This is a genomic window from Paenibacillus eucommiae (assembly GCF_017874215.1).
GTDB lineage: Bacteria > Bacillota > Bacilli > Paenibacillales > NBRC-103111 > Paenibacillus_AI > Paenibacillus_AI eucommiae.
Genome location: NZ_JAGGLB010000031.1, coordinates 1 through 115343 on the forward strand (window position 1 = coordinate 1; position 115343 = coordinate 115343).

At 47.4% G+C, this 115343-nt stretch carries 85 protein-coding genes (1 of these 85 running past the window's edge); 23 read left to right on the forward strand and 62 right to left on the reverse strand.

Features of this window, described 5'->3' with window-relative positions; genetic code table 11:
* Positions 1-196: 196 nt before the first annotated feature.
* From J2Z66_RS32375 to J2Z66_RS32400, 6 genes are read right to left on the reverse strand one after another with little or no spacing between them, the layout of a single operon-like run.
* Positions 197-850, reverse strand: coding sequence for an ATP-binding cassette domain-containing protein (locus tag J2Z66_RS32375; protein ID WP_209976914.1), 654 nt, complete (start codon positions 848-850; stop codon positions 197-199).
* A 9-nt stretch (positions 851-859) separates the two neighbouring features.
* Positions 860-1837: a hypothetical protein gene (locus tag J2Z66_RS32380; protein WP_209976915.1), complete on the reverse strand. Its 978-nt coding sequence runs from the start codon at positions 1835-1837 to the stop codon at positions 860-862.
* Positions 1803-2405, reverse strand: coding sequence for an RNA polymerase sigma factor (locus J2Z66_RS32385; protein ID WP_209976916.1), 603 nt, complete (start codon positions 2403-2405; stop codon positions 1803-1805). The genes J2Z66_RS32380 and J2Z66_RS32385 overlap by 35 nt, the downstream gene beginning before the upstream one ends.
* A 26-nt stretch (positions 2406-2431) precedes the next feature.
* On the reverse strand, positions 2432-3103 hold the full coding sequence (locus tag J2Z66_RS32390; protein WP_209976917.1) for a hypothetical protein: 672 nt from the start codon (positions 3101-3103) through the stop codon (positions 2432-2434).
* 17 nt (positions 3104-3120) lie between these two features.
* Complete coding sequence (locus tag J2Z66_RS32395) at positions 3121-5598, reverse strand: M1 aminopeptidase family protein (protein WP_209976918.1); 2478 nt, start codon at positions 5596-5598, stop codon at positions 3121-3123.
* A complete protein-coding gene (locus tag J2Z66_RS32400; RefSeq protein WP_209976919.1) occupies positions 5595-6470 on the reverse strand; it encodes an ABC transporter ATP-binding protein in 876 nt (291 codons plus the stop codon). Before J2Z66_RS32400 ends, J2Z66_RS32395 begins: the two co-directional genes overlap by 4 nt.
* Positions 6471-6943: 473 nt before the next feature.
* Here J2Z66_RS32400 and J2Z66_RS32405 point away from each other — a divergent pair, with 473 nt between their 5' ends.
* Positions 6944-7729 carry an SDR family oxidoreductase gene (locus tag J2Z66_RS32405; protein WP_245376004.1) on the forward strand — a complete coding sequence of 262 codons (786 nt, stop codon included), beginning with the start codon at positions 6944-6946 and terminating at the stop codon, positions 7727-7729.
* A 216-nt stretch (positions 7730-7945) separates the two neighbouring features.
* Here the strand turns inward: J2Z66_RS32405 and J2Z66_RS32410 are convergent, their stop codons facing one another.
* From J2Z66_RS32410 to J2Z66_RS32420, 3 genes are read right to left on the reverse strand one after another with little or no spacing between them, the layout of a single operon-like run.
* On the reverse strand, positions 7946-9889 hold the full coding sequence (locus J2Z66_RS32410) for an ADP-ribosylglycohydrolase family protein (protein ID WP_209976920.1): 1944 nt from the start codon (positions 9887-9889) through the stop codon (positions 7946-7948).
* 53 nt (positions 9890-9942) lie between these two features.
* On the reverse strand, positions 9943-16074 hold the full coding sequence (locus J2Z66_RS32415) for a DUF4838 domain-containing protein (RefSeq protein ID WP_209976921.1): 6132 nt from the start codon (positions 16072-16074) through the stop codon (positions 9943-9945).
* A 16-nt stretch (positions 16075-16090) separates the two neighbouring features.
* The gene (locus J2Z66_RS32420) at positions 16091-18937 is read right to left on the reverse strand and encodes a glycosylhydrolase-like jelly roll fold domain-containing protein (RefSeq protein ID WP_209976922.1); all 2847 of its coding nucleotides are present in this window, start codon (positions 18935-18937) and stop codon (positions 16091-16093) included.
* Between the two features lie 70 nt (positions 18938-19007).
* Here J2Z66_RS32420 and J2Z66_RS32425 point away from each other — a divergent pair, with 70 nt between their 5' ends.
* The gene (locus J2Z66_RS32425; protein WP_209976923.1) at positions 19008-19901 is read left to right on the forward strand and encodes an AraC family transcriptional regulator; all 894 of its coding nucleotides are present in this window, start codon (positions 19008-19010) and stop codon (positions 19899-19901) included.
* Between the two features lie 166 nt (positions 19902-20067).
* Positions 20068-20817: a helix-turn-helix transcriptional regulator gene (locus tag J2Z66_RS32430; protein ID WP_209976924.1), complete on the forward strand. Its 750-nt coding sequence runs from the start codon at positions 20068-20070 to the stop codon at positions 20815-20817.
* A gap of 160 nt (positions 20818-20977) precedes the next feature.
* On the opposite strand, the gene J2Z66_RS32435 is transcribed toward J2Z66_RS32430, so the two are convergent.
* The gene (locus J2Z66_RS32435) at positions 20978-24022 is read right to left on the reverse strand and encodes a glycosyl hydrolase (RefSeq protein WP_209976925.1); all 3045 of its coding nucleotides are present in this window, start codon (positions 24020-24022) and stop codon (positions 20978-20980) included.
* A 302-nt stretch (positions 24023-24324) separates the two neighbouring features.
* On the opposite strand from J2Z66_RS32435, the gene J2Z66_RS32440 reads away from it, so the two are divergent.
* Complete coding sequence (locus J2Z66_RS32440) at positions 24325-25215, forward strand: AraC family transcriptional regulator (protein ID WP_245376015.1); 891 nt, start codon at positions 24325-24327, stop codon at positions 25213-25215.
* Between the two features lie 737 nt (positions 25216-25952).
* On the opposite strand, the gene J2Z66_RS32445 is transcribed toward J2Z66_RS32440, so the two are convergent.
* The 3 genes from J2Z66_RS32445 to J2Z66_RS32455 all read right to left on the reverse strand — a co-directional run bounded on the left by J2Z66_RS32445 (position 25953) and on the right by J2Z66_RS32455 (position 30899).
* Positions 25953-27041 (reverse strand): threonine aldolase family protein, encoded by a 1089-nt coding sequence (locus tag J2Z66_RS32445; RefSeq protein WP_209976927.1) that lies wholly within the window; start codon positions 27039-27041, stop codon positions 25953-25955.
* 98 nt (positions 27042-27139) lie between these two features.
* Complete coding sequence (locus J2Z66_RS32450) at positions 27140-29266, reverse strand: hydantoinase/oxoprolinase family protein (RefSeq protein ID WP_209976928.1); 2127 nt, start codon at positions 29264-29266, stop codon at positions 27140-27142.
* Positions 29244-30899, reverse strand: coding sequence for a hydantoinase B/oxoprolinase family protein (locus J2Z66_RS32455; RefSeq protein ID WP_209976929.1), 1656 nt, complete (start codon positions 30897-30899; stop codon positions 29244-29246). Before J2Z66_RS32455 ends, J2Z66_RS32450 begins: the two co-directional genes overlap by 23 nt.
* A gap of 229 nt (positions 30900-31128) precedes the next feature.
* Between J2Z66_RS32455 and J2Z66_RS32460 the strand changes: the two genes are divergently transcribed.
* Positions 31129-32040, forward strand: a complete 912-nt coding sequence (locus tag J2Z66_RS32460; protein WP_209976930.1) for a LysR family transcriptional regulator — start codon at positions 31129-31131, stop codon at positions 32038-32040.
* Positions 32041-33050: 1010 nt separating this feature from the next.
* On the opposite strand, the gene J2Z66_RS32465 is transcribed toward J2Z66_RS32460, so the two are convergent.
* From J2Z66_RS32465 to J2Z66_RS32485, 5 genes are all read right to left on the reverse strand, one after another.
* Positions 33051-34247 (reverse strand): trans-sulfuration enzyme family protein, encoded by a 1197-nt coding sequence (locus J2Z66_RS32465; protein WP_209976931.1) that lies wholly within the window; start codon positions 34245-34247, stop codon positions 33051-33053.
* A 26-nt stretch (positions 34248-34273) separates the two neighbouring features.
* Positions 34274-35110: a carbohydrate ABC transporter permease gene (locus J2Z66_RS32470; RefSeq protein WP_245376005.1), complete on the reverse strand. Its 837-nt coding sequence runs from the start codon at positions 35108-35110 to the stop codon at positions 34274-34276.
* Complete coding sequence (locus tag J2Z66_RS32475) at positions 35110-35994, reverse strand: carbohydrate ABC transporter permease (RefSeq protein WP_209976932.1); 885 nt, start codon at positions 35992-35994, stop codon at positions 35110-35112. Before J2Z66_RS32475 ends, J2Z66_RS32470 begins: the two co-directional genes overlap by 1 nt.
* A 94-nt stretch (positions 35995-36088) precedes the next feature.
* Positions 36089-37450: an ABC transporter substrate-binding protein gene (locus J2Z66_RS32480; RefSeq protein WP_209976933.1), complete on the reverse strand. Its 1362-nt coding sequence runs from the start codon at positions 37448-37450 to the stop codon at positions 36089-36091.
* 260 nt (positions 37451-37710) lie between these two features.
* Positions 37711-38427 carry a FadR/GntR family transcriptional regulator gene (locus J2Z66_RS32485; RefSeq protein ID WP_209976934.1) on the reverse strand — a complete coding sequence of 239 codons (717 nt, stop codon included), beginning with the start codon at positions 38425-38427 and terminating at the stop codon, positions 37711-37713.
* 201 nt (positions 38428-38628) lie between these two features.
* Here J2Z66_RS32485 and J2Z66_RS32490 point away from each other — a divergent pair, with 201 nt between their 5' ends.
* On the forward strand, positions 38629-39627 hold the full coding sequence (locus J2Z66_RS32490) for a glycoside hydrolase family protein (RefSeq protein ID WP_209976935.1): 999 nt from the start codon (positions 38629-38631) through the stop codon (positions 39625-39627).
* A 363-nt stretch (positions 39628-39990) separates the two neighbouring features.
* Here J2Z66_RS32490 and J2Z66_RS32495 read toward each other — a convergent pair whose 3' ends face one another.
* The 8 genes from J2Z66_RS32495 to J2Z66_RS32530 form a co-directional block, all read right to left on the reverse strand.
* Positions 39991-41658 (reverse strand): PhoX family protein, encoded by a 1668-nt coding sequence (locus J2Z66_RS32495; RefSeq protein ID WP_209976936.1) that lies wholly within the window; start codon positions 41656-41658, stop codon positions 39991-39993.
* 707 nt (positions 41659-42365) lie between these two features.
* Positions 42366-44063: an extracellular solute-binding protein gene (locus J2Z66_RS32500; RefSeq protein ID WP_209976937.1), complete on the reverse strand. Its 1698-nt coding sequence runs from the start codon at positions 44061-44063 to the stop codon at positions 42366-42368.
* 146 nt (positions 44064-44209) lie between these two features.
* Positions 44210-45466 (reverse strand): iron uptake transporter deferrochelatase/peroxidase subunit, encoded by a 1257-nt coding sequence (gene efeB, locus J2Z66_RS32505; protein ID WP_209976938.1) that lies wholly within the window; start codon positions 45464-45466, stop codon positions 44210-44212.
* Between the two features lie 23 nt (positions 45467-45489).
* The gene (gene efeO, locus J2Z66_RS32510) at positions 45490-46674 is read right to left on the reverse strand and encodes an iron uptake system protein EfeO (protein WP_209976939.1); all 1185 of its coding nucleotides are present in this window, start codon (positions 46672-46674) and stop codon (positions 45490-45492) included.
* A 26-nt stretch (positions 46675-46700) separates the two neighbouring features.
* A complete protein-coding gene (locus tag J2Z66_RS32515; RefSeq protein ID WP_209976940.1) occupies positions 46701-48200 on the reverse strand; it encodes an FTR1 family iron permease in 1500 nt (499 codons plus the stop codon).
* Positions 48201-48504: 304 nt separating this feature from the next.
* On the reverse strand, positions 48505-48813 hold the full coding sequence (locus J2Z66_RS32520; RefSeq protein WP_209976941.1) for a hypothetical protein: 309 nt from the start codon (positions 48811-48813) through the stop codon (positions 48505-48507).
* A gap of 105 nt (positions 48814-48918) precedes the next feature.
* On the reverse strand, positions 48919-49473 hold the full coding sequence (locus J2Z66_RS32525) for a pyridoxamine 5'-phosphate oxidase family protein (RefSeq protein WP_209976942.1): 555 nt from the start codon (positions 49471-49473) through the stop codon (positions 48919-48921).
* 71 nt (positions 49474-49544) lie between these two features.
* A complete protein-coding gene (locus tag J2Z66_RS32530; RefSeq protein WP_209976943.1) occupies positions 49545-50309 on the reverse strand; it encodes a YggS family pyridoxal phosphate-dependent enzyme in 765 nt (254 codons plus the stop codon).
* 247 nt (positions 50310-50556) lie between these two features.
* Between J2Z66_RS32530 and pdxR the strand changes: the two genes are divergently transcribed.
* Positions 50557-51981: a MocR-like pyridoxine biosynthesis transcription factor PdxR gene (pdxR, locus tag J2Z66_RS32535; protein ID WP_209976944.1), complete on the forward strand. Its 1425-nt coding sequence runs from the start codon at positions 50557-50559 to the stop codon at positions 51979-51981.
* A gap of 85 nt (positions 51982-52066) precedes the next feature.
* Here pdxR and J2Z66_RS32540 read toward each other — a convergent pair whose 3' ends face one another.
* Positions 52067-53308, reverse strand: coding sequence for a benzoate/H(+) symporter BenE family transporter (locus tag J2Z66_RS32540; protein WP_209976945.1), 1242 nt, complete (start codon positions 53306-53308; stop codon positions 52067-52069).
* 274 nt (positions 53309-53582) lie between these two features.
* Between J2Z66_RS32540 and thrC the strand changes: the two genes are divergently transcribed.
* Positions 53583-54980, forward strand: coding sequence for a threonine synthase (gene thrC, locus J2Z66_RS32545; protein ID WP_209976946.1), 1398 nt, complete (start codon positions 53583-53585; stop codon positions 54978-54980).
* Between the two features lie 113 nt (positions 54981-55093).
* Here the strand turns inward: thrC and J2Z66_RS32550 are convergent, their stop codons facing one another.
* The gene (locus J2Z66_RS32550; RefSeq protein ID WP_209976947.1) at positions 55094-56059 is read right to left on the reverse strand and encodes an EamA family transporter; all 966 of its coding nucleotides are present in this window, start codon (positions 56057-56059) and stop codon (positions 55094-55096) included.
* Between the two features lie 799 nt (positions 56060-56858).
* On the opposite strand from J2Z66_RS32550, the gene J2Z66_RS32555 reads away from it, so the two are divergent.
* The 3 genes from J2Z66_RS32555 to J2Z66_RS32565 are packed head-to-tail and all read left to right on the forward strand — an operon-like array spanning position 56859 to position 58651.
* Positions 56859-57425, forward strand: a complete 567-nt coding sequence (locus J2Z66_RS32555; RefSeq protein ID WP_245376020.1) for a bifunctional transcriptional activator/DNA repair enzyme AdaA — start codon at positions 56859-56861, stop codon at positions 57423-57425.
* A complete protein-coding gene (locus J2Z66_RS32560; protein ID WP_209976949.1) occupies positions 57409-57957 on the forward strand; it encodes a methylated-DNA--[protein]-cysteine S-methyltransferase in 549 nt (182 codons plus the stop codon). The genes J2Z66_RS32555 and J2Z66_RS32560 overlap by 17 nt, the downstream gene beginning before the upstream one ends.
* Positions 57950-58651 carry a 2OG-Fe(II) oxygenase gene (locus tag J2Z66_RS32565; protein WP_209976950.1) on the forward strand — a complete coding sequence of 234 codons (702 nt, stop codon included), beginning with the start codon at positions 57950-57952 and terminating at the stop codon, positions 58649-58651. Before J2Z66_RS32560 ends, J2Z66_RS32565 begins: the two co-directional genes overlap by 8 nt.
* Before the next feature lie 19 nt (positions 58652-58670).
* Here J2Z66_RS32565 and J2Z66_RS32570 read toward each other — a convergent pair whose 3' ends face one another.
* Complete coding sequence (locus tag J2Z66_RS32570) at positions 58671-59354, reverse strand: DNA alkylation repair protein (protein ID WP_209976951.1); 684 nt, start codon at positions 59352-59354, stop codon at positions 58671-58673.
* 51 nt (positions 59355-59405) lie between these two features.
* Positions 59406-60023, reverse strand: coding sequence for a DNA-3-methyladenine glycosylase family protein (locus J2Z66_RS32575; protein WP_209976952.1), 618 nt, complete (start codon positions 60021-60023; stop codon positions 59406-59408).
* Positions 60024-60202: 179 nt separating this feature from the next.
* Between J2Z66_RS32575 and J2Z66_RS32580 the strand changes: the two genes are divergently transcribed.
* The 3 genes from J2Z66_RS32580 to J2Z66_RS32590 all read left to right on the forward strand — a co-directional run bounded on the left by J2Z66_RS32580 (position 60203) and on the right by J2Z66_RS32590 (position 62481).
* Complete coding sequence (locus J2Z66_RS32580; RefSeq protein WP_209976953.1) at positions 60203-60679, forward strand: ferritin-like domain-containing protein; 477 nt, start codon at positions 60203-60205, stop codon at positions 60677-60679.
* A gap of 423 nt (positions 60680-61102) precedes the next feature.
* Entirely contained in the window at positions 61103-61681 is a 579-nt protein-coding gene (locus J2Z66_RS32585; RefSeq protein WP_209976954.1) for a TetR/AcrR family transcriptional regulator, read from the forward strand.
* A gap of 59 nt (positions 61682-61740) precedes the next feature.
* Positions 61741-62481: an SDR family oxidoreductase gene (locus J2Z66_RS32590; RefSeq protein WP_209976955.1), complete on the forward strand. Its 741-nt coding sequence runs from the start codon at positions 61741-61743 to the stop codon at positions 62479-62481.
* Between the two features lie 65 nt (positions 62482-62546).
* Here J2Z66_RS32590 and J2Z66_RS32595 read toward each other — a convergent pair whose 3' ends face one another.
* The 8 genes from J2Z66_RS32595 to J2Z66_RS32630 all read right to left on the reverse strand — a co-directional run bounded on the left by J2Z66_RS32595 (position 62547) and on the right by J2Z66_RS32630 (position 73494).
* Positions 62547-63677, reverse strand: coding sequence for a Ger(x)C family spore germination protein (locus tag J2Z66_RS32595; protein WP_209976956.1), 1131 nt, complete (start codon positions 63675-63677; stop codon positions 62547-62549).
* Positions 63674-64774, reverse strand: a complete 1101-nt coding sequence (locus J2Z66_RS32600; protein WP_209976957.1) for a GerAB/ArcD/ProY family transporter — start codon at positions 64772-64774, stop codon at positions 63674-63676. Before J2Z66_RS32600 ends, J2Z66_RS32595 begins: the two co-directional genes overlap by 4 nt.
* A 53-nt stretch (positions 64775-64827) precedes the next feature.
* Positions 64828-65952 (reverse strand): Ger(x)C family spore germination protein, encoded by a 1125-nt coding sequence (locus J2Z66_RS32605; RefSeq protein WP_209976958.1) that lies wholly within the window; start codon positions 65950-65952, stop codon positions 64828-64830.
* A complete protein-coding gene (locus J2Z66_RS32610) occupies positions 65949-67049 on the reverse strand; it encodes a GerAB/ArcD/ProY family transporter (protein WP_209976959.1) in 1101 nt (366 codons plus the stop codon). Before J2Z66_RS32610 ends, J2Z66_RS32605 begins: the two co-directional genes overlap by 4 nt.
* The gene (locus tag J2Z66_RS32615; RefSeq protein WP_376774530.1) at positions 67049-68623 is read right to left on the reverse strand and encodes a spore germination protein; all 1575 of its coding nucleotides are present in this window, start codon (positions 68621-68623) and stop codon (positions 67049-67051) included. The genes J2Z66_RS32610 and J2Z66_RS32615 overlap by 1 nt, the downstream gene beginning before the upstream one ends.
* Positions 68624-69340: 717 nt before the next feature.
* Positions 69341-70378 carry an NAD(P)/FAD-dependent oxidoreductase gene (locus tag J2Z66_RS32620; RefSeq protein WP_209976961.1) on the reverse strand — a complete coding sequence of 346 codons (1038 nt, stop codon included), beginning with the start codon at positions 70376-70378 and terminating at the stop codon, positions 69341-69343.
* Positions 70379-70699: 321 nt separating this feature from the next.
* Positions 70700-72340, reverse strand: a complete 1641-nt coding sequence (locus J2Z66_RS32625) for a helix-turn-helix domain-containing protein (RefSeq protein ID WP_245376006.1) — start codon at positions 72338-72340, stop codon at positions 70700-70702.
* Between the two features lie 155 nt (positions 72341-72495).
* The gene (locus tag J2Z66_RS32630; RefSeq protein WP_312894885.1) at positions 72496-73494 is read right to left on the reverse strand and encodes an ABC transporter substrate-binding protein; all 999 of its coding nucleotides are present in this window, start codon (positions 73492-73494) and stop codon (positions 72496-72498) included.
* 401 nt (positions 73495-73895) lie between these two features.
* Between J2Z66_RS32630 and J2Z66_RS32635 the strand changes: the two genes are divergently transcribed.
* Positions 73896-74762: a VOC family protein gene (locus J2Z66_RS32635; RefSeq protein WP_209976962.1), complete on the forward strand. Its 867-nt coding sequence runs from the start codon at positions 73896-73898 to the stop codon at positions 74760-74762.
* A gap of 520 nt (positions 74763-75282) precedes the next feature.
* Here J2Z66_RS32635 and J2Z66_RS32640 read toward each other — a convergent pair.
* The 17 genes from J2Z66_RS32640 to J2Z66_RS32720 form a co-directional block, all read right to left on the reverse strand.
* Positions 75283-76311 (reverse strand): ABC transporter substrate-binding protein, encoded by a 1029-nt coding sequence (locus J2Z66_RS32640; protein ID WP_209976963.1) that lies wholly within the window; start codon positions 76309-76311, stop codon positions 75283-75285.
* 72 nt (positions 76312-76383) lie between these two features.
* Positions 76384-77997 carry a helix-turn-helix domain-containing protein gene (locus J2Z66_RS32645; RefSeq protein ID WP_209976964.1) on the reverse strand — a complete coding sequence of 538 codons (1614 nt, stop codon included), beginning with the start codon at positions 77995-77997 and terminating at the stop codon, positions 76384-76386.
* Between the two features lie 168 nt (positions 77998-78165).
* Positions 78166-78477 carry a hypothetical protein gene (locus tag J2Z66_RS32650; RefSeq protein WP_209976965.1) on the reverse strand — a complete coding sequence of 104 codons (312 nt, stop codon included), beginning with the start codon at positions 78475-78477 and terminating at the stop codon, positions 78166-78168.
* Between the two features lie 472 nt (positions 78478-78949).
* Complete coding sequence (locus J2Z66_RS32655; RefSeq protein WP_209976966.1) at positions 78950-80698, reverse strand: sialidase family protein; 1749 nt, start codon at positions 80696-80698, stop codon at positions 78950-78952.
* Positions 80679-81359: an SGNH/GDSL hydrolase family protein gene (locus J2Z66_RS32660; protein ID WP_209976967.1), complete on the reverse strand. Its 681-nt coding sequence runs from the start codon at positions 81357-81359 to the stop codon at positions 80679-80681. Before J2Z66_RS32660 ends, J2Z66_RS32655 begins: the two co-directional genes overlap by 20 nt.
* A gap of 37 nt (positions 81360-81396) precedes the next feature.
* A complete protein-coding gene (locus tag J2Z66_RS32665) occupies positions 81397-82287 on the reverse strand; it encodes a carbohydrate ABC transporter permease (protein WP_245376007.1) in 891 nt (296 codons plus the stop codon).
* Between the two features lie 13 nt (positions 82288-82300).
* The gene (locus tag J2Z66_RS32670) at positions 82301-83221 is read right to left on the reverse strand and encodes an ABC transporter permease (RefSeq protein ID WP_312894887.1); all 921 of its coding nucleotides are present in this window, start codon (positions 83219-83221) and stop codon (positions 82301-82303) included.
* Positions 83222-83353: 132 nt separating this feature from the next.
* Positions 83354-84925, reverse strand: coding sequence for an extracellular solute-binding protein (locus J2Z66_RS32675; protein ID WP_209976969.1), 1572 nt, complete (start codon positions 84923-84925; stop codon positions 83354-83356).
* A 215-nt stretch (positions 84926-85140) separates the two neighbouring features.
* Positions 85141-87438, reverse strand: coding sequence for a helix-turn-helix domain-containing protein (locus J2Z66_RS32680; protein ID WP_209976970.1), 2298 nt, complete (start codon positions 87436-87438; stop codon positions 85141-85143).
* Positions 87439-88297: 859 nt separating this feature from the next.
* The gene (locus J2Z66_RS32685) at positions 88298-89431 is read right to left on the reverse strand and encodes an S-layer homology domain-containing protein (RefSeq protein WP_209976971.1); all 1134 of its coding nucleotides are present in this window, start codon (positions 89429-89431) and stop codon (positions 88298-88300) included.
* A gap of 64 nt (positions 89432-89495) precedes the next feature.
* Positions 89496-92234 (reverse strand): cohesin domain-containing protein, encoded by a 2739-nt coding sequence (locus J2Z66_RS32690; RefSeq protein WP_245376008.1) that lies wholly within the window; start codon positions 92232-92234, stop codon positions 89496-89498.
* A 38-nt stretch (positions 92235-92272) separates the two neighbouring features.
* Positions 92273-93973, reverse strand: a complete 1701-nt coding sequence (locus J2Z66_RS32695; RefSeq protein ID WP_209976972.1) for a sialidase family protein — start codon at positions 93971-93973, stop codon at positions 92273-92275.
* 51 nt (positions 93974-94024) lie between these two features.
* Entirely contained in the window at positions 94025-94930 is a 906-nt protein-coding gene (locus J2Z66_RS32700; protein ID WP_209976973.1) for a dihydrodipicolinate synthase family protein, read from the reverse strand.
* 23 nt (positions 94931-94953) lie between these two features.
* Positions 94954-95856 (reverse strand): carbohydrate ABC transporter permease, encoded by a 903-nt coding sequence (locus J2Z66_RS32705; RefSeq protein WP_245376009.1) that lies wholly within the window; start codon positions 95854-95856, stop codon positions 94954-94956.
* Between the two features lie 4 nt (positions 95857-95860).
* Positions 95861-96778 (reverse strand): ABC transporter permease, encoded by a 918-nt coding sequence (locus J2Z66_RS32710; RefSeq protein WP_209976974.1) that lies wholly within the window; start codon positions 96776-96778, stop codon positions 95861-95863.
* A gap of 60 nt (positions 96779-96838) precedes the next feature.
* Positions 96839-97801, reverse strand: coding sequence for an aldo/keto reductase (locus tag J2Z66_RS32715; protein WP_209976975.1), 963 nt, complete (start codon positions 97799-97801; stop codon positions 96839-96841).
* A 72-nt stretch (positions 97802-97873) separates the two neighbouring features.
* Positions 97874-99424 (reverse strand): extracellular solute-binding protein, encoded by a 1551-nt coding sequence (locus tag J2Z66_RS32720; RefSeq protein ID WP_209976976.1) that lies wholly within the window; start codon positions 99422-99424, stop codon positions 97874-97876.
* Between the two features lie 453 nt (positions 99425-99877).
* Here J2Z66_RS32720 and J2Z66_RS32725 point away from each other — a divergent pair, with 453 nt between their 5' ends.
* Genes J2Z66_RS32725 through J2Z66_RS32735 form a run of 3 tightly spaced genes read left to right on the forward strand, consistent with a single transcriptional unit; the run spans position 99878 to position 101036 of the window.
* The gene (locus J2Z66_RS32725; protein WP_209976977.1) at positions 99878-100243 is read left to right on the forward strand and encodes a DUF2089 domain-containing protein; all 366 of its coding nucleotides are present in this window, start codon (positions 99878-99880) and stop codon (positions 100241-100243) included.
* A 13-nt stretch (positions 100244-100256) separates the two neighbouring features.
* Positions 100257-100685 (forward strand): SHOCT-like domain-containing protein, encoded by a 429-nt coding sequence (locus J2Z66_RS32730; RefSeq protein ID WP_209976978.1) that lies wholly within the window; start codon positions 100257-100259, stop codon positions 100683-100685.
* Positions 100686-100691: 6 nt separating this feature from the next.
* Positions 100692-101036, forward strand: a complete 345-nt coding sequence (locus J2Z66_RS32735; protein ID WP_209976979.1) for a hypothetical protein — start codon at positions 100692-100694, stop codon at positions 101034-101036.
* Here J2Z66_RS32735 and J2Z66_RS32740 read toward each other — a convergent pair.
* Both J2Z66_RS32740 and J2Z66_RS32745 read right to left on the reverse strand, forming a co-directional pair.
* On the reverse strand, positions 101026-102066 hold the full coding sequence (locus J2Z66_RS32740; protein ID WP_209976980.1) for a Gfo/Idh/MocA family protein: 1041 nt from the start codon (positions 102064-102066) through the stop codon (positions 101026-101028). The two genes, J2Z66_RS32735 and J2Z66_RS32740, sit on opposite strands and share 11 nt — an antisense overlap.
* A 196-nt stretch (positions 102067-102262) precedes the next feature.
* Positions 102263-104704: an AraC family transcriptional regulator gene (locus J2Z66_RS32745; RefSeq protein ID WP_209976981.1), complete on the reverse strand. Its 2442-nt coding sequence runs from the start codon at positions 104702-104704 to the stop codon at positions 102263-102265.
* 163 nt (positions 104705-104867) lie between these two features.
* Here J2Z66_RS32745 and J2Z66_RS32750 point away from each other — a divergent pair, with 163 nt between their 5' ends.
* The 5 genes from J2Z66_RS32750 (at position 104868) to J2Z66_RS32770 (ending at position 109273) form a co-directional block, all read left to right on the forward strand.
* On the forward strand, positions 104868-105437 hold the full coding sequence (locus J2Z66_RS32750) for an RNA polymerase sigma factor (protein WP_209976982.1): 570 nt from the start codon (positions 104868-104870) through the stop codon (positions 105435-105437).
* The gene (locus tag J2Z66_RS32755; RefSeq protein WP_209976983.1) at positions 105412-106242 is read left to right on the forward strand and encodes a hypothetical protein; all 831 of its coding nucleotides are present in this window, start codon (positions 105412-105414) and stop codon (positions 106240-106242) included. The genes J2Z66_RS32750 and J2Z66_RS32755 overlap by 26 nt, the downstream gene beginning before the upstream one ends.
* On the forward strand, positions 106226-107104 hold the full coding sequence (locus J2Z66_RS32760) for an ABC transporter ATP-binding protein (protein ID WP_209976984.1): 879 nt from the start codon (positions 106226-106228) through the stop codon (positions 107102-107104). The genes J2Z66_RS32755 and J2Z66_RS32760 overlap by 17 nt, the downstream gene beginning before the upstream one ends.
* 2 nt (positions 107105-107106) lie before the next feature.
* Positions 107107-108306: an ABC transporter permease gene (locus J2Z66_RS32765; protein WP_209976985.1), complete on the forward strand. Its 1200-nt coding sequence runs from the start codon at positions 107107-107109 to the stop codon at positions 108304-108306.
* 127 nt (positions 108307-108433) lie between these two features.
* On the forward strand, positions 108434-109273 hold the full coding sequence (locus J2Z66_RS32770) for a hypothetical protein (protein WP_209976986.1): 840 nt from the start codon (positions 108434-108436) through the stop codon (positions 109271-109273).
* Between the two features lie 498 nt (positions 109274-109771).
* Here the strand turns inward: J2Z66_RS32770 and J2Z66_RS32775 are convergent, their stop codons facing one another.
* From J2Z66_RS32775 to hutU, 5 genes are all read right to left on the reverse strand, one after another.
* Complete coding sequence (locus J2Z66_RS32775) at positions 109772-110407, reverse strand: transcriptional regulator (RefSeq protein WP_245376010.1); 636 nt, start codon at positions 110405-110407, stop codon at positions 109772-109774.
* A gap of 314 nt (positions 110408-110721) precedes the next feature.
* A complete protein-coding gene (locus J2Z66_RS32780; RefSeq protein ID WP_209976987.1) occupies positions 110722-112185 on the reverse strand; it encodes an NAD-dependent malic enzyme in 1464 nt (487 codons plus the stop codon).
* A 251-nt stretch (positions 112186-112436) separates the two neighbouring features.
* Positions 112437-113426: an agmatinase family protein gene (locus J2Z66_RS32785; protein WP_245376011.1), complete on the reverse strand. Its 990-nt coding sequence runs from the start codon at positions 113424-113426 to the stop codon at positions 112437-112439.
* Positions 113419-114711 (reverse strand): imidazolonepropionase, encoded by a 1293-nt coding sequence (gene hutI, locus J2Z66_RS32790; protein ID WP_209976988.1) that lies wholly within the window; start codon positions 114709-114711, stop codon positions 113419-113421. Before hutI ends, J2Z66_RS32785 begins: the two co-directional genes overlap by 8 nt.
* A gap of 18 nt (positions 114712-114729) precedes the next feature.
* On the reverse strand, positions 114730-115343 hold the 3' portion of the coding sequence (gene hutU, locus J2Z66_RS32795; RefSeq protein ID WP_209976989.1) for a urocanate hydratase. 1048 nt of this gene lie beyond the right edge of the window; only the last 614 of its 1662 coding nucleotides appear in the window; its start codon lies off the right edge, out of view; its stop codon occupies positions 114730-114732.

Genomic DNA, 115343 nt, shown 5'->3' on the forward strand with positions numbered 1-115343 from the left:
GAGGTGCGTGTTCTTTGAGGTGCGTGTTCTTTGAGGTGCGTGTTCTTTGAGGTGCGTGTTCTTTGAGGTGCGTGTTCTTTGAGGTGCGTGTTCTTGACTTGGGTGGATGGAGGAAGGGAATAATGGATGAGGGCTCCATCCGCCAGGCAAGTTTCGCTGCCGCAGCAGGATGATTTAATATATAAACGGCGCTGCATCAATGCAGCGCCGCCGTACCATTGTCAAGTTTGATCACAGCATCCAGCCAACCGCCCTGCAGGCCCTCCAATGCGCCTGAAAAGATAGCGACTGTGCCAGGTGTCATTTCGTACAACGCATCTAACAGCAGAAAACGGCTCTCGATATCCATACCGTAGAGAGGCTCATCCAGCAGCAGAAACCATGGATCAGCAAGCATCGCCTGAACAATCATAAGCCGCTGCTTGTTGCCGCCTGACAACCGCTGAATGGGCGTCTTCCACTCGGCAGAAAGACCGAGCCGTTCACATAGCTCGCGAGATCGTTCCTCAATGGTCGCCCGCGGCATCAGCTTCATCTCACCCACATAACGCAAGTATGCCTCGACGGTCATATTGTCATAGTACGCTGCCTGCTGTGGCTTGTAGCCCAGATAAGGCTTGAAAGCATTCCCTGACAACGCCACGCCATGAAGCTGATAGGTAATCAGGCCGCGTACAGGCTCGTATAGGCCAGCTATCGCTTTGAGCAATGCTGTTTTTCCGCTGCCATTGGCGCCTTCCAAACCATACCAGCCTGGCGGCAGAGCCAGATTCACATCCCCTAGCAGCAGGTGACCATTATCTGTATGAAGTTCGACCGCAGTCAGCTTCAGCTCAGCTCCTCGCACCACTCTTCCCTCCTATTCATATTGCTTGTAATAATGCCGATGGCGTAGCAACATGCTTGTACAAACACCAAGCGCTACTGCCAGGCCAACAGCAACGAGCTTGCTTGTAAGCCAGTGAGCGGACCCGTATTCGCTGAACAGTTGAAACACGCCAAGCCTATCGCCAGCGGCAAACTGGATGACGCCCACTGCGAGCACAGCCGCGGTACCAGGCCATGTCCCGAAGCGAAGCATCGCAGCCAGCGCTGCAAATGTGCTCAGGCAGATCGGCAGTAATAGCTCTGTGATCAGTACAGCAGTGCTAGATCCGAATTCACCGCTGGTACCCGTCGTGACGAGTATTCCATAAAACAACAGTCCTAGAAGGAGGTCATACAGCAGTATGGTTCCTATTCTAGCCACCATAAGCTGTACGGGCGTAACAGGAAAGGTCGCCTCTAGCTCACCCATTGACGTATGCATGGATCGGAGTGAATAGGCCACACTGGCAACTGGGAGCAATAGAATCGTAAATAGAAATACATCTGGCTTGGCCGGGCTACTGAACCATTCACTTGCTGCCAGCCCCTCGATGGCTGCTCCTGCGCCAAGCATGAGCGCTGATATAAGCCAAAACAGCCAATGCATCGTCCTTGCCTGGGCTGCCATGCGCTGCATTAGCCTTACGGGCAGAGACGTTGCGACAGCTGTCTGCCGCTCAAGCTTGTCATGTCTCGCCACTCGCCTTGATGGGAGTGCGACGCCCGTCCTCTCAGGCTGTGTAGCATATGCAGCGGCAAGCGCCAGCAGGGATTGAGTCTGCTGGCTGCTGGGACCTTCCACGGTATAGCGATCCAGTTGGCTGAATACCGCCCCGATCCGCTCATGCTCCCATTGGTCCGCTGATGCTTCGCTCTTTTCCTCCAGTCGCCTCTGCTCTTGCAATTCCCTCTGCAGTTGACTGTCGCGACTGCCGTTATCGGCGCTCCCGCTTCCGGAACTGTAGCTCATCCTGATCCTCCCCTTTCTGCAATGTATGGGCTAGCCGCCTGAATGCCCCATACAGCTTGGACTTGACCGTTCCAAGCGGCATTTCCAGCAGCTCGGCTATTTCATCCAACTTGAGCTCCTCGTAAAAACGCAAAATAATAATTTGCCGCTCCTCCTCAGGCAAAGCGCCAAGAGCAGCAATGACGGCTTCGCGCTCATACTGCTTGTCCAAAAAAGACGCTACCGTATCTTTACCGCCATCTGCCGCATCATACACGCCGGTATCCTTAGCCGCCACTTCATAGCGATAAGCTCCGGACTTCCATACATCACGGCAAAGATTCGTCGCGATTCGATAAATCCATGGTCGAAACCGTTCAGGCAACCGGCCCGCTTGCAAAGCCGTGAACACTCTGACAAAGCACTCTTGCACCAAATCTTCTGCGAGCTGACGCTTGCTGGTCAGACGGTATAAATACGCATAGATGGTCTGATGATACCGATAGACGAACAACTCCAGTACGGCTGTATTCCCTTGCTTGTATTGCGCGAGCAGTTGCTCATCCGTAACAACAGCCCTGCTGTCCACTTGACTCCCTCCTTTCTCACCCGGCACTATTGCCTGCGCACGAGCCAACCTCTGCCTTTTCCCAATAGCAACAAACACAAGAAGAGCAGTATCCCAGCTGCCACAAATAATGCGATGGCGTTGTGCGATTTATCTGCGAACCGGCTCACCGGCCAGATGGCTTGAAATAAATAATAACGATTGAGCGGCATACTGGACATAAAATACTCCAGCAGCCACACCGTTGCCCCCACTCCTAGCCCGACAGCCATATTGCGCCCGAGCAGACTGCTGAGTGCCGCCAGACCGCCGAGAAACATATTCACACTGAGGCTATGTTTGATTATGTATGCTAGTTGTTCCGTACTTAAAGCGATCGCCCAGCGGTCAATTGCCCAGAGCAACGCTGCTTCATAGATAATAAGCAATAGCGCAGCGACCGTTACCCGCTCGGCGAACACGAGTAGTTGTGAATACGGATAGCTGAAATGGTGGGCAAAAGTACCCTCACTGAAATCATCGGCGAACAAGGCCGCACTTAAGGCAATCGTAAGTAAAGGCAGAATAAAAATATAAGCCATTTTGACTTGATAATAACCTGAAGATGGCAACAACTCTGGCAGCAAGAGGCAACCAGCTGCTATCAACGCTGCAATAACAGCTATAGCAATCAAGTAGCCGCCCCATAGTATGCGCCATGCATATTTTGCACGGGACAAAAGGATGAGAGCGACCTTCATTTTCCTCCCTCCGTTTTCCTGTGCAAATAGCCTCGCAGAAGCTCTTCCATTTGTTCATCGCTATCCAGGATTAGCTGCTCTGTGCCAATACTGTCATAGACGAGCTTGATGACTTCGTATACACTTTTGATGCCGAACTGACTGTATATTGTGTTCATAAGGTCATAAACCTGATTCGGTCTGCCGTTTAAAAAATAGCTGCCATGTTCGAACAGTGGATCTGTCGGTTCCTCTCCCGCCACCTTGCGCTCGATATAGGCCTGAAAAAAGTTGTTCAGTATATATTGACTGTTAAAATAGGCCAATCTCGCATTGCTAATCTCTCTACGTTTGGCACTGTAATCCAGCCAGTATTGCCCAGTTCTCAGTTGTATATTCCCGTTCTTCCCTTGTTCAATTTCCGCCCTAAAATAACCGAACTTAGACAAAAAGTGGGTATCGCGAGCTTCCGGACCTGCCGCTGCTGCATCTACCATGCCACTGGTGTTCAAACCATAATTACTCAAACTATAATACGGATAATCGGCAAGCGCCATAGTAATCCTTTGGGGAAAGCTCGTTGCAGCTTCTCCATCCAACATTTCCAAAGTACGCGCCGCTTCGGCGTAATGCCTGGCTGCTAACTGTGCTGCTTCCTCGACTGAACTGGCAGGCAATTGAAAGGATGCCAGCAGACGCAACGTCTTGCCGCCTGCTGTCGCTTCTGCAAGTTGCAGATCGCCCCCAAACAATGTCAGTCCACTTGCTTCATCCAACTCCAGACGCGTTACTGCAGCTCCCTTTTCTCCAGCCTGCTCACTAGTAATGACAGAGGCGTTGGAGAACAGTTTCAAGCCGCTTGGCCCTGTGACGGCAACCTCAAAGCCCGCCATAGGGCGCGGCAAGTCTGTGTCCAGAATATTTGTAGCGTGGCGCCCCCATTCGTAGTGATGTGTAAGCAATTCCGATAGCCGGCTATTGCCGATAACGGGGTACCAGCCGTAGAAGGCTGGCAGGAACAGCCTGTTATCATCGACGACAGCGACCTGCTCCCATCGATCCCTGCTAGGAGCGGAGGAATAATAGTGCCGCCAATCATTTATGGTACCGCTATATGTCATCTCGATCTCCAGATGCTCGCCTGGCATAACGTCCGCAGCAGGAGTGATCCACATTACATCTGTAGCCTCTTCCCATTCATAGGCAGCAGCAGCACCGTTCACCTTCAGTTCCTGTACGTCAAATATATGCCGCAGCATGATGGGGAATCGCCCTAACGTCTCCGCTTGTCCATTGCTTGCTTGCATCGTCGCCTGTATTTCTAGTCCATGCCGCGGCAGTAATTCCAACTCCAGCTTGTAGCTGTTAATGTGCAGATCCTGAAACCTCATTCCGGCAAGCAGATCTTTCATATGGGATACCGAGAGCGGATTGCTGGGAATCCCCAGTTCATTTAGCGTCTGTCCTTCCAAGTTTTCTTTGTTAATGGTGATACTAGACATTTCCTCAATATCCGCCTCCGTATATTTGCCCGCTGCAACTCCAGCAACGAACAGTTGCTCCAGTTCACGCTGTTGCGTGGTATCATTGGCTGAAGTAAGACGTTCGCGATAGAAAAGTTCATTGGCATCCGCAATATCGACCCGTTCCTGCAAGTGTCCGTACATCGCACTACCTGCCCATAACAATGTTGCACCCAGAAGCAGCATCGTAGGGTAGACCAGCCATGCCCTGGCCCGTTCCCGCCTGTGCCCACATACTACTAGTAGTACAGCCATGGCCATTCCTGCCGCTATAACAGCAACCATGCCGCGATGCAGCCAAAATGCCGGATCATAGATAAATCCCCATATACGAGAGTAGGAATTACCAATATATTTGACTAGTGAATAATCAAACCAAACCTGCGTATGAGGCGGTAATGAAAAAGAAGGGCGTTCGGTCCTAAAAAATTCCGGTAGAATAATTGCCAAGCCCAGCAACAGGACGAAGCTGATCAAATAACTGTATCGCTTGCGGATAAGGATGCCTACCAAATAGGCAATTACAGTTGCACATGCCATCGGGATGGCAAAGGAAGCCAATACAGCACATGTATACCATTCACGCATTCCCCATGAGATGCCATCATTTAAGACCAACCATGCATAAGCCCCCATCGGCACGAGCGCAGCTGCTAACGGAAGGGTTACTGCGCAGAGCAAGCGCGCAGCCTCCATTTCCCATGTCCGATACGGGAAGGTGGCCATCATGGTTGCTGTCTTCCATTCTTCATCCCGCCGTGCGATCGCCGTTGCCAGCAAAGGCAGCATAATGATGGCTACACTGCAATACACCTCAGAAATATCCATCACGTATACTGCACGATCCAATGTTGCATCGATGGTCTGAATCATCAAATACAGGATGCCGGCCATGGTTGCTAACATGAGATACAAGCCTGGGCCGCGCAGCAGCAGCTTGCACTCGGTTTTGTAATAGCGAATCAGGCTCATAGGCTGTTCCCCGCTCTCATGACCGCGATATATCCGTCCTCAAGTCCTGCCGTTTCCTGTACTGCGCCAGGCAGTGGGACAGAACTGGCAAGAACACGCGCCTCATAGCCGGCTCCTGAACGCCTCGCAGTCACGATGGCCGCGGCTTCCTTGAGCTCAGCGAGTTTCTCATCACCCACCTGGACCGTCCATACTTGTCCCTGCACACGCTGGAGCAATTGGTCTTGCGTACCGTGAAATACGATGCGCCCCCCACTCATAATCGCCATACTCTGACAGTTATTATCGATATCGGCGACGACATGTGTAGACAGCATCACAGTACGATCTTTGCCCAGTTCTACCAGCATATCACGAAATCGCATGCGTTCTTCCGGATCTAGCCCTGCCGTAGGCTCATCCACAATAATGAACTGCGGATCACCAAGCAGCGCCTGGGCAATACCGATGCGCTGCCGCATCCCGCCAGAATATTTGCCTATACGCACATGGCGCTTCTCTTCCAGATTGACTTTGCACAGCATATCAGCTACTGCTTCCTTCCGGACTTTGCTATTTGTGATCCCCTTCATGGACGCGACATAATCGAGATATTCAGCCCCTGTCAACTTGCGATAAACCCCAAACTCTTGTGGCAGATAGCCAAGCAAGCCACGAATTTCACGTTCATCGCGCCCAAGCTTGCAGTGCCCGATTTGCACATCCCCTGATGTTTTGGGTATTACTGTTGCCAATATTTGCATCAACGTTGATTTCCCCGCCCCATTGGGCCCGAGCAAGCCGAACATTCCCGTGCCCAATGTCAGGTTAATTCCGTTCAGCACTTGTTTGCTGCCATATTTTTTGCATAATTGCTGGATTACTACTTGCATGATTGGCTGCCTCCATTCTTACTTGGCCAACTCCCGCGCGCACGAGTAGATTGTCGGACAGTATAACGACGCTCCCTGCAAAAAGTTTAAAAAACCGTGATTTTTTTTCTAAGACATTTTTTTTGGGTTGCAAATAAGTGAACAACACGCTCAAAAGTACTTGACGGTTATAATCTAAGCCGTTAAACTATAATTAACAAAAAAACGAGAAGGTGTCTCACAATAAGAGAATTTAAGATGACTTTGTTTGGAAGCTGTGTGAGAAATCTCTTAATTGTGTTTTTTTAACATCTATACGGTTTTGCTGGCTTTCTGTATAGTAAGCCTTTCTTGATGTGAAAATATCGAGACGTTTTCTCATTATACGAGAAACGCAAAACTAACCTCCGAGCGTTCGCTGCAACTATGCCGGCCTCGGTTGCTATACGGCAAGACGATTGTAACAAGACACGGTTAGAAAGGGGCAGTTTAAATTGACGAATTCCACAATATTTTCATTGGAAGGTAAGGTAGTAATCATTACGGGGGGGAGCGGATATTTGGGATCAGCCGTTACAAAAGGCATGATTTCCTGTGGTGCCCAGGTTGTGATTGCTGACAAAATGGAGACTGACTTGTCCGAGCTTCACGGCAAAAGAACGTGGATTCCATGCGATGTTTCCGATACGGCGTCCATTCAAGAGATGTTCAGGCAAGCGAAGGAGCATTTTGGCCATATCGATGCGTTAGTCAATTGTGCGGCGTTTGGAGCGGGATTCGGCCCGAGTGGTACCGTGGATCGAATGTCAGACGAAGACTGGTGGAAAGGGCTGGATGGCGCGCTCGGCACTGTGTTCCGCTGCACGAGAGAAGCGGTTCCCTATTTGAAGGAAAATGGCGGGGGAAGTATTGTCAATTTTGCTTCGATGTACGGTGTTGTCTCACCAGATCCTCGCATATATGGCGATAGCGGGGCAAACAATCCGGCCAACTACGGTGCTGGCAAGGCGGGAGTTCTCCAATATACGAGATATTGCGCGGCGCATCTATCTGAATTTAACATCCGGGTCAATAGTGTTACACCAGGACCATTTCCGAATTTACATAAACAAGTCAACCGCAATGATGCGTTTCAACAAAAATTAAAGGAGAAGACCATGCTGGGCCGGGTAGGTGTGCCTGCTGATATAGTCGGTCCTGTCATTTTGCTTGTATCGGATGCATCCGCTTTTATGACTGGTTCCGATATTACCGTTGACGGCGGCTGGACGGCCTGGTAAAAGCAATACAACTGTCAACTGGAAGTGACCCATCAGGAGAAGGAACCCATCCATCTATTCTTCATACACTAGGAAATTGGGTAAAGCGCTGTCGGAGCAAAAGACAGCGCTTATTTTCAGCCAAGCTCTCAAGAAAAAAAGTGCCACGAAGGGCACCTTTTTTATCACATAAGTAGTACATAATGTTTTTTACTTTTTTTACTTTGTAAAGTGGCATTAATTAACTGCAGCAGGAACCACGACAGGTGCCGGAATATGGCTTTCCAGATCGGTAAACAAATGCAATTTGGACCCCTCATTTCTGCATACGTAGCTGAAGTCAGAGGTTTTTCCGATTAGCAGGAGCTTGATCACCAAGGTATTGATGCCAGCCTTTAGATCGATAAAGGTCTCATCATTGTAAGGCATCCACATTGCTGCGCTTCTGCTTTCCATGGCTAATTTGCCATTGACCCAGACTTTATAGGGCCCTTCGTTGCCAATCAGCAGTTCGGCATTTAAGCGGTCCTCCGGGCAAATGATTTCATGGACAAGGTAAATGCAGCTCGGGCCTGCATAATGAATGAACCTGTCAGGACTGATTTTGTCTTCATGCATGTTAACAAGCTCACACTCAAGCTCATGCAAATCTGCAAAGGATTCATCGATATAAGGCTTATCCAAATTGACATATCCGTTAAACATAGCATGCAGCGTGTCTGGTCTTAAACCGTTGTACGGATCGCTCTCATAGCGGGTAGTATCGTAGTTGTCCCAGAAAGGCCCTATGACTTTCATTCTGGCCGCTCCCGACAATCCAAATGATTTTTCGGTGATTGCAGTTGTGACTCCGGCACCATCCTTGACCAGCTTTACAAAGTTGATGTTTCTCTGCGGAAGGCTTTCGATATCTGCTTTGACCTCAAAATCCACTGAAAGGATAAATTCGCTTTTTGGCAAAATCCTTACTTCAATTTCCTTCACACTGGATAGAAGTGCCGCCGCTGGAGCTATGCTCAATTGACCCGCAAACTCCTCATCTGCGTGGTTAGTAACGGTAATCGATACGCTGCTGGTCTCCCCATAACCGATACTGGGAAGCCCCTGATAGCTGACAGCAAGCTCCACTTGCTCAACCGGGATTGGAAGCGGCAGGGATGGCTTGGCATCTGCAGGAAGGTCAGTGAATTGAACCTCAATAACACCGTCCCGAGCAAGAGAAAGACCTGCTGTACAAGTATCCTTCGCCAAATCGATAATTTTGTCTGAATATCTTTTGATATCAACCGTGCCTATAACCATCTCTTCCCCGATCTTCTGCAGCCAAAACTCCGGAATGCTGTTCGCTCCATAAATGACGCCCAGAATAGCACCTGCAGTAGCCGCTGTGCAGTCCGTATCATAACCGCAGTTTACGGCGATCAGCATCGTATTTGTGAAATCCGACTCCCCATATAGCAGCGCAAGAATAGTAATCCCTAAATTAATAACGCTGTAGGAAGCATCTGCCGACCCGAATCTTTTGGTCATATTTTGACGTGTTACACGCCAGTCTATTTGTCTGCTGTAATGATCGAGCACAAAATAAATGCACCGGGAAAGCTCCGTATCCTCAGGCACATACTTCAAACCAAAATGGATCAACTGATGAATATCATGTTCCAGAAAGCTCTGGGCTTCCAGCGCCGCAAAAAACTGCTCACCATATACGCTCTCCTGCTCGTGGTCAATAATTCCATCCTTGTACGCATACTGAACAGCAACATCAGGATGTCCGGGGCAAATGAACCCCCAGATTTCAGAGCGGATAGGGCAGCCCATGGAATGCCGGAAAAAATGATTGTTAAAGCTGCCGGAGTAGGGAGGCTGAATGCCTAATTCTATATTTTTGATCGCGACAGAGTATTCATTGGCCATGCACAGGTTGAAGGTTGCAAATGCCGCACCAATGTCTTCTGTTGTAATACGAGAACCTTTCTTCTCCAACACCTCTTGCAAATACAATACCTGCAGATCGAGATCATCATTGGGAGGAATAACTTTCGGGAAAATATTGTCCATCGTATAATCCATCAGACTTTTGTTGTTCTCCTGCAAGCCGCCTACGGCCCCGCCGATACATTTGCCAATCCATCCTCCGTGAACCTTGTTTAAGTATGTTTCATAATTTAGTTGCAGCATCCATTCCATCTCCTTGGTTTCATGTGCAGCTTAAGCTGCCCTATTATTTGTGTTTAATTGCCCAATCTGTATAAAGCTGCATCATCAAAATAGATCTTTTCATCCGGCAGAAAATCCCATGACGGAAAGTTGATCAGGACCGTTGTGTAAGAACTGACCCTGAAAACAACCTCAAGCTCCTGCCAGGTGCCTTTATTCGTGGAAACGGACACCTTGTCGTTGACGAGATAGAGATCAGCCCCATTGACTTTCAAAATATTCATCCATTGAATCGATCCATTCGTAGCCGAGTCAGCCGGGATGAAATAATGGATGACAGACTGATACAATCCCGGTTTTACGCTGACATTCGCTTGGTACGGAGAGCCTCCTTTAGTCAGGCCAACTCCTTCTAGACTGTAGGTACCGGTTCTTTTTACGGCGCTGCTGCGCTTCAAGGTCCCATTTCCTCCTGTCCAGCTCAAGTCCCAATGGGGCACTGTGCCTGTACCATCACCTAATTCAAATGAAGCATTATCCAGTATATTTACCAGTCCCCTTACAGGCTCGATCTGAAGAGCTGCCGCTTCCACATGGGCCTGATTATTATAGGCTGCCTTGTAGACAACACTCTGCTTGGTAGAAGCAGCCGGAATGGAAGGTACAGTAAATACCGCTGTTTGGCTAGCTGCGTTCCAATAAAACGCTGTTGGCGTTACCGGTATCCCGCTGCCACCATTAAAACTTTGTTCGATGATGAAATCGCTAGCCACAGGCTCGTTCTTTGGTATTTGGCTCAGGTGAACGTTAACCTTCCCCTCCTGAACAGACACTGCTGTGACTTTGGTATCGTCGATAACCTGACCGTCCAGGCGGTACAAGGCTGCATCGTCAAAGTAAATTTTTTCCCCGGGCAGAAAATCCCAAGATGGAAAGTTAACTAGTACAGTGGAAGAAGCGCTAACCTCGAATATCAATTCAAGCTCCTGCCAAGTGCCTTTATGGGTGGACACAGGTACTTTATCGGTAACGATATAGTCATCCACTCCATTTGTTTTCACGATATTCATCCATTGGATCATTCCATTCGCAGCCGAATCCTCCGGAACAAAATAGTGAACCACCGACTGATAGAGCCCGGGCTCTACAGCAATATTTCCTTGATAAGGTGAGCCCCCCTTAGTCAAGCCGCTCCCTTCCAGACTGTACGTACCTGTTTTTTGTATCGCATCAGTCCGTGTAATCGTACCGCCTTCTCCTCCTGCCCAGTCCAAATCCCACGGAGGGGCTGTGGCTGAGCCATTACCGGCTTCAAAGGATGGGTTCTGCAAAAGATTCACCAAGCCCGCCACTGGAGCTACTTGAAGTGGTGCAGCTTCGACTGCGGTCTGGCCTTTGTAAGACACCTTGTACACGACACTCTGCTGTGTAGCAGCGGCTGGAATGGGTACTACCAAAACAACTGTCTGTGCAGCTTCATTCCATTGTAAATCCTTAGGCGTTACAGCTATCCCGCTGTTGCCATTAAAGCTTTGCTCAATGGTGAAGTCGTTAGCTTCAGGCTCATTCAAAGGTATTTGACTGAGCTGAACGCTAATCGCACCTTCTTGGGCAGACACTGCCGTGATTGCTGTTTCATCGACAACAGGACGGTCCAAGCGGTACAACGCGGCATCATCAAAATAGATTTTTTCCCCAGGCAGAAAGTCCCACGATGGGAAATTGAACAATACAGTCGATGCAGCGCTGACCTCGAATATGAGCTCCAGCTCCTGCCAGATGCCTTTATTCGTGGAAACAGGCACTTTGTCCGTGACGATGTAATTATCTACTCCGTTTGTTTTCACGATGTTCATCCATTGGATCGTCCCATTCGTCTCTGAATCCTCCGGAATGTAGTAGTGGATTATAGACTGGTAGAGCCCTGGTTCCACAGGAATATTCCCTTGATAAGGCGATCCGCCCTTAGTCAGACCTGTTCCTTCGAGACTGTAAGTATCCGTTCTCTGTATCGCATCGGTTCGTGTTATCGTCCCGCCTTCTCCCCCAGCCCAGCCCAAATCCCAAGGAGGCGCTGTGTCAGAGCCATCACCAGCTTCAAAGGATGGGTTCTGCAGCAAATTGTGCAGGTCCACCACTGGTGCTAGCTGAAGAGGTGCAGTTTGAACTGCGGTCTGGCCTTTGTAAGATACGCTATATACAACGCTCTGCTCTGTAGCAGCCGCCGAAACCGGCACTTTAATGGCTGCTGTCCGGGTTGCTGCATTCCATTTCAAATCGACGGGCGTAACCGGTATCCCGCTGCCGCCATTAAAGCTTTGTTCAATAGTAAAATCATTAGCTCCAGGCTTGCTTAATGGAGGTTGATTCAGTTGGACGCTAATCGTTCCTTCCTGTGCCGAAACCGACTGTATTTCTGCTTGCTCAGCATCGATCAGGTAGATAGGATGAATATTCGCCTCCGTCCACGGAGCCCCGCCTCCCCAGCCCAGATAGACCGAGTTGCCACGATAATTCCGGAAGAAAAAGCCCTGCAATTGTTTGGTTGCATCCGTATCAACACCAATGCTGGAGAATGGAATCACTTGCACCAGATTCCACTTGTCATTCGCGGTTGCGGCATTAGCGGACCAGTCAACAAATTGCGTATTGAATTCATACGACTTGCCCGCATCTTTGTTATAAATAAATTTGACGCTGTTGGGATTCGTAAAGAAGCCTCTATAGCCCTTTTTCAAATCTCCACTCAGGAAAGTTTCTACGGAATCATCACCGCCACTGCTCCACCAGCCACCTGCTGTTATATCATTACTGACGACCATCTTGGCCGGATCGCTGTGGAAGTTCTCATAACCGACATAGAGGTTCTCCTTATCCCACAACAGGTATACCTTCGTTTCTACAGGTCCTTCCGTAGTTGTGTTCATGATATAAAAGTTATTAAACGGCGCCGCATCGGTCCATGGCCCCTTGCTGAAATCAAGGGACTGCAGGATGTCCTCCTTGCTTGCTGTTGTTTTGACAGCCCTTGCCGAAAGAATCGAATGTTCTTCCAGAAATTGATTCAAGCGCTCACCAACAACCCCGTTATCCGGCTCGGTTAGGGTATATCTTTCAAGCGCGCTAATGAACGTTTTCTGCATACCATCCCAAATGCCCCCGTTATTCGGGTAGTCCAAAATTTCCAAAACTGGGTTTCCTTTAAATTGCTTCCTAAGTTCAAGCCTTTTCTTCGCCAGCTCCACGCTTAGCTTGACATCATCGAGCAGGGCCAGCGCTTCCTGTTCATTGGAAGGAGTCGTGACAGCGCTTGTTCGCGGAAAACTGAGCGCCGAAGCTTCATAGTATTCGAAGGTGCGCATAAGCAGAGCTGCACGGGTTTGCTGCTTACCAGTTTGCGCCTTGTCCATAACCTGCTCCATCAAGCGCCGACTCTCAGCCATATCCTCCTTGGTGACCGCGTTTAAATAGCTGTGATCATCCATATTCATGAAATTATTCCTATTCGGAGAGGTAGCCCAAGCCTTGTACCAGGCTGTTTCAAAAATACGTGTCGTCCAGAAATCTTCCCATAATGCGTAGTACTGCTGCAAATATGGTGCGGCTTCTGCGCCTACTGCACGTTCATACCATTCCTGCAACAAAGTGTCGGTATCCTGATTCGGGTTCCATTGCAGCTTGGCTGAAAGCCAAGGCTTCGGGCCTTCGCCATAGTTCGGATACAGCTCTGCCACGTGGGCAATAACGCTATTTTCCTGTCCATATTTATAGTTGTCCGCCATCTTATGCAAATACACACGAGGCACATTATAAGGAGCGCCATATAAATATTCATAGAATCCCAGGTTAGTCGCAGCCTGCTGCCACTTTTCCGTATGCTCCACGCCAATAGCTTCCATATCTGGATCGATCCAAGACATGCGGTCATCCGTAATGTAAGGAATTACACGTTCATGAAGCTTCAGATTGGCTGGAGGATCATAGACATTCCAATAAGCCAGCAATCCAAAGTATTTATCCTTATACTTCTCATTCTTCAAGACACCTTCAACAACTTTATTGACCCAAGGATAATAGAAATCCGACATATCCACTGCGCCGATAGAATTCTTTTTGTCCGTCAGGTTGGCTTCACAGTAATTCGAGCTGTCATTCGTACCTAAAGAGTAGGAAATTTGATCAGGATTCGCATCAAAATAGGCCTTGATACGCTCGATGGCCACCTCTGCTGTCGTATCGTTGAAGCACGGTTGCCAATTGAAAGCATGCGTCGGTACAACGCCTCCGGGATAATACTCAGGGTGCTTGTCAAAAACCTCCGGATCAAACAATTTAGACATGTTATGATGGAACTGGATATTATCCAGCAGTCGATTATGTTTCGCCCACTCCGCATTGGCTGCATTATTCACGCCTTCAATCGCAATCGGAAATTCAGTTCCAAAAAACTGTCGGGATATGTTGACAGGTTCATTACGAACCGTTTGCCCAGACACTGTAATCGTCTGGTGCTCAGGCACATCATCGCCATCAGGTCCGGGGAGCAGCCAACTGACACCGACATATCTCTCGAGGAAATCGTACACTCCAAATTCCGTCCCTGAGATTGTGGGGCCGATGATGGTAATCCTGTTCGCACTTGGCACAATGACAAAACCATCATTGGGGAGCCCCTCCAACACGCCATTGACTTGCTGCTCATCTTCAGGAGCTTTCATTCCCACGTATATTCGGACTACATCCTCCGCCAAGCTTTCCTCATCGATAGGCTCAAAGGATTGGTGGAACAACAGACGTGCTCCGGTCGATTCTTGCACATAATCGGAAAGGGTTTGCGCCGCTGCAAGCATCCGGGAGTTCGCATCTGCGGCTACGATGATCACACCCTTGGCCTGACCGGCTTCCACAATATTCAGGCTTTTGCCCGGATCCGGTGTGGGACTTGGTCCTGGTGTTGCGGTTGGTCCTGGCGTAGTGCCCGGTCCCGGTGTGGGACTTGGTCCTGGTGTTGCGGTTGGTCCTGGCGTAGTGCCCGGTCCCGGTGTTGCACTTGGGGCTAGAGTTGATCCAGGACTTGGTGATGCTGTCATACCCGGCGCTGGTGTAACAGATGAAACAGGTTTCGTTTCGAATGTTGAACCTGCCACCTTTTCATCCACTACGGCAATTGTGCCTTTACCCGTTACTTTTACCGCTGCATGAATCGTCAACTTGCCTACTTTCGTTCCTTCACCAAGCTCCAAAATTGCCCCTGGCGTTCTTACGATTAGGCTTTCTATTGTCGTTGAACCCTTCACGACGATGCGTACAGCTCCGTCCTTATCAATAATGACTTCGGCGAGAGCAGAATCCTCGATATAAATACTGTTCACTCCACCACCGCTAACGGTCGTTGTTCCTTTTACAGTAACACCGGCTAAGGAGGCATCGCCCTCTGCTATCCCTTTGCCAAACAATAGCTTTCCGGTGATCGCCATATTTCTTAGTGTTACTCCAGTAACATGAATCGCAGCATTCCCTGTTAAGGTTTCTGTACCGGCTTCAGGACCGAAGGTGCCTGCAGTGTTATAAATGCCGGGTTTGGTTTGTATCGCACGCTCCAAAGTCACAACGGCTTCAGCACGTGTGATAGCATGCAGCGGCTTAAATAAATTCCCTTCATATCCATTCAAAATCCCGTTGGATACCAATGCTTTGACTGCGTCTATGCTCCAGCTTGCGATCTGTCCCGCATCGCTGAAGGCTGCAGCTTCTTTTTGATCCATTTCGGTAAGACCAAGAAGTCTGTCCACAATGACCGCAGCTTCTTGTCTGCTTATAGATTTGTTAGGTCCCATGGTTCCATCGGGATATCCTGATATATAACCCGCTTGGACAGCCATGGCAACCTGGTCATAGAACCAGTCCGTCGCTTTTACATCCGTGGAAGACACTTCCGCCTTTTCTGTAAATCCGAAAGAGCTATTGACCAGCGTCATAAATTCCGCCCTGGTGATCGAGTTATCCGGCTTCACACTTCCGTCCGGGTAACCTTGGATGAATCCTTGCTGCATCCAGCTGTTCATCTGGGCTTCCGCCCAATGCCCTTTCAAATCGGACTTGGAATCGGACTTGGCTTCCGCCCCAAAAGCAGTGCCGAAAGACGAGAATATCATACAAATGATCAAGCAAATAGCGGTATACTTTAAACCCCATTTTTTTACCATGTCCTCGGTCATCTCCTCATGTTAACAATTTTACCGGTCCCAATAATCCCGATGGTTCCTGCGCCATAGCTCTATCCAGCAGATTGTGTCCCCGCTTCTTCGCAAGCGTATTGGTTACATCGACCCTGAGCTGGTTTCTTCCCTCTGCAAGCAGCTCTGTCACATCAAAGGAATAAGGCGGACATATCCTCACACCCACTGGCTGGTTATTCAGCCAAACTTCTGCTACCTCATACACATCCCCCAGGTCCAAAAGAACAGACTCAGCCGGCACCAACATTTCCTGCAGTAGTTCAAATTCAGCTTCATAGCGAATGGTCCCCGAAAATTCAGGAAGAATCGCCGGTATCGATATATTGCCTAATCCTTGAATTAAGGGCTGCGGCGAAAAGTCAGAAACATGCGGCGCTTCAGAGATGGACACCTTCCAAGGCTCCGTGAGAACGATTTCATGAGATGTAAAAGCTTTGCGAGCTTTCGAAACAGACGGCTGCGTATCATTCGTGCTGTTGTTAGAACTGTTGTTAAAAAGAATAAAAAGCGACTCGTAGGGCTGCAATTCTATGCTAATCCTCGTAGATCCTTTTGCACCGGTATATTGAGCTTCAATAAACTGGTTGTGCATGGCGTCAAAAATGACCGGCGTGCCTTCGATTTGAATCGTCAAATCAGTATGAACGGCCTTGTATTTGCTCTCATTCGTGAGGAAAAATACGTGCTCCTCTTCATGTTTATAATGATACGTTCTGAGATTCTCTTCATAGGAGCTCGTCTCCAATTCATGAAGCTGCATGGCGATCATCTTATCCGGGAGCTCAGCGCATGAGCTGCAGTGCACATAAGAACTCTTTCTGATTTCGTTCATGATTGACTCGAATTCAGCAGACGCTATGCTGGCTTCGGCAGGGAAATCATTCATGAAAATCACCGGAATTTCCAAAGCTGCAAGCTCGGCAAGTACAGCGACAAATGCCTCTGGCAGTCTTTTGGCATAGGGAACGATTACCGCCTTAAAGGGTTCGTCATTAATAACAACCCGTCCTTTTTCCAAGGTCATAGCTTCCCGATGGACAAAGGTATCGATGGGAACCACATCACAATCGATTTGTCTCTGGGCGAGTGCTTTTACGACTTGTTCGAAAGGCATATAATCCCCTGACCATTCGGCCTCCGCATGATAAATGACCGCAGCCGATGCAGCATGCTGGCCCCCGCTAAGCAAATGACATACCCGGTTCGCATAAGCAGACCAGAGATGAAAATATCGCCATTGCGGATTATCTCCACGTGCATAGAAATGAGGCGGACAGTCCAGATCGTTGGCTTTGGGCGTAAAAGCATGCGGAATTAGATGATTCACACCACGAACGCAGACATGATCGGTCAGCCATTTCATTAATTTCAACCCGGCCTGCCAGCCATACGCTCCAAAAATTTCACAGACGGTTGTCCCGTCCTTTTTGGGATCCATATGCCCTGCTGAGCTCGCCATTTTTGTAATACCCCAGTAAAAAAAATCGGCATCCAGATAACCTAAAGGCGTGAGATGTCTACCTGATGTAAATTCCGGCCAGACTTGATAAACCAGATCCATGCCCGAATAGTCCTGCCCCTTGATACCACGGAAGAAATGCCCCGGTCCATATCCCAGCCTTGCATGAGCGCCATTATCCTCTATCAGATGCCCGATGTATTTGACGCCATGCGCTCTGCACCAATCGCCAATTTGCTGGGTATAATTTTCACCGAACAATGTGCTTACAACATCCATATACACATATCTTGCGCTATGAGTGATGGGACCCGCTTCATACCATAAACAAGGAAGATAACGCAGGAAGTCTCCTTCCCAGGCCTTATCCAGGTGACCCAGCAGCTGGTCGGAATACGGGAGCACCATTTTATGCCGGGGATTACTTTGAGATTGACCCAAGGTTCCTTCATACGTGTGAGCGTTACCAAATCTGGGCTCGTCTGAGAAAAAGCCTGCAATGGTTTTCCCGAATTCTTTCCCATACCGCTTGTAATGCTCCTCGTATACGATTTCAATGAAAGCTTTTACCGGCTCGGGATCTATGGGATTTAAGTAGTCGTTGGTTGTATCTTCTCCGCCGTTTCTTGTCTTAACCAGCATGAACAAGCGCCAGCTTCCCTCAGGAACATCCCAGTATACAATGCCGTCCGACACGCGCCCCGTCAGATCAATAAAGGTTTCGCCATCCAAAGCATCGACACCGTCCGTCCTTCGAGCGGCTACTACGGCTACCAATGTCTCGCCCGGCTCCAGCCAAGCCTTGATAATAAAAGAACTTCCTTGCAGCGGTCCGTTGGCATCAATATGTCTCTCATCCAAAAACACCTTGAGGTATTCCGGGTAATGATCACGAATTCTGCCAGCTGCGTAACCGCTCGGATAAGCGGAATCATCGAACAGCCACACCTTCATTTCCCGTTTCTTCGCTTCATCGATAATTACATCTAGATCACGCCACCATGGCTCCCCCAGAAAATCCGGATGTGGACGAGATTCAACAACAAAACCGCCAATTCCGTTCTCGCCCATCTGCTTAATTTCATTTCTCAGTATGTCTTCATCTTCACCATGCTGCCAGAAAAGTGGCGTAATATAGCTCGGGATGTCTTTCTTCATTAGAATACTTTCCAGCTTGCTCATGCGGATTACCTCATTTCTGTATCTAAATCTTTTAACGCCCTTAACTTCATTAACTTTATTGGTTCCTCGTAACTCTTCGTAGCTCATCATAACCTTCAAACTTGTTAAGCTCCGGCTGATCGCCTCCCTTGGATAAATGGCGAAAACATCATATAATGAGTACATCATCATCTTTCTATTAGTAATCATAGCAACATCCAATCGCTAAAAGTATAGACATATCCCGATAATTACGACTGAACCACACTAAGGAGGGTCCATGGATTTTCTGTCTGTTCCAAGGTTATCTCGTTTAGATGTCAAGTGGGCAAGCCATATTAAAGGCAATTATGGCGTTTATTTAATTGAACATTACAATCCCTATTTTGAGTTAATTACCGTAACCCAAGGCCCTATTTATCTGCGAGTCAATGAGGAAAAGCTAACACTGGCCGCAGGAGAAACTTTGATACTGACGCCTTGGGAAAAGCATGGGTTTTGGAAAGAAATCTCAGAAGATGCTGGCTTTTTCTGGATTCAATTCTCTTCATCTCCGCCACTTCAACACGTCAAAAACTGGACTAAAACCGATATTGAGCTATTTTTTGTCCATATGAATCATAAGGATTTAAGAATTGATGCTGATGATACAGAGGACATGGTTTTATTGCCACGTCAATTTAAGCCAAGCCGCGTTTATGAGCTGCTGGGCATGTACGAGAAGCTTGCCCATGCCATCGAGAATCCCAAAGGATATTTCAAACTCAAGTCTGCCGTCTATATGATTCAAATTGTAGATTTGTTAGCCAACGATTATTTGGAGCAGTATCACCTGGATACCACTCTGCCAACCACCTATATCACCTATAGAAATTTAATTGCTTATCTGAACCAGAAATATATCCAAAAAACAGATAAAGACGATATGGAAAAAATGTTGAGCCTTAGCTACGAATATATGGGGCAAATTTTCAAAAAACATTCGGGCATATCGATGAGCTCCTATATCCAGCAGCTTAGAATTCAACGTTCCAAATTCCTGCTAAAGAGCAGCTTTAGTGCGGTACATGATATTGCCAGGGAGGTTGGCTATGAAGATGCTCTTTATTTCAGCAGGGTGTTCAAAAAATTAGTCGGCAAAAGTCCTTTGCAGTATAGAAATTCGGTGAATTGAGAAATGACTTGCTGCGTCCTTTTCAGGAAGACTGGACAATTCTACTAGCAGTTGAATAAAGCAGGATGTGACAATTCAACCAACGCTTGATAGGATGACGTTTACGGAAATGCTATGCTGGTTTCGACAGTGCGCACTGTACATTTTGTTTTATCGGAGGTATACGATGCTCGATTTACGTAAAATTGGAGCTTATATTTCAAAGCTTCGCAAAGACCAGGATATGACCCAATTGGAACTTGCTGATCAACTGAATGTAAGTCATCAAGCGGTATCGAAATGGGAACGGGGCGAGTCGCTACCAGATATCGGAACGCTTCCGCAGTTTGCGAAGTTATTCGGCAAAACGGTAGATGACATTTTAAATGCAGGAGAAACCGCGGAAAAAAGGGAGCACCAGCACTTAGGAACGATCGTTGAGGAGATCGCAGAGAACAGGTCAGAACAAGTTGCAGAGATGGTCAATACCGGAGAGGCTGAGGTGGAAGAGCTTGTAGAAGTAGCTCCGTTTGTAAAGGCAAGCGTTCTGGATAAGGTTACTGAACGATTAGACAGCAGTGTCCTTAAGTTAGACGTGATCATGAGGCTGGCACCGTTCCTCGGAACAGATGCATTGGACGAACTCGTTCGTCAGGCAGAAGCCGGCGAAATTGTTTGGGATGCCGTTCAAGGACTGGCACCCTTTATTAGCAGAGTGACATTAAGTCGTTTGGTAGAACGGGTTGTAGACGGGGACATCGATGCGAACCGGATTGTTAGCCTTGCACCTTTCCTGGGCAGGGAAAATCTCGAGAAGTTGATTGAACGAGTCGAATTGGAACATCTTAGCCCGGATCTTCTGGCAAGTCTTGCTCCTTTCGTCGATCAAGGGACATTGAGCAGAATGTTGACAAAATTATTGAATAAAATAAAATAAACACCTGCATCGGAGATTAGTCTTTTTATTCAGCAATGTAGAACCTATAGTTCAACATCATGAGGGCTGCCAGTCAGGCAGCCCTTCGTTACTAACGAAGAACGTTAGTTTAATTGAACAGGCTGCAATTTCCTGCTATAACTGATGGTGACGTTTACGATCACCGACTTTCAGATTCCTCCCTAATCAACTTCACCGCACCGAAAATCCCTGATTTTACATAAGCTCCTTGAAATAGAGACAAAGGACTGTTCGCTACCTTTAACACATACTGATTGCTCCCGGAGTTCACAAGAGATGTAACCTCCCATACAAATGGTTTGCACATCCTTGTACCGGCTTCAATTCCGTTGACAAAAAGAGTAGCGACATCACAAATATCTTCCGCGCTGAAATAAATGCATTGGCTTTCCTCATTTCCCCACTTTTCAGGTAAATCCATACATTTCTCATAGGATACTGTTCCTGAATAATGGGGATACCCAAGCTCTTCCCAAGAGGTTAAACAAAATAAGGCTGCCGGATTTCCTTCATAATTAATATGTCCTATGGAGAAGCCCGAGTATGGCATTGAAAGATGAAAATCACCATAAATTCTTAAAGGCTCCATTAATCTCCCGTGCTTAAAGCGCAGCTCCACCAAATTCAATTGAAGCGCCTCTCCCCCAAGTATAAAGGCAGTGATATCCGCCTCATAATTACACACATCAAACCGCCGAACCTGAACAGGAGCAGGAATTGAATGTCCATTAACCAATATTTCACATTCGCCTTCCCAAGCAGACTTTTCAAAAACCAACTTTGTGGTTTGGGGTTCCCCTTTTACAAAAAAGCGGGCGAAGCCCCATCCATCTCCTGAAAAAAGCAGGCCTGGCTGCTCATATATATCTATGGGAGGAACAGTAGTAACCCAATCAGCTTCTGGACCCAGATTTTTTTCCCAAAAATGCCATTGTGTTAAAACCAAAACATTATCTGCTTCCGGAGCAACCTTCCAGTCAGATGCCAAATCGACGATTTGCTCTTGACCGCCCCTTGCAGCTTCAATTTCTTGTCTTGCTGCAATCCCTGAAAGTTTTTGATGGTGCAAAGCTTCAGGTTCTACATCCATAATTATGGATCCATAAGGAGGTATATAAATAGAAGCCTTCCTATTCTGTTGATTGATGATTTCCCCTCTAAATTCGCAATCCAAAGCATTAACAAGAAACACCCGCTTAACCTCGCCAATTTCCCGCAGCTGCATGTAAATGCCTTTGACATCGTGATTCTTTGTCCCATCATCCCTGATCTGCAGCAGTTCTATTTCCCGTTTGACCGTCTTGCTTAAATCTCCAGGCAAGCTTTCAAGAGTAACATGCCGGTTCCAAAATTCAGCTAAATCTATTTCTTGATCTTCCTGATCTCCTTGCTTTCCTTGCACTTCCTGCAGCCGCTCCTTCCCTACATGGCAAGACCGAATAAGCTGTGGCTCTGATCCAAGCAGCCAGACTTGTCCGCCGTCAGCAACCAGCTCTCTGCACCAATGAGAAACTCCATCTTCCAAATATTCGCACCAGGGAAGTAGTAGCACATCGTAGGTTTCTTGAATACCTCTGATTTTCCCATCCGATGTCTTCATATGAAGCAGTGATTCCTCATCCACCAAGTCGAAGTCCCACTGATGGCTCAATAACTGATGCATTAAATCGCCTAATCGGGTTCTGAGCTGATTCATTTCCAACACCCGGTCCGGATAATAAGCACTAAACGAAGCTTGAGGATAATAAAGCAGCACATGGCATTTATGTGTTCCCTGCTTCACAAGCTCTGAAATTTCAGATATATAGCTGATAAAAGAACTAAAAAATGGCCAATGACTGGATTGATAAAATAAGGATGGAGGCGCTTCTTTCTTCCTCGGGCCATCCACGGAATAAAATTGTCCATGTATCGTTATATCTGTAACGCCCATAACCATCAGCCAATCCGCCATTTTTTTCATTTCCTTAAAGCCCAATTCCCAGCTATTGGCTCCGAACGCTTCCACAATAGCCTCGTTCTTCCCCATATGATGAGCAGCCGAGCTGGCAAGCTTGGGTCCCATATGAAGCAAGGGGTACTCTGCGCTCCCAATCTGACCAGCAATAAGATCCGTACCCGGCAGATGAAACTGCTTTAATACCGAAAGCAGATAGGGACTATAGATGGTTTGCCCTATCGGATCCTCCTCTGGACTTATATGCCCTGTGCTGATGATCCCTTTCTCCTCGCACCAATTGAAAATGGGCGTTATATATGACTTTTTGAACAGGTCCCCCAGTGCATAACGGTAGTCATGTCTAATCTGTGCGGTTTCGCGGCCCAAAGTATACCAAAGATGCGGCAAATGCTCCTCAATGTCATAACCAAAGCTTTGTTGAAAGTGATTGGGGAATTCACGTGTCCAGGAAACACTTCCGAAAACCTTGGCTTCATCTGTAAAAATCCCCTTTATCTCCCGCCCGAAATAACTGCCGAATCTTGAAAAATAGGATTCATGCGTTAGCTTCATGAAATATCCTACAGCCTCCGGATTCAAAACATCTGTATAGCCGTCCCAAGGTTGTGCATCAATTACGCGTTCAATAAACGCACATATTTTCCAGCTGCCCTCCGGCAGCGTGCATTCAAGCCGAAAAGAAGTGCCAGTCGCATCAGTGCGCCAATGCGGATTACCTGCTGCATGATAGGGTGGATAATAATTATGGTGTGAAATTCGCGCTGGTTTCCATTCCTTTCTTATGGTGCCAACATATTTGGTTATATCTACCTGACTAACGGAATCAGCCGGTTGAACAGGAATAGCGACAGCGCGAAGCAATCTTCCCATCGGGAAATCAATACAAACCTTGCCTCCGTTAACTTCAAAGGAATCATTATGTAAAGCCCGTGCCCGGTATTCGGGATAATCTGCTATAACCCTGCCGCTCGCCGTGCCGCTGGGGAAAGGATCTTCATCATACAGCCATACATCCAAATCTAATTCACGGCATTTATCTATGATGACTTCTACCTTTTCAAACCAATGTTCGGAGAGATAAGGAGTAAGTAAGCCATCTCTCGGATGGATGAATACTCCGCAAAATCCTTTATCTTTTAACTCATTCAACTGCCATTTCAGCTCGTGATCTTCAAGATCATGATTAAGACACCAGAAGGAGATCACTCCGTTTTTTCTTTTCATGATTCATTGCTCTCCTTTTAGTTTTTTTACAAGTGATAATGCTTTCATTAGCTTTCATTATTGCTTTTTCCCAAACCATTTTCATGGGTTATTTCGCCAACAATAGGGTCGATTCCGACAGGTAGAGCAAGTCATCGCAGAGGAATGTGCATTCGGATAACATATGGAATAGCACTTGAAAATAGCTGCGCACGCGGACGGCCTGCAATGGCGGAAGTGCTCAAAAAATGGAGGAGTTTCTTACCAATTTGTCGAAAATAACAGGGTTAACTGTGCGCGGAGGAGGAGGGGCAAAGGTGAGAATGTTCGATTACGCATTTATGGTAGATGGTTTTCCCTTTGGGGTAAAGAGCAACATTCACGACATTCACGACATTCACGACATTCACGACTTACCGAATCTGCATAAGCACAATTTTGTTGAACTTGTGTTTGTCAAGTCGGGACAGGCCAGACATCTTTTCAACGATGGCTCCTATGAGATCACAACGAACGATGTCTATATCATTAATCAAGGGGAAGCACACGGCTATGCTTTGGACAAGGGAGAAAAACTGGAAATCATCAATTGTATGTTTCTGCCTGCGTTATTCCCTGCATCGTTACTGCAAGAGCTGCAAATCACGCAATCGCTCGACTTCTTCTATGTGCAGCCTTTTCTGAACAATGAACGCCGATTCCATCACCGGTTGAACCTCCCGGTACAAGATGCCATGCGGGCCCTTAACATTCTAGATGGCATGATGACAGAGATGCATAATAGACATCAAGGCTATCAAACCTTCATTCGATTGCAAATGATAGAATTGTTCATTTTGCTTTCCAGAAATTACTCGTTTCAAGAGAAAAAAACGGGCAAGAAGCTCAACAACAACTTAATGATGGTTCAGCGAATCAGTGGATACATCGAGCGACATTACGATCAGAAAATAACGATTCCTATGCTAGCCGGACTGTTTGCGATCAGTGAACGACAATTAAACCGCATCTTCAAACAGGAGATCGGTCTCAGTGTCATCGAGCATTTGCACAATGTCCGTATCGAAAAGGCAAAGTATTTACTGCGGGAAACCGGGGAAAAAATTATCAACGTCGCTTTATCTGTTGGCTATGATGAGCCCTCCTTCTTCAACCGATTGTTTGTACGAATCGTGGGCTGCTCCCCTGGGAAATATCGGAATAATATAGACTGAAAAACGCCTTGTGGCGTCCTTTGATGGGCGTGTTCGAAACTTGGGAGCGTTACGGGAGGGAATGGGTGTGGGCTCCAGCCGCTGTTAAAGATTTGTTCCCTGAATTGAATATAAAGGGTTGGAACAAATCTTTAAAGGCGGACGCTATCGCTCTTCCTCCCACAGCCATTCCCTCTTCTCAGCTACAATCGCACGAATTTCGCACGAATCACACGAACACCAAGCTCAAACGGACAGCCAGCGAGGTTTTTTCTCTGGGTGGAAGGAGATTTCCCCGCGAGCGAAGCCGCTGGGACTGAAGAACGGCCCCGCTAGCTCGCACAACTGCAAGGACCTGCTACTTTAACGATGTTTTTCATCGTTAAAAGCATCAGGTCCGGTCCACATCCTTACTTTAACGATGAAAAACATCGTTAAAATCCTTTTTAACCACCCTAAAAGGGCATCCGGCCTCTTTTAACGATGAAAATCATCATTAACTTGAGTGATTGACCTGAAACACATGCTTTAACGATGAAAAACATCGTTAAGTGGAGCAGATGCTCATTTCCTCATTCAGCCTGCTGACTAGGAACACGACTACCTCAAATGCACAGCAAGCAAGCCCCAACCTTCATGGTCGGGGCTTGTTCAAATGCAAACATAATTTGTTCTCACCCAGCACTCTGCATTCAGTACTCTGCATTCAGCACTTAGCACTCTGCAATCTATACTCTGCACTCAGCGTTCCACAGTTATTAGCATCCAGTTCCTTTTCCTTTGAAGCCAATCACCTCTGCCAAAGCTGCAGCAGCTCGGGCAACATCCTCATCATTAATATGCCGATGAAAAACAAATCGGATAAGCTGAGCTCTGTTCAGGTAGCCAGCCACATTTCGCTTCTCCAGCTGCTGTAGAACCGCCCTGCCGTCCAGACCCGATGCCGAAATATCCGCCATCACGATATTCGTCTGCACCGAGCTCATATCTACTTCAACTCCAGGAATGCCTTGGATCGCTTCGGCGAATGAGCGGGCTCTGCGATGATCCTCAGACAACTGCTCCATCATGTTGTTTAGTGCAATAACTCCCGCTGCCGCAATTATTCCAGCCTTGTGCATGCTATCTCCGCCTAAAGCTTTTGCGATTACTCTGGCCCTCTGAACAAAAGCTTGCGATCCGCACAAAAGCGCTCCCTCCGGAGCACTCAAGCCTTTATTAAGATTAATAGCCACGGAATCAACGGGCTCTACTAAACTTTTCACCGGCTGCTTCAATGCGGCTGCAGCGTTAAATATTCTAGCTCCATCCAGATGAATCGCAAGCCCCCGCTCTCTCGCCACCCCGCAAATATCCGATGTGTAAGCAGGCGTTAGCACTGTTCCTCCGTAGGCATTATTCGTATTTTCCAAACACAGAAGGGCTGACTTGGGCCTATGAGAAAATTTTTCCTCTTCAAGGGCCAGGATCAGATCATCAGCTTCGATGCGCCCGCCTTTTTCTTTAGCTCCCTGGACTCCCTTCGGCAAAAGCCCGGCAATAGAGCATATTCCCCAGCCTTCCGACCAGGCAATATGGGAGGATTCCTCCAATATCACCTGATCGCCGCGGGACGCATGGGTCATAAGTGCAATCAGGTTAGCCATTGTACATGAGGGCAGCAGAATCGCTGCCTCTTTGCCTGTCAGCTCCTGGATTCGAGCCAGCAATGCGTTAACAGACGCATCTTCCCCTCTGGAAACCCAACCTAGCTCGGCCCTTCTCATAGCTTCCCACATCTCATCAGTAGGAAGCGTTCTTGCATCCGTACTGAGGTCAATAAGACGCAGATCGTTCTCTTTTGCCACAGGCGTATCCTCCCCTGTTAATTCCACTTTTTAGGCAGGGCAATGTAGTTCAATGTAGTTCAATGAAATTCATTAAGGGTCATTAAAGTCACTGAGTGTCAATGCAGATCAATCAAAAGGTTCAAATGATCATCCACCCGAATTTGTGTAGATGGTCCAGCTATCACGGTCGATTCCCGCTCTTCAATAACTGCGGGTCCTTCCAGTACGGTGCCAGGTGAAAGGCGATATCGATCGTAAACATGCACCTCTGTAAAATCCTTCAGCTCAGGAAAATAAACCTTACGTTTTCCTTTCAGAGCTTTTTCCGGATCTGGCTCATAGCGGTTGAAATGCAAGTTCGTCACCTGAACAGGCGCTTCAGCGCGCAGTCGAAGACTGATCACCTCAAGTGGAACTCCTTGCGGACAATGGCCAAAGGCAGATTCATAAGCTTCAACAAAAGATTGCTGCAATAAATCAGCACGCTCGCCTGTCAAGGTATCTTCCGGGAAGGTGATCGCAATTTCATAGCCTTGCCCGGCATAACGCATTTCAGCCTGAAGCCTGTACTGAACCTCATTCTCCCTGACACCTACTTTCAAAAGACCATCCAATGCCTTGTCGCGCATCTCAGAGAAAATACTCCGTAAATAGCTCCAGTCCATGTCCTCCAAGGTGCTCACATAGCTGCGGCCGAGCTCAACCATTGGCGGAGCAACCAGCATTCCTGCCGCTGAAGCTACCCCCGTAGCTGGTGGACAAATCATTCTTTTCAGCCCGAGCAATCTTGCTATGCCGTATGCATGCACAGGTCCGGCTCCGCCAGTTGCCACCAGGCTGAACTTCCTTGGATCTGTGCCTTTTTCCGCGATATGGATTCGCGCTGCCGACACCATGTTATTGTTTACAATTTCATGTATGCCTGCCGCCGCCTCGATCACGCCAATGCCAAGAGGAATAGCGATCTTCTCTTCAATAGCCTTGCGTGCCGCATCCAGCTGTAAATTCATTTCGCCACCAAGGAAATATCCAGGGTCCAGATAGCCCAGCACCAGATCCGCATCTGTAACGACCGGGTCCTGACCTCCGCGTCCATAACAAGCCGGTCCCGGCTCCGATCCAGCGCTTTCCGGTCCAATCTTGAGCATTCCCATATTGTCCAGATGGGCAATACTGCCCCCACCCGCACCAATTTCGATCATTTCTACTACTGGAATACGCAGCGGAATGCCGCTACCTTTCTTGAAACGCTGGAGGCGTGAAGCCTCGAATTCATACACCCGGGTTGGGCTGCCATCCCGGACCAGACACATTTTGGCAGTGGTTCCCCCCATATCGAAGGCGATAATGTTGGACTCACCAGCCATTTGGCCGTGAAAAGCTGCGGCAATAACACCTGCTGCCGGACCTGATTCAATAAGCCTGATCGGATATTCGGCTGCGGATTCAGCATCAGTCAAGCCGCCGTTGGACAATACAATGTTGACAGAGGCTTCTCCCTCTTTTCCACCGTATCCCGATAGTCCCCGCTCCAGCTTGGATATATAGTTGCGAACGAGCGGCTTCACATAGGCATTGGCAATCGTTGTCGAGAAACGTTCAAACTCCCGGATTTCCGGAGCTACATCAGAGGACAAGCTGATCGTAATATCAGGCATGATCTCATGCAGAATTTTCGCTGCCTGCTGCTCATGAAGCGGATTGCGGTAAGAGTTGAAGAAAGCGATGGCGACAGAGGTTACTCCAGCCTCAATGAAATGGCGTGCCGCTTCCCGGACGTCATCCTCTTGAAACGGAAGCAGTACCTGGCCATAGCTGTCCATGCGTTCGCGGACCTCCCTGCGCAGATATCTTGGCACTAAAGGCTCAGCCTTCTTCAGAAAAAGATCAAAAATATCGAAGCGCATTTCATTGCCAATTTCAATGACATCCCGGTAGCCTTCTGTCGTAAGCAATCCGGTTTTTACTCCTTTACGTTCTATTAAAGTATTGGCAACCAGCGTCGTGCCGTGAATAAAGGCATCCACATCAGCAAGTGAGATTCCATATTGCTCGGCCATCTTCTCCAGACCTTCAAAAATCGCACGGCTTGGATCATCCGGTGTCGTGAGAATTTTACCAGTTAAAACGGTCCCTTGGTCCTTATCCAGCATGGTCAGATCGGTGAAGGTTCCGCCGATGTCTGACCCTACCATCCATTTCTTTTCCTTCCTTGCTTCTTTATCCTTTGTATTGATAGACACGGCTAGCAGCCTCCTCTGAAATTAGTTCATTACGCAAATCCTCTGCGACCTTCCCGGGTTCACGTTCCTCTGGAGAGCCAAAGCCCCCGCCACCTGAATATTGAAGCCTGATTCTGTCTCCTGGCTGCACGTTATCGCGCCCCTTGAGATACGCAGACTGCTGCCCATTAATCAATACATCAGCAGCTCCGCCCTCCAGTCCTCCGGTTGTGCCTGTGGCAGGATGCTCCACCCGGTCGAACATCAACGACATTTGAATCGGCCCATCGCCACGGACCTCAAGCTCAATAACCTGTCCGAGACCGCCACGATATTTGCCTCCACCGCCGGAATCCTGCAGCAGTTCCTTTTTCCATATAATCATCGGAGATACGGCTTCTATAATTTCCATCGATCCGACGCTGACATTAGAAGGAAAGCTTGTACAGCTTAACCCGTCATCCGTTGGTCTTGCACCCATACCTCCGCAAATTGTCAAAACCGTAGAGAACGTATGACCGCGCCAACTGCCGGTAAAAATCGTATACTGCTGGGGTGCGCTGCCAGAATCAGCAATAATCTGCTCAGGAATCGCTTGCGCCAAAGCTCCATATACAGCACATGATAAAAAGTGTCCAACCAAATGCCGCCCGTTAACAGGAGCAGGAAACTGCGGGTTCAAAATACTGCCCACTGGTGCTATGACATGAAGCGGACGATAGGAACCTTCATTGCGCGGTGTCAGCGGATCGATAGCACATTTTACAGGAAAACAGGTATAAGCATGAGTATAATTAAAAGGCACATTAATAGCGTGACTGATTTGTGCTGAAGATCCTGTAAAATCAATCGTCATTTCATCGCCGCTAACCGTGACGGCAACCTTGATAATCACGGGCTCCCCGCCGAAGCCATCGGTTTCCATCGTATGCTTGTACTCGCCATCCGGAATGGCACTGACCGCTCTGCGCATGGCCTGCTCCGCTTTTTCCTGAATGATGCTGGAAATCGGAGAAATACAATCAATTTGATTCTCATCCAGCAGTTCAATGAGCAGATGCGCACCTGTGCGGCCTGCGGCAATTTGCGCATGGATATCGCCCAGCACCTCATCGGGAACCCTGACATTGTTGCGGATAAGCGCTATCAGATCGGCATTGGCGATCCCTTGCTTATAAAGGAAAAGAGGCGGGATGCGAATTCCCTCTTCATACACCTCATGGCTGTCTGCCGACCATATATTCCCCCCCATATCGGCCATATGCGCAATACTGCCGGAAAATCCAACTAATTTATGCTCATAAAAAATCGGAATCACACAGGTAATATCAAGCAAATGCCCAGATGCAATCCAAGGGTCATTCGTAATCACCACATCACCAGCTTGCCAAAGCTCCTGCGGATACTGCTGCAAAATAATTTTCAAAGCCCGTGACATAACCCCATTAAAGGAGGGAATACCAATTGTATTTTCGGCCACCGTATCCCCGTTCTCATCAAACAATACACAAGAATAATCATTAGACTCTCTCACGGTCGGTGAAAATGAAGTCCGCTTTAGAATGGTCGCTGTCTCATCGGCAATGGCAATTAACCGCGTCCACAGAATTTCCAAAGTAATCGGGTCAAAACGGGTCTCTTTCGTAAGTACCACTTTTTCTTCCTCCTTAAAATTTTTGCTGAATTCAGGTTTGATAACCTCATTCTAAGGTTGACTCGTGCTAGCGTCCAATATATAATTTTCATATGAGTTATAATCAAAATGGAATGATAAGTAAACTTATAAAAGCTTCTTTAATATGAGTATCATATGAAATCTACTATATATATTTAAGAATAGAAGAAGAGCTCATGTGAGCAAAAATAAGAATGGTGGATGATCGATGCAAACGCAGCTTTTGCACTATTTTCTTCACATAGCCCGAGTTGGTAATTTTACCAAAGCGGCCCAAGAGCTTCACATTGCCCAGCCTGCTTTAAGCAAACAAATTGCGCGTCTGGAGAATGAACTGGGTACAGAGCTTTTTGTACGCTCCAGCCGGGGAATCCGATTGACGGAAGCCGGTAAAATTCTGCTTTTTCACAGCGAACGTATGCTTGCTGACTGGGAAAAAGTAACGAACACCATTAAAGAGCTGGGACTGTCCGGCCGGGGCTACGTCAAGCTTGGGATGTATCCTACCTTTGTGTGGTATATGCTGCCGCAATTTTTGCCCGGCTTTGTTAAAGCCAATGAATCCATAGACTTGGAGATCGAACACGGCTTAAGCGAAGTCGTTCTGGATTGGGTGCTGGGGCATCATATGGAAGCTGGCATAGTCATTGCCCCCATCGCTCACCCTCAAATAAAAGAATATCCGCTGCACATGGAGAAATTCGTCCTGCTTGTCCCGCGCAGCCATCCCTGGTATGGCAGGGATCTGGTGCATCTATCCGAGCTGCATCAGCAGCCGCTAATTCTTTCCACCCTAAACCGGTGGTACGAGCATTTCATTCTGCCTGTCTTCAAACAATTGGACATCCAGCCCCAAATTCGGCTAGTCGTTCATCAATACGACGTGATCAAAGAGCTCGTCCGATCCGAACTCGGCGTTTCCTTAATCCCGTTAAATGCCTATCAACTATGGCAAAAAACAGAGAAAGACATCGACCAGCAGCTTGCTGTCATTCCTATCGATCCACCGCTTCAGCGCCAGCTTCTGTGGATTGAACGCCACGACAAAACCCGCTCTGCGGCCTGCAGCGCGTTTTTTGACTATGTATGCGAGTATGTGAAAAGTTCTGATTTCTTGTAAGAGATAAAGGAGATGTAGGTGCTAGTGTAGATGTAGGCGTAAGGCATATTGTAGATGTAGGTGCTAGTGCAGATGTCGGCGTAGGGCATAATGTAGATGTAGAAGCAAGTAGAGTAGAATTAATAGAATAGTGGAAGAAGTAGCAGTAGATTAGAGTAAAAGTAGATAAAGAAGTAGCGGTGGAAATAGCAGTAGCAGTAGTCAAAGATCGAAAAGATAGAGTAGCATAAAAAGCCTTTCAGGTGTTAAGATCCCCATCGGCTCCATATAGTTACTTGTTACAAAGAGTATCAGTGCTAACCCAAACGAAGGCGCTAGATACTTGCATGTTGCAAGGGATCAGTACTGTTTTGGTGTTTTGGTCATGGGGTGTGAGGTGCTGGACGGATTGCGCACTGCGCAACTGTTTTAACGATGTTTTTCATCACTAAATGATGAAATTTCCAGACAGCTGGCTCTTTAGTGATGTTTTTCATCGTTAAATGATGAATTGCTCCGCACTCTGGCTATTTAACGATGTTTTTCATCATTAAATAGGAGGTTTGTTCCAAAGCAGGCTTAGTCGTCCCTATCAACCCATTATTTACCACTTTTTCATTCCCTGACTCTATCAGGATACTGCTGGTGTTATTTTTCAGTAATTTTCTGTTTCAGTTGGCGGCTATTTTGTCTATCGTGTTGCATGGCATTGGTTTGATATTGCAAGGTAGAAAGCAGCCTGCTTATATTGAAGTAACCTACACAGATAATAAGGCCATTTATCTATGCAATCATCATAATTCCCTTCTTCTTCTACTTTCGAGCAGTCATCTTGCGGGTAGCCATTAGCCATACCATACCGCGGGTACAAAACAAACAAATAACCCGCATCCTTGGCGTTAACCGGGAAACGGGTTGTTTCATTGTTGTTTTTGTCTAAGTTGTTTCAGTTGTCTAGGTTGCTGCAATTGTCTAAGTTGTCTTCGCCTATTACTTCTTATTCGCCTAATGCATCAGATGCACGTAGTGTCTTAATCCTGCTCATCATCCAAAGCATTTATGAGATCCGCCATTAAATCTTCCATATCCTCTAGTCCGATGGACAGTCTGACCGTGCGCTCCAGCCTGGATTCGTACTCCGTACGGGACTGCTGGGCCGGATCGATGCCAAGGCCAGGTGAATAGACCAGGCTTTCAAAGCCTCCCCAGCTGACGCCGATTTTGAAATATTGCAGCCTGTTCATCAAGCGTGCCACTGCTGCTGCACCGCCATGCATTTCAAAGCTGAACAGTCCGGGATTGCCAGTGAACTGCTTTTTCGCAAGTTCATGCTGTTCATGGTGCTCAAGTGTTGGCAGGTTTACTCGGGATACTTTCGGATGGCTGCTTAGCATCTTGGCGATCTGCGTGGCCGATTCGGCATGCTGCTTCATACGGATTCCAAATGTCTTCAGTCCCCTGATCAGCATCCAGGCTTCCAGCGGAGCCAGCGTCGCGCCTATTAAGGCCACTTCGTTTTTCTTAATTCCGTTAATCCAGGCCTGCGAGGAAATGACCGCACCTGCAGTCACATCACTGTGACCGCATAAATATTTGGAAGCGGAGTGAATGACGATATCAATGCCCCATTCAAGCGGCTTTAGTGTTGCCGGTGTCGCACAGGTGTTATCCATGACCGTTATCAATTCGTTCTCTCTAGCTATTTCAACAACCGCTTGAATATCAAAAACATCCATAAAGAAGGTAGAAAAGCCTTCGCAAAACAGCATTTTTGTATTCGGTTTAATCGCTGCCCGAACGAGATCCAGCTGTCTGAAATCAACGAAATCGGCAGTGATGCCAAACTTTGGCAAATAATTTTTGAGCATCTGAAATGTACCGTTATAGATAGGAAAGGCGCAAACGACATGATCGCCCTGGCGCAAGCAATGCAGCAGTGTAGATGAAACTGCCGCCATTCCAGACGCGAACAGCTTAGCTGCCTCGCCATTTTCGAGTGCTGCTAATTTCCTTTCGGCAATTTCCACAGTCGGGTTCGATACCCTTGAGTAATAATAGTTTTCTTCCTTCCACTGCGAGTCCCGAAACGCTTCATACGTATCGTAGGTGAACAACGTATTCATAAAAATTGGCGGAATCACAGCACCATGGAACGTTTCATCCCCGTAATGGGTAAGCATGGTCTGCATCCCGGCATCCTTGCTTGCCTTTTGCTGAAGTTTGCTCATCTTGTCTTCTCCACCTTTTATCTCTATTATCCTTTAACGGCTCCATCCGTTAATCCCTCTACTACAAACCTCTGAACAATGGCGAACATAACCAAGGAAGGAATAAGTGCCATAACCGCGCCCGCTGTCATTGCTCCCCAATTTACATCATAATTTTGCACGAACATGGAGAGACCCACAGGAATCGTTTTCAGCTCATCACTGCTAATAAACATAATTGCGCAGAGCAGTTCGTTCCAGGCTCCAATAAAAGCAAACACGAAGGTCGCCATAATACCAGGAAGCATAATCGGCAGAACTACACGTATGAGCGCCCCTATCTTACTGCAGCCATCGATCAATGCCGCTTCTTCCAAATCAACTGGAATTCGATCGAAAAAACTGCGCATTAGAATGAGACAGAACGGAAGATTACCTACAATATAAATCAGAACCAAGCCGCTCATGCTATTCATTAAACCAATTTTGCTAAATAGGATAACTGTTGGAATCAATACCATTACGCCTGGAATCATTTGTGTCAGCAGCAGGCCATATACGGCAAGCGGCTTTCCCTTGAATTTATATCGAGCCAGTGAATATCCACCGAGAATCGACAAGCAGGTTACAAAAAAACCGGTTCCAAGCGAGACAAGAATACTGTTCTTCAGAAAAACGTTAAAATTAGACGAGTTCCACATGACCTTATAGTTCTCCAGCGTAAAATGCTTAGGCCAGTATTGAATGTCCGTTGTTAAAATATCCATACGGGGCTTCACGGAAGTAATAAACAGCCAATAAAAAGGAAGCAGCACTGCAAGTAAAAAAACGGCTAAAATAAAAATACGGAGAATCACCATAAAGGCGTTTTGGGTTCTAATCATCAGAAATTACCCGCCTTTTCAAATTTGGTTATTTTCAGAAACAGATAACAGAAGAGGATCAGTAGTGCCATAAAGAACAGTCCGATCGCCGACGCCTGGCCATAATCCAAAGTTGAGTAAGCTTTCATGAACATATACGATGACAGAATGTTGGAAGAGTTAGCTGGTCCGCCCGCCGTCATAATATAAATCAGATCCGCTGCGGCAAACACCCAGATGGTACGCAGCAGCAAAGTCAATACAATGGTCTGCTTGATATAGCTGAACGTGATATGCCAGAACTTGGCCCATATTCCCGCCCCGTCAATATCCGCTGCTTCGTACAAATCTTCCGGAATCGACTGCATTGCTGCCAATAGCATAATGGCAAAAAATGGAATCCCATACCAAGTCATCGTTAAAATAACCGAATACAAAGCCATGTGCGGATCGGATAAAAAGTAAATCTTCTCATCGATAATGCCCCATTTGAGCAGCAAATCGTTGACTGGACCATATTCGGCATTAAACAGCCACCGGAAAGTAAGTCCGACTACAAAGGAGGATACCGCCCAAGGAAGAAATACGATAGCCTGATATATGTTACGTCCCGGAAAGGGCCGCCGTAGTGCCAATGCCAAAATAAATCCTAGAATAAATTGCCCGCCTACAGTAAGTACAACCCAGATTAAAGAGTTACGAAGAACCATACCGAAATTCTCATCCTGAAACACCGCCTTGAAGTTATCAACTCCATTAAAGCCGATGTCATTCGGAGAGGTCAGCTTATAGCTTTGAAAAGCATACATGAAGGAGCTTAATAATGGGTAAACCATGAAGATAAACAAGAGTAAAAAGCTTGGTGCCAGCAAAAAATAATGTTCTTTAGATCGCAGCCGTTTCAATAGGAAGAGCCTCCTTGCCTTTCAAGATTACCTTTCAAGAATGAAAGCAGCAGGGAAAATCATTTTTTCCCTACTGCTTTTCCTGCTTAAGGATTTATTTCATTTGCGGTTTAATAGTGTGAGGAATAGGTACATCCGGGTGTTCCTTCATATACTTCTGTTGCGCTTTAGTCAGGAAATTTCCTAAATTCTGTAATGCTTGTTCAGCTGTCTGATTGCCCAGCAAATATTTCTGGATTTCTGCATCCATAAAGCCTTCACGGAATTCTCCAAGCTCAGGGAACAGTCCTAGATCAGCTACAAGATAGCTTGCAGGATCATCCAAAGCATCGATAAAGCCTTGAACCGGTCCTACTGAAGCTGCATCACCCGTACTTTTGAAGATCGGGATCATCGTTAATGTTTCTGAATACTTCTTATTATTTTCTGGTGAGGACAGGAATTCAATGAATTTCCAGGATTCTTCCTTGTGCTTGGAATTAGCTGCTACACTATAGCCCCAAGTTGCTGAAGCACCGATATAACGCTTGCCGTCCTCACCTTTTGGATAAGGAATAACGGTCCAGCTATCATCCGGCAAGGAAGCTTTAGCCGTAGCGATAACTTCTGTTGTTTGATTCAAAATACCGGTTACGCCAGATGTGAAGCCTTGTACCATCTCTTGGTAGCCCCAGTTGATTGAATCCTTTGGAGCGTATCCTTTTTTATAAATATCCGTAAATCTGACAAAAGCATCAACTACTTCTGGTCTTAACAGTACAGATGTACCGTCCTTCTCGTAAGTTTCGCCACCCGTAGTAGCGGTAATATAAGCCATTACTTGGTCAAAACCTGCACGAGCTCCACGATATGCCCAGCCATAACGGTTCTTGGAAGGATCAGTCAGCTTCTCAGTTGCAGTAAACACTTCATCCCAAGTTGTAGGCAGCTCAAGATTGGCTTCCTTCAACCAGTCTTTGCGGACGAATAAAGCAGAGGACATCAAAGCATCAGGCATATAATAAATTTCCTTGAAAGTTTTGCGCTGCTGCTCTTCCATCGTGATAGTATTGACGAAACTTGTCAGTTTATCCTTATTGGACCATGCATCATATTGTGCAGAAAGTGGCTCCAGATAACCTGCAGGAACGAAAGTGCTAAGCCATGCCGGGTACATATTTACTACGTCAGGCAGTGTTTTACTGGCACCTTGTGTAACTAGCTTGTTAAAAGCTTGATCCCAAGGAACCGTTTCCAATTTCACTTTAATATTTTCATTTTGCTGCTCGAATGCGGCTATAATTTCATTGAAGTACTTGGTCCGTTCAGGTGAAGGGGAAATATCAACAAAGCTGATCTCCACTTTCTCATTCTTATTGCCTTTATCGCCTTCTTTTGTCTTACCAGAATTGGAAGAACAAGCGCTGATAATAAGCAGTGCTCCAATAAGAAGCCATATCGCTGATTTTTTCAACATGCAGTAACCCACCCTTTTTAATTATTAAATTTTTGGAACAGCCTTGCCGCTTGCGTCTGCTGCCTTGCAGTGCGGTTCCCTCACCCCCTCAAAGTAATATACATAAAATGGTCATTTTAAACATTGATTAGTTGTCTGACCAATTTGTTTAAAAGAAAAAAGAAATCAAGTAGTTCATGCACCATGCCTATGATTTCTTTATTCTTGCAGAAGCCAAGGAGAGGAAGATTCTCCTCATTCGGATTGCTTATGCCACGCGGTTAGAAAGATAGCTTATCTTCCAACTGTTTCAAATCATCGCGCATGATGTCAAAGTGCTTTCGCATCAGCTTTTTGGCATTCCTGACATCTCCGGCTTTCATTTCTTCATAGATAAGACGATGCAGGGGCTCAGTTTCTCTGCCGAAAACGTGTATATCCAAAGCGTCAATGACGCGGTCGGCCCATAACAAGTCCATTTCCTTGATTGAATCGAACAAAGTAAGCATCAGCCCGTTTTCGGAGCCTTCATACAAAGTGCGGTGGAACAAATAATCCTCTTGGCGGGGAATGCCTCCCTTATTTCTTTTACGATCGTATTCATCAACAATTTCCCCAAGCTTGTCCAAATAAAAGGTGTTCTCTTGTTTAATGATTTGTTCGATCGCGTGCTTCTCCATCATTTCACGCATATCGAGCATTTCCAATATCGCCTTTTTTTCCAGTGACACCTTGAGCTTGAAATTAGCCATTTCCGCCAAAATTGTTTTCTCGGCAAGCAGATACATACCGCTTCCAGGCTTAATTTCAATCACGCCAAAGCTCTCCAGCTTTTTCATAGCTTCACGGAAAGAAGGTCGGCTGATTTGAAACTGTTCACAAAAAAAACGTTCGGTAGGCAGCCGGTCTCCCTGGCTGTAACCCTTTTCTTCTATAAATTTAAGCACTTCTTCCGTTATGGATTCGTGCAACTTCTGTCTTTTTAACGACTTTAGCATGTTTATCTCTCCAGACGAAAATCAGTAAGTTGTCAGACCAATTAATTGAATTGTACATCCATTTTAAAACGCTGTCAATAACTTTCCCAGCCAAAAAAACAAAAAAAAAATGAGCTTGATTATTTCAAAAGTACCCGTTATCATAAAACCGAATTACAGCAACTTCATACGCATAATCGCAAAATGAGAGGGTGACTTGTTTTGAATAGCAAATATTTAGATGGCAGACCTGGCGTTAAATTAACCATTCCTGCTACGGATCAAGGTATTGTTTTAAGACGCAGTGGTACAGAAGTTGATGGTTATGGCATTAGAGAAGCGCTTGTTTTTGAGCATGAAGGCACTTATCTTATGCATTACGATGCTTCCGACGATAAAACCGGCTGGAGAAATTACCTTGCAACCAGCAAAGATTTAATTAACTGGGAGAAAAAAGGTGTCATTCTTGATCTCGGTCCAGAAGGAGCGGACGATTCGAGCTGCGCAGTATATGGTGTTCCTTATCTGGAAGATGGCGTTTGGCATATGTTTTATATAGGCTCGAATTATGCCCGTGTGCACCCGTATGATATTCCCGATTTCCCATATGTGACGATGAAGGCGAAGTCCGATTCCCCTTACGGACCTTGGATTAAACAAGATGTTGTTCCTTTCAGAATGAAAGAAAATACTTATTACAGCACAACTGCAAGCTCAGGAGCTATCGTAAAAGATGGGGATGAGTATCTTCAATTTTTCAGTGCTTCGGTACTCGATTCAAATAAAATCACGAAACGCACGTTAGGCATAGCCCGCACCAAGGATTTAGACAGCGAATGGACCGTAGATCCGGAGCCTTTATTCCCGCTTGAGGAGCAGATTGAGAACAGCCACCTATTTTTCGAAGAGGAAACAGGGACCTGGTTCTTATTTACCAACCATGTCGGACTCAATGAAAAAATGGAGTACACCGATGCCGTATGGGTTTACTGGACTAAGGACATTCAAACCTGGAATGTTGATGACAAAGCCCTCGTACTGGACGGCAGCATGTCCAACTGGTCGAAAACTATCATAGGCGCGCCTAGCGTAATTCGCCACAATGACAAGCTGGCCATCTTCTACGATGGTGTGGAAGGCGACGGAACTAACCAGCTTTTCCGCGACATCGGTGTGGCATGGCTGGATTTGCCGATTCAAATTCCTGCTAAAGAGGAATAGGCACAAAGATTTACAAAGATTGATCTACTCAAATGTGGTGCTGCCGCCTCCGTCCTGTCATGGGGAGAAGCTTGCTGCGAATTTGTGAGTTTAATGATGTTTTTCATCGTTAAAAACGAGGTTTTGGGGTGGAAGCTGCTTTTTAGTGATGTTTTATATCATTAAACTACTCAGGGTAGTCTTGAGTGTGGTCAGTTATTCCAACGCGCACGCACGCACGCTCGCACACACATACACAAGCCTGAACTCTAGCACATCGAAGAAACTTAATTATACTTTGTAAAAAGTTGAAAAAAGCCTCATGGACAACGGTCAACAAGATCGTAATCCATGAGGCTATGTGCATTCATATGTTTCAATCTATTAAAAGGCAAAGCCGGTAATCGCCACTACAGCAGGACGAGGGATCTTATCACCTGTACGGTGGGGCCACATGCTCGTAGGCTTATTGATATCTGTCGTATTTTCTCCAGGATGCTGAACTGCCAAAAACAGTGTACTCTCATCCGGTGTAAACCAAGGGCCGGTTAGCTCGGCATCAATCGGAGCGGATGCGAATTGCAGCGCATTTCCGATGTTGGAGCCGGATGTCGGAATCACAAACATGCCGTTATTTCCAAATGACGTATGAACACCCTTGTTCATGCTGCTTGAGGAAATGTCCGTAACCGTCCACAGGTTGCCATTGCTGTCGAACGTCAAGTTATCAGGCGCGCTAAACCCGCTTTGACGGCCGCCTGCGGCAAAAATCTCAAAATCAAATTCCATCGCCCCCAGATCGGAATCCTTCTCGAAGAAACGGGTAATATGCCCATGAATATTTCCATGGTTATCATTATTCGTGTGAGCAACGAAAAACGTATTGTCAAAGGGACAAATTTCGATATCTTCTGGCCGGTCTGTCGGCGTAGCTCCAAGAATAATAGCCGCATCATGTGTATTTACAGCAATGTCCGCCTGTGTTTGGAACAGGGCTTTCAGGTCTTCCTTTTTCTTGCCGAGAAGGGCAGGAACCTTGTAATTGCTGTCACTCAACAGCTTTTGCACCGCTTCAATCGTAAGAGCAACCCATTTCCCTTTTTTCATATCGGCAGCATAAAGGGTTCCCTCAGTAAGCAGTTTCGTGTTCGCCCGTCCTAACGAGGGGGCGTAGTTTCCGCTGCTAATAAACTTGTAAATGCAGGCATCTTTTTTGTCATCGCCCATATACACGACAACCTTGCCTCCCTTGGAAAGCCCCATAGCTGTATTTTCATGGTTAAACCGTCCTAATGCCGTATGCTTGCGAACCTCGAACTTACTGTCAAAAGGATCAACTTCCACAACCCAGCCATAGTGAGTAGGATCAAGACCTGCCTCTGCACTTGTCTCTTCAAAGTTTTCTTCACAAGACAGCAAGGTATTCCACAGCGTCATGCCCCCGGAGCAATTAGCAAAGGTCCCTTGTACCGTGTTCGCATAGTTCACAGATTTGGTTCCGGCAGCTACCCCAACCAGCTTGAACGGAGTTAATCCGGTTACACGCCGAGCGTATTTGGAGCTTGTGTCCATTTTCCATTCGCCTTTTTCATTGCGGAAAACTTCAATAATCGAGCCGCCTTGAGTGTAAAGCGATTTTTCAATTTGCGCCTTGGTCAGTTTGCCTACTTTCTTGCCGTGAACAAAAACCTCACTGGAATACTCATGATTAACCCACAGTAATCCGCGCTTATTCGAGCCCTCGATCGGAAAATAGACCGTAAAGTCATTATTAAAACCAAACGTATCCCCACTTTTGTTAATCACATCGCCGTAGGCGGCAACAACTTGATAAGTATAACCTTGTGGCAAAATGAGCCTGTCTTCTGTGGAAGGAGCGATATGCGAAAAATAGCCCGAAACCTTGTTCGTCTTATAACCGAATAAATGGCTGGCAGCTGTTGCCCCGGCTTTACCCTCCACAAAGCTTCCCAATCCCGTTGATGCCACAGCAAGAGCAGCCGTCCCTTTACCTAAATAAGATAAAAATTTGCGTCTATCAATGTTTTCCATATTATCACCCTTCCAAATTGTTCATTGGATACACTCATACAAAGTTTAATCAACACTTGTACGGGGGATGTTAATGGCAATTAAAGATTTTGTAAAAGGGAAATATGACCTTCTGAGACGTCCTTCGAGGAGCGTGTTTATTGCTTGGGTGCATGGAAGAGGGAAGGACTGTGGGCCAATGTTTTCAGGTTAACGAGGGGCAGCGGACGCGAATGGGAAGCCAGCAACTGTAACGGACACCAGCGCTCCTTAGCGCCCCCCAAAAGCCCAGCTGGAATTCTAACGGACATTAGCGCCTCTTACAGCTCTAACGGAGTGTATTTTTCCCTTGTTGAGCGGGTTAAGAGTCGCTAATGTCCGTTAGGATGGGCGACCGATGAAAAAGCGCGTCTAAGGTGCAAGCATGTCCGTTAGAAATCCGTACGCTCTCCGCTCTCCGCTTGCCATTGCTCGGGCTGCTCGGCGTATCGCCTGAGAAGTTGCTTAACCTGACAACATTGGGGCTGTGGGCTCCAACCGCTGTTAAAGATTTGTTCCCTTGAATGGAATGGATGTGGGGGACAGTCAGCAGGCATCTGTTTCCTGACCGAAATTGGGATAGTGATGACAATAAGGATGAAATAGTGTGACCTCTTTCAGCCTACTGAGTAGGAAAACGGCTCCTTGAGCGGACAGACGAAATAAGCTTCACCCCGTGGCACCATTAACTATTTTTCCATAATTTTCCTACTATTTTCTTGTTTCCATTGTTCCACTTCTGCAGTAATAATATCGCCGCCTAGCATTTTCCAATTTTCAACAAATGTATCGAAAGCCTCTATCGTATCTTCCCCCATTATAATCTTAGTAAACGTTTCTATTTCCATTTTCTTCAAGGTTGCATCTTTTTCTACCATCGTCTCTGAAGGTCCTGAGGTATAGGCTGTCATTAGAAAGCCATTCTTTTTGTTGTAATCGTATAAAAGCCCTTGGGCATCATAGATTCTTAAATATCCCCAGCTGTTAATATCCTCTTTCTTGTAATTAAGAATGTGGTCATAAAAGAGCCTCTGGCCCGGTGCTTTCGGATCCAAGAGCGTCTCATCCTTCGCCTCCAAAGCCTTGGACACTCTTTCATACATCTCCAGATTTTGCGTCGGATTGGAGCCGGCTACAAGCGCATACAGCCATTTGGAAATATCACCGTCCTGGTTAATTGCAGTCAGCGGATATTTGCTCCGGTCCCAGTCGTTGCTGAAAGCATTCAGCATCTTCACTACAGCCTCAGGATGCTTCATTCCCTTTTTCACAACATAATATTTACCCACATTAAACACCAATTGCGGCTTAGCCTTGCTAGCATCAATCGATGGCAGAGGAAATGGCTTCCATTCCATCTCTGCATCCAGCTTTTTACCATCTGCAAAATAAGTCGGAGCATACATGAGACCATACAGCATCCCCAATTTCCCGGCATTTATATCTTGATATATTTTCTCCGCATCCTTCACTCCGAACTCACGGTCAATCTGCCCTGTTTGGTACATTTGGTTCAGCTTGACTAAAGCTTCTTTCATTTCGGGCTGAATGCTGCCGTACACGTAATTACCGGATTGATCTTCAACCCAAATTTGCGGGTAGGCATGGTAGCTGTTGAAAAATCCCTGCAAGCCTGGCACCAGGCCAAATACGCCTTTGTCTAAGGCTAGGCCATAAGTATCCTTTTTATGATTCCCATCAGGATCCTGATTGCTAAATGCTTCCGCTATCCTGAATACATCGTCCATCGTTTGCGGCTCGGGCAAATTCAGCTTTTGGAGCCAGTCTGTCCGCACCCAAAGAAGTGGCGCTTCATCAACCGCACTCGCGGTAACGGGTATCCCCAACAATTTCCCGTCGAATGTGGCGGATTCAAGACCCATGCCTCCGTCTTTGTTCAGCAACTGTTTCGTTATCGGCAGCCCATAGTTTTCCAACGCCTCGGTCAAGTCAGCCAGCATATCTGCCTCCACCAATTGTTTGAACTGGGTGCCGTCAACCGGCATAATATCCGGCAGCTTCCCGGAAGCCAGCAGTATATTAAACTTTTGATTATATTGGCTAGGGTCAGCAACCCACAAATATTTCAGCTTGATGCCAAACTCGTCTTCATAGAGCTGGTTCCAGGCATTTTTTTCGATCGACTCTCCTGCGGCAAACTTGGTTGATATCCCTAGCTGCCTTATGGCTGTCACTTCAATTGGAGGATCATACTTGCCTAGCGGGTCAGCAGCTTTCCCATGCAAATTGCTTTCTTCTGTAACCGTTGCCGGGGTCATGCCTGCTTCTTTACTCTCATCACTCAAGTCAGATCTGCAAGCGGAAACAAGAGCAATCAGAAGTACCCATACGGGTATAATAATCCATTTTGCGGCTTTGCTCTGCATGAATTGCCCCTCCCCTGTATCTATTGGTACCAGCATCTAAATAGCATTTATGTGTGCACGCTTCATCATTATAAGATAAAATGCCCAAATGAAAAAGCAGCTCCCATTCAGCAGAGCTGCTTTCTTCTTTCTTCCTATTTCATTGCTCAGGCTTCAAGGATATTCTGGGCTATATATTGGCCTTCACGCAAGCCCTTTGGACAAGCAAATAGCGCGCTGGCCACGTGAGAGGTGTACGGATTGAGCGCATCCTGGTTCTGCATCAGCTGAAGCATGGGTAAAAACTGCAGATCCGGATTTTTCTGAAAGCTAATAAATAGAAGGCCCGCGTCCACATTTCCCGTACGGGGATCTACGCTTCCTGTGTAAGAATAGGCCCGCCGATGGATCTGCTGTCCAGCTTGCTTAGCCAGCCGCACATGCGCATCAGCCGGCATCTGAGACACATCCACTGGATCGAATTCATTACTCTTACCGTAGGCTGCGCCCGATTCCTTAGACCGGCCAAAAGTATCCTCCTGGTCGGTCAAGGAAGAACGATCCCACATTTCAAGCAGCATACGCACCTTGCGATAAGCCAGGTAAGAACCACCCTTCATCCAGTCCGGCTCCCCATCTGCCGCCCATACGACCTCGTCATACCCGGCTGCGGTCTGATGGAGCGCATTGGCCGTGCCGTCCTTAAAGCCGAATAAATTCCGGGGTGTTTTCCCAGCTGTTCCGCTGATAAAGCCTTCCTCCATCCAATTTAACGCAGCCATTCCTGTGGACAGCCGGGTGAAGTTGCGGATAGCATGGAAGGCTACCTGTTGATCCTCCGCGCATACCTGAATACAGACATCCCCGCCAGACAATGCGGGATTCAGATTATCCCGTGCCATACGCGGAATGTCCTTGAGATAAAGCGGCGCCATCGCAGTTATGCCAAAGCGGTCCTTCCCTCCTTCATTAAAAAATGAAGGTCCAAAACCAAACGTAACGGTTAAACGAGCAGCGGGCAAATCCAGTGTCTCCCCGGTATCACTCGGAGGAAGCAGCGGATTATCCCCTGTCTGCATCGTTCCACCAGCTGTGCTCAAATCGCTGAAACGAGTCCAGTCGCGAAACAATCGTATCAGGGAAGCCCTGTCAGATACGGTTATGCGGAAGCTCGCCAAGTACATATATGTCTGCTGCGGAGTGATAATGCCCGCCTGGTGCTCGCCGTACATCGGTACAGCTTCCGCTTTGGCGTCAAGGGTGTGGGAGCTCACTCCCTGTGAGCTTCCCCTCCCCCCAAACAGGCCAATGCCTGCAGCTCCAATCGCAATTCCCGAGCCGGCGATGGCAGACAATTTAATAAATTCGCGCCGCGATATTGAGGCTTTATTTGAATCTTCTTTTGAATCCTTTTCCTTGTCCATTTGGAACCGGCCTCCCTGCCCTCTTATAAAATGCTGGCTGTCTGAGACATCAGGTTGGAGAGCTGGCTAAGCTGATCGCTGATTTGGCGAATTTGTTCTGTAGTTAATTGATCGTAGGTGACATATTCGCCATCCTTCTGATAGTTCATAAGGTTTTGTTCCATCGCCATAAACTGTTGATCCAGTTGTGTCCCCAAATCAGGATTTTTCTCATTCAAAGCAGGTATTATTGCCAGATAAACCGTTTTGGAGCCATACACATTGGCCGCAAGATCGACCAAATCCGTCCGGGAGTACAATTCCTCTTCTCCTGTAATCTTCGAGGTAGCCGCTTCGTTCAGCAGCTCCATGGCACCAGCCACCATCGCCTTTGGCTCCAATTGAAGTGATTTGATCTGCGCCTGCAGTTCTTCCGTATCCTTGATCAATTGATCCGCATACTTGTCCTGTCCCTCCAGCGATTTATCCAGCCAGAGCGCTTTTTCGATGCGGTGATATCCCGTCCATTCACTTTCGTTCTCTACGTCGGCCAGACGGGCGTCGATCTTGGGATCAAGCTCCCCGAAGCTTTCTGCGATCGGCTCAATCGTTTCAAAGTAGACACGCGCCTTCGTATATTCAAGCTTCGCTTTTTCCATATCTCCCGCCTTCACAGCAGCAGCAAAAACCTTCGTCTGAATGGCCAGATTATCTGCCTGTTCATCAACAAACACCTTGTAATTGGCTACTGCCTTATTCAAAATTTCTGAAGTGTTCGCTGTAGTCTCTTTGGCGCTCAGCAGCTTGGTCAATGCTTCCTGCAATTTCTCTGCAGTTCCTTTTAGAGCGGTAAAATCAACCTTATCATAAGCCGAAGCCGAGAAAATCGGCATTTCGTACTTTTCAACATCGGTATATTCGAGCGGGAACGTTTGGCGTACCGTATTTTCGTAGGAGATCCAGATATCGTTAACCGATTTACCAAGACGCTTCACTTCCGCAGCATCCTGCTTTTGAATGGCTTCCTGCAGCTTCGTCGTTTCTTCCTGGAGCTTCACAGTTCCCTGCTTGATAGCATCTTTACTTTTCGCTGATTCCGAAGATTCCGCTGCTGGCGTCTCCTGCGGATTGCTAGCTTGTCCAGGGTCCTTCGATTCATTACTGCAAGCGGATAGCAGCAGCATACCTACCAGTGAAGCTGCGGCAATTGTTTTAAATGATTTGAACATCGTGTTTCCTCCTAGTTTTTGGCGGTTTACGCCTGCGAAATATGACGAGCTTCCTTATGAGCAGCCATTACCTTCTGATAAACAACCATGGAAATCCCTGCACAAACGAACAATAATTGCGGCAGCGTGCTGTACCACGACGGATATAAACTGATGGATACATATTCAGGCAAATAATCCTTTACAGCGGCTGGCAGCACACCGGCCATTTGCAAGCTGTGGATGCCAGAGCCCATGAACTTGAAGCAAAGATAAAAGACGATCAGGCTTGAAGCCAAAAAGACCGGACGGACGGGAAGGCGCGCACCTGCTTTCATAATCGCAAACGCACATAGAATGAGAATGCCAAATCCCGCGGCTATGCCTCCCGCAAGCTCGCCTCCAGACATTTTACCCGCCATGCCGATAAGAAAAATAACCGTCTCCAGCCCTTCCCGTACAATTGCAAAAAAAGCAAGGACTCCAAGTGAGATCATTCTCCCTCCGGACAACGCCTGCGAGCTTTTCATTTCCAAAAAACGGTTCCATCGCTTCACATCTGAATTACGATGCAGCCAATAGCTCACATAGAGCAGCAGCACACTAGCCAGCACACCCGTCCATCCATTGATCAGGGAGCTATTGTGTCCAAATGCACTCGACGAGAACAAGAAAGCAACACAAAAACCCGCTACCACACAAATAAACAGCCCAGCTGCAGAACCCCCGATCACCCATCGTTTGGCGGGCCTGGAAGCAGCCTTCTTGGCATACATGAGCAGCGAGCCTACAACAAGCATGGCTTCGAGCCCTTCCCGCAAAGGGATCAGGGCGGCGTCCCACCACGAATATTGGGCATCGGATAACGGTGTTAAAGAAGCAATCAGCCGCTCCATCACAGGCATAGCCAGTAAGTGCTGATCCGTATTGGACAAATAGGCATCCAACAAAACCAGGTCCCTCTCGGCATGATTGTAGACTGTCTGTGATTTGCTGACGATATCACCTTCAACGGACAGCCACTGCTGCTGCAGCTGCTTCAATTCGCCCTGGGCCTCATTCCACTTCTGCTGCTGTATCAGATCGCCAGTTTGCCGCAGCTTCATAATGTAGGTCCCCAGTGTCATACGCTGGTTCCCTTCATTATCGATATAGGCGCCGTCCCTGTAGTTGTTCAGTGAAAACTGCAGCGTCCCCACCAGCTCCAGTGCCTGCTCATTTTCCTTGTTCAGCAGTGCTAAGGATATCCCGGCAATTTGGCTGTCAATCTCCAGTGACATTTGCAGCGATGTTTGTTTGACGAGCTTTTTATTCACGGTCCACCATTTCTTTACGGTTCCAAAAACCTGTTTCGCACGTTCTGGATCATCCTTCTCCAGTGCGGCTTTCAGTTCCTCCACATGCCCGATCACAATGGCCGCTTCATCCGATGACGTATTTCCCGAAGCGTAAGAAACAGGGCAGAATACAAAAAAACTTCCTGCGATATATAACAAACAAACTGTCGCAAAAAGTATACGATGGCGCTGCGCGCCTTTACCATTCATACTTGATATCCCCTTAGTTGGTATCCCCTTATCCTAACGAACAACCATAATGATTATCATTCTCATAGATGGATTATAGATCGCTTCGGTTCTGCTGTCAACGATTAAATAACTTTGGGAAAAACTCCTTGTAGAGTCCTTTGAGGTGCGTGTTCGTGACTTGGGTGAGTTGCGGAGGGAAGGGCTACGGGCTCCAGCCGCTGTTAAAGATTTGTTCCCTTGAATGGAATGGCTGCTGAGGTGAGAACAAGTCTTTAAATGTGGACGCTATCGCTCTTCCACCCACAGCCATTCCCTCACTCAGCTACAAAGTGCAGAACAGAGCAAACTCAAACGGGCTGCTAGCAAAGAGTTCTTCTCTTGGCTGAGGAAACTTCCTAGCGGGCAAACGCTCATGGGGTGATGAACCTGAGAGGAGCGAGTTGAACTGGCGCGCTGCTACTTTAGCGATGTTTTTCATCGTTAAAGTACCACCTGGTCTCCTCAAACTTACTTTAACAATGAAAAACATCGTTAAGTGAAAGCCCCCACTTACCTCTAGCGCATCAAATACCTGTTTGTTGACTGTGAGCCAAAAAAGCAAGGCACGGGTGAGGTGCCCAATGGACAACAAGCTTCTACTTCCTTCACTCGTATACGTTTGAAAATGCTAATCCTCGTCTCCATCATTTCATGGTTTATTTCATGGTTTATTCCATCGTTTACCTCAATACTTATTTCAATGTTCACCCGCTTCTGTGCCGACTATACCTGGCTTGAACAATTTATCTGCTTCAATCGGACTTTCCTTCGCTGTTACTTGAGATGGCTCGATTCGATATACCTGAACCGCGCTTCCATATACAGACGATCTGTATTTTTCAACATGTCTCTTAGGTAGTGGCCGATTGTAATATCCAGGTACATATTTGTCTATCATGACCTGCAGTACTTCTGTAGCCTCATCCAGATCTGAGACAAGCTCTGCTTTGCCAAAAATCATAACGCTCATATAGGCCGTATCCGTCTTGGCCGGAACTGGATCGGTTAGGGTACCGTATTCCTCACATACCGTAAAACATGCTTCAGGGTTCTCACTCATAATTTGATTGCGTCTGCCTCCGCCAGCACCGTGAAAATAAAGCTTCCCATTTGTCCATACATAGTTGAGCGGAACTACATAAGGCAGCTTGCCATCCACGAGTCCTAAATTTCCAATTCTAGCTGTACAAAGAAATTGTTCAATTTTCTCCTGATCCCTACATTCCCTAACTTGGTAACGAACTGAATTCATTTACAAATCACTCCCTCTGATTATTCAATTCACATAAACTCATTTAAATCTATCGTTTATAAAGAAAAGTCCTAACGGGCTGAATGCTCGTTCCAGTAATAATGATCAGGATACATTCGCTCGCCAAAGATAGATGAACCAACCCTGATCATAGTCGCTCCTTCCTCTATTGCCACTTCAAAATCTCCAGACATGCCCATTGAAAGAATATTCATTGTAACCCCAGGAAGTCCCCGTTCAATGACCTGCTTTTGGACCTTTTTAAGCAAACGAAAGCAATTTCTTGTTTCCTCCTGCTTGGCGTTCAATTTGCCAATGGTCATCAAGCCCTTAATGTTTAGTGTTTCAAAAATAGATAAGCTTTCAATTAATGCCAACGTATCTTCAGGAGAAACTCCAAACTTGCTCTCCTCATAGGATGTATTGACTTGTACGAGGATGTCCATTTTATTATTTTCTTTGGTTAGCTGGTTGTGTAAGGCCTGCCCCAATTTCAAACGGTCTACCGAATGAATCATCGTTGCATATTTCAGCACCTCCTTCACCTTATTCGTTTGAAGATGACCAATAAAATGCCATTCGATATGAGAATGCTGCCTAAGCCTCGGGTATTTGTGTTGAAGCTCCTGAACCTTATTTTCTCCAAGCAAGGTCTCTCCAGCTTGTATGGCCGCGCTAATTTTTGTGTCTGGCACTGTTTTGGTCGCGAGTAACAGCCTGATCTCTTTTGCCTTTCTCCCTGAAGCCTCGCAGGCCAATTGGATGCGATTTCTTACATCTTTAAGGTTATCTTGGACATCTTTGGTGTCCTTAGCTTCCTCGGTATGTGTATCCACATTTCATCCCCCTCTCCCTGGTCCGATTTCATAGGAATGTTACAAAGTATAGCAATGATTGGAGTGTCTTTAAACATCCATAAAATCAATATTTGAACAATCCATAATATATAAGTTTATATCCTTTTATCTCCCTAATAATTAATCTCACAAATTAATCTCGCAAACTAATCTAAATCATTGGATTGCTAATATACATCCAGAATGATTTAATAAATGTAATCCAAACGCAGTGAGGTACACACTTATGATGAAAGTAAATCGTAACGATACAAAGCCAATATGGCAGCAGCTCCTTGATCAGGCCATTCATAACATTACAAGCGGCAATTGGCGCCCGGGCGAGCTGCTTATTCCATCAAGGGAATTGGCACAACAAGTCGGAGTCTCCCGCTCCACGATACAGATCGTGTATGAGGAGCTCGTCAGCCGGGGCTATACAGTCACGTCTCGCCGCGGTGGAACACGAGTTAGTGACTGGAATCAAATCAGCAGAGCTGATTCAGATATGACGGTCGGGCCGCCCCCGCCTCAATTGCCTTTATTGGATACAGCGGTCAATCAGCTGCATGACTGGTTCAGAGGCAAGGAGCATATGGACGTCGAAATTGATTTTACTCCCCACGAACCCTATCTGGATTCGCATTTTCAAAAGACATGGCGTCAATCTTTTCTTCATGCATCGGCAGAGACCGATTTATCCAGTTGGGCGTATGGAAATCCCTACGGGTTTGAACCCTTACGCCATCAAATTCAGCGCTATCTGTCTCTAGAACGTGGCATCCATATTCAAACGAATCAAATTCTACTAACATCAGGCGCGCAGCATAGTATTGATTTAATCGCACAGGCACTTTTGCGCGAAGGAGATATCGTCTCCGTCGAAGATCCCGGCTTTCCTGCCTCCTGGATGGCTATGAATTTTCGCCGTATGAAGGTTGTGCCTGTTCCCGTTGACGAGCAAGGCCTTATGGTTGAACATATTCATCCAGATTCCAAGCTCATTTTTGTCACACCCTCGCACCAGTGCGCGGTTGGTGTTATTCTCTCTGCCCCACGCAGGCAGCAGCTGCTGCATAAAGCTGTTCAAGATCAGGCCTGGATCATTGAGGACGATTACGACAGTGAATTCAGATATCGTGGAGAACCGCTTCCCACGCTTTTTAGCCAGAAACCGAGCAACACGTTGTACCTGATTAGTTTCTCTAAAATGGTTGCACCAGGCATCCGCATTTCTGCTATCGTCGGCCCCGCCCAAGCGATTGCACAGCTAGCCGCTGTTCAAGAGCTAACCTATCGGCACCTTCCGATTATGGAGCAGTTGACGCTGGCGCATTTTATAGAACATGGGCATTTTATGCGGCATATGAGACGAGCAAGAAATGTGTACCGACGTAGACATGAGGCGATGGCAAAAGCAATTATGGCGAGCGGTTTAGGAAGGCGTTTTACACTAAGGGGTATAGAAACCGGATTGCATATGCTGCTTGAAGCAGAGGAATCGTTCGATGAAGTAGAAATGACACACCAAGCCCTTCAGAAAGGTGTACGTGTATATCCGCTTCAACCTTATTGTATGGAAAGCAAGCGTAAGGGATGGGTTTTGGGGTTTGCAAAAGTGGACGAAGCAACCATTGAGCGAGGCATTTATCGGCTTGCAGAGCTGATCTGAAGCAATCTTCCTGCAAGCCATCCTTTTTGTTTATTTGTTTATTCGTTTATTCGTTTATTCGTTACTCTTTTACTCGTTTATTTGCTTACTTGTTAGTCAATACTTCCTTATGCGGTACTTCCCCTTTGCGATCTAGTTTGCTACGTTTGCGTATGTGGCCGTGGATCAATATGTGTGCCACCAGACCGGCAACCAGTCCCCAGAATGCTCCGCCAACGCCAAGCAGCGTAATATTCGCAGCGGTCGCGAGAAAGGTGATAAGCGCAGTCTCACGTCCCTTCGGATCAGCCATGGCATTGGACAAACTGCCACCGATCGCGCCTAGCAAAGCCAGTCCGGCGAGTGTCGCAATAAAGGTTGACGGAAGCACCAGAAACAGAGCGGCAAGCGTCACACCAAAGACACCTACAACTATATAGAAAATGCCGCAGGCAATACCCGCTATGTAGCGTTTGCCCGGATCTTCATGCGCCTCTTTTCCGGTACAAATCGCCGCTGTAATGGCTGCAACGTTGAAGGCATGAGAACCAAATGGAGCCATAATAAGCGAACCTATTCCGGTAATTGTAACAATTGGATTCGCGCTCGTTTTGAAGCCGTCGTTACGCAGTACGAGCATCCCCGGCATGTATTGACCTGTCAAAGTAATGACAAATAGAGGCAATGCCACACCAAGCAAAGCTTTGATCGAAAATTCGGGAGCCACGAAGACGGGGGCGGCCAGACTGAGTTCGATATGCTGCAAATCAACTTTTCCAGTAATAAGCAGGAGCATGAGACCAAGCACCAAGATGCCAACCATAGCAAACCTTGAGGTGAACCGCCGCAGAAATGCGTAGGCGATAAACAGCACTGCGACAATGACAGGGTCTATTTGCACCCCTCCAAAAGCAGCAATACCGAATTGCAACAATATACCGGCGAGCAATCCTGCAGCAATACCGGGAGGAATCAGCCGAACCAGACGCTCGAACATTCCTGACAGACCCAGCAGGATGAAGGCCAACGCTGATACGATATAAGCACCGATGGCTTCAGGATAAGGTGTTACTGCCAATGCAGAGGCAAGAAAGGCTGCCCCGGGTGTTGACCATGCGGTAATGATCGGCTCCCGGTACCGGTAGCTCAGCCACGCTCCGGTGACGCCAACGCCGATGGATATGGACCAAATCCAGGATGCGGTCAATTCAGGGCTCAGTCCCGCCACTTTAGCTGCTTGAAACACCAGCACGAAAGTACCGCCATAGTTAACGATAACCGAAATCAGGCCAGCCAATGTTGGTGATATCAAGTCGCGGATGCTGAGCGGAGATGTTATAATTTTCATAGCCAATTTCCTCTTCTCTAAACTGTGATTTCGTGACTATATCATGAATTGGATTGCATTAAACGATCCAAAAACTTTTTTTTGATCAGTCCATAAATAAACCCCCTCACTCAACAGCGTTGAATCTGCTCTGAATTCTGATAGAATGTTTTGCAAATAAATGCTACTCTTATAAGAACAGATTCGATTATTTACGCAAACGGTGATATGATTTAAACTAATGATTGACGTTAATTGTGCGTATGGCGTATTTGCGTATATGGAGGAGATACAGATGGAATATATAAGTACAAGAGGAAATGTTGGCAAAATCGGATTTATTGACGCGTTCATGATGGGACTTGGCGATGACGGGGGCCTGCTGGTACCGCATGAAATCCCGGTTGTATCGGCGGAAACGCTGCAGAAGTGGCAGGAGCTGAGCTATCAGGAGCTGGTGCTGGCTATTTTCGGGCTCTACACAAATGGAGAAATTCCCGAGCAGGACTTGAAGGATCTGGTGAATGCAAGCTATTCAACTTTCCGTGATCCGGAAATAACGCCGGTGCGCAAGCTGAAGGATGATCTGTACCTGCTTGAGCTGTTCCACGGTCCAACCTTTGCTTTTAAAGACATCGCTCTGCAATTTATGGGCCAATTATATACGTATGTGGCGACGAAGCATAACAAGAAGATTCATATTCTTGGCGCAACCTCGGGCGATACTGGAGCATCGGCTATTGAAGGCGTGAAAGGCAAAGAAGGCATCAAAATTTGCATCCTGCACCCTCACGGCAAAGTGAGCAAGGTTCAGGAGCTGCAAATGACGACCGTTCAGGATGATAATGTCCTGAATTTGTCGGTAGACGGCAATTTCGACGATTGTCAGCGGATGATCAAGGAATTGTTTGCCGATCTGGACTTTAAGGCAAGCCATCACCTGGCCGCTATCAACTCGATTAATTTCGTGCGGATCATGGCCCAAACCGTCTATTACTTCTACGCTTATTTCCAGGTTGCGAAGCAGACAGGAGCCAAGCAGGTCAGCTTCAGTGTGCCGACTGGGAACTTCGGCGATATTTTTGCCGGCTATTTGGCGAAACGGATGGGGCTGCCTGTCGGCAAGCTGATTCTCGCTACGAACGAAAATAATATTTTGGAACGGTTTATTCTCGAGGGCGTGTATAAGCCGGGAGAATTCCGTGCGACATACAGCCCTTCGATGGATATTCAGGTAGCAAGTAACTTTGAGCGTTACCTGTACTATGTGCTCGGTGAGGATGCGGCACAAATTCGCACACTGATGGAGCAGTTCAAGAAAGACGGAGAAATTGTTATTTCCGGCGAAGCTCTTGCCAAGGTTCAGACTGAATTTGGAGCCCATGGCGTACAAGGCCAGGAATGTCTGAACACCATCAAGCAGTACGAAGCGTCAGCCGGCTATTTGCTTGATCCTCATTCTGCCTGCGGCGTTGCCGCCGCGGACAAATATAACAGCGGTCAGGACATTATTGTATCCCTGGCAACCGCACATCCGGCTAAGTTTAACGAAGCCATTGAGCTTATTGGTATTGAGCAGCAGTTCCCGGAGCAAATTTCAGCGCTTTTCGAGAAGCCTCAGCGTCAGACGCGTGTTGATGGCTCGCTGCAGTCGATAGTTCGTGAGCTTGAGGCCTTCTATAACGGTAAATAAAACAAATGTACACAGACAGACCTGAATAAGGGCTGCGGCAGGAGGTTCACCCTTCTGTCGCAGCCCTTACCTATTTTGCACATGCACATTTTACATATTTCACATATTTCACATCAAGATGCCAGCCTCAAAACAACGATACCAGCCAATGCCAACAGCATACCTAAAGCTTCTCTTCTACTGATCATTTCTTTTAAATAAAAACGGGCATAGAGCAGGACGATAACAAGATTCATCGCACTGATAACTGAAACAATCCCCGTGACGCCATCACGAAATGCGTGAACAATAAAGATCATTCCTGCGATATTGGTAATGCCAACGAACATCCCCCAAATAAAGGTCCGTTTCATTGTCCATGCTGCGGGTAACGCAATCGATGCTGAACCCACTGAAACCCCCGACACTTGCAGCTGCTGATCAGTTGCAGATTCATGGCCGGAGACCCGGGCTTGCCCGGAAGCGTTCCTCTGCGATACATTTCTCAAAGCCTTAAGCTTCGCTTGCACAAAAAGACTGGCAAATAACACCGCCCCTGTGCCATACATAACCGTCAAAAGCGGCAGCGTTGCCGCTTCAAAAAGCGTAGCCTGCTTGGATGAAATATCCGTCAAGCCGAAAAAGAACATCGTCAGCAAACCCCACTGCAAGCCCTGCAGTTGTCCCAGCTTCAAGTCGCGGGAGTACCGAATAACTAACACACCGGCGATAACGATCAAAAAGCCGGCTAATTGCGTTATCCCCAGAGCCTCTCCCCATAAGAAATAGGCCACTACGACGACAACAACCGGAGGCAAGCCTGTAAACATAGCGATCATCGAAGCCCTGCCTACTGAAAAGCCTTTATACATAGACGCATTGGCAATAAATGAGAAAATCCCCATAGGAATTCCCATCCACACGCCATAAGTCCATGCCTGATTTAGATTGAGATTAAGGGCAAACGCAATTAAGGAGCCTGACAAATAAACTCCAAAAAGCAGCATATTGCGATCGATAGGCCGTTGGGAGGTCCACTGATACAAAATACCTCTTATTCCAAAACACATAGCTGCTGCCGCAGCAAAAACAAACCACATGATTCCTTCCTCCGGTCTATACTTGGGTGTCAACTTACTATCTCATACTTTAAGGACGAAATCAGCCCCTAATACTGTGTGCATGTGCATTCTTTCAAGCTCTTCTCTTATCTTACTACTTTCTTTACTCTAGTTGTGAGAAAAACGCTTTGCGGCGTCCTTTGATGTGCGTGCTCATGGCTTGATGCGTTGCGGAGGGAAGGATGTGGGCTCCAGCCGCTGTTAAAGATTTGTTCCCTTGAGAGGAATGGTTGAGGAGGTAGGAACAAATCTTTAAAGGCCGACGCTACCGCTCTTCCTCCCGAATCACACGAGCACCAAGCTCAAACGCTAATTTCAAACGGACTGCCCGCAAGGGCCCTTCTCTTTTATGGAAAATAATCCCTATCGATCAAAGGCGCTGGGGAAGCAGAGCGCGCGCAGCTGAGAAGGATCTTCTACTTTAACGATGTTTTTCATCGTTAAATAGAGCATACGCACGTTCGCCCGAGGGCGGGCCCAAACCCAAGCAGCAGAATAAGCGCGAAAATCCGCACACATTGGACTTGCGCGTGGCCGGCCTACCCTGACAATATGGAGCCCACTGTATAATTTGTTATTTTGTTATTTCGTTATTTCGTTATCTTGCTGTTACATTCCAAAATCCGTACAAAGCTTCATCCTTGGGGGTATACTGTTCATGGGGAGTTTATGGAGGTGATCGAATATGACAAAGCAAATCAAGCAGGATTCGCAGCGGATTTTCCATAATTCGGACGTTAGAACGAGTACGCAATTCCTGGAAACACTGACGGACGAGATGTGGCAAGCCATCATCAGCAATGATGCTTCTTACGACGGTCAATTCTTTTATGCAGTAAAAACTACGGGCATTTTTTGCCGCCCCTCCTGCAAGTCCAGACCGCCTAAAAAAGAGAATGTCGGCTTCTTTCACACAGCTGAGCAAGCTTTGTCCGCGAAATTCCGCCCATGCAAACGATGCAAACCAACCGGCCAGCGGCTGCCTGATGATGAATGGGTTGCTTTAGTAACGGAATATATCAACAAGAACTATATGGAGTCGTTAACGCTGGACATTCTGGCAGATATTTGTCATGGCAGTCCCTATCATCTTCATCGCACCTTCAAGAAAATCAAAGGCGTGACTCCGGTTGAATACATTCAACAAATACGGATTGGCAAAGCCAAGGAGCAGCTATTATCTTCGGAGCAGTCCATTGCTGAGGTTGGCGTGAGCGTAGGCCTGTCAAACACACCTTATTTTATTACCTTGTTCAAAAAAAAGACCGGACATACACCGGCCAGCTACCGTCAATTGCAGCTTCAACATATAGAGGAGGTATCTACAAATGGAGAAGAAAACTAAATTACCGATCTACTGGACCCTCTTAACCTATGAGGCTTGGACCATGCACATCGCGGCTACTTCTGAAGGACTTTGCTATGTTGGCTCTCAGAATCAACCCTTTGAAGAATTGGCTGTTTGGGCCAATGCCCGCTTTCCCGGAAGCCCATTAACCCGGGACGACAAAAAGCTGCAGCCCTATGCTAACGAGCTCATCGAATATTTGCAAGGTACACGTAAAAGCTTCACAATGTCCTTTGATTTTCACGGAACACCGTTTCAATTAGCTGTGTGGAACGCGCTTTGCTGTATTCCCTATGGTGAAACCAAATCTTACTCGGATATTGCCGGGCAAATCCAGAAACCAGCAGCAGTTCGTGCCGTAGGAGCGGCCATTGGCGCTAACCCCGTTCTGATTACCGTTCCATGCCATCGCGTAATTGGCAAGAACGGATCTTTAACCGGCTATCGCGGCGGCATGGATATGAAAAAGAAGCTGCTGCAATTAGAGCGGGAAGGCGCACTTGTTGAAGGAGGCTTACAGCATGCTTGACCGCATAGCTAACCTGAACTGGAATAAGCTGCAGCAATTATTGGATGAACACGGTTATGCAAAAATACCACCTTTACTAGATGAATCTGCCTGCAAAGAAATCATAGAAACCTACGAGATTAATGATAACTTCCGAAACACTATTGATATGGCCAGATACCGGTTCGGAATCGGGGAGTACAAATATTATGGCGCTCCCCTCCCCGCTTTGCTGCAGCAGCTGCGCGAAGGATTGTATCCGGAGCTTGCAAAAACCGCTAATCGCTGGCTAGAGCAATTGGGCCGCACTGCTGATTATCCGGATTTGCTCGCTGATTTTCTGGAGCAATGTCATAAAGAGGGACAGACACGTCCTACTCCATTGATTTTAAAATACGAGGCAGGTGGATACAATTGTCTGCATCAGGATTTGTATGGGAATGTGTTCTTTCCTTTTCAGGTTGTATTCGCCCTCAATCAGCAAAAAGTAGATTACACTGGCGGAGAGTTTCTACTGGTAGAGCAGCGGCCGCGGGCACAAAGCCGGGGTCATGTGATCACACTGGAGCAAGGAGAAGGCCTTATTTTCCCAACCCATCATCGTCCGGTCTCGGGTACCCGCGGTTACTACAGAACCACACTCAGGCATGGCGTTAGTACGGTTACCTCCGGAACCAGATATAGTCTGGGTATTATTTTTCATGATGCAAAGTAGGCTTAAGCACAGCTTCGATTTATTTTCGTTTCATGCTGCGAATCATTTGTTTGGTTTGCTGATCCACGCGGAAGGACTCGGTTATTTTTTGCAAGGCTTTGTTGTAGGTGAAGCTGTCCAAGGAATTGCTTGCCAAGTATGCCAGGGTAGGCTCCGGCAGCTTCACGTAACAGATGGATACTGCCCAGGCAACCGCCATCTTGACATAGTAACCCTCGTGCTTGATGCTGTCCAAAAGCTCCAAAACTCTACTGATATAAGCTTCTTCCATATAAAAATTAAGCAGCATAACCACTCCGAAACGAATGTCGTATTCTTTGTCAGATGAAAGATAAGGCTGCAGGAATTCCCATACTTGCTGCTTATTCGTTTTAGTAAATTTTAGTCCAATACAAAAGCTGTCGCATACTGACCAATTATCAATTTTGGGGACGAAATCAGCTGTATAACGAAGGATTTCTGCGAGATCTGTTTGTACATAACCGATAACCATGCCCTGCAGCATAATTTCCTCAAAATACACCTCTTCGGCAACTTCAAGATAAGTACGCCAATCTTCCTTGGCCAATTTTTTGGCCAGCTTGCGCAGCTCAGGCAATCGAACGCCCAATACATTGTTGATATTCGGAATCAAAGCCGCTGCAAATTTTTGATATTCCTCTTCAGCCAGTTCCATTAACTGCTCCTTGATTGTTTTCTCCACTAGGTGCCTCCTTTTATGCTGCTTTTTAGCTGCTTTAGTTGCTTTTCTCCACTACTCAAATGAAAGTTCCCACAAATATATGGAAGCTACTGAACCATACGGTGAGTATCTAAGACGGTATTGTTCAAATTGTTCCTTTGTCAGGGCAGGAAGGCCATATAATTTCATCATTCCGCGGCGAATGGCAATATCCCCCCAGCTTACTACATCACGGCGTTCCATGGAATTGATAAGCATCATTTCTGCCGTCCACTTGCCCACTCCATTTAATGCCGTTAACGTTTTTATCACTTCTGCATCTGACAACTGGTATAGTTCATTCAGATTAAAAGCGTCTTGCGCAATGGATTGGGCAATATGTTGAATACAAACAGCTTTTTTCATAGTCATTCCACATCCCTGGATATCGTCAGCAGTTTGCATGGCTAAATTTGGCGCGGAGATTTCTCCGAATTGATCCTGCATCCTTTTCCAAATGGTGTGTACGGCCTTAACAGAAATAAGCTGTCCTACAATCGCATAAACAAGCGCAGCAAACAGATCCGGAATGATCGTACGTTCAACCCTGCCCAGCCGCGTTATCGCTGCCGCGAGAGTTTCATCAACGCTTTTCAAATAATCTATTTCTTCTCGCCCATAGTCAAAATATTTGGTTTGAACGGTTTGCAAGCAGCATTCCTCCTGTATATCACTAGTAACAATAATACCTCATCAGACGCCCCATGTGCAGGTATCCGAATGTAATAGCAATATAGCGAAACTGAATTTTCTATCTTACACCAAACTGGGTATTTGTACATATGCTGGTTCTACATCCAACGAATAAATGTATTAGGGAGGTTTCATATATGTATTGGTTCAACTATTGGAACCGATCTGTGTTTAAGCCAGTCTGGTCCGTTTCTCCCCAGCAAGCGCTAGGTTTAATGAAAGAAGCGGTCCAAGGGGAACGAGATGACGAGCTATTCTATGATGAACTAATCCGGCTTGCTCCCGACTCCAATCAAGCCTCCATTATTACTGCCATACGCAATGATGAACGTGGTCATAATCAGATGTTCAGGGGTATTTTCAGGGAGCTTACCGGTCAGGAAATCTCGGGTGTCAGCAACAAGCAGTATCAACAGGTAGAGTCCTACACCTCAGGATTACAGAAGGCTCTCCAAGGCGAACTGGCTGCAGTTGAAAAATACCGAGAAATCTGGTTCGGATTACCAGTAGGAGTATACAGGGATACCGTATTCGGGATTATTTTGGACGAATTGAAGCATGCGAGCCAATACAATTATTTGTTTACTTTAAACTGGGCTAGCGGAAAAAAATAAGGCAATTAGCAACGAGATAGGAATGGAGATAGCTGTGGCGATGGCTGTGGCGATGGCTGTGGCGATGGCTGTGGCGATGGCTGTGGCGATGGCTGTGGCGATGGCTGTGGCGATGGCTGTGGCGATGAGGAGGATGCACTGAAAGGAGCTGCTGCTTTACCGATGTTTTTCATCGCTAAAAGCAACGAGTCCTCTCCTCAACCTTGCTTTAACGATGAAAAACATCATTAAGTGAAAGCTCCAGCTCAGCTCCGAGGATGCTCTTCCCTATTATCCTTTAGGGGCATGGCAATAAACAGGATTTCTGTTTATTGCCATGCCCCTTTCACTTCAAGTGACAAATAATGATATTTGTCACTCGTCACTGATTATGTTATGATGCTAGCAAGGAGGTGACAAACGCGGCGAATATGTCGCATTTCTATGGAGAAATCTGCTGAGTTTTTAACGAGAGATCAAATACTTATAGCTACAGAAGAAACGCTTCGGCGATATGGTGTAGCCAAAACCTCTGTGACTGACGTTGCTAAAGCGTTAAACGTAAGTCACGGCACCCTGTACCGCCATTTCAAAAGCAAAGCCGAGCTTCTCGAAGGTGCCACAGCAAAGTGGCTGGATGAGAAGATCATCCGGCCATTGAAGGACGTTTGTCATGACCCTTCATTAGAGGGTGCCCTGCATTTGAAAACATACCTGCAAACTTTAATCGGATTAAAGCAGCACTATGCACGGGAAGATGAAGAGCTGTTTACTATGTATGCCAAAGTGACAGAGGAATCCGCTGAATTAATTGACCAACACGTTGGACATCTTATAGAGCAAATGAGTGAAATCCTAATCCGCGGCGCTATACAAGCAGACAACCCTGCCCGATTGGCGCGCACCATTTTCTACGCAACATCACGTTTCCACCACCCTGCCCATGCCTATGAATGGAAGCACGCCAATATGGAGCAGGAATTTGCAGATGTTTGGACTTTAATAGAAAAAGGATTTTTATGAAATAAAAATAGAAGTGAAGTGAAAAAGAACGAAAAAATACGGAAAGAAGGCGCACATGCATGCAACATTTAGAAGGAAAAGTAGCTATCGTAACCGGAGCTTCACGAGGTATTGGACGTGTCATTGCGGAACAACTGGCTGATCTGGGCGCCAAGGTAGTCATCAATTATTCCAGCAGTCCGGAAAAGGCAGCTGAAGTTGTAGACGGCATCCTCCAAAAGGGCGGCCAAGCTGTAGCGATTCAGGCTGATCTCGGTAAGCTGAGTGAGGTTGAATCCTTATTTACTGAAACACTTGCGGCATATGGCAAGATCCATATACTGATCAACAACGCAGGACTTATGATCAATAAACCTCTCTCAGAAGTAACCGAAGCTGATTTTGACAAACAATTTTCCGTGAACGTAAAAGGTACCTTCTTTGCTTGCCAGCAAGCGATGAAATATATGGAGAACAACGGAAGAATCGTCAACTTTTCCACGTCGGTCACTGGGCAAATGTTCCCTGCATACAGCGTATATGCCGGCACTAAGGGTGCGGTTGAGCAATTCACCCGGCAGCTTGCGAAGGAGTTCGGCTCCAAACAAATTACCATCAATGCTATTGCTCCAGGTCCTGTGAATACCGAGCTTTTCCTGACAGGCAAAACAGAGCAGCAAATCGAAGGCATCAAAAATATGAATGCTTTTGGCCGCTTGGGTGAGCCTGAAGATATCGCCAATATGGTTGAGCTGCTGGTGAGCGATAAGTCACAATGGATTACCGGACAAACACTGCGTGTTAACGGCGGATTTATTTAATCTGCTTACAAGCCTGGTTGAGCCTATTTTGCAGCGCATCAACAAATTGAGGCGCTGCAGCCCGTTTATTTAACAGGTCCCCCCGACCCGATCTCTACGCTCACCACCACTTTGATATCAGACTCGGCAATTGCTTCTCCCCAGTGATCCTCCGCTTTTTTGTAATGCTCATATTCATGAGCACGAGCATGAAGCCCGAGCCCGATCGGATCGATCCGGTGCTTTTTTAATCTACTAATGAGATTATCCATTTGCTTCTGTACTTGTCCGGTCAACATTTTCTCCAGCTGTTCCTCTTGATCCTGCAGTTTATGTGCAAATAAGACCTCCGTCAGCGTAACACGCATTTTAACATGAATATCGAACTGAAAATGGTCTTGAGGATAAGAGGTTTTTATTTGGGTTTGTACTTTTTGAGTATTGAAGCTCAGCCGGTCCGTATGGAAAGGGCCTATCTTCTTTTTGCCGGGAATAGGAATCGTTAAACTAACCGTCTTTTTCGCCTCTTTTTGAAGCATTTGCAGCAAAACAGTTTCCTGTGTGGTTAATGCCGTGGCAAATTTCCCCTTATGATCAAGAAGTGTCGTGCCTTGCAGCACGATTTCTTTTTTTTCCACTTTAACTTCCGGAATGTAAGGTGTCATCCCCTTCTCAAACATCTGCCGGTGCAGCTCTTGCAAAGTCGTTTTTACCGTTTCCGACCTGCTGCTCTTCGTATCGACCATTCCCGTTAGCAGCATCGGCATCATCGGCTGGTCTTTTGGATTCAGGTAAATAATTTCGGAAAGAGGACCGTTGTAAGCAACGACCCTTGGGGTTAACGAATTCCTCGCATCGCGAAAAAAAACATCCAGAATTCGGAACCAGTCAGCATGCTCCAGCATCCGTTTGCCGATCAGTATGATCTGAATTTTTCTGCCATGAACAACTCCTGGCGAACGGGCGTCCTCTTTATCCCTCGCGTCACGGGAAGTACTGGCCTCAACCCGGATTTCGTGTGTTTTCTTTCCTACATTTTTGCTGAACACAGGATCTGTTACATACACAATCATATTGTTATTCTCATCGAGATCATAACCCACTAGAAAGGGAGAGGATGCCTCTTCCAAATCCAACCGGTCATAGCATCCCGGAACGATAGCAACAACCATGACGATCAAGAGGAAGCCTGTAAGCCGTCTCCACTGCTTGTTCATGCATTCTTCCTCCTCTGGAATCGTTCATATATCCATATGTAGACAAGCAAGCACACAGGGAATAATCCTTCGAAACCAATAGCCAGCAGGGAAAGAAATTTCTCCATAAGATCGTTCTGGTTAAAAGTAGGCAGGTAAAAATAAGAGCAGACAGCGAGCAGCAGCCAAAGTATCCGTAAATGCCCGCGGTGGTCCTGCTTGCCAAACAACCAGCTCGTGCAAAATATGCACATATACATGGCAGGTATCCAGGCTAAGGAAAAGATAAACAGATAGAACGCAATAAACAGGATTTCGATCCGTTCGATAAATTTGAACTCGATTGTTTTCAAGACATTAACGACAGGTTCGTTGAACTCCCTGATTTCATCTGGACTGAAGTAGACAAAGCAGACAAGTGTAATGAATAAGAACGCAAGCATCGTAAGCGTATTGGATATGACGATCCCGGCAGAAGCCATACGTTTGTTGCGTAAAAATGGATAAAAAATAAACACAGCTCCAAGTCCGCTATAAGAAAGGATTACGGCATGAACCGCAGATAATATGGGCATCCACCCTCCTTTGAACACGGGAAACAGATGAATCCAATGCGCGTCCTTGAGTGGGATCAAATAAACGAACGGTATCCATAAGGAAATGAAGATGACTAGCTCCGCGTATCTGCCCAAAATGCGAAGCCCGCTGCGAGCAACGGCATAAGTGGGAATAAGCAGCAGCAGCAGCGTAATATATAGCGGTGTTTGCGGCAAAAGCCACACCTTCGTATACAGAATCGTCCTGACAAGACTGGTATATCCATAGTAAAAAATATAAAGAGCAAACAGGATCGCTCCCGCTTTACCTGCCCATTCGCCCACATATCGCTTCAGCAAATCCAGCAAGGTGCCGTCAGGGTGCTTTTTCATTACTTGAACAATGATCAAACCCGCAGCTATGGAAATTAACCAGCCTATTATAATCGCCAACCAGCCATCAGTATCTGCCCGTTCAGCCAATACTCGTGGCAGGGCCAACAAGCCGACGCTTACCTGCAAGCCGAAATTGAGGCAAATAAACTGCATCAAGGTGATTTCATTAAACGCATATTTTTTCACTTTCATCACCCTTCGAAGATTTGAAATCGTTTGTACAGTTACTTCACAGGCAGTTATTTCACTGGTCCCATGCTTCTTATCATTACCTTCACGTCAACTTGAATGTCAGCCTTAGCAAGCGCTTCCCCCCAATGCTCCTTGACCTTGCTATAAGGCTTGTATTGATAAGCACGTGCGTAAACCCCAAGCCCGATCGGATCGATTTTGTTCTTCTGTATGAGCCTGATGAGGCTCTCGAACTTTTCTTTCATTTGCTTGGCAATCATGCTCTCAAGCTGCTTCCCTCGTGTTTGTACATCGTGCGCAAACAATCGTTCTGTCAGCACAATGGGCATTTTGATTTCAATGCCGAAATGAAAACGATCCTGACTATACGAGGTGCTGATCTTCGTTTTGATCTTCTCGGCATTAAAGCTCAGTCTGTCTGTATCGAACGGGCCTGTCTTCGACTTGCCGGGAATGCGAAGGGTAATGCTGGCAGCACTTTTCACTTGCTTTTGCAAAATTTGCAGTACAACCGTTTCTGGCATGCTCAGCGTTGCTTTATATTTCCCTTTATGGTCGAGCAGGGTCGTGCCGTTCATCACAATTTCTTTTTCCTTGTCCAAAATAACCTCAGAGATATAGGGAGTCACTCCTTTCTCATATATTTGCCGGTCCAGCTCCTGAAAAGTCGTTTGTACCGTTTCCGAACGGGCACTCTTCGAATCCACCATTCCCCGCAGCAGTAAAGGCAGCATGGGCTGGTCTTTCATATTTAAGTCTATGATTTCGGAAAGAGCCCCGTTGAACGCAACAATTCTTGGGGTTAACGGATTTTTGGGATCTCGTAAAATAACATCCATCAGCTCATACCAATTTTCCTGCTGCAGGAGACGTTTGCCGATGAGAATGATCTGAACCTTTCTGTAGCTCAAAAAACCGAATGTCCGGGCCTCCAGCTTTGCTCTCGACTGACGAGGCGTGTCCGCTATCACGCCAATTTCCTGGCTTTTCTTCTCGGCCTGATTACTGAAAACCGGATTTGTCGCGTATGTGATCAGCTTGTTTTCATCATCTAAATCGAACCCCACCAGAAAGCTGGAGGTTTGTTCTTCCAGATCCACCCGGTCATAGCAGCCAGTCACGAGGGTTATGACAGCGGCAAGAAGCATAAATAAAAACGTCAGCTTGTTCATATGCTCTTCCCCCGTTTTAAACGGTCATATAACCATACGTAAAGCAATAACAGTACAGGAAAGACGTATTCCATATAAAAACCTGTCTTGCCAAGAAAAACAGTCATTTTCTCACTTTGGCTGGAAGTGGGTATGAAGAAAAAGCTGCCTACGGCAACTAACAGCCACAACATCAGCAAATGCCCACGATGATCCTTTTTGCCAAACAGCCAGCTAGTGCAGAATACACTGAAATACATGAAAGGTATCCATGCCAGAGAGAAAATAAATAAATAAAAAGCGATAAATAGCACTTCGATCCGCTCGATAAATTTGAACTCAATTGTTTTCAATACATTGATCGCAGGCTCGCTATAATCCGCAATCCGGTCTGGACTGAAATAGACGAAGCAGACGATAGTAATAAATAAAAATACGAGCAGCGTTAGCGTGTTAGAAAGGATAATTCCCAGGGATGCCTTCTGTTTATCCTGCAAAAACGGATAAAAAATAAACGTGCTTGCAAATCCAACGAAAAAATAAAAGGTAGTCGGCACCGCCAGGATAACAGGCTTCAAGCCTTCCTTGAGCACGGGAAGCAGATGGAGCCAATGGGCGTCCTTGAGCGGAAACAAATAGGCAAACGGAATCCACAGAGAAAGAAGAACAACGATTTCCGAATATCTGGCTATGATACGCAGCCCTTTACGTGCGATTAATCCCGCTGGTATAAGCAGTAGAAGCATAATAACAGGTGCAGGTGTTTGTGGTAAAAGCCATGACTTCGCAATGAGTACCGAATAAACGATAGTAGTATATGTGATATATAGAAAATAGAGAGCTAACAGGACAGCCCCCGCGATGCCTGCCCATTTACCTATGTATGTTGTCAATAATTCCAATATGGTGCCATCAGGGCACCTTTTCAACACTTGAACGATAATCAGGCCTGCAGTTACGGCAACGATCCAGCCGAGGATGAGGGATATCCATCCATCCGTCCCTGCTTCCTCGGCCAAAGCCCGAGGCAGCGCAAGGAAGCCCACACTAACTTGAATGCCGAAAATAAGCAAAACCGATTGCTTGAAAGTGATTTCATTAGATGCATATTTCTTCATTAACTATCACCTTCCGGATGATTCGAGCCTTGCCGTTTCAATTGAACCGCTCTTGCGCTTAACGGCCGATTCTTCATCTTCCACAGCGGCATCCGGATCAGCGCATCCTTCCAATCCGCTAATCGAATAGGGGCAAAAGGGGTTCCATATGGCGTACCAAGCGATTCAAGTGCAATAAGATGCCCAATCAACGTCATGACCGCGATAACAATGCCAACAATACCGAACATCGAAGCAGCCGCCATCATCGCAAATCGAAGGAGCCTGACGGCCGCGACCATGTCATAATTGGGTAGAATGAAAGAAGCGATCGCTGTAAAGGCAACCACGATGACCATAATATTACTGACTAATCCAGCCTGGACTATCGCCTGCCCGATCACTATGCCTCCAACTATGCCAACAGTTTGACCGACCGGAGCCGGGAGACGCACTCCGGCTTCACGCATCATTTCCAGAGTGATCTCCATCAGGATCGCTTCGACAAACGGTGGAAAAGGTACGCGTCCTCTTGATTCTCCAATGGTAACAAGCAGCTTGACGGGAATGGTCTCAAAATTATAGGAAGTGATGGCAATGTATAAGCCAGGCAGCAAAACAGCGATAAAAAAGGCGAAAAGCCGCAGTAGCCTAATAAAGGTAGCAATCGACCAACGTGTGCTGTAATCGTCGATATTCTGAAAAAAAGATGTAAATGTCACCGGGGCAACCAGGACGCTCGGGCTCCGGTCTACGACAACAACGAGCCTTCCTTGCAGAATTTGCGAAGCAGCTGCATCCGGCCGTTCCGTCAATATAAATTGCGGGAACGGGGAGTAAGGATTGTCCTCAATCAGCTCGGCAAGCTCACCGGTGTTGAGTATAACATCGACATCCAGCTGCCGAATCCGGTCTTCCATCTCCTTCAGTACATCCGGATGCGTGACATCTGCCAAGTACAGGATGGAGGTTTTCGTATGCCCTCTTTCCCCGACGGAAATTTCCAAAACTTTCAACTCGCGGTTCGGAATATAGCGGCGAAGCATGGCGATATTCTGGCTGCCTGTTTCCACAAAACCCTGATGGGCTCCTTTTAATGACGCCTCGATCTGCGGATCTTCAATTGCCCGCTGCGGCCAACCTGTTGTATCCAGCGAGTAAGCTTCCGTTCTTCCTGCAATTAACAAAACGCTGTTTCCCTGCAGGATGGAAGCTTCAACGTCCGGCCATGCAGACAACGTCTGCACCCGGCCAACCGTTACCGTAAATCCACCTATTGCATCGCTAGTCTCTGACTCGAATTGAAGCGGACGAAGCACATTGTTATTGATCGAATTTTTATCCGCCAGCCCGTCCAGATAAACAAGCGCAGCCTGTTCTCCGCTCTGTTTAATCGTAAATTGTCGCACATTTAAATCAGGGGTTTGAGTGAACATGCCTTGTATGTAAGCCACGTTTTGCGGCAGGTCCAGGTTTATTAAATCATTGTTTGGCTGCCTGTTTGGCTGGCTTGACTGCCCGCTGGGCTGCTTACTAGACTGCTGCGGCTGTGAGGTCCGATACTTCTTCCTGTTTAGCAATTCTAAAAACCGCATCATTCTTCACCCCGGTCCATTAAGGCATACAATCCTATTTCTGTTTATTAACGTATCCAACTATTCCCTGATTATGCAGTTGCACAAGCAAACCGCGCATAAACAAAAAGCCTGCCCAGACCAGCCGGGAGGCTCTTCATCTTCCATTTTGAAACGGCGAAAACAATCTTGTGGCATCCATTGAGGAACGTGTTCGTGACTTGGGCGCGTTACCGGGGGAAGGGCTGTGGGCTCAGGGCCGCTGTTAAAGATTTGATCCCTTGAATGGAATGGGTGTGGAGACTGGAACCAATCTTTAAATGCGGACGCTATCGCTTTTCCACCCACAGCCCTTCCCTCTCTCAGCTACAATCGCACGAACACCAAACTCAAACGGACAAGCTCAAACCCGCCCCAAGCTCAAACGGATAGCCAGCAAGGTTTTTTTCTCTTGATTGGAGGAGATTTCCTAGCGGGCAATGGCGCTGGAGATGAAGAACTGAGAATCGCTGCTACTTAGCGATGTTTTTCATCGTTAAAAGCACAGCTTCGCCTCCACAACTTACTTTAACGATGAAAAACATCGTCCCTTTTTTCCGACCAAAGAGGCCATCCGTCCTCCTTTAACGATGAAAATCATCGTTATCTTGACGGTTGACCTGGAAATACTTCCTTTAACGATGAAAAACATCGTTAAAGGAAGTTCAATGAGAAAGAAAAGAAGACAAGTGCGGGCCGCTACTCCTCAACTACGCCGAGCGCCCGGTTCTTTTCCTTGAATTTGTCATTATGTGAAGAAACATAAGCCATCCGTGCTGCCTCTGGGTCCATATACAATTTCGCACTGTTGACCGCCAATACAGCATCCGAGAACGCGCCGGCAATCAGGTTGACTTTGCTTGTATAGTTGACGAAGTCACCTGCTGCAAAAATGCCCGGGACGTTCGTCTCCAGCTTGCCGTTCGCGAACACATTCCAGTCGTCCATATCAAGTCCCCACCCGGAAATCCCGGTAAAATCGGACTTCAAACCATGGTTGACTATAACCGCATCGACTTCCAGCTGCTTAATTTCACCGCTATCTATATGGCTGATCGTTATCTTCTCAATCGTCCTGCCGTCGCCGCTGTGCAGCTGAGTGAGAGCGTAAGGGGTCAGCACTTCCACAGAAGATGTCTTCATCTGGATAATGTTCTTCTCATGTCCTCCGAACTGGTCGCGACGATGCACCACCACTACACTTTCCGCGATCGGCTCCAGCTCATTGGCCCAGTCTACTGCCGAATTGCCGCCGCCGGATATAAGCACCCTCTTGCCGCGGAACGGCTCCAGCTCCTGTACCGTATAGTGCAGGTTCGATATTTCATAGCGCTCGGCACCCTCGATATCCAGCTTCGCCATTTTCAGAATGCCCCGGCCCAGAGCAAGAATGATCGTTCGCGTCCAATGCTTTTCCCCTGACTCGGACACAAGCACGTAGGTTCCATCCTCCCTCCGCTCCAGCCCCGTAATCTGCTGTCCGAAGACGAGTGTCGGATCGAAAATTTGCGCCTGTTTGGCAAGCTGCCCGATAAGCTGCTCGCACACGATCGGAGCAAAGCCGCCCACGTCCCAAATCATTTTCTCCGGATAAATGAGCATACGGCCGCCCAACTCTTCCTTCGCTTCAATGAGCTTCGTCTTCAAATCACGCATTCCGCTGTAAAAGGCCGCGTACATCCCTGCAGGGCCCCCGCCTATAATCGTTACATCATACAATTCCAATGGCTCTGCCACCTTATATGCTCCAAGTTTTGCTTTTTAACCTCTGCTGCAGTTGATAGTAATTCTCAACAACTTACGAGCATTGTATACCGGCATCTGCATCCCGGCAATGGACAAACAAAACGGTTTCTTTATACAAACTCAATGGAACAGTTATGGTTGGGTTATGGTTGGGTTATGGTTGGGTTATGGTTGGGTTATGGTTGGGTTATGGATGGGCCATAGTTGGTCATGGATGGGCATGGTTGGGCATGGTTGAGCCATGGATCCGTCATAGATAGCTCATAATTCGCCATTAGATCACAAATAAAATCGCTAATAAATCACACGCTATCAGGCTAGAACTTGCAGCACTTTATCAATTTTTTTGCCGTTGGAAATAACACCGTTATTCATCCAGGTCAGAAAATCAACCTCATACACCCGCCCGTTCCGCACAGCCGGAAGCGATTGCCACACAGGATCATGCAGCAGCCACCTTTCCGCTCCCGGCTCCTGGCTGTGCCACTTATCGAAGGTAATGAACAGATGGTCAGCGCTCAGACACGATAGTCCTTCCAGAGTTAACCTCGCCATCCTGGACGTACAATCGGCCCCTCCCGGCAGCGGATAAGCGAGCAACCCCAGATCCTTGTGCAGCACTGGTCCAGAAAAGCCCTGATCCCCATACAAATACATATGGTCGGCCGATACACGCAGACACGCTACAGTCTGCTGCCCGGCCTTGCGGTGCAAGGCAACCCGCGCCATCCTCGCTTTGTGCTCATACGCCGAGATCACCTTCTCCGCCTGCTCGCTCCTGCCGAATAAATCGGCAACGATGCGCAGCATCGACCGCCAGTCGTCGCTAAGCCGGGAAATAACGCATGTGCTGGATATTTGCCTGCATTGTGTGTATAGACGGGGATCGTACCGATCTTTCAGCATAATAAAGTCCGGGCTATGTGCGGACAGCGACTCAAAGCTTCCGCTCATCTCATCGAACGTCGGGATATGATCCAAGCCCAAATAATCCTGTCTTCCCCATCGGGTATGTGAATACTGAGCTACAGGCACAATATCGAGCGCCACGAGAAAGTCTTCCATAAAAGGGGCGATGACCCGCATCGGCTCCCGATGATTACGCCGGTATTGCCCGGGTGAAATGCCGACCTTTTGCTTGAAGCGGCGGTTCAAATAGTATTCGTTGTTAAACCCGACATGCTGGGCAATGTCGAATAGCCGATCTTCCGTCATACGCAGCAGCGTCTTGGTCCGGTCAATACGGACGTCGTTCAAATATTGGAGCGGCACTTGACCAGTTACTTCCTTAAACAGCCGGGTATATTTCCAACGGTCAATATTCGCAATCGCGGCGAGCTCCTCCACAGTTAGCGGTGTATTATAATGCTCAACAATATGCTGGATGGAATGCTCTACCGCCTGGCGCCAGCCATTATCGTCTTTCTCCGGTGCACGGCCCCTATTTTGTTGAAAAAGGAACAGCAGCACGTTGTGAAAGCGTACGTGATTGCGAAACACCTCCAGTTCCTCCCGCGTGTTGCGATGCTCATAAATATCTTCAAGCCACGTCAAGCAAGTAGAAAACGGGCTGCAGACGACCTCACCGCGACAAGGTAATGTATCAGTTGTCCGCTTTTCCGCCATGCCTTCCGCCTCTACAGCCCGAGGCATCCCCAACGCCTCAAATGTGAGCAGGTAATAGGACAGCTCCGCTTTTCCCGACTCGATGCGAGACTTCATACCTGGAACAAGCAGGAAGCAGCTTCCTTGACCCAAACCGAATTCGCCTTCATCAAGAAGCAGCCTTCCCGTTCCACCCGTAACTGCAAGCAGCGCATGCCCATGCTCATACTCATACTCATACTCCTCCGCAGTTTCCCGTCTTACGGAAGGAGTGATCCATTGAATTGAAGTCAACGTATACATAAGCGCAGGGCTGGCCATTGGTGAAACGTCTTCTGTATGATCCATGATCCCACCTCCTAATTGATATTCATTATCATTTATTCCATTGTAAAGCTATGCGGCCATAACGTCCAGATCGATTTATCTACAAACAAAAACAACGCCTCGCGGCGTTATTTTTCTGTGTGTATTCTGAGTATTCACAATAGGGTAACACGACTTTAAGGAACAATTAATTTTAACAACTCATCCATTTTCTTATGATTTGCCATAATTGCTCCCGTCTGCCAGTACGAACGCTCTACCGGGTATACTTGCCCCTTCATCACGGCGGGGACACTTTTCCACAAAGGACTTTCAAACAACTCCTTCAATGCCTTATCATTGCCTTCGTCCTCCCACGTCCCATTCGAGGGCAAAATAATGATGCGATCAGCATCCAGCTCGGGAATGGCCTCATTAGACAGCACAATATTGGATTCCGTCATGTTCTTAACAAACACAGGTGCGGAGAATCCCAAATCCTGATACAAAATTTGACCGACGAACGAGTTGTTAATACCGAATATATTCAGTGATTTATCCGTAACATTCATCCGCAGCACGACGAGCTTATCATTGCCAGCCGCCGATTGCACCTTGGCTTTCACATCAGCAATACGCTCCTCATAATCCTTCAAAACTTGCTCGGCTTTCTCCGGAATCCCCAGCAAATCGGCGATTACAGTAAGCGTCTTACGTGAATCCGACAAAATGGAATCCGGCAGCCGGAACGTAGGAGCTACCTTGGAATACGCTTCATATTTGGCCGCATCGACTTCACCGGCAGCGATTATCAGGTCAGGAGCTGCGGCCAGCAGCGCTTCGATGCTTCCCGACACGTCGAATAGCGGGACATCCAGCTGCAAATAGTCCTGCTTGCCAAACATTGGATTATAGTATTGCACAATAGGTGTAACGCCAAGCATAACCAAATAATCTTCCCTGTACAGACCCGACACCCGTTTGGGATGAACAGGAATACTCACTTCTCCGAAATGATCCGTGACTACTCTCATATCATTTTTCTCATCGTTTTTCACATCACTAACGGGCTGCTCCTTCTTATCGTCTGCAGTCGATAATACGGCGTTATTTTGATCCCCACATCCGCTTACCGCGATCACCACTGCCAGCAAAAGCATAATCCACACCATTCTGCCTCGAAAAATTCCTGCCACGACTTATCCACTCCCATAAATTATATAATGATTCTCATTATCATTTAGTTCCATATGAATTGTAACCTATGCCTCCATTTCTTCCAATGCACATTCTCTACAGCCGTTCTTATACAAATTCGTCAAATTCGTTATTAGCACTCCAGCTGCAAACCGTAGGAAGGAACTGCCTAAATATTTGAATGACCTTCTCACCAAAAGGACACATTAATTGCTGCATAGATATCTCCATCTTCGGACTCTGCCCAGACTCGGCATGAGCCGCCGCTCTATCCATCAAGCACTTTTTCTATTACAGATCCGCGATTCAAAGACTATTTACCTTGACAGGATACGTAAATTATTTTATAGTTAATTACGAAAAGTAATTAGGTTATCATAAAAAATCAGGAGGAACTCCTATGACAAATTCCATACATCCGGCTACTGAGATCGGTGATGTCGTACTTAAAGTAAGAAATCTTGAAATCTCAGCTCAATTTTATAAAAATGTGGTTGGACTCAAAGTACTGAAAGAAGGACTTAATAGCATACATTTTACGGCGGACGGTTTGAACACACTCCTTATACTGGAGCATTATCCTCAAGCAATCGTAAATCTGCGAAAAAAAACAACCGGGCTCTACCACTTCGCCATCCTGGTGCCAACCCGTAAAGCTCTGGGGCTTTCTCTGCGCAACCTTATTGCTTCCGGCATTCATATCGGGCAAGCGGACCATCTGGTCAGTGAAGCGTTGTATATCTCAGACCCGGAAAACAACGGAATTGAAATTTACTGTGACCGCCCCAGCGAAAGCTGGAAGCGCGATGCTGCAGGCACCATCCTTATGGCGGCAGATCCAATTGACTGGGATGGCTTGCTGGCCGAAGCCGGTTCCGACCCTTGGGAAGGCTTACCTGCCGGCACGACAATTGGACATATCCACCTGCATGTTAGCAATTTGAAGAGCACTAGAGCCTTTTACGTCGACAAGCTCGGATTTGACGTCGTTCTGCAATACGGCCCATCCGCGTTGTTCATTTCCGCAGGCGGGTATCATCACCACATCGGCTTAAACACTTGGGCAGGAGAAGGCGCGCCTCAACCAGACGCAAATGCAACCGGACTAAATTACTACACGCTTCTAGTAGCCAATCAGGAGATATTGGATGCTCTCGTTCAGGGCCTGAAGGAATCCGGGGTAGCCGTTCAAGAACAAACTTCTGGCATTTTCTTGCATGACCCGTCTAACAATCGTATTAGATTGGCCGTGCGCAGTGGCGCTTAACAATTTGCCATAAGCAATGAGAAAACACCTTGTGGCATTCTTTGATAAGCGTGTTCGTGACGCCAGTGCTTGGGAGGTAGGGGGTATCGGCGGGGGGATGGGCTCCTGCCGCTGTTAAAGATTTGATCCCTTGAATGGAATGGGTGTGAGCGATGGAACAAATCTTTAAAGGCGGACGCTACCGCTCTTGCGCCCATAGCCCTTCCCTCTCTTTAGCTACAATCGCACGAATCGCACGATCACCAAGCTCAAACGGACAGCCAGCAAGGTTTTTTCTCTGGATTGGAGTGGATTTTCCCGCGCTCCAAGCCGCTGGGACTGAAGATCAGTCCCGCCAGCGCTCACAACCGAGAGGATTTGCTACTTTAGCGATGTTTTTCATCGTTAAAAGCAGCAGGCGTCTCCACATCCTTACTTTATCAATGAAAAACATCGTTAAATGAAGAAGCTTCTGCTTGCACATAAAAAAAGGCCACTTCCCAGAGTCCCAGAGAAGTGACCTTTTTTTATGGCCTCAGCTTTATTTTTTTATCGCTGATAGCAGTCCTGCAAATGTATCCAGCTGCTTTTCCGTCGACAGCGGGTCTGTAGTGAAATAAGTATTCCAGTCGAGCGCGTAAATATGGTTGTTTTTCGCTGCCGGTAGATTTTTCCACAATGCACTGTTCTTCACTTCTTCCGCACGCTCCTTGCCACCATCGGCTTCAAGAACTGACAGAAAAATATAGTCTGCAGACGACAAATAGTCAGGAAGTGCTTCTAGTGAGATTTCCAGAGCAGCTTTTTTCTGATCCAGAACGTCGCGTTGGATGCTTTCCGGAGCGTTCAAGTCCAGAGCCTGATAAATGACATAGCCCCCCATGGCGCTATCGCCATAAATGAACTGGTTTTTCGGGCGAACGTTGACGATAGCTACGGTTTCGCCACTTCCGATGATCCCCCCTGCTTGTTGCTTCGTCGCTTCTACTTTGGCATCAAAGCGCTCCAGCCAAGCTTCCGCTTCCGGCTGCTTGCCTAGAATATCACCAAATACGGTGATTTGCTCACGAACATCGTATTGCAGCCATGGAATAAAGAGGGTAGGGGCTATTTTAGATAGCTGTTCATAGGTTTGTTCAGCATGGGTCACAATCAGATCCGGCTCCAGCTCAATGATCTTCTCCAGATTTAAGCCTGTCCAAGGATCGCCGACATGCTCAATGCCCTCCCATTCTTTAGCCAACAGCGGATATACGGACCACTCGTTATCTCCTCCGACCGGCTTCACTCCCAGCGCCAGCATAGCGCCCGTATATTGAATGGCGATGATTCGTTCAGGATGGGTTGGAATTTCCGTTTTGCCTTTGGCATGTTCGAATATTCTTGTCTTTGCCGAACTGTCTTTCTCTTTATTTGGCTCGGCAGACGGTGAATTCACGGCACTTTTTTCCTCCGTATTCGTAACGGAACCTCCCGTATCAGGCGTGATTTCTTTGCTCCCGCAGGCCGCAGCCACCAACAACAATAGCAGCAGCATAAGAAGTGAAGTTACTTTCGTTTTTTTCTGCATAATTACCTCCTGATAATGATTATCATTTTCGTGGTAATTATATCAAGAACCCACCCTTTCAACCATGACATATCATACTATGTTGCTTGGACTATGGTAAGATAGCAGCCGTTCCACATCATCCAATTGCCAGGTCGCAGAGATAGGATCGTAACCGTGCCACCGATCCATGTCCACAATATGAAGGCGATGGCTGGGACCGGACAACCACTCTTGCCAGGCAGGACTGCCCAGCATGTCCCTTGCACGCCATTCAGCACGATCCGACTTTTCTATCGATAAAATAATACAGTCTGCTGCATACCGCGGTAAAAAGTCGGCAGGGGCAACCGATATAGATACTTGATCAGGGGCAAGGAGAATCGAGCTCGGAGGCTGCAGGCGCAGTTCATCATAAATGATCTGACTGCCCATGCCATGGTTCCTGTAAACAAATGAGCTTTCCGCTCTGATGTTGAAGAGAGCCACTGATTGCCAAGCTGCGCCTGTGGTCCCCATAAGAAAACGGACTTGCTCCACTCTCTCATCAAAATGCCTCAACCAGGTTTCCGCTACAGCCGACTTCCCGACTGCATGCGAAATCATCCTGAAGTGACTGCGCCAATCTTTTACATGCCAAGGTACAACAAGAGTCGGGGCCATTCTCCTGTAGGTGCCGAGCTTTTCAGGTGAAATATTATCGATGCATACCATCAGATCCGGCTTCATCCGCTGAAGCTCATCATCCTGGAAGCCGAGCATCCAGTCCCTGCATTCACATTGGCCTGCATTCAATCTCTCCTGATATTCCCCAAACATCCAACGAAACGATAGCGTCGCGGCCGGCATAACATCCAGTGCCAGCAAATGCCGGGTCAAATGTGGATTCATAGACACGATTTTCTTCGGTGTTTTGATATAGGCGCTTGGAGAAACGCCCACTTCCTTTTTGAATTTACGGCTCAAATAATACTCGTCCTTGTAGCCAACCGCTTTGGCTATATCACTTAGCCGTTCATCTGAAAACAGCAGCCTCTCCTTGGCCATTTGGATGCGTATTTGGGTGATGTAGTCCGTTAAATTTGTACCGCTGACCTGCTTGAAAACTACGGAGTAATATTCTGGACTGAGCTTAGCCATGTTAGCCAGCTTGTCCCGCGTCAAGTCTTTTTCATAATTTGTCTGTATATAATGAATGGTCCGTTTAACCGCTTCCTGCGTATTGGCAATCGAATGCACTGGTGCATTGGCCGATGCAAGCTCATGGAGAATTTCATAGAAAATCATTTGCTTCTTGTAACCCGCAGCCCTGTTCTCGTCATCTGCATCGTTATCGTACAAGGAAGCGGCCATATCAAGCACACGATCCGGGAAGGATGTAAAGAGTTCTCCCTGATTGGCAAAGCCATCTAAATTTTTATCAAATATCCTTCCATCTTCAGCATGCTCTGCTGGACTTAAACGGTCGAAAAAAATTCGATACAGCTTCAGCTCGTTGAAATGGGGAGTGATACTTATGCCCGAATCAGGCACCGCATAGAAGCATTTGCCAATCGAGACTGGATGCTTCTCTTCGTTAATTTGCAGAACTCCCATTCCTCCAGCAATCACCAATAGCGTATGAGCGGACTTATCGGGAAAAAGCGATTTCCGGGAGCAAACGATATGTTCAATTTTGACTATACGGCATAATTCTGCTTCGCCCATAGGTAAGCATCCACCTTTTATCGCAAGTATGATGCCATTGTATCACGATAATTTGATTTTCGCCGCATGTTAAACAGAGCATCAGAGCGGTTCAGTATGGTATAACGCGTGCTGGAAACCTGTTCCACGATGTTCAAAAAGAAGGCCACTTCGCAAAGAAGTGGCCTTCTAACTTAATATATTCATTTCACCAATATGCCGCTTCGTTTCCTCTGTACCAAGATCACTGATCATTGCATATGCTTCTTTTAAATAATAGTCATATCCATCGTTAGATTCATCGTTATGGTAAGCGATGGCTAGAGCAGAAGCCACTTGAACGCCTGAAGCCTGATCAAAATCATATATTTCTTCAAAAACCTCCCTGAGTTTTTCAACCTCGTCCAGTGTAGCATCAATTTCTAGCTCATAAGAAGCATCACCTTGATTTTCAAGTATAGTTCCTGCTTGAACAGAAACATAATATCTCTTTTTATCCATAGTTATCTCCCTTATTTAAGATAATAAAACATGAAGTATCCGATTAAAACCAGACCGATTACACTAAACGCTACATGGGCAATCAGTCCAGGATTTCCCAATATTCTATGCTTATAGGTAGTTGCACTCATGCTTTTATCTATCTCATGATTTTGCTGCCTTCTTGCAAAAAGAAATGATAAGATCAAGCTAATAATTAACATAACAGCTGCGATAATATATAGGTAGATCATATCCGATTCTCCTTAAATTAATTTTTCCTCTACATGCTTTCCTCTACATTATTATCTTCTGAGATCCTGTGGATTATTCAGCTCCTTTGAGGTACATGTTCAAGACTTGCGTGCATTCCATTTGTCAGAGTTGTACAAAAAAGTGCATACTCTTATCAGAAATAGATAAAAATATGCACAAGCTTTTATTATGAGACGATGAGAATATAGATTATTAAGCCGCTGTTAAAGTTGTTTTGCTAGACAGTTAATTCAAAATTCGAATGACCAGGGCAATGCGACTCTGCCGCCACCTCCGCGATCGACAGACGCTGTATGTCCCCTTCTGCTCCTTCGAGACAAAGCGTCATGTAGCTGAAGCCGCCAATATTTCCCGTGATCGCAATCGTCTGATCCTTAATCCCATTAATTGTCGTATGCAGCTCCCTTTTGTCCATATCCCAGGAGATTTCCCGCTCCTCCCATTCGTTAGAGACCCCATTAATGTCCAAAACCACGCAATCTTTTAATACGATTTCTTTTATGTTCTTTATAGCCTCATCCTTGCTGGTAAAATGAATCTCATCCACATAGGGCTCGCTTAAAATCAGAGCTGCCCCCCTCAATTCTTTCCCGGAGTCCGCCCTCAGCCTGATCTTCAAACTGCCTGCACGGCCGTAAGGAAAATTTAATCCGGCAACTGCAGTTTCACCTTCGCCCGCCGACAGGAGCAGCATATTCTCCTCCAAAGCTGAGGAATCTGGCTGATACTTTTCAAGCGTGGTATGAATGCCATCCGTATTCCAGGCTTGCATCCCATTCTGGAAGGTCTCGGCAAGCGTACGTTCCTTAAGAAATGCCGTGGGAAACCGCACCAGCTTGGCATTCGGATCATTGAAGTTCGAGCCTTCAATGCTATCGACACTAAAGTATTTCATCAGCAGCTCGTCGCCCTCCAAAACAATTGGAAACGCATAGCAGTTCAGCACCTTCGGATGATCGTCCTGTCTTCTCCGGATGATTTCGCGATAGCCGCTCCAGGTCATACCCCCATCCTCTGAAATGGCAGCATGCAGCGTCTGTCTTGCATAGCTAATGCCTTCAATGTACCTGTATCCGAGGCAGTGATTCCATATTTTTACAATATCTCCGTTAGCCAGCCTGACTAGAGAAGTGGGAGCGTTCGAGGAACGGAACGAGCTCGGCCGCGCTTTGCTCCAGGATGCACCACCATCAGCAGAAATGGCATAATAGAAACGACCTAGCGTGGTGCGCATCATCATAAGCATGTGAGTATCATCCAACTCCAGCACAATTGGCTCCATGGCCCCTGATTCCACATGTGCATTGTCGTCAGAAATTTCTACATCGTTAGAAGCATTCCAGGTGAGCCCTTCATCGTCGGAATAAATGGTGCTGCAGACGAAGCAGGATCCTTCCTTGGATTTCCCCCGGGGAATCGTTGAAAAAGGTACGACAATTCTGCCGTTTGCCAATTGCAGCAAGCTGTTAAGCCCACCCGTATAACGGTCCAGGCAGGTTACCTTTTGTGTAACGGCATTCGTACCGTGAATATCGTCCGCGCGGGTATGCAGAATATCGCCAATATACTCATTCGCTGCTTCGCTCAGCACTTGAATGCGATAGGAAAAAACATGCATCACACCGGCTTTACTTTGTAAATAATGCTGTCCGCTTATATACCCCGTTTGCTGCGGAAATGCGATGAACATATGCGGATGGCTCCACGTTGCGCCGTTGTCGAACGATTGCCTTCCGAGCACATAATGGGAGCAAATAGCCTGATCCAGATGCTCCATATTTTTTTTCGTCAAACACACTACAGTGAACAAGCTGCCGTCCTGCAAGCGAATAACCGGACCCAGATTAAGACCGCTATCCTCATACAAAAATTGCGCCACAGTGGAATTTATAGGTGAAATTAGTGGTATTGAGGACATTGGGGACATTGGGGTATTCGCCTCCGCATTAATTTTTGAATCGCTCATTGTGCGGCACCACCAATTCCGGGATTCCCAAATAGTCGTACACGGCTTGAACCATCAAAGCATGACCACGTTCATTCGGATGAATACTGTCGTTCATCAGCATAAGGTGCATATTGCTATTTCCGCCTACATATTCGCCCCACTTCTGATAAATATCGCACAAAGGAGCTTCTTCAGCAGCTGCCACCTCGCGCAAAGCATGGATATAGACCGGGTAGCTTGCCCTCATCACAACAGCGGCTTCGTTAATGTTGAAATCAAGCATGTTTTGTGTGAGCAGCAGTACGTCACTGCCTGATTCCTTGATGTTCCTGATGATGGACTCGAGGTTGCTTTTGAACTCAGGTATACGCTCCTCCCCCTGCATAGAATCGTTGATGCCGAGCATCACGATGACCAGGTCGGGCTGAAAGCGCAGCGCATCCCGCTCCAGCCGCTCTAACACACCCCACGTTGTATCGCTGCTTGTTCCGGCATTGATCACACGCGATTTGCGGTAGTAAACCTCCATCAGCCTTTCGGTAAGCTGTCCTACATAATTCAATCTTCCATGAAGATGATAGTTTTGCTCTGTAATCGAATCTCCGATACAGACGGTCAATGCATGTTCTCCATTTGCAAGCTTCTCCAAAGCTTTAAATGCTTTAATTGCTTTCGACATAGCAGGCACATTCTCCTCATCATTCTTATATTTGGCCTCAACCCTTCAGTGAACCTGTTAAAACTCCCTTAACGAAATGCTTCTGCAAGAACGGATAGACGCAAATAATGGGCAGCGTTGTCACGATAATCATGGCGCCCTTCAAGCTTTGCGCCGTCGGCTTTACCGACAAATCGGCCATCATGTTCGCATTCAAATCCTGATTGGTCATCGAAAACACAATATTCCTCATCAGTACCTGGACCGGAAATTTGTTCACGTCCGTTATATAAATAACGGCATCAAACCAGGCATTCCAGTGCGCCACTGCATAGAAAAGGCCAATCGTGGCAAAAGTCGGCAAGCTGAGCGGAAATACAAGCTTCGTTAAAATTCGTAGGGGAGATGCGCCGTCAATGGTAGCGGACTCCTCCAGGTTCTCTGGAAGCTGGGCAAAAAAGCTTTTCATAATAAGCATATTCCAGGCACTGATTAACCCCGGCAAAATCATAACCCAGAACGTATTCGTCAAATGCAAGTATTTCATTAATAAATAATTCGGAATTAACCCGCCGCTAAACAGCATCGTTAAGAATACGAACATAATCAGCGCATTTCTGCCGGGCAAATTTTTGCGGGATAAGCCGTAAGCCAGCATGGCCGTAAACACCAGGTTTAACAGCGTGCCCACAACGACCCTTGCGATCGTAATCCCGTACGCATGATACAGCGTCGAACCTTGCGAAAGCAGCACACGATAAGCCGTAAAATCGATAGCTTCCGGCACAAGAATAAAGCTGCCTCTTCGAATCAACTCTGCCTCACTGACCAGCGATGTGGAGAGAACCGCTAGAAAAGGCAAAATAAACAACAAGGCCAGCAGGATCAAAAGAACATAATTACATATTTGAAATATGGTTTCCCCTATTTTAGAATTCGTGCGAACCATGCTCATCACCTTCCTACCAAATCCCTTCCTGGTCGAATTTTTTGGCCACATAATTCGCACTCAGGATTAGCGCAAAAGCAATGACCGATTTGAACAGCCCGACCGCAGCGGCGAAGGAATATTGCACTTCAACAAGCCCTTTGCGATACACGTAAGTATCGATAATATCTGACACTTCATAAACCGGAGGCGAATACAGCAGAAAAATTTGCTCGAAGCCGGCATCCATGATGCCGCCGATCGACAAAATGAACATAATGACGATAATGTGCCTCATGCCTGGCAGTGTAATATGCCAAACCTGACGAAGCTTGCCAGCCCCATCCATGCGGGCGGCTTCATATTGCTGGGGATCAATGCCGGCAATGGCGGCCAGATAAATAATCATGCCCCAGCCGACCTCTTTCCAGATGCCGGAAATAACGAGCATCGGCCGGAAATAATCGGTGCTGGACAGGAACGGAACCGACTCCATGCCGAGCTTCAGCAGCATGCCGTTGATGAATCCGCCGTCCGTAGTAAGCAGCGTGGACGCTAGTCCGGCAACCACCACCATAGACAGAAAATGCGGTAAGTAAGAAATCGTTTGGATCGTCCGCTTAAACACGATGCTGCCAATTTCGTTCAGCAGCAAAGCTAGCAGGATCGGGGCGGGAAAGCCAAAAATAAGCCTGTAAAAACTAATAAGCAGCGTATTCCCGGTAATGTTCCAGAAATAATAGGAATCAATAAAGCTCTTGAAATGCTTCAGGCCGACCCATTCCGCAGTAAAAATGCCTTCTACTCCGTCGAACGGCGCAATATCTTTAAAAGCTATAATCAGCCCATACATCGGTGTGTAGTGAAAGATAAGGAAGTATATAATGCCCGGTGCAATTAAAGCATAGTACAGCTTGTTTTTCTTCATTAAACTTAAGGCAGGATGTGTTTTCACTGGTCGCTCCTTTCCATCTAGCCTCTCCTCATAAGGACATAATTGAAGCTGCCGGTCAGCTTCGCTGCGCGGACCCGGACTCCCATGAACCCGCAGCGAAGCAAAGGCAGCCTGTCATATGCTGGTCATATCCTACTTGGCAGATTTTATTTTGTTGTATTCCTCTGTATAAACCTCGACCCATCTGTCCATTCCAGCCTTATTCAGCTCCTGCAGAAAGCTGTCGTATTCGGACATCGGTCTGGCACCCATAATAAACTTAATCGTTTGTTCTTCGATCATCCGAGTGATATCACCCAGCATCGGAACCTTCTCCGCAATGACCTTGGCATCAAACTTATGCTCAACATCGAACAGCCCGATTTTTTTGGAATACTTCGGATTCGTCAAATAGTCTTTGTAAAAACTGAATAGCGGTGCGCCTGAGGGGGCGACATCCCTGAACTGGACCGTGTAGGCAAACGAACCGGCGGTCACTAATTCTCCGACATAATCCTTATTCAGCTTCTCATACACCTTGTTTTCCTTATCTACCCATTTCCAGTGCTTGCCTTCAATACCGAAGAATGCGAGCATATAATTCTCAAGATCGGACTGCAGCCAGTTCATATATTTCATAGCGCCTTCCGGGTTTTGCGCATTCTTGCTGATCATATAACCGCTGGTGAAATTGCCGTTCATTGTCATCGTATTTCCCTTAGGTCCTTGAAGCTGGTCAGCCACTATATAGTTAGCTTCAGGAACGGTTTCCTGCAGGACAGATTGATTGCCAAGCGGCGCTGAATTCCATAAGGCTGCACCCGCCACCCGATTTTGTTTAATCAGTTCTATCTGCTGCTCCCACTTCATCGAGAAGGATTCCTTATAGATGTAGCCCTTTTTAAACCAATCAGCCATTTTCGCTACAAACTCTTTATACCCCGGATGGACGACAGGAAGCTGCACTTTGCCGTCAGCATCGACCCATTTGCCATACCCGACATCCATAAAGCCCGCAGCAAGAGAGTTATTCAAATCTGCATAGGAGGTCATCAGTGCAATCGTCTGGCCGTTGCCAGCAGGATCCTTCTCTTTGAATGTCTTGAACACGTTCTCTAATTCATCCATTGTAGTCGGCATCGGCAAATTTAATTGTTTCATCCAATCCTCGCGGAGAAAAACAGCGGTACCCGACATGGGCGGAATTTCAGGCAAGCCCCATATTTTCCCATCGTTAGTCGATAGGGCTTCCCACCCGCCGGTCCAATCCGCAGGCCACAGCTTCTTGCTGTCGGCTCCGTATTGATCCAGCAAATCATTAAGCGGCATCACAGCTCCATTGGACTGATGAAGGGCCATGGAGCCCTTGAAGATGTCCAGCTTTTCATTGGATGCGAGCAGAATGTTTAATTTATCTTCCTCCGAGCCCTTTGGCGGAATAATTGCATTGACCTCTATGCCCGTTTTATCTATGATCGCCTGGCGCACTTCTTCAATTGCCTCCGGCTTGCTGACATCCGCAGTAACCCCAAGGTTGCCCAGGTTCGCGTACACATACACCTTCTCAATCTTTTTGGCAGCTTCGCCACCGGCCGGACTTTCAGCAGCCGCTGCAGCTGGGCTTTTTTCTGCGGCATCATTCGTTTTTTTGGAAGAACAGCCCCCTGCGGCAAGCGCGAATGTACATAATAAAGCTGTCATGATAAGCCATTTTTTCTTCCCCATGTTTCACCCTCCATAATTGATTTCCCTAATAATTGAAAATAATTGAAGCCTGATGGATAAAGCGCTTCCACCATCTGCATGCACGTCGGCCGACATTTTGTGTGGATGGATGACCGTATTATAGCCCCGCAATGGCTGCCATGGATACGCCAAAGTTATGTGCTTGCAGCTATTTTCTTGTCATCCGCATATTTTTCGCCTTAGCCTTATTTGGTCTATTCTGAAGGTGTTTGCTGAATCCCGTGCATTTTCCTATATTCCCCAGGCGTTAATCCTGTACTTTCCTTAAATACTTTACTGAAGTAATTTGTTTTGTGATAACCGATCCTTTCGCCGATGTCCATAATCCGCATGTCGGAATCGACAAGCAGCTTTTTGCCATGCTCAATCCTTAATGCTGTTACATATTCGGAGAACGATTGTCCGGTATATTCCTTAAAGATGCGGCTGAAATAAGACGGACTGAGCTGCAGCTGATCGGCAATCGACGTAAGTGAAATATTGCGGCTAAACTCCACTTCCAGCAGCCGGATCGCTTGCGTAACATACTTGTTGTTTTTCTCGGTATAGGCCCGGCCCACATAGGCGGTAAAATCGTCAATGATGCCCTCGAACCAGGCTTTGATGTCTCCCAGCTCATTTTTTTGCAGCAGCACTTCAAACAAATTTTCTTTGCGGTACCAGGTTTTTTCGATGTCCAGCTTCAGCGCACTCGATGTTTCCAGCAAGCTGCCAAGCAAACGAATAAAAGCCTGCTGCATCTGGCGAAAATCCACCTTCGTATTTTGCTTCTGCAGATGCTTCACAAATTCGCCGAACATGCCCTGCGCCAGCTCTGTTTCCCCATTAATCAAATAGTTGTTAAGGGCGATCTCCTTGTCCTTCGGATAATCCAGAAGCGCAATTTGGTCCAGTGTGACGTCCCGGATATAGATGATATCGCTGTTCCCGGAAAGCATGCGGTAGCGCTGGGCTTCCTTGGCTTCTTCATAAGCCCGCTGTAAATCTCCGATCGCCGTGCAGTGATTTCCGATGCCGATCGTACAATGTATCCCGGGAAGCTGCTGGGTATCAAGTACAATCCGGTCGGCCAGCTCGAATATTTCCGTCATATGCGTAGCCTCAATGTTCATAATGACGACAAACTGATCTTCGATCAGCTCCATCACAATACGGCTGCGCTCCTTCGGGATGATGCCCTCCAGCATATCCTCGATATGCAGCTTATTCATTTTCGACAGCTCAACATCGATCTCTCCGCTGCCGTCCGTTTGCACAGTTACGACCATAAGCGCCAGCTCTTCCTGGGCGATGGGGATTTCCAGATAACGAAGCCTCTCAACCATTTCCTCATGGGTAAAGTGATTGGGGCGAAGCAGCGAATGAATAAACATTTTCTGATTGGCAGGCAGACTTTCCTTAAGCCGGATCTGCAGCTTGGTCTGGTTCTCGTAGGCCTCCTCCAGGCTGTTGCGAATAATTTTAAATTCACCGATTGTTTTTTGACCCGGATTTGAATCCTTGATTGCTATCTCTTTATTTTTAATGAACGATAATAAATGCTGGATAGGATAGTAAATATGCCGGGATGTTAGAAAAACAAGCACTCCGGTTGCGGCAATGAGCAATAGAGAGGAAAGAAGAATCAAATTCTTGATATTGTTTACACTTTCATAAATCTGATCTACCGCTGTAGCGCTAATAAACGTCCATCCCAGCAGCTCAGAGGTCGCATTCGTAATCAGTCTTTGTTTGCCCAAAATCTCGGCTTCAAATGAGTTCTGCTGTAAGTCAGCAATGTGCACTTGAAATTCCGGATCATTAATCATCGCTTCATTGACGGGATACTGGCGATCATAGAACATCAGCTTTCCACTGTTCGATCGCACAAAGAAAGCATAGTTGTCGCCCCTGATATACTTGGCAAAAATCGTGCTGTATACCTTTTCCGCATCCAGATTAATAACAATGTAGTTCCCCAGAACCGGAGACATATAAACGACTGGAATGACCTGTTTGATCGTACCATCCCTCTGCCTGGCATCCCTGAGCTCATTGATCAGCGGGTAGGAATGAATACCGGACGTGGACAGGCTCCAGGTATCATCGAAAAAGTTATCCATGGAGTATTGGGTTTCATCAGTTAAATATATGTGTTTGGCCTTGTCGTAGAAATAAACCGAGTGTATGAACTCGTTTGACTTCTTTAAAATTTGCAAGTACCATTGAACATTCGATTTACTGAACATATACGTGTATAGATCACGAAGATCCGTATCGCTATACGGCCCTTCCAGCGTTTCGTAGTAGCTGCCGCGCGGAAATTGCTCAAAATCCTTAATCGCCCCATTTAAAACCGTCTGCTGAAAAACCGTCCCGATTTGGTTGATGATCATTTCCATATTTTCAATGGTCTGCGTGAGGTAAATTTCATTAGATTTGCGCAGCTCATCCTGCATGATCGAAGTCGTGTTCCGATACAGCAAGGTGCTGATGATCAGAATCGGCAGCAAAGCTACAAGCAGAGTATACGTGAACAGCTTAATATAGAAATGCCTTTTTCTTGCGGAAAGCAGCCATTTTAGAATAGTTATCCATCCCTTCTAAACAAAATCACCCGGCCGTGTAACCGCTGACATAATTGTGTTCCTATTATAGCCTACGACCGTATCCGAGGAAACAGCAATTTCTTGCTGTCAACGCCAATTTGATGTCTTTTGGGCGACAATAATGTGAAGGTAAAACTGAAGAGGCCCTCTGCAATCGGGCGCAGCAATGAAAATAGAGCAGTTTCCCTAAAGGAAGCTGCCCTATAATCTTGATTTTTTATTTTATTCCATTTTTTGGCTCAACACCATAATTAGTTCCTGACAAATGAATGGATAGCTAAAACTGGAAAAACATCTGCCAATCCTGTACGGTTGAAAGTCCTACCCAACAACAAAAGAGGAATAGACCGTTGCAGAATCCGTATATCACAACGACGGAAGATATCTTCCAGATACGGAAAGGACCTGTCTCTAACGGTCACCGCTGACCTTTAGAGGCTGATTTTTACATATTCACGATTGTAATGGACATCCGCGACCATTAGAAGGCGGTTTTCCCCACAATCGCCCCCTTTTCAGCCTGTAAGGGGCATCCGTGACCGTTACAATCTCATTTCGCTGCATTTCCGCTTCTAACGGACTGCGGTGACTGCGGTGACCATTAGCGAACATGTTACCCTCGCCGATATGAAAATAGTTATGACAAGTACCGGGCCGCTATGAACCTGGCATTTTCGTAGAATTTAACCGCCATCGAAGGTTAGCTTGACTGTCAAGTACTGTTTATAGGTTGAGCCCATTTTTTTATATTTTTATATAAGTTTTAATTTAATACCATTAATAATCTCTTAAGCACAACAGCAGCTTCCGCCCTGGTTGCTAGACCTTGAGGTACAAAACTGGCGTCTGCTCTACCGTTCATAATCCCTAAACGAACTGCCAGATCAACATCCTTCATCGCCCAATCGCTTATGGAGCCAATGTCATGGAATTCCAGCACAATTGTCGTCGGCAGCTTCTCTACAGATACAGATACAGAGGCAGAGGCAGAGGCAGAGGCAGAGGTAGCGCCCGAGGCGTGAAGTTTCGCTCTCATGAGCATTACTGCCATTTCTTCCCGTGTAATAGGAGCCGCCGGGGCGAAGCTGATATTTGTCTTCCCCTGAATAATTCCTGCGGAATAGGCGCTGTTTACTGCATCCTCATACCAGGAGCCTTGTGCCACATCCGTAAAAGGACTTCTGGCTGTGCCTCCTGCTTTCAGATCCAGCGCCCTCGCTATTAATGCAGCGAATTGAGCTCTGGTTATACGAGCTTCCGGCACAAAATGCTCCTCATCCATACCTTCAATAATGCCTTTCGATGCAAGCAGCTCGATATCATCCTTTGCCCAATGGCCTTCTAGATCCAGGAAGACTTTTCGGGGAAGAAGCTTGGCATCCACTGTGACGCTTTTTCCTATTGTGTACATTTGATTGGATAAATTGTGGTCAAGCGCCTTTATCGATTCCCATCTCACCGTGGAATTCCCCTGCTTTTTGAGCTTGAAGGTCAGGGTGCCGATGATCATATCTCCACTTTCACCATTCACATTGCCGATTTTGGTGTGAGCGAAGGTGATCTCATTTTGATTGACAATGGGTGATACAGAGAAGCCCTCCATACTCGCCTTGGCTTCCACCAGCTCCAGATAGCCAGGATCAAAGGTAAACCCTGCTTCAAAGGCGTATAAATCTTTGATACTCTTTCCCCTCATAGTAAGGATGACCTTGCCATCTGCCGGTTTACCTGCCGTCCATTCAAACGATGGAGCCACTTCCGCATTTGCACTGACATTCGTACTCACACTCGCATTAGTGCTTCCACTTATATTTGCATTCGCAGTTGCAGGGACAAGCAAAGGAACAGGCACACCCAACGCGAGCATAACTATAAAAAGAATTATTTTACGATGCATACGGCCATCCTTCCTTTACGAGTATCAGTTAGTCTTGATCTGCTTTTCTACTTCTCTACTTCCATTACTCTGCAATTCGCCTGGCAACGGCCGCCAGATCCTCAATATCAATTTTCCCATCCTTATTCAGATCGGCCTGCTTCACTTGCTCCCAATCCGGGCTGCTGCTATTTTTACCATAGTTAGCGGCTACGATCGACAGATCACCCACGCTCACTTTGCCATCATGGTTGATGTCTCCAGGAATATTTCCCGAGCCTCCTGTTGTAACAAGCACACTGAGGGAAGACGATGCCGCTTCGCTCTCATTGCCTCCGGCATCCCCCAGCGTGGCACTTGAAATCGAGATTACGCCTGAAGCTGGCTGGGTCGCTGCCTTGGCCTTAAAGGTAAGCTCGACTATTTCCTCAGTACCTGTTATACCATGACCAGCACCTTCACTAGCTATAAGCAAACGCAGCTTTCCAACGGGCTCCTTAATGGTACGAACTACTTTTATCCCTGGCTTGAGGGATTTGGCCGATACAAATTCCATCACAGCAGGATCATAATCCAGCTTGATATCTTGCGCATATACACTCCCGGTAACACCGCTGAGTCCAACTTTAACCGTGAATTTATTGCCTGCCTGGACAGGGCTAACGCCAGTTATCGTCGTCTTCAGCTCAGCTGACGCAGGAGCTTCCTCATCCAGCACATAGAGCCTGCCTTCTCCTGGTGCAAAATCAGCCGATAAAACCCCTGTCCCCGCATTATAAGCTGTAGTTGTTTCCAACCCTGTCGTTTTCGATACTTCCTTGACAGAATCCGGCAATGTTGAGAGGGCAAAGCTCTGGGAATGGGAATTCTGCATATCTTTATTGACAACCATCACGTATTCTCTGCCGTCTTCATTCTCGAAGCGAGAAACAATCATCGGCATTTCCGGACCAGAACCCGATGGCTGCCAGAAATAGGAGGAAGGCAGCTCTTTGGTATTAGACGGCAAATCTCCGGTGTGATACACATCCTTGGATGTAAGCGATAGAAGCGCTGATCCAAGATTCAATACTTCTGCATTTAGATTTTTCGCCCATGTATACGAAACGTTTTTCGCTCCTCCAGGTAAAATCAACCCGTTGTTGAACCCGGAAAAAGGAGGCGTCTCATAGGTGAAGTAAATGATCCCCTTCGCTCCATAAGCGAGATTCGTGTAAACCTGATACTTCATCTCGCTTTCCGTTGGCAGCCGCAGACTGTTAGTGATGCTGACCGACTGGATGTACGACCAGAAGTTGACATCGCCTAATAACGCTTGCCGGCGGATGATTTCCAGGTTTTCGAAGTAAGCCTGGTTGTTCTGGCCATTGTACTGGAACGGATAGTGATCGAAAGCAACCACGTCCGGATTCAGCGCTACGTACTGGTTGACATAGTCTTCATACGCTCTTCCAATAATGGACTGGTTAACGGCGTAGTAAAAGTCCGCATCGATTGCAGCACCGTTCATATAGCCAGTTCCATCAGAAAACCAATCGTGTCCGTTCGCCGAACGAATAACATTTTCCACCTTATTATCTCCGCCGCCATTGTGTGTCAGCTCCCAATAATATGTCGTATCAGGACTGACTGTGGCATTTAGCGGAATAGAAATCCAAGTCTCTCCGTCAGCACCACCAATCGTCGTATCGGCAAGCAGCGTTTGTTTAGCCGGAGAATCCCACAACGATAATGTCAAATTTTCATCCGTACTCCAGGTAGTGTGGTCCAAATACAGACTGATGTAGTCAATATACGTCTCACTCGGTCTTGTCTTGAAGGTTTGGCCTAATGTCATACTGGAGGATACATTCTCGCCAGTATGATACCACATCATCCCTAACTGATAATGGGGGTCCGCATAGTTCGGGAACAGGTTGACGAAGTTAATAGAATCGGGGTCGGTCAACTTCAACCGGTCCGATGTTTCTTTAATCTGGGCATACATGGTAGCCGACGGTTCATCAATAATATTGTAACCCAGAACAGCTGGGTTGTTTTTGTAATGATTGGCGATTTCATCGATTGTCGCATCTAAAGGCCGTTCCCCATCCCAATAAGCAGGGCTGGAAAACTCGGCGTCAAACATCAGGTCGAACGGCTGAGCGACGCTATTTACATAAGCCTGCCCCCTTGTATACGCATCCGCGTTACTCGCTAAAATCCCGATCGGTTCGGTGCTGTCGGTGGTGAGCTCGTAATAATATTGGTAGTTATACACACCCCCGGCATAAATATCAAACGTAAGGTCTTGCGAAGTGAACGGACCTGTCAACGTTCTTTTCAAAGCAATGGGACCTCGGGCTGGAGAAGGGTAAACGACAACCGAAATCGACGCAGTGGTCGACAAGCTCGACTCATCCAGGCGTATCGAGAACGTACTGTGCCCGTTCCAGTCCCCCGAATAGAATGTTTGGCCTACTGGGCTGGTACTGGTAAGCTGCACGACCCTCCCAGTCTCCAGCTGCGTCACATGCTCCCGGCTGTTAAAATTCATCCTTCCGTCGTCCACAATCATCTTTAATCCATTGGCAGCCGCGTAATTAAGCGCCTTGTCCGTTTCATCGAACGTATCGACAAAGTTCGTACCTAGGATAAAATTGGCATTCATATCAGCGATTTCCGCATACTTGGCATTAGTCGTCTCCCAAGACGAGGGATTAAAGTGTATTCCGATGGGAAACGCACCGTTAACTGCAGGATTGGCGGCATGGACGGGTACGGAAACTGCAAATAGCGCCATGAAAACCAAAAATAAACAGAGCTTAATTCGTGCATTATTCATTCCAAATTCCTCCCAATATTTTATATATTGCACCCGAATTACATATCAATGCCGGAAACGCCACCGCGATGCGACTCTGCCTCCACCATCGCAATCGATAGCTGCTCACGTTTCCCGTTCGCGGACTCGACACATAGTGTGGCATAGCTGTAGCCGCCGGCTTCTCCCCGGATCGCTACGGTCTTACTCCCAGCACCTCCAGCCGCCGCCACATGCACAACCTGCTGCGCCACATCCCATGTGACGAGCAGCTCCTCCCACCGATCGGCGCTGCCCGCCAAATCAATGACTACGCACGGCTGCAGCACCTTCTCCGCAATTTGCCGTACAGCCTCGTCTCTGCTCGTATAATGCACCGGATCGATATAGAGCTCGCTCAGGATCAGCTTGGCACCGGCCAAGTCCGCTGCCGCCTTCATAGCGATCCGCAGACTTCCTGCGCTGCCGTAAGGGAAGTTGAGACTGGCTACCGCCGTTTCACTGCCTGGTTCGCTGCCTGGTTCGCTACCCGGTTCGCTGCCCGGTTCCGCTGCCAGACACATGACCGGCTTGCCATCCTCCTCGCTAAGCGATACACCGCTGCCTCCTATCGTCCAGGCGGCAAGGCCATGGGCAAACCGCTCCGTCATCGCGCGCTCTTTCAGAAACGCTGCAGAGAACTGCACAATTTTGGCATGCGGCTCAATCCAAGCCTCGCCGTCCTTGCTCTGCACGGTAAAATATTTCACCAGCACATCATCGCCGCCAAGTGCTGTCGGGAACGGATACGTAATGTGTGTATCGGCAGGGTCGTCCGTCCGCCTATGAACAATTTCGCGATAACCGTTCCAAGTGGCGCCGCCATCTTCGGAAATGGCCGCATGCATCGCTTGACGGGCGTAGCTGATGCCATCGTGAGACGGATAACCTGCGCAATGGTTCCATATTTTCACAAGGTTCCCGTTATCCAGCCGCACGAGTGAGCTCGGTGAATTGGAGGAACGGAATCCCGTCCGTTTCACTTCCCCCCACGAAGCCCCGCCATCCGCGGAGAGTGCATAATAGAAGTGACCGAGCGTTGTGCGGATCAGCATGAGCATGCTCCCATTGTCAAGTTCGCAGATGATCGGCTCCATCGCGCCGGATTCCACAAGCGTCTCACCGTCGGACACACTTAAATCGTTGGAGACTTGCCACGTCATCCCTTCGTCGTCGGAAAAAATCGTGCTGCAGACGAAGCATAAGCTTCCGCCGTCTCCACTCTGTACGATCGTCGAGAACGGCACGACGATGCGCCCGCCGGACGTCTGCAACACACTGTTGATCGCGCCGGTATATCGATCCAGACACATCACCTTCTGCGTGACCGCATTCGTGCCGTGAATATCATCCATGCGCGTATGCAGAATGTCTCCTTGGAAATCGTTATTCTCCCAGCTGTAGGTCGTGATGCGAATAGAGAATACGTGTACAAAACCATCACGGCTTTGCAGCAGATGTACCCCGCTTATCCAACCCGGCTGGCGGGGAAAAGAGACAATCGTTTCCGGGTCCGTCCACGTCCGGCCTCGATCAAACGATTGCCTTCCGAACACATAATGCGAGCTGACAGTGCGGTCGAGCGAATGGAGCGACTTCTTGGTCGCCCCCATGATCGTGAACAAGCTGCCGTCCGGCAAGATGATGACGGGACCGACATTATAGTTGCTGTCTTCGTAGAGCAGTTCGGCGACTGTGGAATGAATCATGTGTGATTGCATAGAAAATATCCTCCTCGATTAGACCCGGCGTTACATCCGGGTCTTTCGTATTCAACGCATCTTATCAAAAAAAAGCTTCAGCTTCTCCATCTGATCGTCCGTCAAGTTATCATACGGCGGCCGGCGCCACCGTTCGGCCACGCCGAACAGCTCCATCGCCCCGTGGATAACCGCGTCGAAGTCGGAGCCCAGCTCCGCAACCGTATCCATAAATGAAATATCATACACATTCACGATACGCACCGCTTCGCGGATATCGTTCGCCTGCACCGCCGCCCAATACTGATGCGCGATATCCGGCTTGAAGCGCATGTACATGGACAAATAGGCCTTAGCGCCGTAAGGCAGCGCGTCCAAATGATTTTCTTTCCTCCCGCCAGACAGGAACGTCCAGCGCCCTTCCACCATATGCGCCAGCCTGCGGCCATACGCTCCTACGATGTCGTCTTTGACAGCGACGATGCCGTTATTGCCCTCCACCAGCGTCTTGATCGCCGCAAGCGGAACCCCGACGCCTGGAGCGAGCGCTGTCACAACCATCACCGGCATTACATCGCTTATCCGGGTGAAATGATCGACCAGTGTCTGCGCCGTACTGGAGCCGGCCCAATGGGGCGCAAGCGGCATGTACACATCGACACCGATGTCTTTGCAGTAGCCGGCAAAACGGATCGATTCGCCCGTCCACCAATTCCCTGTGGCGACCACCAGCTTGCGCCCGGCGTTCTGCTCCACAACGACGCGAGTCACTTCGGCGATTTCGGCGTCCGTCAAGATGCTGTACAGGCTATCTCCGTACGTGAGCAGAATCGTGCCGCTGTCCGCTGTCTCCACGATAAAGTCGACGACATTCCGCAGCGCCTTGTAGTCGATATTGCCTCCCCGGTCGAACGGGGTGCTGACCGATGCGATCGGCCCCTTCAAATAAGTTTCCACTTTGTCTCGTATGTCCATCATCCGTACTCATCCTCCTTATAGAACTAGCCTTTTATCGAACCCGTCAGCACGCCTTTGACAAAATGCTTCTGCAGAAACGGATACACGCAAACGATCGGCACCGTCGTTACAATGATCATCGCCCCCTTCAAGCTTTGCGGCGTTGGCTTCGCCGTCAAGGCGCCCATCAGCTCCGCATTCAAATCCTGACTCGTCATCGTCAGTACAATCTTGCGCATCAGCACCTGCACCGGAAACTTATTCACGTCATTGATGTAAATGACCGCGTCGAACCAGGCGTTCCAATGCGCCACCCCGTAGAACAGACCGATCGTGGCGAAAGTAGGCAGGCTTAGCGGGAATACGACACGGGTCAAAATGCGAAGCGGCGAAGCGCCATCGATTGTCGCCGACTCCTCAAGATTTTCCGGCAGCTGAGAGAAGAAACTTCTCATGACGATCATATTCCAGGCGCTGATCAGCCCGGGCAACACGAGCACCCAAAACGTATTCGTCAAATGCAAATATTTCATCAACAAATAGTTCGGTACAAGTCCGCCGTTAAACACCATCGTGACGAAGACAAACATCATGATCGCGCTGCGGCCCGGCAGCTGTCTGCGCGACAGCCCGTAAGCCATCATCGACGTGAAAATAAGATTGAGCGTTGTGCCGATCACCACTCTAGCGATCGTGACGCCATAAGCGTTATACAGAATTGAACCTTGCGAGAGCAAGACGCGGTACGCGCCGAAGTCCAGCTTTTCCGGGATCAAGATAAAGCTGCTTCTGCGCAACAGCTCCGCTTCACTGACAAGGGATGTCGACAGCACAACGAGAAAGGGCAGGACGAAAAGCAGCATCATTAAGGTCAGAAAGGAATAATTCCCTACCTGGAATGCGGTTTCTCCCATCGTTCGCTCCATTCGGGCTATCGTCTTCTTCATCTTCCTACCATATCCCTTCCTGACCAATTTTTTTGGCAAGCCAGTTCGTGCCCGTTATTAATACGACCGCAATAGCCGATTTGAACAGTCCGACCGCCACACCGAACGAATATTGCACTTCGACGAGCCCCTTCCGGTACACGTACGTATCGATAATATCGGCAACGTCATAGACCGGCGGAGAATAAAGCAGGAAAATTTGCTCGAATCCGGCTTCCATCACGCCCCCGATTTGTAAAATGAACAAGATGACGATAATATGACGCATGCCGGGCAAAGTAATATGCCATATTTGCCTCATGCGCCCCGCACCGTCGATGCGTGCAGCTTCGTATTGCTGCATATCTATACCGGCGATAGCGGCCAAATAAATGATCATCCCCCAGCCGACTTCCTTCCAGATGCCGGAGGCGACCATGATGGAGCGGAAATAACGCTGGTCAGTCAGAAACGAAACCGGTTCAAAACCGAACAGCTTGACGATCTCGTTGCCTAACCCGCCATCCGTCGTCAGCAGCGTCGTCAATAGACCGGCAACCACAACCATCGAGAGAAAGTGAGGCAAATATGAAATCGTTTGCACAGAACGTTTAAATGCCATGCTGCCGACTTCATTAAGCATCAACGCGAGCAAGATTGGTGCGGGAAACCCGAACAGCAGCCGATATAAGCTGATTAGCAGCGTATTTCCTATTACATCCCAAAAATAGTAAGAATTGAAAAAGTAGTGAAAATGCTTCAGTCCGACCCAATCGGCGGTCAGCATTTCCCGCAGCCCATCGAACGGCGCGACATCCTTGAAAGCGATAATCAGGCCGAACATCGGCGTATAATGAAAAACAAGAAAATAAATGACGCCGGGAACGATCAGGCTGTAATACAGTTTGTTCTTCCGCAGCAAGGTAAACGTTCGAGCGTTCATTGGCCGCTCCTTTCTGAACCTAAGGCGTGAATAGTTGACCTTCGGACATTTACACTTTACTTATCCCAAAAATGCCAGCTGATCTTGTGTTAATTTCAGATACTCAGCTTTCAAGCTAGCTTCCAACTGAGCATGTGTCCTGCATCCAATAATCGGAAAAGTATGAAAAGGCTGCGAGATTAAATAGCCAAGAACTATTTCTGTGATTGTAAGCGATAGCTCCGATGCCAGCTCCTGAGCCCTTTCAAATCTCGCTCGGTTGGCTGCCGTGCTATACATAGGGCTGATCCTTTTATCATCCAGGGAATATTCGCCTGAATCCCATTTAGTAAATAGGCCTTGCGCTTGGGATGAGTATGGAAATGCGGATACCCCGGAAGCGATATGGTATTGCTTCATATCATTATCCATAGCAATAAGTGTAGGATCGCTAAATTGCGTTTGATCGGCTTCAGCTAAGCTCCACATCATTTGATTACCAGAAAACCCTTGAATACCCTCAGCTTTTGCATAATCCTGCGCTTCGATAATCCGCTCTACAGTCCAATTTGAGCAGCCAAAATAGCGGATCCTTCCGGCCTTTACCTGCTCATTCAATGTTTCGAGAATGTCCTGGACGGGTCGATTTGTATCATCACGATGCAGGATATATAAATCAATAGTATCGACCTGCAGGTGGCGCAAGCTGCCTTCTATATCCTGAGCAATATCCTTCTGTGACATTCTCGACAACTGCATGCTTTCCAAAAGCGGATGCCCCCCTTTAGTGGACACCAGCATTTGATTGCGGTTTTTTCTGGCTTTCATCCATAAACCGATCGTTTTTTCACTGATGCTAGCTTCAATTGCTGGCAGCCAATTCGCATAAACCTGTGCTGTATCTATAAAATTACCACCACGTTCTGCATATGCATCCATGAGACGGAATGATTCTTCTAGATTCAAGCGACTCCCAAGACTCGCCCCTCCCAAACAAAAGGTTGAGCATAATAAATCCGTTCCCGTTACAGGTTTAAGCTGCATCTCGTTTTCCTCCCTATATAACGATACTCAGGAGGAATACCCCTTCCCTGGCTATTCCTCACCTATGTGCTGCTACTTTACCTCATTGTATGCCGCTGTATAAGCAGCAATCCATTTGTCCATACCTGCCTTGTTCAACTCTTGCAGGAAACTGTCCCACTCGCTGATCAGTCTTGCGCCCATGATGAACTTAATCGTCTCCTGTTCGATCATCCGGTTCAGGTCATTAAGTGTCGGAATGTTCTCCGCCAGCGCATTGCTGTCAAACTTGTACTCCTCATCAAACAGGACGATCTTTTTCGCCGTTTTCGGATTGGTCAGGAAGTTTTTGTAATACTCGAAAGAAGGTGCATTTTGCGGGCTCGCATCGCGGAACTGGATCGTCCAGGCGAACGACATGGCGGCGATAAGATCGCCGAGATAATCGCGATTCAGTCTTTCGTATACGTGATTGGTTTTATCCACCCACTTCCAGTTCTTCCCCTCGATGCCGAAGTATGCCAGCATGTAGTTGTCGAGATCCGTTTGCAGCCAGTTCATGTATTTCATCGCCGCTTCCGGATTTTTCGAATTTTTGCTGATCATCCAGCCGTTTCCGACTGGCCCGCCCATCGTCATCGTCAGCCCTTTCGGTCCCCGGAGCTGGTCGGCGACGATGTACTTCGCTTCCGGCACGTTCGCCTGCAGCGCAAATTGATTGCCAAGCTCGCGGGAATGCCAGTGCGCCCCGACCGCTACGCGGTTTTGCTTGATCAATTCGATCTGCTCGGCAGCGTCGATCGTGAATGCTTCTTTGTAGATATACCCTTTCTTGAACCAGTCGGCCATTTTCGTCACGAAATCTTTGTAGCCCGGGTTAAGCACCTCCGGCTTCACTTTGCCGTCCGCATCAATCCATTTGCCGTATCCAACATCCATAAATCCAGCGGCAAGCGAATAGTTCAGTTCCTCTAAATTCGTGAGCAGCGGGATCGTTTTGCCGCCGCCTGCCGGGTCTTTTTCCTTGAATTCCTTCAATATCGCTTCCAGTTCGTCCATCGTCGCCGGCATTTTCAAATTCAGCTTCTTCATCCAATCTTCCCGGATCAGTACCGTGTTGCCAGCTGACGGTGCGTTGATCGGCAGACCCCATATTTGGCCGTCCTTCGTAGAAAGCGCTTCCCATCCGCCTATCCATTCAGCCGGCCACAGCTTTTTGCTATTTTGCCCGTATTTGTCCAGCAGGTCGTTCAGCGGCATAGCCGCTCCTTTGGCCTGATGAAGTACCATACTGCCGTTGAAAACGTCCAGCGGCTCGTTGGAAGCGAGCATAATGTTCAACTTGTCATCCTCAGAGCCTTTCGGCGGGATAATTGGAATGACCTCAATACCGATTTTGTCCATGATCGCCTTGCGCACTTCCTCGACTGCTTCCGGCTTGCTGCTGTCAGTTACCGACGATAAATTGCCGCCGTTTGCGTACACATACACCTTCTCAATCTTTTGCTCTCCCGGCGTTGCGCCCGGCTTTGCCGATACTGCTGCGGAAGTCGAGGCCGGCTCGACGGTTTTGCCTGATGAACAGCCTGCCCCTACCATAATGACGAGACATAGAACGATGCTCGCGGACACCCATTTTTTCATCGTGTGTTAACCTCCCTTTGATTTTTGATATTTGTCGGATTTGTCAGCATCGCGTTGGCCAATAGCAATTGCCGATGCCCGCATTGTATCACCGTGCTGCGTCATTCGAAAATAGAAAAGTTATGCTATCGATGCCACTTTATTGCCAACTGCATCATTATGGCACTTTATTCGGTCAACAGCTCCTCCAATCCCTGCATTTTCCGGTATTCGCCGGGGGCGAGTCACGAAGCTGTTCGAAAACAATGTGCCTTCAAGTGTCATAGCCAACACCGGCATGCCGCCTGTTCCGGATTTGTTGAGGCTTTCTTTTTTTAAATAAAGCATTTTAAAATTTCAAGGATAACAACCCGTAAAATCAATAAAATCAATAATTTTATTAAGATAATTAATTTTGTTCATTTACAAATTGAATATATTGAATTATAATTTAAAAAAAGAAAGGAGTAGAGTATGAAATATCCTATCATCACACAGTGTCCTGTATGCGACCATACGCTGCACGCCGTCAAGCTGGAATGCGGACATTGCCGGACGACGATTGAGAACAAGTTTGAATTATCAAAGCTGGCTCTACTCTCGCCCGAACAGCTCCATTTTGTGATCACCTTTCTAGTGAACAGGGGTAACATAAAGGAAGTGGAGAAAGAGCTCGGCATATCTTACCCGACGGTGCGCGGCAAGCTCAATGATATCATTACTGCCCTCGGATACGATACAAGAAAGAAGCCGGAAGTGGATGAGAAGAAAATCATTTCCATGCTGGAGAATGGCGAAATCACTGCGGATGAAGCGGTCAAAATGTTGAAGGATGAATAAGGAGGAAGAAACGATGAAAGAAGAAATTAGCAAAGTGCTGTCCATGATGCAGGAAGGCAAAATTGATTCAGACAAGGCTTCGGAGTTGATTGACGCGCTAAAGGAGAAGCAAACGGCTCATACGTCGCAAGCCGTGCAGACGCTGAGGAAACCGGACTATTCGAAGAAACTGTCATCGGCATCCGGCGGCTATTTAGACAAAACGTTGAAAATACGGATAACGTCCCAAGAAAACGATAATGTCAACATCAATTTGCCGATTAAACTGGTGAAGGCAGTTCTCGGAACGGGGCTCAGCATCGCGTCCAATATTCCGCAGGCTGCGAAATATGTGAAGGATATCGATATCGACTTGCTGATCGATGCAATCGAGAGCGAGCTTGACGGGCAAATCGTTGACATCCGCTCCGGTGAAGAGACCGTCATCGTAGTGATTGAGTGACGGGTCATGATAATTGTGAAGGTTAAGAGCAAGGAGCACGCTTTTACGATTCCGGTCCCTTATGCCCTATTGCGCATGGGGAGCGTCATCCTGACTTCCAATCTAGTCCAGCGCATAATGAAGGATTGGCTGATCAAGCACAGCGGACATGCGGGTGGGCACTCAAGCCGGAAGCATGATTTCGATTCAGACAGCAGCCGGTTCGGGATTGAACTGGTGCTGTCGATTCTCGAAAACCAAAGCACGAAGCAAGCGATCAGGCAGCTCATCAAGGAGCTGCAACGCTGCAAAGGGACGGTTCTGGTCGATGTCCAGGCTCAGGACGGCACGGAAGTGTTGATTAAATTGTAGGCGAAGCTGTGACAAATCTTTCCACAATGCTGTCCTCAAAGTGATGTGGCAAATTCACCTTGCCCCCGTATTTAGCGGTATGATAGATTGCCATAATAACTTGGTACGACAGCATCGAATGCTCAAGGTCACAAATATGCCCTGATTCTTTATTTAACACATAATCATGAATCGAATCCAAATAAGCAATTAATGCCACCATATAGCTTTCTTCCCAACTCGATTTCTCAATTGTATGCAAGTGTGTGTTGTAATTTACTACTTCCAAGAACTGATTTAAGGCAATTTTCAGATGTCCCTCCGACCCATAAACATCAAGACCGATATGTAAGTATAGATTCGTTTCTCCTGGAAGAGACCTTGCGAATGCCCCACATTCGATAGTTGCACGAACACCATTTTCAAATAATATACTAGCCATCGACTCATCTGGCGCGACGACTGAGGAGCTATCCGTTCCTTCACACAGTCCAGTCTGTCCCATCACCCAGCTTACAGGACTGAAATCATTAAAGAACATTACCATATCAATGAGATGTGAGCCTTGCTCCATAATGTTCACTTTCGTAGAAGCGCGAATAAACTCAATTTGACCAATGGCACCCGCTTGCAGCAAATTGCGGGCCTTACTCCAGGCCGGCAAATATTTATGTTGGTGATTAACCAGCACCAATTTATGATGTTCTTTACAAATACGCTCAATTTCGTAGGCTTCGGATGGTGTTAGTGCCAACGGTTTTTCAATGTTGATCAGCTTAACACTAGGAAACTGCACAACCACCTTCACCAATACAAGTCTCAGATCCGCGCCGGTAACAATATCGACAACGTCCGGGTTCGTTACGCGCAACAATTCTGCTAAATCCAAGGAACGATTGGGGATCTGGTATTTATCTGCAAGAGCATTCAGTCTATCTAAATTGGAATGACCACAAACACCTACTACTTCAATGGTATTGCATGCCCGGTAAGCATTGGCATGAGCATCCGCCCAGCCCTTTGTTCCAACAAGTACGGCTTTCAATTTCATATAATTTATGCCTCCAAGGTTACAAAATGAAAAATAAATAACTAATTGATATTTGTCGGAGTTGCGTGTATCGCGTTGGCCAATAGCGAGTGCCGATGACCGCATTGTAACACCTTACCGGTGCATTCGAAAATAGCAAAGTTATGCTTTCCATGCCACTTTATTGCGGGCTGCTTCATTATATCATTATGGCACTTCATTCGGTGGCAAACTCCTCCAATCCATGCATTTTCCGATATTCGCCTGGGGTAAGTCCCGTATGCTCCTTGAATACTTTGATGAAATAATTCGTTTTGGGATAGCCGATCCGCTCGCCGATATCCTTGATCAACAGGTTCGATTCGAGCAGCAACCGCTTGCCGGATTCGACTCTTGCTGTCATTACGTATTCGGAGAACGATTGGCCGGTATGTTCCTTGAAAAGGCGGCTGAAATACGATGGGCTAAGCTGCAGCCGCTCGGAGATCTGCGCGAGCGATATGTTATCGCAGTACGTTTGTTCGAGCAGCCGAATTGCCTGCTTCACGTATTTGTTGTTTTTCTCTTCGTAAGCTTGGCCGATATAAGTTGTGAAATCACCGATGATGTCCGCGAACCATTCTTCAATTTCTTTCAGCTCTTTTTTCTTGAGCAGCACCTCGTACAGATTCGTCTTGCGCCGCAGCACGCTTTCGATGTCAAGTCTGAGGCTTGCAGCCGTCTCCACCAAGCTGCCGAGCAGCCGGATGAACGCTTGCTGCAACTGGCGAAAATCAACTTTGCGCTGCTGCTCCTTCAAATCTTTGGCAAACTCAGTGAACATCCCGAGTGCCTCTTTCATCTCTCCGTTGAGTATAAAATTGTTTAACGCGGCCTCCTTCTCCTTCGGATAAACAAGCAAAGGAATATTCTCCAGCCTGACATCCCCGATGTAGATAACATCGCTGTTGCCCGAGATGACGCGGTGCCGCTGCGCTTCTTTCGCTTCCGCATATGCCCTCTGCAGTTCGCAAACCGTCCGCGAATGGTTGCCGATTCCGATCGTACAACCGATTCCGATCATTTGCCGAATATCATGGGCGACCCGCTCGGCGAGCGCGAATATGTCCGTCATTTGCGCCTGGTGACAGTTGATCATGACGATAAAGCGGTCTTCGATCAGCTCCATCACGATGCGGTTCCTGCCGGCCGGAATCATCGCTTCGATCATGTCTTCGATTCTCAGCTTGTTCATCTTGATTCGCTCAACGTCCGCTTCGGGATCAGTGATTTCTGTAAGCGTTATCACAAACAGCCCAATATGGTCCAAATTGAATCCCAGCCCGAGGAAGCGCAGCCGTTCGTCGATTTCCTCAAGTGTAAAGCGGTTGGGGCGCAGCAGTGAGTGGACGTACATCTTTTTGTAGGCGGGCATACTCTCCTTCAGTCTCGTCTGTAAGCTCACCTGCAGCTCGTAAGCTTCCATCAGACTGCTGCGAATAACTTTCAATTCACCGAACACTTTATGATTGGTGGCGGTACCTTCGCCTTCATAGCTCTTGTTTTTGACGAACGAAAGCAGATGACGGATCGGATTATAAATGTTGCGCGACGTAATGAAGACGAGCACGCCACTCGCCGCCACAAGCAGCAACGCCGTGAACAGGATCAAATTTTTCGTATTATTAACGCTTTTATAAATGTTGTTCACCAGTATCCCATTGATAAACGTCCAGCCGAGCAATTCAGAAGACATATTCGTCACGAGCCACTGTTTGCCCAGCATTTCCGCTTCGAAAGAGCTTTGCCCCTGCTCTGCAATGAGACGCAGCACGTTCGGGTCGCCGCTCATCTGCTCGCTGATCGCATATTGGCGATCGTAGAACATCAGCTTCCCTCCAGCGGACAGCACGAAAAACGCGTGGTTGCCGTCGCGGATCAGCTTGCGGAAGACGGTGCTGTAGATCATTTCCGCATCCAGGTTGATCACCACATAACTGTCCGACAAGGAGGCAGACATGTAGACAATCGGCAGCACCAGCTTGCGCGTACCGTCCAGTTGTTTCGCTTCGCGCAGCTCGCTGATCGTCGGATACGCGCGTATGCCGTCCGTCGACAAGCTCCACGTGTCATCGTAGAAATCGTCAAACGTATAATTGGTGCTGCCGGTCAGCACGATATGTTTGTTATGGTCAAAAAAATAGACGGAATGGATGAATTCATTCGATTCTTTTAAATTGTTCAAATACCACTGCGCATTCGACTTGCTGTTCACGTACAAGTACAGCTCGCGCAAATCTTCGTCCCGATAACCTCCGTCCAGCGTCTCGTAGTAGCTGCCCAGCGGGAACGCCTCGAACTCCCTGATCGCGCCGCTGAGTACCGTTTGCTTGAAGCTCGTGCCGATCTGCTTGACGATCATCTCCATCGAATCGACCGTCTGCTTCAAATACATTTCGTTGGACGTGCGCAGCTCGCTCTGCATCACCGACGTTGTGTTGCGATACAACACGAGGCTAATAATCAGAATAGGCAATAAAACGATTACCAATGTGTATGTAAACAATTTAATGTAGAAATACCTCTTTTTTGCCGAAATGAGCCATCTACTTAGCAGAACCACCACTCCTTTCTCCCTGTCCCCCATATCGCCGACAAACTGCCATGTAACCGCTGACATTATTGTGTTCCTATTATAGCCTACGACCGTATTCGGGGAAATAGAAATTTCTTGCTGTCAATGCCAATTTGATGCCAATTGGGCGATAATAAGGGGATAAAATCAGTTTTAAATCCTTTTATACTTGTTTGTCGTCTTTATTAGATGAAGTGAGGTGAGACCGTTGCAAAGCGATGAGGAGCTCATAAAAGAGCTGCAGCAAAACATCCAAAGCTCGATGGAAGTACTCATTAAACGTCATTACAAAATGGTCTTTGCGTATATTTACCGCTATTCGGGCGATTATCATACGTCTTATGATCTGACCCAGGAAACGTTTATCAAGATGGTCCGCAGCATCGATTCCCTTACACAATATGAGAGCTTTAAGCACTGGCTGTTAAAAATTGCTCTGAATACATGCCGGGACTATGTCAAAAGCAGGGGTTATAGAAATGGACAGGCTTCCAGTGAGTGGAATGAAGCGATTGCGGATTCGAGTGCCCAGCTTGTAGATATGTTCGAAAAAAAAGTGGAAACCGCCGCGGTCAAAGCAGCCCTTCTGGAGCTGCCCCCGTATCAGCGGGAAACGATTATTTTGCGGTTTTATCAAGATCTGAAAATCAAAGAGATTGCCGATTTGAGCGCTGTTGGAGAGCCTACGGTGAAGTCCAGAATTAAACAAGGCTTATCCAAGCTCAAAGCCATTATGGAAAGGAGCGTTACCGATGACCGGAAAAAGCACAGAAAATGAGCTGCCTGAGGATATGACAGAAGACGAATTCAAAAACATTCATGATTTTCTGCTCCAATACGATGTTAAATATCCTGACCCCGATGCCATTAACCGTACTGTTGAAGCGGCCAGGTTTCAAATGCGCTTAAAGGCCCGTCCAAAACTGCGCCTGTGGATGCGCATGCAGCGGGTGCTGCGGCTCGCGGCCTCTGAGCTATCTATGATGAGTCCTTTATATTGGATCGTAAGCGCTGCTCTCTATGTTTCCGGCTTCATGATGATTGGGTTCAAGTTCCATGCCACTCCTGCCTTCTCCTTGTTTGCTCTTGCGCCGCTGCCATTTATTCTGGGCTTGATGGAGGTGTTCCGCAGCCGCGACGAACGCATGCTGGAGTTGGAAATGTCCTGCGTCTTTAATGCGGCCAGTGTAATGCTGTCGAAGCTAAGTATGATCGGCGTTTATAATATTTTGTTAAATTCGCTCTGCTCCCTATGGTTAATCCGTATAACTGAGCAAACTCATTTATGGGATATCACCTTGCTTTGGATGACCCCCTTTACACTCATAAGCGGACTGTCTTTAGTGGCTGCGATTCATTTGCGCGGCAGCACCGCTGTCCTGTTCGTAATGACATTATGGCTTTCTTTTTGCCTGATTCTTATCTTCAATCCTATTCTGATGCGCAATCTGCTAACCATGCATACGGCTTCCTACCTCCTGTTGATTGGCTTCGGAATCATGCTGACTGTCATGCAGGTATCTCGTTTACTGAAAAGAACTATGGAAATGGAAGGAATGGTTGAATTTGAAACTGATCATTAAAAACGTTACCCGAGCCTATAAAAGTAAAATAGCGATCGATGACGTAACCTGTGAGTTGACCCCTGGCGTCTATGGCCTGATCGGGCCCAACGGAGCAGGCAAAACGACACTGATGCGCATGCTGGCCGACGTCTTGAAGCCAACCCGCGGGGAAATTACGGTAAACGGTGAAAGCATCCGCGTTTTGGATGAGCGCTATCGGGATTTGCTGGGCTACCTGCCTCAGGATTGCGGGTTCTATAGCTACTTTACAGCTTGCCGATTCCTGCAGTATATGTCTTCTCTCAAAGGGATCAACAAGCGCGAAGCAGATAAGAAAATAGATGAGCTTCTGCAATTGGTCAACTTGAGTGAACAGAAGCATCAAAAAATAAGTAAATTTTCCGGCGGTATGAAAAGAAGGCTCGGCATCGCACAAGCTTTGCTTAATGACCCGAAAATATTAATTCTGGACGAGCCTACGGCCGGCCTTGATCCGAAAGAGCGTGTGCGCTTCCGCAATTTGTTGTCCGACATATCCGAAGATCGCATCGTGATCCTCTCTACCCATATCATCTCTGACATTGAGTATATGGCCAAGGAAGTGCTCATACTCAAGCATGGCAGGCTGGTCAAGCAGGAAGCTCCGGAAACCATTTTGCAGGAATTGGATGGTAAGGTTTGGCATATTACGGCTCCGGCAAGCGAGCTGGCGAGGCTGACCCAAAGCTATATCATTGGCAATTTGCAGCGGAGGGGGTATGAGATTGAGGCCAGAGTGATTGCGGATCATAAGCCGCAAGATTTAGCTTCGCTGCAGCCTCCCCGCTTGGAGGACATTTATTTGTACTATTTTGGGGATTCCCCGGATGTGGAGGGTTGAGCGTGCGACTGATCAAGTTGGAGCTGTACAAAATCTTTTCGCAAAAAGTCATTTATATAGCCTTTATTGTCTTCGCTTCACTTTATGGCATGCACTTTTTTGGCGATATCAAGCAAGAACGAGATATTAAGGCGATGCGCGCAGCCTATGAGCAATATGGCGGGGATTTGACCGAAGAAAAAATGGTATGGGCGAACCAGGTATGGGAGGTCTATTTACAAGAAGTGGAACGTGCAAAAAAGGAGGAGAAAAAAGGTCCCCTCTCCGACTCACAACTCATCGCCCAATCCCAAGTCGCTATGGATATAAGAAACGCGCTTGAGCAAAAAGCAAACTATTTGCAGCAAATGCAGTGGCTCGAAGAGCAATCGCAAGGGAAAAGCGGCCAAGGAATGCACGAGCAGGAGACGCACGGGCAAAGCGACAATTCCGAATACAGCCGTAAAGCGGCATTGACTGAACTTCATGCTAAAGCAGCAGTTGGGTACCCCAACTACATCCTGTATCAACCGGGTTGGAATCATATCCTGCGATTTATGAATGAGATTGGGTACTTTTTTGCGGCAGCACTTACGATAGTCGGTTTGTCGGGCACCTTCAGCAGGGAATACGCCTCCCACATGGACCATTTGTTATTCAGCAGCCGGCACGGACGAAGGAAAATGGTGCTTTCCAAAATCGCTGCGGCTGCCATCTATTGTGTGGTGATCGTACTAGCATACAGCTGTATTGCCTTTGTGCTGAATGCTTACTACTATGGACTGGGCGGCTGGAACGCTAACGTAGTGAATTTATACAACTTATTTGCTGGTACTTCTTTCAATGGGCCAATATGGCTCTTCTATCTCAGACAGCTGTCCTATGCGATCCTTGGCTGCACGGCGCTTGGCCTGTTTGTGATGCTGGTGTCCTCCTGGACCCGATCTTCCATAATTCCAGCTTTCATTAGCGGTATTGTTTTTATGCTGCCTATTGTCGTTATATTTGTTCAAATCCCGTCAGAGCTGCTTACTATATTGATTCTTCAAGTGTTCCGTTACATGGAATTCATCCAGTTGGAGAGTCTGAATACCTTTATGACCTATAATTTTTTCGGAATTCCTCTGTTGTATGAGCATGCCTTGCTCTATATAATGCTTGTTTTACTGTGCCTGTCTGCATGGCTTATCTTATTTAGTATAAGAAGACGGCAGGTGACCTGATGTGTGGATGTTGATTCGTATGGAACTGTATAAGATCACGCACACGAAATGGCTGCCTCTCTTATACGTTTCTTTGGCTATCATTTATATCTTTTTGAGCTGCTCCTACTATAGGTGGAATGATACGATGGCTTGGGAACGAATCACGTACTTTCCATATTCGATAGGAACGATTTTTGAAGGTATGCTTCTGCTGCTTGCGCTTCCTGCCTGCTTTACTCAAGAGTACGTGCTGCGTACAGATGCTCTGCTCCTCAGCTCCAAGCATGGTAGAGGCAGAGTCATCCGCGCGAAGCTCGCAGCCTCCTTCTTGTTCATCACGGCAATCGTGATTGGATGCTGGATCATCAACGTCGCCGTAAACGTAGGGTTGGCTGGTTGGGATGGGTCTGCTGGGTCTGCTGGGTCTGTTGGTGCCGCTGGGCCTGCCGGAGCCGCTGGAGCCGCTGGGGCCGCTGGGGCCGCTGGGGCCGCTGGGGCCGCTGGGGCCGCTGGGGCCGTCGAGGCCGTCGAGGCCACCGGCTGGGCTGGCTGGGCTGGCTGGGACTGGCCGATTCAGCAACTGACCCGGTATGCGTCTTCCCCTTATGCGATGAGCATCTGGCAGTATACCTTGGTGCAAGCTTTGACCAATTGGCTCGGTTGTATCGTCTTTGGTTTGTTCATCCTGTTCCTATCCGCCAGAAGCCGAACCTATCTGATCGTATTTTTTATCGCTGGCCTTGTTTTCGCTCTGCCTTTTTTTATCCGCAGCACTTCGGACCTCTCTATGCCTTGGCTGATGAAAAACATAACATTTTCAGATTTCATGAGAGTCGAAAATATATTTAACCGCCCTAGATTTGTAAATGCTGGCAAATGGACTCTGCAACTACCCTATGCTTTATTTTATGCGTATATGCTCTTGCTTGCCGCTATATTTACGAATGCCGCTTACCGGAGCTTTAAAAATCGGGAAGTGATATAACTTATAAGCAAACTCAATATGCGGTCCAAAGTTCAGTCATACCCCAAAAAACAAAAATCTGTTTTATATGGTGGAATGCACAGGGGGTGAACCCTGGGGTTCAGTCCGCGCGGACGTAATGAAGTGAAATGTCTTCGAAAGTATTCTCCTAATGAAGGAGCACGGCGTCTGAATCTACCGCTAAAAGTCCTCGTCGAGTCAGCTTCGTCAGCCATTGGATCAGGAGTCGGATATCGGACATCCCCTTAACTCCATAAAAGCAAAAAGTCGTTCTTTAGAGCGGCTTTTTTCGAATCTTGGGAATCAGTTCCGTTCACATCGTGATTATTGTATCTAATCATTCGGACATTAGCGACCGTTAGCGTCGTTTATTCGAAATTCCGGCTTTATTATGGACATTAGTGTCCATAAGCGAGAGAATTATCAAAGAAAAGCGTAAAGTTTTCTTCTAATGGTCATTAGTGTCCATAAATAAAGTGAATTTACTTTATTTTTGCTCTAACGGTCATGATTGACCACTTGATAGGTGCGATAACGCTGCTGTCCATTGTGAACTATTAAAACACTCATTTCTACAAGCTTGTCTAAAATACGTCTCGCCTGTCTAGTGGATCGATTCAAGTGCAAGGCAAGTTCATCGGAGCGAAAAGGTCTAATGACGCCACGCGCAAACCGCAAAGTCTCTGCTTCAATCCAACTGAGCGAATGATTTGTTGACATGGACACCAACTTACCGATAAAGGACAAAGCCAACTGCTTGATAACCTCTGGTTCTTCCTCGATCGACAAGTATGCAACAGGCAGGAACAGCCAATCGTCCAATACTAGGTACGCTTGTTTTTTGCATAAATCCCTGAACCGCCATGATTCAATATCTCTGGCGTGAGATCGGTAACCGTGGATTTCGATGCAGCCTTTGGCTCCGCCGGGCATATAGGTAAGATCTAGATAACGAAATCGGTTGCCATAATCCCGAACTTCCCATTCCGCATACAAATGATTAAAGTTACCTACAGCAGGGTACCATATCGTTCTCAAAAACTCTTTTGTACCGTGTCCAATTTCCTTCTGAAGTATTTCGCGTCTTCTCGGATTTTTTTCTACAGCAAGTTGATCGTGAATCCATTGGTTCATCTTCGTCTCAAAACTACTAATTAGTACTCCCTCCTTTCGATTTGGAAAATTAAAAATGCCACCTTGATCCGGAATCGCAAGAGATTCCTCATAATCAAAGCGGCATGTGCTTCACACCGTTACATAATTTTACATTAGTATATTTCATGAGTTCGGATTTGGCAATAATTTTTTAAAGTCCTGGCGTATAGCGAAAGAAGTACGTGCTTTCTAATGCTTTCTAATGCTTTCTAATGCTTTCTAATGCTCCTCTTGCTTCACCACGTTTACGTCTGTCACACATACCAACTATTTACTTCCATTATACTAGGATACTACGGGACTAAATAGGTGTCTCCCTTGTCTGTTTTGTCTGTTTGTGTGATTTCCGTACGCCGCCGGCGAGCTACACCAGAGTCATAAGCGGCAGCGATGACTGCTTCCTTAACCCGGTCGACAACGTGGGGATTGAACACGCTCGGTATAATGTACTGCTCGTTCAATTCTTCGTCACCGACTATGGACGCGATTGCACGGGCCGCAGCCAGCTTCATCTTCTCTGTCACGCGCGATGCGCGGCAATCCAAGACGCCCCGGAACATACCGGGAAAACAAAGCACGTTATTGATTTGGTTGGGATAATCGGAGCGACCTGTCGCCATGACTCGGACATAATCCTCCGCCTCCTCCGGATCGATCTCCGGACTCGGGTTTGCCATTGCGAATACGATAGCATCTTTGGCCATTCGCTGCACGTCATGCTTCTTCAATACTCCGGGTCCGGAGACACCGATGAACACATCCGCCCCCGCGATAACATTGGTTAATCCGCCTGTTTCGTCATTCGGATTGGTGTTGCTGGCATACCAATTCCATGACTCCTGCCCGTAATCCGTCCCGCGTGTTAGCACCCCGAACCGGTCGACGCCAATTATGTTGACGGCACCGGCCGCCAGCAATATTTTCGTACAGGCGATGCCCGCGGCGCCAATTCCGCTAAAGACGATTTTGCACTCTTCCAGCCGCTTGCCCACCAGTTTAAGCGCATTAAGCAGGCCGGCCAGCATCACGACGGCGGTTCCGTGCTGATCGTCGTGGAATACGGGAATATCGAGTTCCTCCGTCAATCGCCGTTCGATCTCAAAGCACCTCGGAGAGGAGATATCCTCCAGATTAATGGCGCCGAAAGTAGGCGCTATAGCTTTAATTGTACGGATGATCTCTTCCGTATCCTGCGTATCCAAACAAATCGGGACAGCGTCTACGCCCGCAAACTGTTTGAATAGCATTGCCTTTCCTTCCATGACAGGCATGGCCGCTAGCGGGCCGATATTGCCGAGGCCAAGTACGGCAGAGCCATCCGTCACGACGGCGGCCATATTCCGTTTGACGGTCAACGTATGCGCGCGTGACGGATCTTCGTGAATGGCCATGCAAACCCGGGCAACGCCCGGCGTATATACTCGGGAGAGGTCATCCCGATTTCTGATCGGTATCTTCGATGCCATTTCGATTTTCCCGCCGAGATGGAGCAGGAATGTCTGGTCAGAGATGTTGACTACCCGTACGCCCGGCAAGCTCCCTGCCGCCTTGGCGATCAGATCCGATTGCAAAGGATCTATCACATTAACAGTCATGTCCCGCACCGTCATTTGCCTGTTAGCCCGAGTGACGTCAATGGCGACAATGTCTCCTCCCGCATCGCCGATCGCCGTAGCGATCTGACCTAACGTTACTTTCTTCGTATCGATCTCTAGCCGAATAATAATCGTCGTACCGGCTCCGCCTGACAAAGACATCTTTCCTTACCTCCCAATTATGCAATTCAACCGTAGCGACACGCTGGTTCCTCCTACTGGTGATGCCCGCTACCGGTGGCTCCCTCTACCAGTGATGCCTGCTAACGATGGTTCCCTCTACCGGTGATTTCCCCTACCAGTGTTTCCCTCTACCAGTGATTCCCCCCACCCGAGGTTCCCGCTACCAGTGGTTCTTCCCACCCGTGGTTTCCGCTACCAGTGATTTCCCCTACCGGTTGTTCCCGCTATCTTTAGTAAGCATGCTTTGGTCGATGTTTGAACCCGCATAGAAAGTTCAATAGCAGATAAGCGCCGGTTTTCACCGTGATCAAGCTTCGATCATCCCGGTGCGGATCAAGACAAACGATATCCATAGCCGCAACTTTGGGGTGTTTTCCAATTTGATACACGGCTTCAAGCAGTTCCCAAGAGTACATGCCTCCGGGCGTCGATGCCGGAGCGGCTGGAGCGAATGCCGCGTCCAGCACATCGATGTCCACCGTCAAGTAGATCAAATCTACTTTATCGTCCAAATAGGCCAGTGCTTCAGACAATACCTTTTCCATACCAAGCTTCCGTACGGTTCTGAAAGTGTAGTACTTGAGTTCCAGTTCATCGGCATATTGCTTGTAAGCAAGGGAATTGAAGTAGCCGTGCAAGCCAATGTTGACGATATGCTGCGCTTTTACCGTTCCCGACTCGATCAAACCGCGCATGGGAGTACCGTTGCTCGGTCCGCCGTCTTGAAGATTCCGCAAATCGAAATGCGTGTCGAACTGGAGGATTCCGATTTTTTTACCCTGATGATAACGCTGCAAACCTTTGACGAGCGGACAAGTGATCGAGTGATCCCCCCCGATGGATAAAGGCGTGATCGAGTTGTTTTTCTCTAATACTTCCAGCATGGCCTGTTCGATGTTGTGATGACACTTCGGTATATCGGTCACGTGCATCTTCACATCACCCATATCGGCAATGCGCAAATCGGATAAATCGACATCGTAGTCGATGTTGTAGGCTGCGAATGACTGCCAGACTGAACGAATCGCATTCGGATTTTCGCTGGCTGCGGAAGCGCTGATCGAAGATCTGGAAAGCGGCACGCCAAGCAAGCAGACTTCGTATCGTTGGTCAGCCGTGTATTCGGCAATCAGCTGGTTCATTTTCAGATCGAGCCTATCAGCTGATTTCCCTCTATAAATCAATCCCGGAGGATTAATATAATCATAGACATCAGACAAGAAGCGTCCCTCCCTGCACGACGATGTCGCCGTTTTTGATAACCATATCAACGAGATTAACGCCAAAGTTATATTGCAAAAATTGATAGTTAGGAGCGTCAAACAGAACAAGATCTGCTTTTTTCCCCGTTTCGATGCTGCCGATTTCTTCAGCTCTCCCGATAGCATAAGCCGCATTGATCGTGCTGGCTGTAATGACCTCTGCTGGCGTCATCTTCATCGTAAAACAAGCTAAATTCATAATGAGCGGCAGTGACTCCGTAGGAGAAGAACCTGGATTGCGATCGGTCGAAAGCGCCACCGCAACCCCATTTTCAATCATCTCGCGGGCTCTTGCCGGAGACTCCATCAAGTACAGCGCAGTTCCCGGCAGCAATACAGCCACCACTCCCGCCTGTGCCATCATCCGAATCCCTTCATCTGAAGCTTTCAGCAGGTGATCCGCTGAAATAGCGCCGAGCTTGGCAGCCAATTCCGCTCCGCCGAATGAAACGATCTCATCGGCGTGTATTTTGGGAATGAGGCCCCATCTTTTCCCCGCCTCCAGAATCCGTTCCGACTGTTCGACGGTAAAGACGCCTTGCTCGCAGAAAACATCGCAAAACTCAGCCAATTGTTCATCCGCGACCTTTGGAAGCATGTCTTCGATAACGTACCGGACATAGTCATCCGGATTCGCTTTATATTCGGACGGAACAGCATGCGCACCCATGAAAGTCGACACGATATCGACAGGATGGGAATCATTTAATTTTCGGGCGGCACGAAGCTGTTTCAACTCATCTTCAACCGTTAAGCCGTATCCGCTTTTGGCTTCGATGGTTGTCACTCCGTACTGTATAAAACGGTCCAGCCGGCGCCGGGACTGCTCGATAAGCTGTTGTTCCGAAGCAGCCCTCGTCTGGGTAGTAGAATACAAGATTCCACCACCCTGCTGCAAAATTTCGATATAAGTAGCACCATTCAGGCGCATTTCAAGCTCATGCTCCCTGCTGCCGGCAAATACTAAGTGGGTGTGCGGATCGACCAATCCCGGCAGCACTATTTTTCCCTCCGCTTCGATTCTTTGAACCTGCGCATCCGTCTCCCGGTCTTCGAATGATCGAACCCATGCCTCGGCATCGCCGTGAGCTCCGACAAACACGATCCGATCGTTCTCCAGAACGACCCCACCATGCTCAATAACGCGGATATCGCTCATTTCCGAGCCTGTTTTCGGCTTGTTACCCGATCCGGCAACGGTGACTACCTGAGACGCTCGTCGTATATATAACAATCGTTTCATGACCGGTCTCCTCGCTTTCTATTTCAGCATCGGCATGCGAATATCGTGCTTCTTCGCTGTTTCAATCGCCAGGTCGTAACCAGCATCCGCGTGCCGGACTACGCCCATACCCGGATCAGATGTCAAAACTCGTTCCAGCCGGACTGCTGCTTCCTCTGTCCCATCTGCGACGACAACCATACCCGCATGCAGCGAATAACCCATGCCTACGCCGCCTCCATGATGCACAGATACCCAACTGGCTCCTGCGGACGTATTGATCAAAGCATTCAGAATCGGCCAATCTGCTATCGCATCACTACCGTCCTTCATCGCTTCCGTCTCTCTGTTAGGAGAAGCGACAGAACCCGCATCCAAATGGTCTCTGCCGATAACGATCGGAGCAGATAACTCACCCGAAGCTACCATGTCGTTAATGATTTTACCGAATCTAGCCCGTTCACCATACCCTAACCAGCAAATTCTAGCAGGAAGTCCTTGAAAAGCAATTCGTTCACGAGCCATGGAGATCCACTTACTAAGAGCTTTGTTTTCCGGGAACTCTTTCAGCAGCGCCTCGTCCAGCTTACATATATCCTGCGGATCTCCTGACAGCGCAGCCCAACGAAAAGGGCCTTTCCCCTCGCAAAATA

Excerpts from the sequence above, each read along its gene's own strand:
- J2Z66_RS32650 (WP_209976965.1), bottom strand. The coding sequence starts at position 78,477 with ATGGATAAAAAGAGATATTATGTTTCTGTTCAAGCAGGAACTATACTT.
- J2Z66_RS32735 (WP_209976979.1), top strand. The coding sequence starts at position 100,692 with ATGATAATTGTGAAGGTTAAGAGCAAGGAGCACGCTTTTACGATTCCG.
- J2Z66_RS32415 (WP_209976921.1), bottom strand. The coding sequence starts at position 16,074 with ATGGTAAAAAAATGGGGTTTAAAGTATACCGCTATTTGCTTGATCATT.
- J2Z66_RS32395 (WP_209976918.1), bottom strand. The coding sequence starts at position 5,598 with ATGAGCCTGATTCGCTATTACAAAACCGAGTGCAAGCTGCTGCTGCGC.
- J2Z66_RS32675 (WP_209976969.1), bottom strand. The coding sequence starts at position 84,925 with ATGGGGAAGAAAAAATGGCTTATCATGACAGCTTTATTATGTACATTC.
- J2Z66_RS32425 (WP_209976923.1), top strand. The coding sequence starts at position 19,008 with ATGGATTTTCTGTCTGTTCCAAGGTTATCTCGTTTAGATGTCAAGTGG.
- J2Z66_RS32440 (WP_245376015.1), top strand. The coding sequence starts at position 24,325 with ATGTTCGATTACGCATTTATGGTAGATGGTTTTCCCTTTGGGGTAAAG.
- J2Z66_RS32780 (WP_209976987.1), bottom strand. The coding sequence starts at position 112,185 with ATGTCTTTGTCAGGCGGAGCCGGTACGACGATTATTATTCGGCTAGAG.
- J2Z66_RS32770 (WP_209976986.1), top strand. The coding sequence starts at position 108,434 with ATGGCTTGGGAACGAATCACGTACTTTCCATATTCGATAGGAACGATT.
- J2Z66_RS32730 (WP_209976978.1), top strand. The coding sequence starts at position 100,257 with ATGAAAGAAGAAATTAGCAAAGTGCTGTCCATGATGCAGGAAGGCAAA.
- J2Z66_RS32565 (WP_209976950.1), top strand. The coding sequence starts at position 57,950 with ATGCTTGACCGCATAGCTAACCTGAACTGGAATAAGCTGCAGCAATTA.
- J2Z66_RS32485 (WP_209976934.1), bottom strand. The coding sequence starts at position 38,427 with ATGCTAAAGTCGTTAAAAAGACAGAAGTTGCACGAATCCATAACGGAA.
- J2Z66_RS32435 (WP_209976925.1), bottom strand. The coding sequence starts at position 24,022 with ATGAAAAGAAAAAACGGAGTGATCTCCTTCTGGTGTCTTAATCATGAT.
- J2Z66_RS32400 (WP_209976919.1), bottom strand. The coding sequence starts at position 6,470 with ATGCAAGTAGTAATCCAGCAATTATGCAAAAAATATGGCAGCAAACAA.
- efeO (WP_209976939.1), bottom strand. The coding sequence starts at position 46,674 with ATGTTCAAATCATTTAAAACAATTGCCGCAGCTTCACTGGTAGGTATG.
- J2Z66_RS32710 (WP_209976974.1), bottom strand. The coding sequence starts at position 96,778 with ATGAACGCTCGAACGTTTACCTTGCTGCGGAAGAACAAACTGTATTAC.
- J2Z66_RS32660 (WP_209976967.1), bottom strand. The coding sequence starts at position 81,359 with ATGTCGAAAGCAATTAAAGCATTTAAAGCTTTGGAGAAGCTTGCAAAT.
- pdxR (WP_209976944.1), top strand. The coding sequence starts at position 50,557 with ATGATGAAAGTAAATCGTAACGATACAAAGCCAATATGGCAGCAGCTC.
- J2Z66_RS32470 (WP_245376005.1), bottom strand. The coding sequence starts at position 35,110 with ATGATTAGAACCCAAAACGCCTTTATGGTGATTCTCCGTATTTTTATT.
- J2Z66_RS32495 (WP_209976936.1), bottom strand. The coding sequence starts at position 41,658 with ATGGAAAACATTGATAGACGCAAATTTTTATCTTATTTAGGTAAAGGG.
- J2Z66_RS32410 (WP_209976920.1), bottom strand. The coding sequence starts at position 9,889 with ATGCTGCAACTAAATTATGAAACATACTTAAACAAGGTTCACGGAGGA.
- thrC (WP_209976946.1), top strand. The coding sequence starts at position 53,583 with ATGGAATATATAAGTACAAGAGGAAATGTTGGCAAAATCGGATTTATT.
- J2Z66_RS32380 (WP_209976915.1), bottom strand. The coding sequence starts at position 1,837 with ATGAGCTACAGTTCCGGAAGCGGGAGCGCCGATAACGGCAGTCGCGAC.
- J2Z66_RS32585 (WP_209976954.1), top strand. The coding sequence starts at position 61,103 with ATGGAGAAATCTGCTGAGTTTTTAACGAGAGATCAAATACTTATAGCT.
- J2Z66_RS32590 (WP_209976955.1), top strand. The coding sequence starts at position 61,741 with ATGCAACATTTAGAAGGAAAAGTAGCTATCGTAACCGGAGCTTCACGA.
- J2Z66_RS32430 (WP_209976924.1), top strand. The coding sequence starts at position 20,068 with ATGCTCGATTTACGTAAAATTGGAGCTTATATTTCAAAGCTTCGCAAA.
- J2Z66_RS32500 (WP_209976937.1), bottom strand. The coding sequence starts at position 44,063 with ATGCAGAGCAAAGCCGCAAAATGGATTATTATACCCGTATGGGTACTT.
- J2Z66_RS32515 (WP_209976940.1), bottom strand. The coding sequence starts at position 48,200 with ATGAATGGTAAAGGCGCGCAGCGCCATCGTATACTTTTTGCGACAGTT.
- J2Z66_RS32745 (WP_209976981.1), bottom strand. The coding sequence starts at position 104,704 with ATGTCAGCGGTTACATGGCAGTTTGTCGGCGATATGGGGGACAGGGAG.
- J2Z66_RS32615 (WP_376774530.1), bottom strand. The coding sequence starts at position 68,623 with ATGCGGTTTTTAGAATTGCTAAACAGGAAGAAGTATCGGACCTCACAG.
- J2Z66_RS32560 (WP_209976949.1), top strand. The coding sequence starts at position 57,409 with ATGGAGAAGAAAACTAAATTACCGATCTACTGGACCCTCTTAACCTAT.
- J2Z66_RS32740 (WP_209976980.1), bottom strand. The coding sequence starts at position 102,066 with ATGAAATTGAAAGCCGTACTTGTTGGAACAAAGGGCTGGGCGGATGCT.
- J2Z66_RS32720 (WP_209976976.1), bottom strand. The coding sequence starts at position 99,424 with ATGAAAAAATGGGTGTCCGCGAGCATCGTTCTATGTCTCGTCATTATG.
- J2Z66_RS32690 (WP_245376008.1), bottom strand. The coding sequence starts at position 92,234 with ATGAATAATGCACGAATTAAGCTCTGTTTATTTTTGGTTTTCATGGCG.
- J2Z66_RS32595 (WP_209976956.1), bottom strand. The coding sequence starts at position 63,677 with ATGAACAAGCAGTGGAGACGGCTTACAGGCTTCCTCTTGATCGTCATG.
- J2Z66_RS32775 (WP_245376010.1), bottom strand. The coding sequence starts at position 110,407 with ATGAACCAATGGATTCACGATCAACTTGCTGTAGAAAAAAATCCGAGA.
- J2Z66_RS32715 (WP_209976975.1), bottom strand. The coding sequence starts at position 97,801 with ATGCAGCTTAAACCTGTAACGGGAACGGATTTATTATGCTCAACCTTT.
- J2Z66_RS32610 (WP_209976959.1), bottom strand. The coding sequence starts at position 67,049 with ATGAAGAAATATGCATCTAATGAAATCACTTTCAAGCAATCGGTTTTG.
- J2Z66_RS32465 (WP_209976931.1), bottom strand. The coding sequence starts at position 34,247 with ATGAGCAAACTTCAGCAAAAGGCAAGCAAGGATGCCGGGATGCAGACC.
- J2Z66_RS32605 (WP_209976958.1), bottom strand. The coding sequence starts at position 65,952 with ATGAACAAGCTGACGTTTTTATTTATGCTTCTTGCCGCTGTCATAACC.
- J2Z66_RS32625 (WP_245376006.1), bottom strand. The coding sequence starts at position 72,340 with ATGGATCATACAGAAGACGTTTCACCAATGGCCAGCCCTGCGCTTATG.
- J2Z66_RS32480 (WP_209976933.1), bottom strand. The coding sequence starts at position 37,450 with ATGTTGAAAAAATCAGCGATATGGCTTCTTATTGGAGCACTGCTTATT.
- J2Z66_RS32685 (WP_209976971.1), bottom strand. The coding sequence starts at position 89,431 with ATGCATCGTAAAATAATTCTTTTTATAGTTATGCTCGCGTTGGGTGTG.
- J2Z66_RS32645 (WP_209976964.1), bottom strand. The coding sequence starts at position 77,997 with ATGGGCGAAGCAGAATTATGCCGTATAGTCAAAATTGAACATATCGTT.
- J2Z66_RS32665 (WP_245376007.1), bottom strand. The coding sequence starts at position 82,287 with ATGGTTCGCACGAATTCTAAAATAGGGGAAACCATATTTCAAATATGT.
- J2Z66_RS32640 (WP_209976963.1), bottom strand. The coding sequence starts at position 76,311 with ATGCAGAAAAAAACGAAAGTAACTTCACTTCTTATGCTGCTGCTATTG.
- J2Z66_RS32550 (WP_209976947.1), bottom strand. The coding sequence starts at position 56,059 with ATGTGGTTTGTTTTTGCTGCGGCAGCAGCTATGTGTTTTGGAATAAGA.
- J2Z66_RS32755 (WP_209976983.1), top strand. The coding sequence starts at position 105,412 with ATGACCGGAAAAAGCACAGAAAATGAGCTGCCTGAGGATATGACAGAA.
- J2Z66_RS32695 (WP_209976972.1), bottom strand. The coding sequence starts at position 93,973 with ATGCAATCACACATGATTCATTCCACAGTCGCCGAACTGCTCTACGAA.
- J2Z66_RS32540 (WP_209976945.1), bottom strand. The coding sequence starts at position 53,308 with ATGAAAATTATAACATCTCCGCTCAGCATCCGCGACTTGATATCACCA.
- J2Z66_RS32580 (WP_209976953.1), top strand. The coding sequence starts at position 60,203 with ATGTATTGGTTCAACTATTGGAACCGATCTGTGTTTAAGCCAGTCTGG.
- J2Z66_RS32555 (WP_245376020.1), top strand. The coding sequence starts at position 56,859 with ATGTGGCAAGCCATCATCAGCAATGATGCTTCTTACGACGGTCAATTC.
- J2Z66_RS32635 (WP_209976962.1), top strand. The coding sequence starts at position 73,896 with ATGACAAATTCCATACATCCGGCTACTGAGATCGGTGATGTCGTACTT.
- J2Z66_RS32700 (WP_209976973.1), bottom strand. The coding sequence starts at position 94,930 with ATGATGGACATACGAGACAAAGTGGAAACTTATTTGAAGGGGCCGATC.
- J2Z66_RS32655 (WP_209976966.1), bottom strand. The coding sequence starts at position 80,698 with ATGAGCGATTCAAAAATTAATGCGGAGGCGAATACCCCAATGTCCCCA.
- J2Z66_RS32705 (WP_245376009.1), bottom strand. The coding sequence starts at position 95,856 with ATGAAGAAGACGATAGCCCGAATGGAGCGAACGATGGGAGAAACCGCA.
- J2Z66_RS32460 (WP_209976930.1), top strand. The coding sequence starts at position 31,129 with ATGCAAACGCAGCTTTTGCACTATTTTCTTCACATAGCCCGAGTTGGT.
- J2Z66_RS32525 (WP_209976942.1), bottom strand. The coding sequence starts at position 49,473 with ATGAATTCAGTTCGTTACCAAGTTAGGGAATGTAGGGATCAGGAGAAA.
- J2Z66_RS32725 (WP_209976977.1), top strand. The coding sequence starts at position 99,878 with ATGAAATATCCTATCATCACACAGTGTCCTGTATGCGACCATACGCTG.
- J2Z66_RS32420 (WP_209976922.1), bottom strand. The coding sequence starts at position 18,937 with ATGATTACTAATAGAAAGATGATGATGTACTCATTATATGATGTTTTC.
- hutI (WP_209976988.1), bottom strand. The coding sequence starts at position 114,711 with ATGAAACGATTGTTATATATACGACGAGCGTCTCAGGTAGTCACCGTT.
- efeB (WP_209976938.1), bottom strand. The coding sequence starts at position 45,466 with ATGGACAAGGAAAAGGATTCAAAAGAAGATTCAAATAAAGCCTCAATA.